Source organism: Mesorhizobium sp. L-8-10 (assembly GCF_016756635.1).
Lineage (GTDB): Bacteria > Pseudomonadota > Alphaproteobacteria > Rhizobiales > Rhizobiaceae.
This window is the reverse complement of the sequence record NZ_AP023263.1, coordinates 5,458,688-5,564,087: the sequence shown is the minus strand read 5'-3', so window position 1 is coordinate 5,564,087 and position 105,400 is coordinate 5,458,688. Positions and strand designations below refer to the sequence as shown.

Genomic DNA, 105,400 nt, shown 5'->3' with positions numbered 1-105,400 from the left:
TGCGGTGAGAAGGTCCGCTTTGCACTTGCCGAAAAGGAGCTGGCCTTCGTTGATCATCATGTCGATCTGGGTTCAAAGGATAACCTGAAGCCGGGATTCCTGCGCTTGAACCCCAAGGGCCTGGTGCCGGTGCTGCTGGATGACGGCGTCGCCGTCGCCGACTCCACCGTGATCCTTGAATATATCGAGGACAGATGGCCCGACCGACCGCTGCGGCCAGCCGATCCGCTCGGCAGGGCAAGGATGCGCCGCTGGACCAAGCATGTTGACGAAGTACTCCATCCCGCCTGGCCGGGTATCGCCTGGCCGATCCTCGTACGGCCGAAATGGCTTGCCAAGCCCGCAACCGAGGTCGAGGCAATGCTTGCCGCGCTGCTCGACCCTCGCCGCCGGGAGCGGCAGAAGCGCATGTTCGATCAAGGCTTGGCAGCGCAGGATGCGCGCGAGAGTATTGCTGTTTTCATCGCGACCTGCGAGGAGATGGAGATCCAACTCGCCGGAACCCCTTGGCTTGCGGGCGAGGACTTTTCCCTGGCCGATGTCGCGCTGCTCCCGTATCTCGTCGCAGTCGAAATCTTTGATCTGGCGCGTCTGTACCAGCGCTTCACAAACGTGGCCCGGTGGTATGCCGCCGCGTGCGCGCGAAGTTGCTTCAAGGGTCACCCGCGAACAATGCTGCCCGCCAAGCGCTTGCAGGAGATTGAGGCCTCTCTTGTGAGATCGGCTCGTCAAGGAAGCGTAAACTTGGCTCCAAACACATAGGTCCCACTCGACGCGTCTGCGTCCGCCGCAAGCCATCGATGCGCCGGCATAGGCTTCACCATTGCCATGGCCGTTTCGCTGTTCGGCGCAGCCGTCTATAGCCTTGGCCAGCGCTCGATTTGCTGATGAACCGGATCGCTCAATAGGCCAACTTGTACAACCCTGCGGCCAACACGCGGATGCCGTCGACGATATCCTCGATGGAGGAGAATTCCTCCGGCGTGTGGCTGCGGCCGTCCTTGCTGCGCACGAAGATCATGGCGACCTTGGCGATCGCGGCCATCTGCTGGGAATCGTGCCCCGCACCGCTTGCCATGGTCAGTGTTCCGACACCTTGGGATTCCGCGGCTGCCCGCAGCGCGGTGACGAGATCGGGTGCACTCGGGCACGCCTCATGATCGGCAAGGACCTTCGTCTCCAGCCCGAGACCGCGCCGGGCTGCGACCTCGCGCATCAAGGCGTCATGCATGGCGTAAATGCGGCCTCGGGACTCCGGATCGGGATGGCGGGCATCGATTGTGAAGGTCACCGACTGCGGGATGACGGCGCCGGAATTGGGATAGGGGGTGCAGCGGCCGATCGTGGTGACGGCCGGTCGTCCCATGCGATGCGCGGTGTCGATCAGCCCGGTCGCGATCTCGGCAAAGCCGGCCATCGGATCGTTGCGCAGATCCATCGGAAAGGCTCCGGCATGATTCTGCACGCCGGTCAGGCGAACTTCCGTATGCCGGATGCCGGTGATGGCGTCGACCACGGCAACCGATAGCCCCGCATGCTCGAGCACCGGCCCTTGCTCGATATGGAGTTCGACGAAAGCCTCTATATCGTCGCGTTTGGCTTCGGCAACGCGCAGCGGGTCGAGCCCGACCGCACGCATCGCCTCTGCGATGCCTATCCCGTCGAAGTCCTTCACCGTTTCGGTGTCGCCCGGACCAATGCGGCCGGTGATGGCGCGCGACCCCCAGAAACCGGCGGTCGGAAAGCGGCTGCCTTCTTCCTCGCAGAGCGAGACGGCCTCGAGCGTTCGCTTCGGTTGGCCGAAACGCTCCCGGAGCGCCCTGATCGCAACCAGGGCGGCCAATATGCCGAGCGCTCCGTCATAACGCCCGCCCGGTCGCTGCGTGTCGATATGCGAACCTGAGACGATCGACTTGCCGACCTCCGAGCCTTCAAGGCGGCCCCAGAGGTTGCCGACGGCATCCTGGCGCACGGTCAGCCCGGCGTCCTCGAACCAGCGCGAGACCAGTGCATTGGCTTTCACCCATTCGGGCGAGTAGACGGTGCGCCAGACGCCCGTTCCGCTGTGGGCGCCGATCGCGCCGAGTTCCAGGATGAGGCGCTCGACATAGGTACCGTCGATGTCGATCGCAGGGAACTGCGCCATAACCATCCTCGGATCGTACTCGTCTCAGGTCAACAGATCTTCGCGTCGGTGCACAAGTTGCGACGGCGCTGCGGCCGCGATCAGCGCCCCGCCATAGAACAGATCACGGACGTAGGTCGACATGCCGAGGATGGAAAGTTCAGTCAACCCCGTGAGACGGCAGTTGGAGCCTGTGAGGGAAATGCCCGCGCGTGAAAAAAGTGGCCCCGTCGCGGGGGAGAAACAAGGGGGCGAACGCGACGGGGCGAAGCAGGCGGTCAACTCGATTCGGTCGTCATCTATGCGGCCATGTGGCCGGCTTGACAGGGACTGTTCCGGGAACCGGCTCGTCCAGGGTGAAAAAAAGTGCCCCGCCGCGGGGGAGAATCAAGGGGCGAACACGGCGGGGCGAAGCAGGGGCAGTCAACCAGGGTCGACCTACGCAGCGAGATCCGCATGCCGGACGCGGCGTTCGGCGCCGTGTCCGCGCTGATAGATCGGCAAGTCTACCTTCAATGCCGCGCGCATCTCGGCGATCGTCTGGTTGTCCATTCGAAAAGCGCCGCAGCAGACGGGATGGCGGCCGAAACTGTGGGCGCGGCCGAGTTCTTGGACCGTTGCGCCGGCCCGGGCATAGACGCGCTTCATATGCGGCTCGTAGTTGCAGATCAGTGTCTGGATGTTGTGCGCGACGGCGCATTCCGCGGTGGCCAGGCACAACAGGCCGAACCCCCGCGCCGCGTCGATGCCGGGATGATCGCGCTGGATGTTGTCGGCCTCGATGCAGGTGCGCGTCGCCTCCCATATGCCGGGGGCCGAAAGCGTGGCGCCGTGGGGGAAAGTCTCGCGGAAGACGTCATAAAGAAGCGTCGGGCCCGTGGTCGGCATCAGACGCATGGAACCGTAAAGTGTCTGGGCGTCGGGGCTGCACCAGATCATGTAGACCGGGTTCAGAGCGTCGTAGCTGTCACGCTCGTAGTCGCCATCGATCTCGACGTCCCAATGAAGCTGGTCCCAGAAGACCCGCTTGCGGAGTCTGAACATCTGGTCGAGAACGGCCCGGTACTTCTGATACTGCGGCGCTTGAACAGCTACGAACATTCCCTTGCCTCCGAAATGCTGCTGACCGAGTACCAATCTCGACCAAAAGGAGGCTCAGGTATATTCCTAACGATTTAGGCCGAAGATTATACCCCTCAAAAAGAAGGGGGCCAGATATTGATCAGCCGCAGGCTGATCGCTTTGGCTATGGCCTTGGTGATGTTCTCTGCGTCGAGCTTGAGCCGCGCCGAGAGAAGATAGTCGCGTACCGTGACCTCTGACACGTGCAGCAGCCGGGCAGTTTCCTTTGCGGTCTTGCCCTGGGCCGACCATGTGAGGCACTCCAGCTCACGAGGGCCCAGACGAGGCAAAGGGTGGGCCTGATGGATTTCCTCCATGGCCTTGCGGTGGATCTTGTGGGCGATTTCGGCGATTCCGGCGCCATGGGCCATGACGAAAGCCGCCCATTCCTGGTCGCTCATGCGCGCATTGATGGAGAACAGCGCCCGGCGCGCCAGCTTGTCGATGATCGGCACCGAATAGCCTTGTGCCGCCAGCCCGTGGGCCTGGAAGTCGGCGAAAAGGTCCGCCGCCTGTGCCGTCATGGTGAGCTCGCTCCAGTCGAAGGGCAGCATGCGCGAGAACCCCTCGGTGACGACAGGGTCGATCCGGACATAACCCTTGATCAGGTAGCGGGTGAGCCATTCGGCCGGATATGTGCTTTTGACATAGGGTCCGTCGACCAGGCCGCCGGGCAGTTGCGCCAGGTGATAGGTCGCGTTGTCCAGCGCATAGATGTCGCGAACGGCGACGACCGCCGTCTCGACGGAGTCGGCCGTATCGACGGCCAGATAAGCTTTCTCGTATTGGGACGTTGCCTCGCCCATTTGAGCCGATCTCCGAGCCAGTCAACGAAATGATGACACGAATCACCACAAAGACAATTAGAGCCCCTAAAATTAGAGGGGTAGATTCAGTCTTGAATTCGCGCATAACTTCTCAGCAAGGTCGAGAGGCTTTGATGGGTGCAAGGGAAGACGGGCCCGACAGGGTGCCGGCCACATCGGGCGATTCCGGGGCCGTCCGGGCGGCCGTGCTCAATCTCCAGAATATTTACAGCGACCAGGCTCCCGCCGAGGCGCTCACTCGGGCATTGGTGAGCGAGCGCACCCAGGACCGCCAGATGGCGCAGTTCTGGGTGGAAGTGTACCTGGCGTCCTGCCGGTAGCTCCGAAAGCTTCCTTGCGGTCTTCTCTCGCCGCCGCTCAATCCGCCAGCAATCCTTTTCCACTGCCGACGCCTCGAAGCTATTCGCCGCCGTCCGTCACGGTCCCGGAAGGGGAGACGTCTGCACCGACCGGCCGCCAGCGCCGCAGCGCTTCGACACCATGATCCGTGAGCCCGTACACGCCGCGGTCGACGCGTTCGAACCAGCCATAGACGTTGGTGAGCAGGATCCTTGCCGCATCCGGCGCCACTGCGCGCAGGTCGCGCGGACGCAGGCAACTGTCACGCAGCGCGTCTGCGCAGGCGAGGGCGCGTTGCCGGTAAGCCGTCATGATCGGCATTTTCGACCCACCTCCCTCGGTCGGGTCGCCTCTGCGGCGGCGATGCTCCTCGACAAGCCGTGAGCGGCGCCTGGCGTTCTTGCGCGGCATCGGGGCCGTCGGCCCGACAATAACGTCGACGGTGCCGCTGTCGGACACCGCCAGCATGCCGAACCCCAGACGACGGCAGAGGTCGCGAAAACGGCGATCGCTGCCTCGCCCCTTCTCTTTTGCGGAAACGCGGGCGGCCAGCCAGATCTCGTCGCTCGCGGCGGCCCTGTCGACGGCCTGCAGGACCAGTTCGAGATTGAAGCGCAACTTGAGTTCGCAAACCACGACGACAGGCGGCTCGCCCTCGCTGAGCCCGACAACGTCGCAATTGGCGACTTCGCCCTTCACCGTATAGCCAGCCGCCTCGAGGAAGCGTTTCACCGGAAGATAGAGCTTGGTTTCCAATCCTGTCGACTCGCCTCGCACGCATTCAAGGGCATTTCGGCCTGTTCTTTAGCGAAGACAAGTCGAGACGGCCCGTGGTTCCTGCTTTTGCTCGAGTAGGATGCTGGATGATCGCGCGCGCAGGTGGGGCAGATGCGATCTTCGCAAGAGAATTCATTGTTTCACTCCTCGTCTCGTTGTCTCCGCCGACACGGCGATTACCGTCGGATATTGACTTGGCCGTCCAATCTCGCCAGATCGAAATCGCTGATCAGTACGTCGATCCGAACCGTCCACTGGCCGGCCAGGGGCAGCACGACTCCCTCGGCGCGCCAGGTCCCATCGGCCGACTGTTCGGCTCCGCGCTTGAACTGTTCTATCCCGGCAGTCGGATTAGCAAACACGAAAGTCACTTCCTTCGCGTCCAGCGCTCCGAAGTCACCGGTCGTGATGACGGCGGCTACGTCCACCGGCCCAGCCCGGCCCGGCGTGATCGTCAGATCGGCCATCACCTTGGCGGTATGGATGTGAATGGAAGCGGGCTCCGCGGCTGCCGCCGCAAGGGTCCGCGGCGGCGGCGTGAAGCGCCATGCGGCCGCAGCGCCGAAGATAAGCAGCACGACCAGGGTCTCGACGGCGATCGACCTGGTCAGCCTGCGTGTTGCCGCCACGTCACCCGCCACGGTGGAACCGGTCAGAGACCAGCGGTTGACTGCCGCCAGAAGGAAGAGGCCGGCCAGCAGTGCGAGTTTGACGAGGAACACCCGCCCATAGGTGGTTCCGATCAAAGCCCTTGGATGCTCCACCTGCACGATCGCCAGCGCGATGCCCGCCGCCATGAGCGCCGCGACAGCATACGGAACGAACCGGGAGAAACGTCGCAGCGATCCTATGGCCGCAGGATCGCGATGGCGCAGCGCCAGACCGAGCGGAATCAGCGCGCCGATCCAGACCGCAATCGCGGTTGCGTGGAGGAAAACCGCCGGTCGCATCAGCCATTGCGGCGCGGCCGCGCTCGCATGGCCGCTCAGCGCAAGTGCGACGCCGCCGGCAAACAAGCCGAGAGGGGCGAGGATGTTCTGCAGGCGTCGCCATACAAGGCCAAGCGCAACGGCTGCGAAGGCGGCAATGGCGGCAAGGACGGTCCGGCCATGGCTGGTGCCGAAGCCGGCTGACCAGATGGTCGGCTCGGCAAGACGTGCAGCCGGTGCGCCAAGCGCATCCAGTCCCTGGAATCCGATCGATACGACCGCTCCGAGCGTCCCGATCGCCAGCGCCATGGCCATCGACGTCCGGCCCCGGCCGATTCCAGGCATGAGCATGCGGACGGCGAAGAAGCCCCCGACACCCAGAAACAATCCGACATAAAGGCCGATCTTCGAGAGCCAGAGGCCGGTGCGTACCGTCCAGTCTATATGTTCCTCGATAAGCGGCGCGTTCGCGCTGGCCCCGCCGATCGAGAAAACCACCGATCCGCCGATCGGATGACCGTCCTCGGAAACCACCCGCCAGGAGAACACATGCGTGCCGCGACCGAGGTCGCCCGGAGCGTCGATTTCCAGCAGGTTCCCCTTGAGCGAGAAGCGGTCAAGCGCGGTCGCGGAGCCATCCGGCCGGATCAGCTTCAGCGCAAGCGGAGAAACCGGTTCCGAGAATGTCAGGCTGTAGGAGGTTGGCGCGCTTTCGAGGACCGAGCCGTCGGTCGGCTCCGTCGCGTTGAGCGACGCATGCGCCCAAGCTTCCGTCGCCAAGGCAAGCAGAAGAACGGCCGCTACGAAGGCAGACCGCAATGAGGAAACCACCGGATTCAATTGATCGGCCATGAGATGTTTCCGGAGTGCCCGGCGACGGCATAGCCGCCGCCGGGAACCCCTCGATCAATGACCGCCCGTCTTTTCCAGGATCTTTATGCCCGGCGCAGGCTGCTCGAGATCGTCGCTCGTCTGACCCGCTGCCGGAACCTCGATCCAGCGCTCGGCCTTGCCGTCCGGGCATTCCTGCACGACCGGAAAATAGAGCATTTCTCCAACCTTGAAGTCGCCGGCCAGGGTGCTGCGCAGGACGAACTCGTCATATTCGTCGTCAGCGAGGTTACCGCCCTTCCAGATGATTTCCTTGACGCCTTCGCTGGTGGGCGTGCCGTAGTAGTCGTAAGTCTTCTCGTATTTGCCCTTCACCTTTTCCAGGGTCCAGCCGGCCTTGGGCATGGGCTTTACCGAGATCACGCCTTCGGGAATCCGTACGCGCACCACATTGGTCGGCGCCCCTTCGCACCCGTGCGGCACGCGGAAGACCGCCTTGTAGGTCGAGCCGAGGGCGGCTTCGCCCTTTTCGAGCGTCACATGGGCAAAGGCCGGCGTTACTGCCATTCCCACCCCTGCCACAGCAATCATGACTTTCTTCAGCATTGAAGTTTCTCCTTTTGATGCCGGCAACCGTCCGGCGAGGTTTCTGTGACCGGCCGACCAGCCGGCTGTTTTGTCCGGGCGGGTTGCGCATCCGGCACGGCTTCGGTGATCTGAGGCGTTGCCGGCCAACGTGTTTCGGGTATCGAGACGGCGAAACGTCATGCCGAGCCGCCCGCGATCAGACGCCTCAGCTTCTCCAGCCTGACCTCGGCCTTCTCCTCGTGGGCGATGGTGCCCCGCGAACGCGCCTTTGGCATCCATCAGGAAGATCGATGCCGTATGGTTCATCGCGTAGTCGCCGTTCCCGGTCGGGATCTTTTCCCAATAGGCGCGGTAGGTCCTGCCCACCGCCTTGAGTTCCGCCTGGGTCCCCGTCAGTCCGACGATGCGCGGATCGGACGACTCCAGGTAGCGGGCCAGAAACTCCGGCGTACCGCGCTCCGGATCGACCGAAATCAAGAGCATCTGGAGCCTGTCGGCCTCTGGCCCGAGGGCCTTCAGCGCCTCCGACAATTCCCAGAGCGTCGTCGGACACACTTCGGGGCAGTGGGTGAAGCCGAAGAAGACCGCGGACGGCTTGCCCCTGAGGTCGGTATCGGAAAGCGTCGCGCCGGAATGCGTTGTCAGAGCGAACGGCCCGCCGATCGTGACCGTCGGCTCTGCGTCCCGTCCAAGCAGATCTGAGGCATAGGCCGCGGCAAACGCAGCAAGAACAACGCCTGCCAGGATTGCGGACGAAACGGCTTGGCGCCTCAAGGCGGTTGCCTCAGCCACCGTGGCCGCCATGTTTCTTGTCATGGCCCCCGCTTTCACCCATGCCTTGCACTGTGAATTCGACGTCCACTGTGCCGGCCTTCGCGAAGGTCAACGCCCCCGTGAACGCCGCGCCTTCCTTCGCTGCCTGCCGCAAGTTCATGAACATGATGTGGAACGAGCCAGGCTTGAGCTCGACGGTGCCGCCGGCCGGAATTTCCAGACCGTCCACCAGCGGGCGCATAGTCATCACGCCCTTCGTGTCGACCGCCATTTCATGGATTTCCGCCTTGCCGGCAATGACGCCGGTCACCGAGACGAGCCGGTCAGGCGTTGCACCGTTGTTCTTGATTACGGCATAGCCGGCGGCGACCTTCGCTCCTTCAGGGGTCGCGCGCGACCACGGACGGACGATTTCGATCTCGCCTATCTTGTACTCATGCGCCAGCAATGGCTGGCACATCGCGAACAGGAGCATCAGCGTGAATCCGACGGTGCCGAACCGCTCCTCGACGGATCGAAAGCGGGAAACCGGATAGGTGTTGAGAGCGACGCGCACGGCGTCGCGAAAGGAACTGTGCATGAGATTTGCTCCAAGCGTCCGATGCACGCAGGGCGGCACGGAACGAATCTGACGGATAATCGGCGCGGGGCGCCGGTCGAATCAGATCGTCAGCGGAGGAGCGCGGGGACTGCCGGGATCGTGATCAGGAGCTTCGGCCCGGACACCGGGGCGGGTGTTGTGGAAAACGTCAGGGTGCGACAGCGGCCGCAGCAACGCGAAGCCGTCGCCCGACGGCGCGGCGACCGTGAAAGAGGCGAAGCTGCATCCGAAAGTGCAGCAGTTCGGCAACTTCGAGTGGTCGCCGGTGGAGTCACCATCGTCGTGGTCGATGCTGGTGATGCAAAGGGGATTGCCGAACGCATCGAGTTGCGGCCCGGATGGCATCGCACCGGCGGCCCATCCGGCGGCGAACGCCTGCAGCACGAGCACGAAGCCTGCTACAAACGCGATCCACCAGCGCGGTCTTTGCCCCAGCTCGAACAAGATCTGCTTTTCCTCTCAGGACGGATTCTTAGCAGCCGAACCCAAGGACAGGGAAGACGCCGTGCTCGCCTGCGACAATTGGGTCTTGAGATGTCGGCGCCGCTGACGTTCCATCAGCACGATGTTCGTGGACCAGCCCTTGTCGTGCCGGCCTTCGTTCCGAATGCGGCAGCGGGTCCAGGAGCATCTGTTTCGGCTGCGGAGGTCTCCAACCCGGCGGAGCCGGGAATTCGAATTCCAGCATCAGCCCCAGGCCAGCGCGCCTCCAACCGATGCCGCTCGGAGTGGGGAAGTGGAACGCAACGGCGCTTTGTGCTCTTTTTGGCAAACGATCATGCCTGCTACGATGATATGCGCGTCACCGGGAATCGCGATCGGCGGCCTCCACATGCTGCCCGGTGGCATCGATCTGGAAGGACGCCCGGTTCGCTGCGGCGACCGAACTCGCGGATGGATCGACAAGGAAATGCAGGACGTTCTTCATGCGCTGATGTGGGTGGCGCTCGGCAGCGCGCTCGGCGGGCCATCGCGGTACTTCGTCTCGGGTGTGGTCGGCCGGCATGTCGGCGAGACCTTTCCCTGGGGCACGATGGTGGTCAATGTCAGCGGCGCCTTTGTCATCGGATTTGTCGCAGCGGCCGCGTCCATCGATGGGCTTCTGCCGATGCCGTCCGCCTGGCATCTTGGCGCAACCGGATTCCTGGGTGCCTACACGACCGTTTCCTCGTTCAGCCTCCAGACGATGGCGCTGGTCCGCGACGGCCAGATTCTGAAGGCCGGCGGCAATGTGGTGCTCTCCCTCTTTCTTTGCCTCTCGGCCGTCGCGCTCGGTTTCGGCATCGGTGCCTTCAGCCTTGGGGCTGGCCCTGCATGAGTGAACCGGAGGAGGCCCGTTTCGGCAAAGATCAGGTCGTCCGGCCGACGAGGATGGCCGAGCGGGAGCCTGCGAGGCGGCACTGGTTCCGCGAAAGGCTGCTTCTTTACGCCGCCGTGTCGTTCGGTTCGATCATCGGCTCCGTTTTGCGGGCACTTGCCTCGATGGCTGCGCTGGCCTGGTTCGGCCCGGGATTTCCGTGGGGCACCTTGTTCGTCAACCTCGTCGGCTCTTTCGTCATCGGCTTCTACGCGACGGTCACGGGGCCTGACGGGCGAGCATTCGCCGGTATGCGCCAGCGCCAGTTCGTGATGAGCGGCATCTGCGGCGGCTTCACCACATTCTCGATCTTCAGCCTGGAAACCTTTCAGTCGCTGCAGGCCGGCAGGTTCGCGCATGCCGGGCTCTATATCGGCATCTCCGTCGTCACCTGGCTGGCAGCGGTCTGGGTCGGGCACGCTCTTGCCTTGCGCCTCAATCGCCTGGAGCATCAAACCCGAAAGTGGGTACCGGCTTCGGGAAAATCCGATGCCCGATCGAACCGGTAGGGCGGCAGCGCCGGTTCCGTCGGCGCATCCGCCGTTCCAGGAGGAACAACGTCATGCAGATACCACGCCAGGCCATGCTTCTGCGGATATTCATCGGCGAGGATGACCGCGACGACGGTCGCCCGCTTTACGAATCCATCGTGCTCAGGGCTCGCGAAATGCAGCTTGCAGGCGCCACGGTCATGCGCGGCGGAATGGGCTTCGGGCAATCCAGCCGGCTGCACACGACCAAGATTCTGCGGTTGTCGGAGGACTTGCCCCTGGTCGTCGAGATCGTCGACAGCGAGGAGAAGATCAACGCCTTCCTTCCGGTGCTCGAAGGCATCATGTCGAGCGGGCTGGTGACGCTCGAAAAGGTGCAGGTGCTGCAGTACGGTTCAAGCGGGACCTGAGGCAATCTCGCGAATGCACGCAGCAGCTTCGAACAAATGACATCCGCTCAACAAAGGACCTGCAGCGCGTCGCCTGAATCCTGTTCACGCTTCGCGCTGCACCCGATACCGATGGGTCGATGGGGCGGCGGTTGGAGCGCGCCGTTGCGCCGGCGCGGGGTGGCTGTTCATGGCGCATGCAGGACGCCGTCGCCGAACGGGTGGTCGATGACCATCTTCCATCCGCCATCCGGCTGGCGTCGCAGCACCGCGACCGAGAGGGCGGTCGTCTCCTTGCCGTCCGGTCCCGGTGCGGTCCACTTCATCAGATGCAATGCCGTGTCTGCGGCCAGCACAACCTCGTGGGCGCCATAGGTAAACGCGACGCCGGACTCGATGAAGTCGGCGAACATCGCCCGCAACCCGACATTGCCCGTTACCGGCCGGCCCGGTTCGCCGACGACGACGGCGGCCGGGGCATAGGTCGACATGATCTTGTCGATGTCGCCGGCCGCGAAAGCTGAGGTCATCGCGTGTATGGTAGCCAATACTCTGGTCTCGTCGCTCATCGGGGTCTCCTGTGCGTGGGCTGCGTCGGGGGTGGCGAACAATGCGGCTGCGAGCGCCGCTGACTTGACGATCTGCATATCGGGCTCTTTCTCCCTTCGATGTCTCGATGCTAGATTGAGACAGCGTCAAAAAACGGCAGTGGCGTTCGGATGCGGCTCTTCCGTCTCTTCCAGCTTCTCGACGAGCTTCGGATTCGCCGTGTGCCGGTCCCGGCGCGAATGCTGGCGCAGGACATGGGCGTGTCGCTGCGCACCCTCTACCGTGACATTGCCGATCTGCAGGCGATGGGGGCGCCCATTCGCGGCGAAGGCGGCGTCGGCTACGTCATGGATGCGGGCTACTTCATGCCGTCGCTGCGATTTGACGAGGAAGAACTGTCGGCGCTCGCTCTGGGCGTGCGCCTCGTCGCCGCGCGGACCGACCCGCTTATGTCCGAGGCGGCCCGGCGTGCGGCGGCCAAGATCGCATCAGCCGTCGGCGAGGAGACGCGCCGGGTCTTCCTGGACAGCCCCTTCGAGGCGGGGCCGAGCGATGCCGCCAATCCGCCTCACCTGAAGGCGCTACGCGACGCGATCCGACGACGAAAGGTGCTGGAAATCGACTATGCCAGCCTTTCGGGAAAGCCGTCCACCCGGCGCGCGCTCCCGCTCGGCCTCACTGTTTTCGACACGGTCTGGCTACTGACGGTCTGGTGCGAAACAGCTCGCGACTTCCGGCATTTGCGCGTGGACCGCATCGGCGCCCTGCGCGATACCGGCGAACGTTTCCGACATGAACGCGGCAAACGCTTCGCCGACTGCCTTGCCCGGGAAGGCAACGATACCTTCCTGCGCCCGCCCTGGAATCTTGCAGGCCAGACCTCTGCTCAATCCCGTTGAACCCCACCGTCAAAAGGCCCTCGGTGTGCGACCACGGATTGCTCGCCAGAGTCGGACATGGGCTTGTCGCGCACCGCTCGTGGCGGCTGCTCGATGGCGGCGGCTGATCTATACTCGCATGACGAGAATGCTGTAGGTTGACGCCATGGGAGAAGTGGGCGGCAATTTTCAGTTTCTTCAGGGGCATAGTCCGCAGCTCGCCAAGCTTGGTAGGCTGGCTGAACGTTACTTTTCGGACGACGCGCCGACGGCGCTGGTGAAGCTCCGGCAATTTGCCGAGATTGTCGCGAAAGAGGTTGCCGCCCGACAAGCGCTCTACAACGCTCGGATGACATTTGACGACGTCCTGCAGACACTGAGATCGCGGTCGGTGCTGCAGCGGGAAGTCGCCGAGCTGTTCTTCCACCTGAAACGGGCGGGCAACCGTGCCGCGCATGAGGATCGCGGCACGCCGGCCGACGCACTGACCGGGTTGAAGATCGCTCGCGCAGTTGGCGTGTGGTTCCACCAGTCCTACGGTGGAGCGCCTCAGTTCAAGCCGGGACCTTTCATTCCGCCAACGCCGCGCGCCGATGTTACTGCTGCCCTTCAAAAAGAGATCGACCGGCTCAAATCGGCTGTGGCGGAAAGCACCGATGCCGAGGCAAAGGCAAGGCTCGCGGCTCAGGAAGCCGATGGCGCGCGAGCCGCACTGGAAGGCCAGGTTGCATCGGCGCAGGCTGAACGTGCCTTTTGGGAGAGGTATGCTTCCGAGACCGAGGCCGCGCTGAATGCCGCCGAGCGATCGCTGGCGGCGCTGCAGTCGGCGGCTGCCGAAACACCAACGGTCCAGCTTGATCTTCTCGCCAAGGCCGCCGCCGCGAGCGCCGGGAATGTGGACATCGACGAAGCCACGACGCGTGTGCTGATAGACGAGCAGCTGCGGGCCGCCGGTTGGCGCGCCGACAGTGAGAAGCTTCGTTTCGGGGCGGGCGCGCGGCCTGGCCCGAGTGAGGCGGCTGCAATCGCGGAATGGCCTACCGCGAGCGGCCCTGTCGACTACGCGCTTTTCATCGACGGCCGTTGCGTCGGCGTCGTCGAAGCGAAGCGGCAGATTCGGGATGTGCCCGGCCGCATTGGCCAGGCCAAGCGCTACGCGTGCGACATTCAACTGACGCCGGAGCAGTCACCGGTAGACGGCCCGTGGATGGACGGCCTGGATCGCTTCCGCGTGCCATTCCTGTTCGTCACCAACGGCCGACCCTATGTGAAGCAACTGGCGACCAAATCCGGGACCTGGTTCTGGGACGCCCGCACACAGGCGCAGCCTCGTGCCCTTGCGGAATGGTTCTCGCCACGTGACTTGAGCGAGCGGCTGGAGCAGGAGGTTGATCGCGTCGCCGAACTGGCGGACCGCGAAATCGGCGTCACAGGGCTGCGGCCATACCAGCAGGAAGCGATTCTTGCGGTCGAGGAGGCGGTTGCTCGCGGTCAGGACAACATCCTGCTTGCGATGGCGACCGGCACCGGCAAGACGCGCCTTGCCATCGCATTGATGTACGAGTTGCTGCGCAGCAAGCGATTCCGGCGCATCCTCTTCCTTGTCGACCGCAATGCGCTCGGACGGCAGACGCTGGACGCTATGAGCACGACCGACACCAGCGGCTTCCTGAAATTCGACCAGGTATTCCCCGTCGCCGATCTGGCGAAGAAGTTTCCCGAGGCGACGGATCGCGTGCAGGTGGCGACCGTGCAGGCGATGATCCGCCGCATCTTCGACGACCCCGATGCCGAAAGGCCGACGCCCGGTACCTATGACCTGATTATCGTCGACGAGGCGCATCGCGGTTACACGCTGGATGCCGAGTTGCGCGAGGAGGACTTGTCATTCCGCAATCTGGACGACTACCTGTCGGCCTACCGCAAGGTGCTCGACTATTTCGACGCCACCAAGGTCGCGCTGACGGCGACGCCGGCGCTGCACACTCGTGAAATCTTCGGCGCGCCGGTGTTTCGCTATGGCTATCGCCAGGCTGTCATCGACGGCTATCTGATCGACCATCGCCCGCCGCGCCGCATCACCACGGCGCTCAGCCAGACCGGTATCGTGTTCGACCGTGGCGAAGAGGTGAACATCGTCGACCCCCGCACCGGGCAGGTCGACCTGTTCAACCTGGAGGACCAGGTCGACTTCGAGGTCTCCGAGTTCAACAAGAAGGTCTATACGGAGGCCTTCAATCGCGCGGTTGCGGAGGCGGTCGCCGCCGAGTGCCCGCCGGATCAGCTTGGAAAGACGCTGGTCTTCGCCGCGCGGGACGATCACGCCGACACATTGGTGCAGCAACTTCGTGCCGCGTTGGTGGCAGAGTACGGCCCGCAGCCCCACGATCTGGTCGAGAAGATCACCGGCTCGGTTGACCGGCCGCTCGACCGCATCAAGGCCTTCAAGAACGATCCGCGTCCGAAATATGTCGTCACGGTCGATCTGCTGACAACCGGCATCGACGTGCCGTCGATCACCAATCTGGTCTTCGTGCGGCGGGTCAACAGCCGCATCCTCTACGACCAGATGATCGGCCGCGCGACGCGGCGCTGCGACGAGATCGGCAAGGAGTATTTCCGCATCTTCGACGCGGTCGACATCTACGCCAACCTGCAGGAAGTCACCGACATGCGGCCGGTCGTGGTGGATCCGTCGCTGACCTTCGCGACACTGGTCGGCGACATTGAACGCGCCACGACGGACGAGGACCGCGCCTTCGTGCGCGACCAGATTGTCGTGAAGCTGCGCCAGCGCCTGAAACGAATAGACGGGCCGCAGCGCGAGGCGCTTGAGCAGGCGCTAGGACCGCTGGAGGCCTTGCCCGACAGGCTGAAGTCGGCGGAACCCTTGGCCGCGCAGGAGCTTTTCCGGCAGCATCCGTCGCTCGTGACGCTGCTGGATTTGGCAGGGGTCGGAAAACGACGCGGCGACGGCATATTCATTTCGGAGCATGACGACGAACTGATCTCTGTCGAGGACCACTACGGCGACAAGGCCAGTCCGCGCGACTACATCGAGAGTTTCGAGACCTTCGTGCGTTCCAACATGAATGCCGTGCCGGCGATGATCGCCGCCACCCAGCGTCCCCGCGATCTGACCCGCAAGGAACTGAAGGAGCTTGCCACGCTGCTCGACGCCAATGGCTTTTCGGAGGCCCATCTGCGCCGCGCCTATGGCAGCGTGCGCAACGCCGACATCGCCGCGCATGTCATTGGCTTCGTACGCCAAGCCGCGCTCGGCGATCCGCTGGTGCCCTACGAGACGCGCGTGGAAAACGGCGTGCAGCATATCCTTGCAAGCCGCGCCTGGACCGCCAAGCAGCGGCAATGGCTGCAACGCATCGGCCGCGCGTTGAAGGCACAGCCGGTCGGCGATCCGGAAATCCTGTCCGATCCGCTGTTCGCCCAGGCCGGTGGGTTCGAGGTGGTTGACCGCGAGTTCGAATCCGGGCTGGAAGGGGTGCTCAAGGATTTGAACGCCGCCATCTGGGATGGTGGCGAGGCCGCATGACGAAAGACAGACGATGAATGCTTCGGCAAATCTGGTGAACAGGCTCTGGCGTCTCTGCGCGCTGCTGCGCAAGGACGGCATCACCTACATGCAATATATCACCGAGCTGACCTATCTGCTGTTTCTCAAGATGGCGTCGGAGCAGAAGGACGAGAGCCGCATTCCCGAACAATATCGCTGGCACGCGCTGAAAGGCGCCAGCGAAATCGAAGTGCTTCAGCGTTACCGGCAGGCACTGATCGACCTCGGCGACGGCGAAAAGGTGAAAGATCGTTCGGTGGTTGCGATCTTCCAGAACGCCTCCACAATCGTTCGGGAGCCGGCCAATCTACGCAAGCTCATCGACGCGATCGACGGCCTGCACTGGTTCAGCGACGAGCGCGACGCGTTCGGCGACGCCTATGAAGGTCTGCTCCAGAAGATGGCCGAGGAGACCAAGCGCGGGGCGGGTCAATATTTCACGCCGCGCGCGCTGATCGAGGTGATGGTGCGGCTGATGAAGCCGCAGCCGGGCGAGGTGATCCAGGATCCAGCCGCTGGGACCGGCGGTTTCCTGATTGCCGCCAACAGCCGGATGAAGGCCGACACCGACGATTATTTCGAGCTCTCGCCCAAACAGCAGGCTTTCCAGTTGAGCCAAGCGCTGCGCGGCATCGAGAACGTGCCTGATACCTTCAGGCTGCTGTTGATGAACCTGCATCTGCACGCCATCGACCCGGATAATCTCGACCTCGCCGACACGCTTTCGCCCGCAGGCTCACGGCCGCAATACAAGAACGCCGGCCTGATCCTGACCAATCCGCCCTTCGGCCCGGCGGGCGGGCCGCCGACGCGTGACGATCTTTCCATCACCGACCGCGTGTCGTCTTACCAATTGCCCTTCGTGGAGCACTGCATTCGCGCGCTGAGGCTTGGTGGCCGTGCGGCAGTGGTCGTGCCGGACAATGTGCTGTTCGATGACGGTCGCGGCAAGACGCTGCGGCAGCGGCTGATGAACTGGTGCAATCTGCACACCATCCTGCGCCTGCCGACCGGCATTTTCTACGCGCAAGGGGTGAAGACCAACGTGCTGTTCTTCACCCGCGCTGACGAGGAAGCGCCGATGGAGGACGCGACACGCGAGGTGTGGATTTACGACGCGCGCTCCGGCGCGCCGTCCTACGGCAAGACCAATCCATTCAAGGCGTCGGACCTTGAGGACTTTGCCACCGCTTTTGGCGACGACCCGAATGGCGCATCGACGCGCATAGATTGGGGCGAGGAGGGCCGCTTCCGCCGCTTCACCCGCGAAGAGATCGCAGCACGCGGCGACAATCTCGACATCACCTGGCTGAAGGACACCAGCACCGAAGCCGAAGACGGGCTGGAGACGCCGGAAGACATCGCCGCTGCGATCGAGGGCCACCTGAAGACGGCGCTGGAGGAGATCGCCGCGTTGGTAGCGGAGCTGGACAGCGACAGTGGGACGCTGGCGGAGGCGGCGGAATAGTGAGCGGCAGACCTGCAACAAATCGCGTGATCCGCGGGCGCGCAGCGATCTCTGTGAACGATCCGGAACACCCGCTTCCAAACGGTTGGATCCGTGCTCTTCTTTCCGACGTCGCCGAACTAGGCACGGGCCACACACCTAGCCGCAATCATCCCGAGTATTGGGATGGTGGCGTACCATGGATCGGAATTACAGACGCACGGACGCATCATGGCGGCGAGATTCATACAACGAGCCAGACCATTACAGCGCTTGGCCTGGACAACTCTTCAGCGCGACTTTTACCGCAAGGCACCATCTGTCTGTCCCGCACGGCTTCCGTTGGCTACGTCGTCAAGATGGGCCGCGACATGGCGACTAGCCAGGACTTTGTCGCTTGGACATGTTCAGATGCGCTTGATCCAGATTATCTGATGGCCGCACTTCTTGCTGAGGGTGAGGACATCAGAAAGTTTGGCGAGGGATCGACGCATACGACGATCTACTTCCCAGCGGTTAAGGCCTTCAACGTTGATGTACCGCCTCCTGCTGAACAACGCCGCATCGTCGCGAAGCTGGATGCGCTCACCGCCCGCATCGCCCGCGCCCGAGTGGAGTTGGATCGGGTGCCGGCGTTGGCCGCCAAGATTCGTGCTGCGGCATCTGTCCGCCTTTGGGACGCGTCTGGCGATACGACATTAGAGGACTTCCTCGAGGCACCTATCAGGAACGGCTTGTCGGTGAAGGGTTCAGATCAGCTACCAGGGATACGTGCCTTGCGTCTCAGCGCACTGCGCGGTGCCCATGTGAATTTGGAGGATGTTCGCTTTCTTCCCATTACATCTGACCGCGCGGAGCCGTTCCGTCTGATTGCCGGCGATGTTCTAGTCAGTCGTGGGAATGGTACACTCTCGCTTGTTGGCAAGGCGTCAGTCGTCGAAACGACGCCTGTCGAAACTACGATCTTCCCTGACACCGCCTTTCGTTTGCGAGTTGATCGCAAGAAGGTCTCAGAACGTTGGCTAAGCCTTGTGTGGAACAGCGCTGAGGTGCGGAGCCAAGTTGAGGGGATGGCTCGTACGACTGCGGGCATTTGGAAGATATCGCAGCGGGACCTGCAAGCGGTTAGACTACCCAGAGTGGGTTTTGCGGAGCAAGTGCGTATCGCAGATGAGGTTCAAGCGGCCTTCGGCCGCGCCGATCGCCTCGAAGCCGAAGCGTCACGCGCCCGCGCGCTGCTGGACCGTCTTGAATCCGCCATCCTCGCCAAAGCCTTCCGGGGCGAACTGGTGCCGCAGCACCCGAACGACGAGCCGGCCAGCGTGCTTCTGGAGCGCATTCGCGCGGCCCGCGCCGCTGCGCCCAAGGCAAAGCGTGGACGAAAGGCAGCAGCATGACGAGGCGGGGCGCATGACGATCCCCGACTATCAGGCCCTGATGCTACCCGTGCTGCGCATCGCCGCAGCTGGCGCGACGCGCGTGCCGGAAGCGTCCGACAAGATCGCCGATCAGCTTGGACTTTCGGAACCCGAACGCGAGGAGATGCTGCCCAGCGGCCGCCAGCGCATCCTGCACAACCGCATTCACTGGGCGAAGTTCTACATGAGCAAGGCCGGGCTGATCGACAGCCCATCGCGCGGCGTGTTCAAGGCCAGCGAAGCGGGCAATGCGCTGCTTGCACGCAACCCGGCATCGATCGACGTTGAAACGCTGAAGGCTTATCCCGCCTTCGTGGAGTTTTATGCGGCAAGCAAGGAGGCCTCGCCGGCGGAAGCGGCTGCGACCAGCGCGGCAGCCGACGCGGCCTCGACACCCGAGGAGCAGATCGACGCCGCCTACGCAGTGCTCCACGCGGCGCTGAAGGCGGACCTTCTCCAGCGCATCGCCGCGCAAAGCCCGGCCTTCTTCGAACGGGTCATTGTCGATCTGCTTGTCGCCATGGGATACGGCGGAACGCACGAGAACGCGGCCCAGCGGCTCGGACGTAGCGGCGACGGCGGCGTCGATGGCGTGATCGACGAGGACAGGCTCGGCCTCGACCGCATCTATGTGCAGGCCAAACGCTATTCGCCACATGTCGGCGTCGGACGGCCGGAGGTGCAGGGATTTGTCGGCAGCCTCGTCGGCCTTGGTGCAACAAAGGGCGTATTCGTCACCACGTCGAGCTTCAGCGCGCCGGCCCTGGATTTCGCGCGCCACCTGCCGCAGCGCGTGATCCTGATCGATGGCGCCCGGCTTGCCGAACTGATGATCGAACACGGCGTCGGCGTGCGCGTCAGCCGGACAGTCGAAGTCAAGCGATTGGACGAGGACTTCTTCGCAGAGGAATGAGGCTGCGTGGTACGTGGTTGGATTGGGTGGGGACACATGACGCAAGACGAACAAAACCCGGGTCGGGATGAGCAGGTGGAGGCGTTCGCCAACGAGGTGCTCGCCGCTCTTCAAGCCATTGCGAGCAATGCCGAGCGTTTGCGAAGTCAAGGCGGCGCTTCCACCGCGAACGTGCTCGCAAACTACAATGCGGTGACCGACAATCGCGCTTTCAACGCATACTCGCGGGTAACGGAAGAGGTGCAGATAAGCCTAGCGGCGCTGATCCGCGAACCTGCGCTGGTGAGGGTCGTAGCAGTCGATGAGGATGAGAAACTCGGCACCTATTACATCTGCCGCGAGACGGCTCATGGTGTACCCGGCTCGCCGTGGAAGCTGGCTGGGCGAAATACAGCAATTGGTCGTCTTGCAACGGGCAAAGTCGGCAATGAGATTGATATCCGCCTGCCGAAAGGTGAACAGAGCTATCTGATCCTGGAGCGAGCGGAACTAGCCCCCAGTTTCAAATCGCAGATGTGGGACGCGGTTGGCCGCAAGATCCACAGTCAGAGTTACGGACCACTTAACGTTGATTCACTCAGGGCGTTTCTTTCAGCTGTTGGACAGGCGAAAGACAGCGACGACCCGTTTGAAGCTGAACTGCTTCAGGAAAGACTGGCTGAGATTGTTAAAGATAAGACACGCCGGGCATTTCTCACCAAGATGGGCCTGCGTGATCAGCCTATTCTTGACGAGTTTCAGGATGCGGTGTTCCGGTTGCCGTTGAACCGGCGTCTCCTGATCATCGGCCCTCCCGGCACCGGCAAGACCACTACGCTGATCCGGCGGCTTGGTTTCATGGCCAGGCCGAATGAACCCGAACAGGAGCAGGACCGGCAATTAATTGAACGGGCTCATTTCGAAGGCGCCGTTGCCCATGCGGACAGCTGGCTGATGTTCACGCCGACTGACCTTCTCAAGGATTATCTTCAGGAGGCTTTCAATCGCGAGCGGATACCCGCGCCTGATAGGAATGTCAGCACATGGACTAACAAACGCCGCGAACTCGCACGCAATCAGTTCCGAATTCTTCGTGCATCGGATGGCAGGGGCGCATTCACCCAGAAGGATGATGAGCCATTCATTACAGCCGCCACACTGACGGACCAGATTCCCTGGTTTGAAGCCTTTGACCTGTCGCAAAAGGCAAAGTTCTGGGGCGATCTTATGTCCAATGCGGACGCTCTGGCCGCACACGGCGACCCTGAGATAAATCGCCAGATTTTTGTCCTCGGCGCTGCCGCACGCAAGGGGCATGACGGCGACGACAAGGACGCCATGATCGACTTGGTCGAGGCATCCACCAGAATCCGGAATAGGCTGGAGGCCGTTCGCGACCAAACCAGAGAGCTGTTTGAAGGCGCATTCAGGATCGAACAACGAAAGGACCCCAGCTTCGCCCAGCAATTTGCAGCTTTCCTCGACACGCTGCGGCAAGCCGAAGACGACAGTGACGACGTTGATGATGAAGACGAAGATGCGAGCGCCACGCCCCAGGGCAGAATGCAGGCGACGCAAAGGGCTTACGTCAACAACCTGAGGCGACAGGCTCTTGGTCTCTACATGAAGGACCGGCCGCGTCCCGCTTCGCGGGCGGGCCAGATCGCCCAATGGATCGCGGATCGCAGACCTGACGATGCCGGGCTTGTGGAAACAGGCAAGGCTGTTCGTCTCCAGCGACTCCTTGCGTCCTTTGCAGACCCGCTTAGGCGATACGTCAATGCCACGCCCAATCGATACCGGCAGTTTCGTCGCGAGGCGGCTTCCGAGGGGAAATGGTACGTTGAGGACAAGATCAACGAACGTGAGGCTGGCCCTGCGGAAATTGACCTGATGTTGCTGGCCAGCCTGAGCCTGCCTGCCGCATTGCTTGAAGATCGCCGAGTGCTGAATGCACTAAACGAACCGCGCTGGACCATCGTGGCCAGCCTTAGGAACCAGCTGCGCAATCAGATTGCCGTCGACGAGGCGACGGACTTTTCGCCGGTGCAACTGGCGCTCATGGGGTTGCTGGCGACGAGAACGATCCAGTCATTTTTTGCGTGTGGCGACTTCAATCAACGCATCACCAAGTGGGGTGCGAAGGGCAGCGACGACATGCAGTGGGCTTTCCCGGACATCGATGTGCGCCGTATCAGTATCACTTACAGGCACAGCCAACAGCTTGGCCACCTTGCGAGCGAAATCATCCGTGTCTGTTCGGGCGAAGTTACGGCTGCTGCCTCGCCAGAGAATATGGACAACACCGGGTACGCGCCCGTTTTTGGAACTGAACTAGCGAGCATCGATGCGCTGGGGCAATGGTTGGCTGAACGGATCGGCGAAATCGAGAAGCTGAGCCGACCGCTCCCAACAGTCGCTGTCCTGGTCAATGACGAGCGGCATGTAGTCCCTGTCGCTGATTCTCTCCGAAACGCCCTCCAAGATTACAATCTGCATGTTGAATCATGCATCAATGGGAAACATGCCGGCAATGATAATGATGTCAGAGTGTTTGATGTCCAGCATATCAAGGGTCTTGAGTTTGAGTCGGTGTTCTTCGTGAATGTCGACGAACTGGCAGAGCTCAAGCCTGATCTCTTTGACAAGTTTCTCTACGTTGGCGCGACTCGTGCCGCGACGTTCCTGGGCATGACCTGTAGCGGTCGAGCACTTCCGGAAAGGATTGAGTCCTTGGCGCCACTATTTGGGAAAGACTGGGATATCGACACAGCGCGCACGGGTTAGATGATTGAAACGCCCTTGCGCGATGGCCCGCAACTCCTCAGCAGACCACCAAATGTCCGACAATCAGTCGCCGAGAATCGTGCTCTCCATGATTCAGGCAGCCGATGCGGTGCAGCAATCGGTCAGTAGCCAATGAAAATCCATAGAATGTTGCGCAATTTGTTGCCCCGAGGCGTTAGCCAGCGGGCGCAAAATCGAGAGATATGTATGTAAACTACTGAAGAGGTGGCTCCCCGGGCCGGATTCGAACCAGCGACCAACCGGTTAACAGCCGGTTGCTCTACCGCTGAGCTACCGGGGAACGATAGGGCTCGCGTCGAAACGTGGCTGCCTATAGCAAACCCGTTTCGCGTTTGCAAAGAACCAATCGCATTTTTTTTCGACGGTTTTTTGACGACCGGGCTCTCGCAATGGCGGGCAGGGGGCATCATATGCGGGTTCTTGGCAGAAGCGCCGCCCAACCGTGCCGCTTCGCCACAGGGAGTTCGGGAGAAAAGGCTCTGAAGGACAATCCGGAATCGTCGCCGCGTCCGCCGAAACTGTCGCTCATGGGACGTGACTACGAACTGCCGAAATCGCGCCCCCTGAGGGTGGCCATCGGGACGATTCTCGTGTTCCTCGGCTTCCTGGGGTTTCTGCCGGTGCTCGGCTTCTGGATGATCCCCCTGGGACTGCTCATCCTTTCCTATGAATTCCATATCGTGCGGCGCCTGCGACGGCGACTGATCGTCCGGTGGGAACGACGAAAAGCGCGCAACCGGGCTGCCGGCGGCAATGGCAGGCGCGGCTCCGGTACCTCGGGCTCGCATCCTTAGGGCGATCGCAGTCGGCGTCGATTCGTTCGGCTTCCTGTCAATGCAAACCCGAATCGCCGCCTGGATCTGCGGGTGGTCAATCCTGCGGCCCGGCTGCGGCGGCACCCCACTCTGGCCGCGCGCCGCCGCGGACCTTGCAGCGCTGCGGTTCTTCAGGGCAGATACGGCGTCCTGGCCCGTTTGCGAATCTCGCCAGGGCGCACGGCATCGGAGCTGAAAGTGGGCAGCGGTTTCAGGATGGATCCGATGCTGCGACAAGCGGATAGAGCAGCAGCATCGATTCCATGATTCCTCCGGTGCCCCCGCGCCAACAACTAATCCTGCGTTTGGACCTCCTCGATAGCTCGTTCGATCGATAGAGGCGCGATTAAGTGCGGCGGCCGGGCCACAGCGGACGGCTTTTTGTGCCCTTCGTTCTGAATGACCGTGGGAATTCGTCCGGAATGGAACTCCATCACTTGACGCTAAAAACCCGGCAACCTATTGAAGCCGCGTAGAACGCCGGCAGCGGCGAGGCCTCGTGGCGGAGTGGTTACGCAGAGGACTGCAAATCCATTCCCAGCTGAACAAATTCAACGGCCATTCTGAATAAGGCCCGAAAAGCGCCTGTTTTACTGCTGTTTTCGGACCTTGATTTCTTTATCTTTTTCCGGCCCTTCAGAATGGCCAAAACGCTTCAGCGTGGCATCGAGCACGCGCTTTTCTGTCTCTTTCGCATAGACTCGATAGGCCTTCGACCGGTGCGTCGACAATGCTTTGCCTTGACCTTCGGTTAGTTCGGCTTCTTCGATCTCCGTCATGCCGCCGTGGCGCGCCTGGTCGAGCGTGAAGCCGTTCATGCTGAGATCTTCGGCCATCTCCCTGATCGCCTTCGGCAACAGCGTCGTGTCGCCGAACAGCTGGCCATCCGGCTTCGTCACGATCGACAAGCCGCGGCGCGGAACTTTGGCCAGTATTGCCTCGGCATCGGCATAGAGCTTCACCACCTGGCCATCGACAACCGCCTCCAGCGGGTGGTCGACCTCGCCGCCATTTTTGCGATGCTTTATCTTGATCTTTGTCGGGTTGGCCGCTGATCGATAGTTCGTCCATTGGGCGAAGCCGGCCGAAATCGATGAGGGCCGCATGAACCATTCGTAAGCGAGTACCGCGGCGGCGCCGAGTTCAGGTTTGCCCTTCTCGACCGCGCCCCAAGCGAACTTGTAGGTGCGCTCCCGATCTGCAAAACCCTTCTTGGCCTTTTCGCGTCTTCGTACGGTAACGCCGTTCCAAGGGTTGGGAACTTCCGGCCGAAATAGGGTTGGGAAGTGCGGACGCATGCGATCCCAGGCCGATTCGCAGTAGATGACAACCTTCTCGGCTGACCGCATGGCACCAGAATCCGCGAAGTTGGCATAAATCGCTTCGGCTGCGCTGACCCCAAATTCAGCGACGCGGTAGTCGGCGCAACGCTTCTTGGTCTTCTTTGATGTGACTGCGCAAACCCGTTTGAAAATGCGCTTGTAGTCTGGCCTGGATGGCTCGGATACGCGCTCCTTGAAGGCATCCGTCGTCAGGTAGTGATCGAGTAGCCAGCCGACCGTCCCATATGCGAAATGTTCCTCCAGTGGCCGATCGGTAGGCTCGGGCCGGGCTATCTCTGTGCGCCACTCGTCAAGGCGGCTGTTCCAGAGTTCTGCCGCTTCGTTCAGGTCGGATTGGGAAAGGTTTTCCCCCAGTGGCGCCGATCGCCAAGGGCACCCGGCGTCGACATAGACTTTCGGGCAGGTCCAGTAGAAGCCCGTCGCCCCGGACTTGAGCCTCTTCGGTAAGACGTAGCGAGGCAGGACGAGCTCGATCAAAACTCTGCCTCGGGCAGGTTTCGAACGTCGACGTCTCCTGGGGAGAGTCCAATTGCCCGATCCAGATCCGCTTTCAGCCATAGTCGGCGACGCCCCTTGCCGGAACCAGTGTCGACGACTGGAGCCGGATACTCTGTACCCACAAGGCGCAGAAACGCGTCTGCGGAGCGCTCGCCGACATATCCAGCGGCAACTTCAGGGGTCATCCGCGCCGGCCAGCAACCAGCAGGGATCATAGCAGGCTTGCTCATGAAAGATTATCCCCGTTTTCCACAGGGCTCGAAATGAAGATGAGCGCCAGCAGAAGCGCCTCGATCAGCGCCAGCGCCGGCTGCCCGGCCGGCCTGCGGTCGACGTCAGTCCCGAAAAACTCGACCGGATCGAGCTTTGCTTCCTTCTGGAACCTTGCCTGCAGCGCGGCTCCGTGCACCGGATCGTTGAAATCTGGGATGACCCAGGCGTCGTCAGATACGCTGCACTCGGCGACGCGATAGATCCAGCCTGGCAGCACATGCTTCAGTAGCAGCCTGGCTGCGTCGATCGACCCAGTGAAATGCAAGCAAGGCGGTCTGCCGTTACGAACCGCCGTTCCCCTGAGATTGAACGGCCGAGGCTCTGGCCATAGGGCGCCGAGTTTGACATCGACGTTGCGGTCAGGCCCGGCGAGATTCTCGACGTCGGCCAGGAGGGTCTGAAGATCGGTCATCAAGCATCGTCCGCCGTGTAATAGAGGCCATCGGCAAAGCCCGCCGCACCATCCGGCTTGGCCTCAGAAGCGAGCAGATCCTCGGCCGTGTGGCCGGCGAGCATGTGCGTGCGCACCATCTCCTCGACGCAACGGGTCTTCTCGGCCTCGTTGTAGGCTCGGCTGAACGGACGCTGCGGCGTCGCTCCATGATAGGAACCGTAGAGCCATGCGTTCTGGACGACTTCTCTAAGTTCGTCGATTTCCTTCACCGTATAGGCGCGCTCAACCATCAGCATGCTCCTCCTTGCATGGGCCTCCGCAGCCGCGACCGCTGTCTCCAGGTTTCGCGCAGGATGGCCATGGCGGCTTCGGTGTCACCGCTAACGCGCCAGAGGTCGTTCGCCAGGGTCGTCGCGTCGATGCCGCGCGCGGCCCACCACGCCTTCTCTTTGCCTGTCCGATGTTGAGCGTCTGGCCCGTCGGTATGCTCCCAGGGCGTGATCGGCAGCACAAATCTGTCATCAGCCTTCTTTGACTTGCCGCGCTCGGGCTTGCCGTAGCGGCGATCGGCGAAGTTGATGTGAGCTGCGACGCAGCCGTGGGTGCCAGAGATGACGCTCGGCAGTGTCCGGATCCAAGCAAGGTGGCGCGGATCCTTCACCGCTTCGACGTCCCTGGCGCGGCGCGACGTCGCGAAGGCTGACGAGGGCTGATTGACGCGAGATGCCATCAGTCTGGAAGCCTTTTGACGATGTCGAACATATGGTCTTCGCCGTCCATCCGATATCGGCCGTCGTCGGCGAAGAGGCAGGCAGCACCCGAACCAGCTTCGACCTCACCCACGGCGATGAGTTTGCTGATGTGGCCGAGGTGACGGAATGTCCAGATCGCGCCATTGCGCAGCCGATAGCGGGAGTTTGGAGAGGCTTTGGTGAGATCGAATGCCATGGTCACTGCACCTGGCTCTTGTCGGGAACGTTGGGGTATGGGACCTGACCGTCGGTTGCCCACTCGGTCTTCAGTGCCATGCCGCGCGAAAGCTTTTCCTGGAGCGACTTGTTGATGCTGTTCGACACGATCTCCGCGAGTTGCTCCTGCCGCTCGATCGGTGCAGCGCTCACCGTGTAGGCGGCCATCCGCGCGGCCAGTTCGGCGAGTAGATATTCGTCATACGGAATGCACTCTCGGAGCACGACCTCGAGGCAGAACCGCAGCGTGTTCTGCGCCGCGATGATGTTCGGCATCTCCCGATTGACCGACTGGGACCGGGCCAGTTCTGAGACCTTTGGGTCGGTCTCCTCCTTCACCTTCCGGAAGATCTTGCGGATCGCGGTCCTGTCTTGGTTCGTGATCATGCTGCCACCTTTGGAAATTCGTTGTGCTCGCGGCCGTCGAGCAGGCGGCCGGCACGCTTTTTGCCGACCAATTCTCGAACAGTCGCTCCGCCAAAAAGAGAGAACTGCCGGGGATAGGTATCGACTTCGGTCACCATCGCCGGCAAGAAGGAGGAGTGTGGACCGGCGTTCGCGATCGCATAACGACCTGGCGTCCCTGACGGCACTGGCCTCGCGGGTCCCCATGCGCCCCATTGCTTGAACAGGTAGGCGATGCCGTGACTGGCGCAGAAATCGCGGGTGGCGCGATGCCAGTCTGGATGCGATGGGCGGGCACCTTCGCCGCTCTCGCCGCCGGATACGATCCAGCGCAGGAATTCCCAGCCGGTCCAGTCGATCGGGCCGAGGGCTGGCTCATAGCTCACCCAGGTGAGCCATCCCATTTCGGCCAAGAGCCGCATCGGCTCGCGCCGCTCGTCGGCATGCCGCTGATCCTCGATCGAGCACCCGAGCCAGACGCTCGGCATCGGCAGGTCGATCCAGTCGAGCAGGCTGTTGCAGGCCAAATCGTGGATCCTGCCCGGCAGGTCCTCGAAATAGGAGCGCATCAAGTCCGGCCGTTTGGTGAGCACCTGGTAGATGTGCCGTGGCGCGCTGCCCATAGTGCCGACGACCTTGTCCTGCCATGGCAACGGCACGCGCTCGTAGAACAGGTCGCCATGGGCGCAGACGAAGATCATGCGCGGGTCGCGCCAGCGCAGCGGATGGTCGAGCCATTGCTCGTTGAGTCTGACCTCGCCGGTCCACACAGGGCCGTTCTTGGTGTCGACGGTAAGGCCGGCCCGCGACGGGTGGTGCTTCAGCCGCGTGCCGGCGAGCTTCATTGCATAGCAGCGCTTGCAGCCTGGTGATGTCACCAAACATCCGGTAATCGGATTCCAGGTGGCATCTGCCCATTCGATTTTCGTTCCGTCAGCCATCAAAAGCTCCAGTCAAAGGAAATCCGGTGACAGGCGATAACCGCCATCGACCATTTCGATCAGTTCAAGCTCGACTAGCTCGCGGAGGCCGGCACCAAGGCCACTCGATGTCCTGCTCACACCGGCGCGATCGGCGACTTCTTCTTTCGCGACGATCTCGCCGGCGGCGGTCTCGATCGCCTCGAGCATCGCGGCGTAGGACCGCGGCAACTTTGCTTTGAACGCGGCCGTCCCAGGCGGCGCCGAAAAACCGCTCGGCGGCGATATGGCCACATAGCGGCCACCGCCGCGGTCGACGATCTCGGTGCTGGCAGCTGCCTCGGCGAGGTATTTGCTGTAGGCGCTCGAGCGCGATGACAATCCGGCGCGCTTGGCCGCAGCAACGAGCGTGATGCCGATCGGGTAGGCCGCCTTGATCGCGTTTACGATCTTCCGCGAGCTCGGCGCCATCTTGGAGTCGGCGAACAGATTGGAGTCAGATTGACCTGACACGACGGTTTCCGTCGGGATGGCTGAGCTTGGATCGGCAACTTCGGTAGCGCCGTCGCTCATTGCCCGCTGGGCATAGGAACGCGGGAACGCGCCCGCGCATTCGATCTCGGTCCACAGGCTCGTCCGAAAATCCTCGATCTCCTGCTCATAGCGTCTGGCCAGCACTTTGCGGGCTTCGACGTTGGCCCGGTTCGCTTCCGTCCACGCTGCCTCGTAACCGTCCTTGTGGCCGCGCTCATAACCACGTTTCTCTGCCGAGGCGATCGCGTCAGGGTTCGACTCTGCGCGTGCTTGCGTCGCGGTGGCAGCTCGTTCCTCAGCCGCCGAGGCTTTCGCTAGTTCCGCCAGCGCACGCTGGATGGCCGCCGGCGTCGCCGTCGGCAGAACAGTGCTTCCTGGCTTCGGCGCCTGCGTGTGTGCCCGATAGAGACGCGCACGGGCGGGAATCGGCGAGAGGGCAGGGCCGACGACATAGAATTCGCCCGGCTGGAAGCCCTGCATGTCGACAGCTTCGCTGGAGCGCGGTGCGAAGCCGAGTAGGTCAGCGACAGAACGACGGTCCGCGCTCTGCTCAACCCGGCCAAGGAATTTGTTCTCGCACTGGCCGAGTACGTCCTTGTTGATCAGGCTGAGGCGCTGGGTGGCGAAAATGGCGCTGAAGCCACGCTTGCGACCGGCCGTTGCCAGGTGGGTAACCGCCTCGCTGGACGAGGCGACGCCTTGCTGCGGTGCCCAAAGATGTCCTTCGTCGAGCATGACGACCGTCGGATGCCAGAGATCCGATCTGGCGCGCATCATGCCTGCGATGAATCGGCCGATAAATGACCGCTTCTCCTCGAGTGTCCAGTCGCCGATCTGCAGGACGGTCGACACACCTACCTTCAGGAGTGTGAGGGCGAGGTCGCCCGGGTCCTGTGACTTCGTCAGTGGCGCGTCGCCATGGTCGCCGCCGATGATCGCATAGTCGCGCTCTTCGGTGCGGAGTGTATGGAACTCGTCCTCGACATCCAGAATGAGATGCTGGAACTGTCCATAGGTCGCCTCAAGGAGAAGGCGAGCGCCATTCGACTTGCCAGAGCCTGACGCGCCCTGGAGGAGGGCGCGCTGGCCGCGGAAAGCGTCCAAGTCGAAACCGATGTTCTCAGCAATCTTCATCCTGGGATCTCCTGACGTGTCAGGCCGCCTTCCGCTTGCCGAGTCCGCTCGCCTTCGCGAGAACGGACCGCCTGGCTGCATAGTTGGCCGCTACCATGGGATAGTCGGCCGCAAGGCCCCACTTCTTGCGGTACTGCTCCGGCGTGAGATCGTAGTGCGCCATCAGATGGCGCTTCAGAGACTTGAACTTCTTGCCGTCCTCCAGGCAGATGATGAAGTCGTCGGACACTGACTTCTTGATGGGCACCGCCGGCTCCTGCGGTGCCTGGGCGGGCGCGGGCGCCGTGCCGATCACCGCCGAGCTGACGGCCGAATGGACTTTGCCGATGAACTCGACGATGGCATCCGGAGAGACCAGATTCTTGGTGACCGTCGCGCAGACGATCTGGGTCGTATAGTCGAGCAAGATCAATTCACGTTCCGCCAGAATGTTGTCGTTCAGTTCGCTCATGTCGTCGCTCCTCAGTTATGGCCGGTATTGGCCGATTCAGTCTCGATGTAACCTCTCTTGACGCACTCGAAGTAGAGCGCCTTCAATCTGCAAAGATCTTCCCACGCGTCGTGCCGGCCAGGCCGCGGAGCCATGCCGAGCATGATCTCGCAGGCCTCGTCGAGAGAAGGCCACTTGTAGTCGCCACCGCCTTCGAACTCGCTCGGCAGTTTGCAGGCCATCTGGCAGACCGGAACTTGGAGATTGACGAACTCAGTCAACGGACGCCGCAGCCATAACCGATCGTAAGTGTTCGATGGCTTGTTCTGTGAGATCGCGAACCGGGCGAACAGACTCGAGAGGATCTTGCCGTCGAAGTCGCCGAACGTTACCACCTTCAGCGCGACGTCCATAGGTGCCGTCTTCAGCATGTCGGTGAGGGCGCCAAGCGCGCGGGGCTCAGGTATGCCAATCTGCGACGTTGCCCGGGCCGATATCCCGTGGACGTTGACGGCGTTCTCCTTTGCAGTGCGCCCGTCGGCCTTGATGACGAAAGAGAAGAAGTTGATGAGCTCCTCGGCATCGTTGCAGAGCGCCGCGGCGATCGACATCGCCCACGGCTGGCCCGGGTCATCAATGGAAAGGTCTTTCCGATAGAGTCCTGAGGTCTCGGTGTCGATGAACATGACGGTCGGCGGGGAAAGATCACGCATTGGCAGTCTCTTCGCCGAGATCGATCGCGGAAAGGTGGACGCCAGCCTTAGGCGAGCCACTTGAACGCATCACCCTGCTGATGGTCACCTCGACCGCTTCGGCTTCGGCCGGACCGGCGCGGTCAGCGAAGCACGATTCGATCGCAGCATCGGGTGTGCCTTGCATGACGATCATGCCTTGGCTCACTACCAACCAGTTCACGATAGCGGCGATGCGGTGCGGCGAGACGGTTGTGACGAGTATCTCGCCGCGCTCCTCGATAGCCCAGCCCTTCATAGCCCCACCTCCTCAAGGAAGGCGTCCAGGCCTTCGGGCTTCTCGGGCGCCAGGAACGGCGCCTTGATGTAGGTGTCCCAATGCCGGTTGAGCTGATCCGAGAGCCGGTTTCGAATGGCGCGCATCCTGGATGTCTTGAGCACATCGGCGGTTCGCCCGATTCGGCGATCCCACTTCTTGATCTCGCGCCAGTAGCGGCGATGCTCCTTGCGAGTGGCCTCTGGCAAGGTTCGGAAGCACCTTCCGCAGATCATCTCGCCGGGGAATTCGTCGGCGGGGCCGGTTCGCCGACAGCGCGGGTTGATGCATGGGGTGCGAGCTTCGGTCATGGCAGTTTCCTCGAAGCCATCCCGGGCTTTGCCTCTTGGACTGCCGCGACGAACTCATCGCGATCCTGATCAGTCGCGAAGTAGAGAACTAAGGGAAGCGTTTCCGCCAAGCGATCGTCGGCCGACCGGCCGACCTCGGCCAATACAAAGGCCACAAGATCATCAACGGGCGACCCCTGGCGGAGAAGCGCGTTTGTTTGCATCTCGCCCAAGAACTGCTTGCATCTTTCGCGGAGGCTCATTTCGTCACCTCGTCGATGTTGCCGAGAATCGGCTTGAAGGTGTAGGCCGTGACCCATGGGTTGACGTCCCAGCCGAATCCGCGCTTGGCGTTGAGGCTGTTCCACAAGCTCTCATAGGCTGAAGTGGCTGATATCGCCGTGCGCGGCTTGCTCGGATCGCTGTACAGGTATTGGCCAGGGATCAGGAACTCGGGTCCCAGAGGCGAGCATCCCTCCGCGATCGCATCCTCCTCGCTTATCTCCTGCAGCCGCTGCACGCGGACATCGGTGACGGTCAGGGTGATGCGGCTGGCCCAACGCGGGTGGAACATGCCCGGTCGTCGCTTACCCCAGCACCTGGCATTGTCAAAGGTTCGGTCTTCCTCACACTCGATCTTGTTGCCGGCAGGGATGTCTTTCGGTTTCCAGCGATCGAAGGTCGTCTCCGCACGCCACGCCTCCCGGACGTAGAGGCGATCGTCGACACTGTAAGGTGGCAACTTCACTGGGCCGCCGCACTGCTGATCGTACTTCCCGATCGGCCACACCAAGCCGTCGAGTATAGTCTTGACGACCTCATGATCCCAATCGGGTTGCGGGGTAAGAATCCTCCTGGTCTGCGTTTTGCCGGTGCCTGGCTGCTCGATCTCGCGGAGGAGCGCGCGGACCATCGGGCTCGAAAACAGGATGGGAAGGTTCTTCATTCTGCGGCGCTCCGGAGACCGGCCGTACGCCAGTCAGGGAATGGGACTTCGGTGTCGCGCTGCCAAAAGCGGTATCTCCAGCCTTGGAAACCGTTTATGTGCGCATCTATCGTCACTGCTACGGCATCACCGCGCCGGCAGATGCACCATTGGTCAACCTTGTGAGACGGTGGATCGCGGTCGATCTCGGCGACGTCGAGGTAGACGCCGCTCGGCGGCTCCGCTCCGTGCTTCTGATCGAAGCTCAGTCCGCGCAGCGCCGTGACTGGCGCATAACCGCGGAGCCTGCCGTGAGCTACGACATAGAGTCGCTCGCCAGGCGCGATCGGCGGCCGAACGCGATTGGTCAAATACCAGCCCCAGTCGACGCCTGACCAAGGCTCACCAGCAGGGTCGCCCTCGGCAATCCATTCATCCCAAAACGTCTTCGGACAGGTAACCACCAAATCAGGCACGGCCTACCATCTCCATGTATTCGAGCATGTCCAGTTGGTCGGGCGTCATGCAGATCGAGCACGAGACCGTGTCCCGCTCCGGGTCGAGAATGGCGTCGGCGAGAAAACCGCTGCGCTGGCAGGCCCGGCATCGCCAGGTCGAAAAGAGGATGGTGGCAGCCCGACTGTCGCGCGGGGTTCGCTCGATTGCCTGGGCAAACGTTTCTGTGTCAGACAGGGGAGGAGCCATCTCCTCCCATGCCGTGAGAAGATCCGCCAGCGCGTTCGTAACCGAGTCAGCCAATTCCGTCCCCCCAGCTAATCCCGTATGCGTCGAACGGGAAGAAAACGTGTCGGTGATCGTCAGCAGGATCGTTGTCGTAGTCGATCGCCGAGATCAGCTTCAGTCCGTCGACGAATGGCGCAAAGGCGCGGTAAGTCGCGGAGCCACCTGCCACCCAGATCGGCCACCCAGGATAGAGCCGACCAAGATCGGCAATAACGGATGACGGCCTGTGATGTCGCTCGAAGTTCCGAACGATCCGACCCAAGAACCGCGATGGCTTCTTGATCAGATCGTGGTAGGTTCTGTGGCCGAAGACAATGACGCCGCCCATAGTCTGGCGCTGGAACCACGCCAGATCGTCTGGCCTACTCCAAGGCAATACGCCATCACGACCGATCTGGCCTCGACGTCCGACGGCCGCGATGAGATTGACCGTCACGCGCTGCCCCTGAGCTTGTCGGCGGCTCTTTGGATGAAATGCGCCGCCTTAATAAGGTCGCGCAGTTCCTCGCCCTGGCGCGATGATCGCCCGAACCGCTTGATGTACTTCTCGGTTTGACGCAGACATTCCTCTGGCGAGTAGTCGGTCACCAGATCGGCGCCTTCATCGCCATATTGAGGAATGACATATTCCTCGATATGGTTCAGCACTTGATCGGAAAAGGCCTTCCACTTGTCACCCTGGATGCTCATAGGCCCCTCACACGCGCATTGGCATCAAAACGATGAGAAGATCCTTCGCCTTCTCGTTCGTGAATAGGGCAGGGCTGCCGGCGTCCTCCAGGTTGACCGTGGTCTCGCCGGGGCCCATGACCGCCAGAACGTCCTTCAGATAGTTGGCGTTGAAGCCGATCTCGAGCGGGTCTGCATCATAGTCGATGTCGATCATCTCCTCGGCATCACCGCTGTCCGGGTTGTTCACCACCAGCTTCATCTGGCCAGGCTCGATGCTCATCTTGACGGCCTTGCCGCGCTCGGACGATATCGTCGCGACGCGGTCGGCCGCCAGCGAAAGCGTCTTCGAGTCGACCTTGGCAAAGCGGTTGTTTGCTTTCGGGATGACTCTCTCATAGTCGGGGAACGTTCCGTCGATCAGCTTTGACGCGATGACCGTGCCGCCGAAGCTGAGGCGGATCTTGGTATCGCTGGTCTCGACTGCGACTTCGCCCTGTCCGGCAGCCTTTGCGAGCTTCAGAATCTCGCCGACTGTCTTCCTCGGAATGATGATGCCCTTCATTCCAGCGGACCCTGAAGGTGCTTCGACCTGGCCGCGGGCGAGGCGGTGCCCGTCAGTCGCGACCGCGCGCAGCACGGACCTCCCACCGTCATCCATGGTATGGAGATAGATGCCGTTCAGATAGTATCGCGTCTCCTCGGTCGAGATGGCGAACTGCACTTGTTCGAACAGGGAAAAGAGCGCTTCGCCCGTAAGGTGGAATTCGTTGGCGAAGTCCCCTGCAGCGAAGCTCGGATAGTCTTCAACTGGGAGAGTGTGCAGCCCGAACCGCGACCGGCCCGAAGATACCGTGACGGACTGCGAGTCCGACATTGTGAAAGCGATGTCGCTGCCGCCGGGGAATTTTCTGGCGATGTCCGACAGGAGGCGAGCCGGCACGGTTGTAACGCCTGGGTCTGTCACGTCCGCCGGTGCAGTGAGAGTCAACTCAAGATCGAGGTCGGTCGCTCTGAGGGTGACCATGCCGGTCGCGGCCTCAACGACCATGTTCGACAGGATAGGTATGGTATTCCTGCGCTCCGACACGTTGCCGACTGCGGTGACGGCGTCTGCGAAGGGCTTTGCCTTTATGGTGAATTTCACAGCGGAAGCTCCGTGGCGGGAAGGTGATTGTTGTCGTCCAGGCCGTTCGCGTGGAGCTGGCGCTCCAGATCCATTCGCTCGTATTCGAGCCGTTGATCGATCTCGCGCTGCTCGAGATGGTAGCGAGCGGTGTGCACGTCGTTCTCGCGCCTGGGATCATCCGCCATAATGCGAATGATCCAGCGCAGCATCCCGCTGTCCACCTCGCTATAAGGCGTACCCTTGCCGTCGTTGCGGTAGTCGCCGATTTTGCAGCGCGGAAGCAGCGCTGGCTCGCCGGTCCATTTCGCAAGCTCAGCGATTGTATGCCCATCGTTGAGGACGTCGCGCAGAAGGAAGGCGGTCGCATAGGCATCAGGGAAAGCCCGGTGCGCCGGCAAAGCGCGCTCTCTCTCCAAGCCATCCGGGTTCCGCCAGTAGCGCAGCCCCATGTTGCTGTGCGACGGCGCCGCGGGAAACTTCCGGATTGCCGCCTTGTAGGTGCAGATCAGCGGCTTCCCGCCGCGCAATTCGTCCGAAAGCCATTTGGCCTCAAAGTCCGCACCGTGAGCAGCGAAGGCGATGACCCCGTCGCCGTCAAGAAAAGCTGGAAGCGCTTCTCGCCACGGCCGTCCGCCGGCAACGTCCTCGTCGATGATGTGGTGGACCGCTGACGTCTCTGGCGGGATCGGACAGCCTGGATTTACAAGCTCGCTGAACCCTCCGAAAACTTCCCAATCGCACGGCTCACCGAGCAAATCTGCCGAGTTGGCGACAAGATCGCAGTAACCAATCTCGACAAGCCCGTGCTCCGGCGGCGCGTCGCCGGAGGATTCCAGGTCAATAACGCGAACACGCAGCATTAGTCACAGCCCTCCAAAGCTTTCATGGATGATGCCTTCGATCTCATCCATAAGACCTTCGGCCGGAATCTTGCCCTCCACCCGCTGGTTGTTCAGGTTGAGGATCTTCGCTGCGAGCTGGTGATCGGCGGTGCCTTCCTGCGGCTTCTGGTAGTCCTGCCAGAACTGGGCATGAGCCTTGCGGATGTTGTCGGCCGACTGCATTCGGCAGATCGAGCTCGCATACTTGCGGAATATTTCGGCGGGGAGACGAGTCTTGGGTTGGGCGTCTCCCCGCCGGTCGTCGCCCTGGGTACGGGGGGCTGTGGTTGAAGGCGACGACGAATTGGTCTTCTGGTTCTCGGCTGTTCGTTGCTGCGCAGCCTCGGTCACGACCTCGCCGGTGGACTGGTCCACCCGCTCCATCGGAACGCTGGATCGATTGTCGAGAAGCGGATTGCTGGCCGCGGTGATGTCGCGCGCGCGGCTGGAGCGGGCGGTGTGCTCGACCTCGTCGAACTCGTCCGGCGTGTAGACGCCGAGCATCAGGCCTGGCGAGAACTCGCGACACCACTCGCGGGCGCCGCGCTCGCGGAACATCTTCTCCTCGTCCTTGTTCCAGTTGTCGTTGACGCCACCCTCCTTGTTTTTGGAATGCCACTTTTTCAGCGTGCCCCTGGTGATCCGATTGCCGGGCGTTTTCATCAGCGCCTCGATCTCGGGTTCGCTTAGAGCCTTGCCATCCTGGTTCGCGAAGGGCTTGTCACTGACGTACACGCGCCTTTCCATGGTGCCGGCGTCGCCGAAGAAGCTGTAGCAGAGATCGAAGCCGAGGAACTTCCTGATCACCGCGCGGACGAGCTTCCCCTCAAGAACGAGCTTGCCGTATACGAAGGCGGACGCCTGGGCGACGGCGAATGGGTCAAGCTTCCAGTTCGATGCTTGGTTGGCAATCATGAAGCAGTTACCACGCGTCTCGAGATATCTCTCCTCGGGATTTTGGCTCTTGCTCTTCAGGTGGTCCGGGAGCGTCGTGGCCCGTGCCATCACCTCCGCCACCCGCATGACCATTTCGAAACGCTCGACGTCGAAGATGCTCGCCGGCGCGAAGAAGTCGGCCTCCACAACGTCGGTTCCGTCCTGCTGCATAATGGTGAGCTCGTTCGACATCAGTTCTTTCCGAAGTAGGAGGGGAGGTCGTGATCTTCGATGGTCATCGCCGGCCGCATCGGCGGCCATTCGTTTTCATCGCCGTGCAGGCCGCGCAACTCGATGTAGCGGTCGATCGCGTCCTCGACCTGGTTGGCGGCCGCCTCTTTGGCAAACTTCGCCTGCCAGTCGATCACGAGCGGCTGCGGCGCACCGGTCGACTTGATCATGATCCAGATCCACTTCGGATCGTCCCGCGCGAAGCATTCGGCGAGAAAGCCATCATATGGCTCCGGCCCGAACACATATCCCGCCTCATGAAGTGCCTTGGCCTTCCGCCAGGCCCGCAGATAATCGGCGGCCTGCAGGTCATAGCGCATGCGGTTGATCGTTTTGATCGCCGTGCCCTCGATCTCGCCGGGGAAGATTGGGGCAAAGCTTTTCAGGTCGACGATTGCATGAGTCAGAAACCGATCGAAACGCGCCTTCAACCGGACGCCGCGGTCCTCGTAGAAGATCGAGACTTCTGGCGCGCCGGCAATGAAGGTGCCGTCCTGCATGACGGCCGAAAGGAGTGGATCTCTCTGCACCCAGCGCGCCGCGATTTCGATCTGAGCCCAGCGCTTCGGTTTCAGTGGAGTCTTCCCGCTGTTCTGCTCCTCCCACTTCGCCTTGATGACTTCGGCGATTGCCTGATTGGGGTCGATCCGCTGCACCAGCTTGATCAGCTCAGCCTTGCTGTATTTTGAAAGATACTCTTGGCCGTAGCTGTCGAGCCACTTCTTCAGGTCAGCCACGGTGTCGAGTGCGTCTTTGCAGGACGACTTATCGAACTCCTGGCAGAACTTCTCCTCGAAGGCTGCCCGGCCTTCCAGCACGCGCTTGTGCAGCGCGCTGCCGAAGATCAGCGCGTCGGTGTCTTTGTCCTCGCCGTAGAGACGATCGAATTGAAATTCGTAGGCGTCCACCGCGATCGCCTTGATTGAGCTCGAGCCGAGCGCCGGGTCGGCGTGGTAGGCCTCTTCGCCCAGATCGAAGTAGATGCCGGGCGCGTGGATGACGGGCTCGGTCATTCCGCCGCCTCCGCTATCTGGCCACGGACCATGCCATCTTCAATGATGATGGCGCCCGGTCGATCTTCTTGGCCGACCGACTCGACCCACACCTGGAACTGATGGCTCTCCGCCATCTCGGCGAGCAGCTTCATTGAGTTCTTGTCGAGAAGCGACCCATCTCGCACCAGCAGGATGCGCAGCCGCGGGTTTGCCGCCATGGTGAGTGCGATGGAGGCGCGGAGCTGCTCGGCTGTGCTCGCCTGATCGAACGGGAAGCCGTTGAGAAGGACCATGTCGTCGCCGAAGCCGATACCATCGACCGGCATCTTGGCGGCAGCGATCGCCTTGGCCTTCTCCTCGTCAATCAGCTCGATCTGGACGGTCAGCTTTTTTGCCTCGCGGGCCGACTCCGCAGCTTTTGCCTCAAGATCCATGCGCTGGCGCTTCCTGGCGACAAGCGCATTGACCCGGCGCGCCTCGTCGATCGTGGCGCGGACCGCCGCCGTGTCGATCGGTTCAGGCAACGGACCGGCTTCTGCGAGCCTGTCCTGCTGCTCTTTGATCCATTCGCGATCGGCCGCGACCGCTTCCTCGAGACGCGCGATCTCGGTGCGCAGGGACTCGATCTTGGCCAGCGTATTTGTGACCATGGTCTCCCTGCGCCCGATATCGTTCTGCAAGGCCTCGCGATTGCGCTTGCGGGTCTCGATCGAGACGTTGTGGGCGCCGGCTTGCTCCAAATCGGCGACCAGAGACGATTCATCGACCGGGTTGTCCGGCGTGTCTTCCGGCACGATGACGCCGTCGGCTTGGGCGGTCAGATCCTTCGTGCGCCTGTTCACATCGGTCCGCTGATCGAAAAACTCCTTGCGCCTCTTCGCCGCAGCGTCGAAGTCATAGCCGGCAACGAACTGTTTCAGTTGGTCGAACTGCTTTTTCGGATCCATGCGAGTGAAGGCGAGGGGATCGAAGCTCAGTTCGCCGACGATTGCATCGAGCATTTTCTGCGGCGACTGCGCCCGCATCCCTTCATCGTTTTCGACGACCAGCGTCGTCGTGAACGATCCGTCTTCCTGGCGCGTCATCCGCCGGGTGACCGTGAGCGAGCCAAGATTAAGCGTCACGCGCGCCTTCTCTTCGCCCTGGCGGATAGGATTGGCCTGGATATGCTCTTTCCCAGAGAGGGCCCAAAAGATCGAGTCCAGGAGCGATGTCTTGCCGGCGCCGTTCTCCCCAGTGATTTCGACCACGTTTCCGCTAGGCTCGATCGCCACGGCCTTCAGCCGCTTCACATTCTCGGACTCAAGGCGAACAATCTTATAGGTCTTCTGGGACATTCCAGGCTCCCGGTCGATCAGAGGCGCGTCACTTGGACGGCTTCGTGTTGATGTTCTTGTGCTTGTGGACGATCACTTCACGCGACGCGCCGAGACCGCGAAGGTCGACGCCGGCATCCGCCAGCGGAGCCTGTAGCGCGGCGATCGATGCCTTGTCGGCAGCAATCAGACGCTGATGCATCGACAGTTCTTCGCTGCGCGACGTCCGATTTTCTTCGATCGCACGGATGATTTCCGCCTCTTTCTCGGCCATTTCCTGGTGAAGACGCGCCAGCTCGCCCTGCAATTTGGCCTCGTGGATACTCTGGCCCTCGGTGATGCTGCAGATCAGACGCTCGCGCTTGGTGATGTCCGACTTCAGGATCTCGAGACGGGCCTGGATGGGATCGCGTTTGAACTCGTCTGCAAGCCGATCCTGCGCGTCCGAATGCTGTTCGACCGAACCGATAGCCCGAAGCACAGGGCGCCGGGGCGGGAAGGAGGCAGACAATTCAGCATCCATTTCTCCGGCGAGTTGAGCATCATTCATTGCGTCCTCTCCTTCTCCGTTGGAGCGCTGCATAGCGCCGTTGCGTCTGTCAGTTCGACGTACCGCGCTCTCGCGAGCGCGATGAAGTTCCGATCGTCGTCGAACTGCATGATAGTCTCCAGCGCCACTTTCAGACGCTGACGAACCGCTTCTTCCACGCTCATGATGGCTCACCAAACCGACAGCGATCGGCCAAGGATCCACAGTCCTGTACCGAGCGCGCACATCAAGAACACGAGCCAAAAGACGACCGCAATCAGGATACCCTTCATCGCGACCCGGACTGCGCGCTCGGTCAGTTCCATCTCCGGAAAGTCGAAAGGATTCCTCATGGCCGCTTACGCCTCATCCGGTTGTGCAGATGCATAAAAACTTTCCGGGCGCCGGCATGCTTGAGCTTGGCGGCGATGCCGAGCGCTCTGCGAATGTGAAACAGGGCCGCGTAACGGTCGCCGAGACGGTAATACCGTATGGCCTCCATGGCTTCGGCCATCATGTCTTCGCGCTGAAGGCAGGAGATAGTGCTCATGGTGCCGCGTCAACATAGACGAGACTCCCCGGGTGGCACGGGAGCGAGAAGTTGCTGCCGTCGAAGCGGACCTGGACGTAGTGTCCTTGGGACCTGTCTTCGGGTGTGATCACGCCTTCCTTGCGCGTCTCGTCGTGCATGACACGACGACCGATCACTGGTTTGAAGGAATAGTGATCGCGAACGTAGTCATACATTTTGCGGGCCCTCCAGTTCGGCGATTCGCTTCTCCAGATCCGCGATGATCGGGCGCAGTTCCTCCTGCTCCTTGATCATTCTCGCGGTGCTGTCAGTGAAGCGTGTCAGCTCATAAGCCGACCTCGCCTCGTCCAGATCTGCCTTCAGTTTTTCCAGATTCCGATCTGTAGACTTGGTCGACCGGGTGATTTCCTCGACTACCTGGGCTTTGATCTGAGTGAGAGACGCCCGGTCGCGCTGGTATTGACGGCTTCGCTCTTTTCGTCGCTCTTCGCGCCAGTCGTTGTAGTGCTCGTCCTTCTCGGTGACAGTGCCCGCGGCACTGCCGTTAAGGTCGACCCTGACAACTCCGGCTTTCATGGCCCTGGCGTATTTCGGCCCGGTGCAGTAGTCGCCGATGGCTCGGCGCACGAATTCCTTGTTGAGATCCGGAGCTGCTGCGAAAACGTCATCGCGGATCCCAACCTTCAGCGGCAATTTCGTCGGATGACCCTTCGCCATAAATGCTGCTGGGAAGCGCCTCGACAGAACGATCCGCATCGCCTGGATCTTTTCGCGTTCAGCAAATGTCGTCTTCTTGGGCATAGCTCTCCCTCAGACCCGCCCCCGGCGGGACGAGGCCTTTCCGGCTCGTTCCGCCTTGGGAGGTTCACATCACGGCCGGGGCTCTTCTGAGGTGAAGGGACACACTTCCGTTGGACGTCTAGATTGAAAGCATATCTTTCAATCGAGCGCAAGCGCTGTCAGCATTGGTGACAAAATTTCTGTTGACGCGGTTGGGAGCTGGTGGAAAAAAGAAGCCCCAGCTCGGGTTTCCGGGCTGGGGCAGGTGGCAAAAAGGAACACTGGTAAACAGCGCCCTAACTCGAAGCGGGATATACCCCAAGCTGTTTTCCATGACAACACGTTTCTGTTGCCGCCTGGGCTGCAAAGCACAAGAAGTTGCGATTGGCCCTAAGGCCTCACACCAACATCTTGTGTTGATTGCGGTCAGCGGCGACGGGTGCAATCCCCGCCGGTGAAGCTGCAGGCGCGGGGTCGAAAGTCCTACGGCGCCGCCGGAAACTGAGGACTTCGCTACCCGAGAGGGCGCGGGGCAGCTCTACAGAGGCTCGTCCGAGTTTCAGGAGCGCCATAGGATCCCGCCTCCTTACAGGCCAGATGCCTGTGGGGTAGGGGGTCTTATGGCAGATACGAGGGCTGAACCGGTTTCAAGAACTAAGGGATGGCAAAGACCGATGCAACGTTACCGCCGACAGGCAATGCTCGGTCGGCGACAACGGAAAGCAAGTCTGACGCCGGGTCAGTGGCTAGTTTCTCATCCTTGACAGGGCGGAGTTTGTCTTCGCCCGGATTATTGCCAGTTCCACGGGCGAGATCCTAAACGCGAATGGTGCCAGGCCGTCAGGAAACTGCATTTGATAGACCAGTTCGGCGGTTTGTGGATGCATGAAGACATCGAACTTTGATGGGCGTGGTGCATTCCTGCGGAGGTCGAAAAGTCCTCCTTTGCCCAAGTCGTGCATCAGACGAAGCTGCTCCATTTCCCCTGCTATTTTGTCCAGTTGGCGTCGCAGAGCATTCAATTGCCAGTGCCCGAGCGTCGTTTTCACTCTCCAGCCGCTAAGGTTGAATGAAAGATCGACCGATCGTCCATCGATTTCTATTACCGCATTGAGATCTTTGTGAAGTTCACTGTACTCAATTGCATGTACGTCTGCCAAATATGGCAGATTACGCGTTGCCATCATGCCTCCCCGCCTCTCGGGACCTAAGAACTCTTTGCTTTGTATTTCTCCTGACGACGTTTAACCATCGCTTTTATATCCAGGATTAAATCGTCCCGGTCTTCTGGCGGCAGTTGGCTAATTGCGTAATCTATTCCATGAGCTGGGTAGGGGACGCCCTTACCTGTTGCAAGCCAGTCAAAAGAGCAATCGGTTTCCATTACGATGCGCTGGAGGTTCTCCAGCTTCGCGCCCCAGCCGATTTCCCAGTTGCCGACCGCACCCCGAGACACACCTATCTTCTCGGCGAATTGATCCTGCGTGAGGTCAAGGATCTCACGCAGCTCCCGGATCCGGGCGCCGATCTGAAGCTGCTCTGGGGTCGTTTCTCCCCGTTTTTTGGTTTTGCGTGTCAGCATGATCCCACTATCTCACGTGTCAGCATTTCTTTCATCGAAAGAGGTGCTTGCGTTGGAATGAAAGATATGCTTTCAATGCCAGACATGACGCAAAGCGAAGAAGACAAGCTCCTGCAGGCGCTGAACGAGGCGAAGAAAGCAATCGGTGGCAACACCGGGTTAGCCAGGGCGCTCAATCGTCTTGGCAACAAGCCTACGATTACGTCGCAGGCGATCTCCCAGTGGAAGAAGGTCCCGGATAAGCGGGCCCTTGATGTGGAGAAGGTCACCGGAGTGTCCAGACATCGTCTTCGGCCTGATGTCTACGGTGACGCCTAGTCCCACTGACGGACGGGCCAGGTCATTCCATCCGGCGCGCGTTGACCGCGGCGCCGACATGAATTTTGGCTTTCCGCCACAAGGGGCTGGCGCGGCCGTATTGCTGATCGGGTCTGACCCGTCCGGTATTGAGGGCGGATCGCTCCTGGATCAGCCAACTAGGGTGGAAGTTCGCCCGTAACAAAGATGCGTGGTGCAGTCCGATACCAGGTTCAGGGTTCGTCTCATGGACAGGAACAAGTTTGGTGTTCGACGGCATTGCGCTTCCTTTCTGCCGGAGTTGGTGGCCGGCCTTCACTGCCATTGTTCTGAGTTTAGCTGTGGAGGATGCCATGATGTTGGAAGTGTTCGCCGAGAGCGTGGATTTTTCAGCCAAGGGCAACGGTCGACCAAAAGTCGACGACGTGGACCTAGCTGCGTCTCTCATGGACAAAGTGATCAGCAACCGCGGGGTACGAGAGAAGGTCGACGGCATGCTCGAGAGGGCCTACCTCGCCCTGCACACACGCAACAGCAAGTGGACAAGACGGCGGGTCCGCGCCGTCTTCAACAAAGAGGCACGCCGCATTGATCATTGGGAGATCGAGGAGATGCAGGCGGTGATTGAAGCGAGGAAACGGAATGCTGACTATCGTGCAGAAACCGCCCGTATTGCTGCGATGGATTTCGGCCCCCAAGCGACGGGACATAGCAGTGTGGATTCGCACCAAGGCTGCTGATCTGGCGGACTGGGTCGCCCCCGAAACCCGAAACTAGAAGAACCCGGCAAGCGGGTCCGTCACAACTGACTGTAACCAAAAATGGAGAAGACGCATGCTCGGAAGACTGTTTGGCGGAAAAGCCAAGGAAGCGATCAACCAGTTCTCGGGAAACAAGGACTTCCTCGAAGGTATGTGCGCCGTCTGCGCGCTCACGGCCGCCGCCGACGGATCGATCGACGATGCGGAGATCGATCAGGCCATCACTTCGATCAAGGCGAATTCTGCGATCGCTGCGGGCTTCGGCGCCGCCGAGATCGAATCGGTATTCGGCAAGATGGCCAGCAAGGTCAACAACCGCGTCGGCCGCATGGAACTGAAGAATGAAATCAGGCAGGTCATCGATCGCGACAAGACCGGCCAGATGGGTCAGGCGCTCATTCTCGCCGGCCTCGACGTCGCCGACCAGGGCGGCATCGACGACAAGGAGGAAACGGTTCTGAAGGAGCTCGCCGGCATCTGCAACGTCGACTACAACCGGCTGAAGAACGGCTGATCGACATGCCGGAATGGCTGCAGAAGAGGATCCAGGCGGCGGCATTGTCCACCGCCTCGGTCATCGTGGTGCTCCAGGCGACGATCCTGCCGGGCATCTTCGACTTCATCACAGATCTCATGCTGATCGGGATTATCTGGATCGCCGGAAAGTCCGGAAACAGGAAGTGAGTGGGCTGGCCGGGGCCCTGATCCCGGCATTCAATCTATTACAAAGAAGCAGTGATGGGCTCGTACACACCTGGCTACCGACAGATCAAGATCCTCAGATCCGTAGTCGGTGATGGCTGGTTCCGCGCTGAGCAAGCTGGCGACTACCGGGCCTGCCTACTTCTCCACGATCGCGGAATGCTCGCCCGAGACAAGAAGGACGCGCGGCGGTTCACCCCGACGGAAACTGGCAGCGCGTGGATCGCCGCTCACGATGGCAGATTGGCCTGAGACAATGCGACATGGGGAGGCGTTCTAATGGCGGCTACCGGCTTCCTTATCAGGGCGGAAGAGTCCGAACTCGCGCGGCGTTGGCTGGACCTTGGCGACGAAGCGGCCAGGAACCGGCTTGTCGCGTCTCATCAGCCGCTCGTACTTGGCATCAGCCGGAGGTATTTCAAGTTCCCGCTCCCGCAGGAGGATCTGACTCAGCAAGGCATGCTTGGCCTTATGCGAGCCTGCGACACTTTCCAGGTAGACAGGGGACTGCGTTTTGCGACCTACGCACGCTGGTGGGCCCAAGCTGCGATTGCCGAGTACGTGCTGCAGAATGCCTCGGTGGTGGCGCACAATCGGTCGAATCTGTCGCGCCGGGCCTTCTTCAAGGGGAAGGGGCACCTAAAGATCGTCTCCCTGGACGCACCGGTGGGCGACGGAGGAGAAACATTCATCGACGTTCTCGAAAGCCCGTCCGATAGCCCGGAGGACACTGCGCTGCGGGTCATCGATAGCGAGAGGGCAACTGCCAAGATTCGCGATGCGGTAGGGCGACTTGACGCCCGTTCTCGGCGAGTCATCCAAGAGCGGTGGCTTAGCGATGAGAAGGCCACGCTGGAGTCACTGGGCGCAGCGCTGGGCGTTTCTAAAGAGCGGATTCGCCAGATCGAATCCCGCGCCATGGAATTCATTAAGGCCGCAGTGGAAGGGCGAGAATTCAAGGCGCCACGGCGCAAGAGGACTGGACGACCGAAGACCAAGCGGCAGGCGGTGCTTGCATGACATGGCCGTTCGGCGATCTTCGCCCGCTTTCCTTCAGCCTGATCGCGGCTGACCCGCCTTGGGAATATGAGCTTTATTCCGAAGCGGGCAATCAGAAATCAGCTTCGGCGCAGTACGACACCATGCCCCTTGAGGAAATCATGGCGCTCCCCGTCGGGCACCTGGCCAGCGGCGATTGCCTGCTCCTCCTATGGGGATGCGGGTGGATGGAGCCTCGCTTGCGGCAGGCGGTCATGGAGTCGTGGGGCTTTGCCTACAAGTCCGAGATGGCATGGAGAAAGACGACGCGGAAGGGCAAGGTCCGTATGGGCCCCGGGTACCGGGTGCGGACCATGCACGAGCCAATCTATCTCGGCGTGATGGGGAACCCGGAGCACAAACCCTTTCCTTCGCTATTCGATGGCGTAGCCAGGCAGCACAGCCGGAAGCCGGAAGAGTTCTATTCGCTCGTCGACCGCTGTTCTCCCAACTCGACAAAGCTGGATCTTTTTTCCAGGCAGAAGCGCCGCGGATGGGAGAACTGGGGCCGTGAGGCAACGAAATTCGACACCGGCGATCCGGTCTCGATGAGGCGGGATCGTCCCGCGCCAGAGCAGCGGGCGCCTGAGCCCATGACTCTTTTCACTGACAACGCCGCATGAGGTGACCATGGCGAGACAAAAGGGAAGTTCCACCAAAGCGAAGCTGACCGTTGTTGGGGGCACCACCCCGGCGACCGGGCACAATCTGACGGAAGACCAGCAGCAGGCGCTGTTCTTCCAGAACAAGTCCAAGATCGTCGCTCTCAAACAGAAACTGGCTTCGGTCAGCGGTGAACTGCGGTCGGCATACAAGACCGCAAAATCCGACGGCTTCACGAAAAAGGAGATCGATTTTGCGATCGCCCTCGAGGGCGACGACGACAACAAGATCGGCGAGGAGCGGAAGCGGCAGAATATGATTGCCGCCTGGCTTGGTCATCCGATCGGCACGCAGGCCGAACTCGATCTGCAGCCGGATCGGCGCCCGATCGAAGAACGCGCCGCGGCCGAAGGCAAGAAAGCCGGGATGGAAGGACAGGCACTGAAGCCGCCATATGCTCCTGGTGCGCCCGGCTACGACGCGTATGTGGAGGCGTGGCACAAGGGCCAGGCGGCGATCTTCGCGATCAAGAAGAAGCCGGAAGACGCACCCGAGCTTCTGCGCGAACAGGGCAAGGAGACTGCCGGCAAGCCGGATGACTTCGACCAGGCCGCGGATTCATCTGCCGCAACATCTGCGGAGAAAGGCTGGCCGGACGACGACCAGATCGCGAAACGGCAGCAGGAACCAAGCCAAGAGGCATGACAGCCTGAAGGCATCTGGCTGCGGGGCGGTGTTCTGGTGGCGGTGAGCGGGGTAAGGGAATGGTTGCGATTGTCTGTGGCAGTCGGAAGTTGACCGACGGCGCCTTCGTATTCGACGAGCTCGACAAAGTCCACGAGCGCCAGAACATCACGCTTTTGGTCGAGGGCGGCCAGCGCACCCAGGACAAGGACGGCCGCGTCATTGGCGGCGCCGACCATTGGGCCCGCATGTGGGCGGTCGCCCGCAGCATTCCCTATGCCACCGAGGCAGCAGACTGGCACTATCTGAAGCACCCGGAGGCCGACATCAGGCAAAACCGGAACGGCACCAAGTACGACAGGAACGCCGGGCCGCGCCGCAATCAACTGATGATCGACAAGTACCGGCCGACCCGGCTGATCGCCTTCAAGGGCGGCGCCGGCACGAGAAACATGATCATCGCAGCCCGGCGCGCCGGGCTCGACATCGTCGTGGTGCGGCCAAGTGAAGGAACGCCTCTTTTTGACGGAGTGCCAGCATGAACATCGCCGGCCTGGATCTCGCTACCGCGTCCGGCTTTGCCGTCTGGAAGGACGTGGTGACGGGGACTGCAATCACGACGACCACCTTCAAGGCGCCGACCAAAAAGAAAAACATCCTTGAGGGCAGTAAGGCGCTCGATGCGGTACATGAGGGTAATGTCGGCAAGACCTTCGAGGATGCACTGAGGGTCTGGCTGATCGACAACAAGGTGGAGTACGTGGCCATCGAGGCACCGATACCCTCCAATAACAAGCGGCGGGAACGGGTCGTCAGTCCCGATGCCGACTTCGCCGGTCAGGCGATCACCTACATCGAAAAAGACGGCACGAGTCTGGCGGCTATCTACCGGCTCTATGGCCTGTCGTTTATGGCCTGCCAGGTCTGCAACCGCCTCAACATCCCGACGGTTCTGGTTGCGCAGCAGACGTGGCGAAAGGCCTTCCTCGGCCACGGTCACCCGAAGGACGCGAAGAAGGAAGCGGTGAAGATGTGCAGGCGACTCGGGATCGACATCTCGAGTGTGGATTGTGCTGAGGCCGTGGGGGTCGTGCACTGGCTCAAGGGTCATCTTTTCCCGTACAGCCACGCCGCCAACTCGCTGTTTAACCTACCGCCGACAACGAAGGTGCCGGCGCCCACGGCGACTTGAACTCAGTGGACCCGGGACCATGTGGCACAAGATTTCACGTGACGAGCGCATTCAGTGCATCAAAGACGGCGTGTCGAGGGGGCTTAGCGCTTCCAAGATTGCCGCGGAGATCGGCGGATGCAGCCGTAACTCAGTCATCGGACTTGCTGCCAGGGCGAAGATTCAGTTGGCGGAGTCACGACCGGCAGGAAGACCGACGGGAGCGAGGCCGCCTAAACGAGCGATTGATGAACTGAAAGAGGCAAAAGTTCGGCCGGAAGCAAAGAACGCCGTCAATGTGAAAGTCATCGAGTCTGTTTCACGCCGTCAGTACCTCCGTGCCAATCTGGATGTAATCATTCCAGTCTCACGGGAGCTCGAGCTCATCCAATTGACTGAGCGGACCTGCAAGTGGCCGCACGGAAGTGCGGACTTTAGCTTCTGCGGCAATGACGTGGTCTTTGCCCCGTATTGCTCATACCACAGTCGGATCGCCTATCAGCCGGCGGAAGAGAGAAAGCGAAGATGAGACATGAAGCTCTCCGATATCCCGCCGGAGATGGCGAGGGACTATCTGCGCGGCATCATCGATCGAAACAAGCCACCGAGCGAACACGTGGCCTGGCGAGTGCACATAAATCTGGACATCGACGGTCGGCGGAAACTGTGGGCGGCCGATAAGTATCTCGAGGTCTTGCAGACCATGGGAGTTGGAATTGAGAAGAGGCGAGTCGGCTTGTCCGAGATCCGTGAATTCCTGGCGGGTCTTCTGATCGATGCCGCAGCGCAAGCTGATGTCGCAGAAGATGTTGCGGTCGAGCTGAGTGTGGCCGGACTTCACATGATCAAGGAGGCGGAACTGCATCTCGATCGATTCGGCATCATGCGGACGGTTGAAAGTCGTCCGAGCAAGAACTATGGGGGTAAGAAAAGATGAACACGCAACAGATGGGCTCAGAGGTCGAGTTCCGTCACTTCCATATGTTCTGCGGGCTTGGCGGCGGCGCCAAGGGCTTCAACAAAGGCACCGCAAGGGTAGGACAGCTTCGTGGGCGCTGGCGCTGCATCGGCGGCGTTGATGTCGACCCCGGTTCTATCGCGGATTTCTCGCGCGTCGCCGGCGTCCAAGGGACCGTGCTCGATCTCTTCGATGAAGAGCAGTATCGCGCATTTCACGGCAAGGCGCCGCCGGCAGGCTGGCGGCCCGCCACGCCTGCGGACATTCGGCGCGCCGCACATGGCGAGCGGCCGCACGCCGCGTTCCTGTCTGCGCCGTGTCTGCCGGCCGACGGCCTGGTTCTGACGGAGGATGGTGCACGGCCGATCAGCGCTATCAGCGTCGGCGAACGCGTGCTGTCGCATCGAGGGAGACTTTGCCGCGTCGATCGCGTCAACCGTCGTCCATACACGGGCGACATGATCGGCCTGCGCCTCAACGGCACTGTCGACGTGCAGTGGTACACAGACGAGCACCCGATATGGGTCCGCCGTGTCCGTCGCGACCTTGCCACCGAGCGCAAGCGCGCGCTGGGCGATCCGTCCTTCGTTCCGGCGAAGGATGTCCGGATCGGCGACAGGGTCGGCTTTCCGATCGAGACCGAGGAGGCCGGAACCGCGAAGGCCTTCGTCGACGGCTTCGGCGATCCCACGCGGGTGGAGAAGGGCGGCAAGACCTCCGGCCGGTATGCCAAGCCTGCATACGTTGCGACCGTCGAGCGGATTGTCGATTTGGGGTCGCGGGCGGAAGACGTCGGGCTGTGGTGGTTGTTCGGCTGCTACCTCGGCGACGGGTACCGCATGCACAACTCGTACAGGGTCGCGTTCTGCGTAGGCTCCGAAGACGGCGAACTGGCGGCCAGCGTGCGGAGCGTTGTCGAGGGCCTCGGGCTGAGCGTCTACGTCGATCGGGGCGGAGGCTCGACGAACGTTAAACTGGTCGTCTCAAGTAAGCACCTGCATCAGCTCTGCGGTGCGTTCGGCGATGGCGCCGAGAAAAAAGCGTTGCCGCCGCGGCTGTTTCGCGTCGAGCGCCGGTTCGCCCAGGCGCTGATCGATGGGTACCGCGCGACCGATGGCTCAGAGCAGGGTGCACGCCGCATGTCTCGCGGCAATACTCTGCAAGCACGGTGGAAGATTTCTTCGATATCCCTACAGCTTCTGCGCGATGTTCAGCGGCTGCTCATCGGGCTCGGCACGTTCGCCAGCATCCATCATTGCTGGAATGGCGGCGAGCAGATGATCGAGGGGCGCCGGGTTGCGACTCGGCGTCGTTGGGAACTGAACGTCAGGCTCGATCCGAAGAAGAGGACCGTCTTCGAATTCGACGACGGCGCTGTCTGGATCAGGGTGAGAGACATCTTGCGCAGGCAGACAGTAGAGGAAGTGTGGAACCTCGAGGTCGCCGAGGATGACACCTACTGCTCGCCGCTGATTGCGACCCACAATTGCAAAGGCTTTTCCGGTCTCCTGCCCGAGCAGTCGAGCAAGACGGCAAAGTATCAGGCGCTCAACCGGCTGACCCTGCGCGGCGTCTGGCTGATGCTCGAAGCCTGGAAGGATGATCCGGTCGAGCTCATCGTCTTTGAGAACGTTCCGCGCATTGCCACGCGCGGGCGCCACCTGCTCGACCAGATCATCGCCCTCCTACGCGCCTACGGCTATGCGGTTGCGGAAACCACGCACGACTGCGGCGAACTCGGCGGCCTTGGCCAGAGCCGCAAGCGATTCCTCCTCGTCGCTCGGCATGAAAAGAAGGTGCCGCCCTTCCTCTACGAGCCGGAGAAGCGTCGGCTGCGGGGCGTCGGCGAGATCCTCGAACGGCTGCCGCTGCCTGGCGATCCAGCCGGCGGCGCCATGCACCGGATGCCAGCGCTGCAATGGAAGACGTGGGTGCGGCTCGCCTTCGTCGAGGCCGGCTCGGACTGGCGATCGCTAAACAAGCTGGCTGTCGAGAACGGAGTCCTTCGGGATTTCGGGATTCTGCCGGATGGGGCCTGGCGTGACGACATTCTCGGCGTACTGCCCTGGGATAGAGCAGCGCCAACAGTCACGGCCCAGGCCGGGGCGACAACCGGCCGGTTTTCCGTCGCCGATCCCCGCGTTGACGGTCATCCAAAGTCTGTCCAGCTCGGTGTGCGGCGATGGGAGGACACCGCCGCAGTGGTAAAGGGCGACGTGTCAGTTGGGACCGGGCCTTACGCAGTTGCTGATCCGACCATCCCGGGCAAGCCGCGGTTCAACAACGTGTTTCGCATTGTGCCATGGGCGGCGGCCTCGCCGGCGGTGGCAGGCCCCGGCGGACCGGCCGGTGGCCTGGCCGTGGCCGATCCGCGTGCGGGGGAAGGAAGGCACGTCAACGGCAAATATCGGGTTACAGCTTTTGATGAGCCTGCCAATGCGGTGATCGGCGCGAGCACTACCGGCAATGGTGCTTTCGTCGTCGCCGATCCCCGACCAGTCAGCGACCTGCACAAGGGTGCGCACGGCGTTCGCCAGTGGACCGACACCAGCGGCACGGTGCAGGGCGAGAGCCTGCCGTCGAACGGTGCGTTCGCCGTCGCCGATCCACGCCCGGGTAAGCCGACCGAAGACCTGCAGGGGAATTGGCATATCACTCCGTTCGACGAGCCTGCGCACGCTGTCGTTGGAAACCGCAAGTCGGGCGCGAGCGCGGTCGCTGATCCTCGAACGGGCTACGGCCCCAACAGCCACCGGAACAAACTGAAGGTTGTCGGGTTCGAGCAGACTGCCGGAACCGTCACCGGCTCTGACCGCGTCGGTTCTGGCGCCCTTTCTGTCGCAGACCCCCGCCCTGCTGCCTTTGGCGAAAAGCGGGACAACTATCAGACTGGCGGTCACTACGGCGTGGTGCCGTGGGGCGGCACGGCTTATGCCGTGCCCGGCTTCGCCAAGCACGACCGCGGCAACTGGTCGGTTGCCGATCCTCGCGAAGTCGAACCGGAGCCGATCATCGAGCTTCCGAAACCTGAGGATCGCCTCGTCGCCGTCATCCGCGCCCTCGACGGCACTTGGCACCGCCCCTTCACAACACTCGAGCTCGCCGCCCTGCAGTCGTTGGTCGACCCAGACGAGGTCGGTACGTTTGTTCTGGAAGGGCAATCCGATTCTGCGTGGCGGGAGCGCATCGGCAACGCTGTTCCACCGGACGCAGCAGAGTCGATCGCCGGCGTCATGGCAACTACGCTGCTCCTCGCCATGACCGGCGAGACGTTCATGCTCTCATCCCAGCCGATCTGGGTTCAACCGGTCGCCTTGGCGTTGGCGGTCGACCAGCGCGGCAACATCCCACAGGAGGATCTATGAGAGTCAAAATTGGACAGAAGTGGTTCGCAGTCGAGCCTGGCCAGCCGATCATGATCGAATTTAGCGATGGCGATAAGCGGAACATCGCGCAGATGCTGCCAGAGGCGACCAGATATGCGTGCTTTGCTGACGACGATCCGCTCGTCAGCAACGAGGAAAAACTGAAGTGGATGAGCGAGGGGGCAGAGGCAGCCACCTGATGGGAACTGTGACGGAGATAACGAGCATTCTCGTGCAGCCGCAGCAGCTATTGAGCAGCTGTGCGGACAACCGCGGCGGATGGATCCTTCGGCGACTCTGCGCTTATCACCCGACACCGGTGAGCCGCCGCGACCTGATGGCGGCAGCTGGAATCAGAGAGAACTTGATGGGTCCGGTTAGCGCCTCCGCCAGCTTCGAATGGTGGCTGCTTCGCATCAATGACGATCTCAAGCGGCGAGGCTGGCAGGTGATGTGTGTTGGAGACGACACTCTCTATCGGTTGGGTCGGTGCTGATGAGTGCAGTGGACATCTTCAAGGCGCTGTCTGGAAAACGCTTTACGCTCTCCGATGAGAAGCGGCTCCAGGAGGAGGTGCAGGAAGTGCTCGACCAGGAAGGGATCGAGTATGCCCGCGAGCACAGACTCAATCAGAGCGACATCATCGACTTCAGGTGCGGCCCGGTCGGGATCGAGATCAAAATTAAGGGAGGCAAACGCGACATCTACAATCAGATCGAGCGCTATGCGAAACATGACTGCCTTGAAGAACTGATTCTGGTAACCAATGTCGCGACAGGCTTTCCGCCGGAACTGAACGGCAAACCTGTCTATGTTCTGAACCTGGCGAGGGCATGGCTATGAGCAGTCTACAGCCGACGCTTTTTGAAGGGACGAAGCGCCTCGTTTACGACGAGGCCATCGAACTGACACTCCAGTCGATGCAGGCCTACGGGCCGCAGCATGACGTGTGGGCCTTCGCCTGGTCGGGCGGCAAAGATAGCACCGCGACGCTGACTCTGATCATTCACCTGATCAGAGTCGGCCGGCTGGCCGCCCCCAAGCTGATTCTGGTCTTCTATGCAGACACGCGGCAAGAGCTGCCGCCGCTGGCTATTTCCGCGTTCCGAATCATGGAGCAGCTCGCAGAACTGGGCATCCACTGCGAGGTCGTGCGGGCGCCACTCGACAAGCGATTCCTGGTCTACATGCTCGGCCGCGGCGTGCCTCCGCCGAACAACCGGACCTTCCGCTGGTGCACGCGGCAGATCAAGGTCGATCCGATGGCGGATGCGATCGAGGCACGGCTGTCAGAGATCGACGGCAATGTGCTCATGATCACCGGTGTCCGTGAGGGAGAGAGCGCGATCCGGGACGAGCGGATCCGGATGTCCTGCGGCAAGGACGGCGCGGAGTGCGGGCAGGGTTGGTATCAGGAGGTGCTGCCGCAGTCGAAAGGCGTTCGCGGGCGCATCGCCACGCTGGCGCCGCTGCTGCACTGGCGGGTTTGCAATGTGTGGGACTGGCTCCGCGTCTATGCGCCGATGACCGAATATGGCGGTTGGGCCACTGCCGCGATCGCCGATGCCTATGGCGGCGAAGAGGCCAACGAGATCAACGCAAGGACCGGCTGCATCGGCTGCCCGCTCGCCAGCAAGGAGCTCGCGCTTGAAACGATCCTGGCGATGCCGGCCTGGAGCTACCTGACGCCGCTGCGCGGGCTGAAGGTCATCTATCGGGAACTGCGAGAGGATGACAGTAAGCGACTTAAAAAGACCGGCCGCGACGATGATGGGTCGCTTTCAAGTGGCAAGAACAAGCAACGAAAGGGGCCGCTAACGTTCGAAGCGAGACTCGATGCTCTGGAACGCGTAATCGACATCCAGGCCTCCTGCAACGAAGCCGCCGCCAGGCTGGGCCGCCCGTCGATCGACATCCTGAACTCCGAGGAGGAAGCTCGCATTCGCGAGCTGATTGCGGCTGGGACGTGGCCGAACGGATGGGACGGTGACGAGCCGACGGCCGACACGCCGATGGACATGATCTTTCGGGACGGCTCAGTGCAGCCGCTGCTGGTATGAACGTCCGCATCTGCCAGCTCGACGGATCGCTGCCCAACTTAGCGCTCATGAAGCTCGCGCACTATCACCGCGCATCCGGCCACCAGGTGACGTTCAGGCACGGCGCTGCCGCCGTGATGCGCGAGCTCGGCGAGCCGGACTATGACCGGGTGTACGCCAGCGCCATCTTCAAGTTCTCGGCGCCGCTGATCGATCGGTTCCTCGAGCAATGGCCGGATGCGATCGTCGGCGGGACCGGAACGGACTCGAAGCGCACCGTCGAGAACATAATCGGTCACTACAACGGCTTGGACTATTCGCTGCAGCCGAGCTTCAAGGCGAGTATCGGCTTCACGCAGCGCGGTTGCCGGCTGAAGTGTCGCTTTTGCGTTGTTCCTGACAAAGAGGGAAAGCCCTTTTCGGTGGCGAGCGTCGCCGACATCTGGCGGGGCCCCGGCTTCCCAAAGCACCTTCATCTCCTGGACAACGATTTCTTTGGCCAGCCGGAGCCGGAATGGCGTGCGCGTCTCGAGGAGATCGGCGAGGGCGGGTTCAAGGTCAGTTTCACGCAGGGCATCAACGTCCGCGCCATGACGCCGGAGATTGCCGGCGCCCTGGCCATGATCGAATACCGCGATGACCAGTTCAAGCGCCGGCGGCTCTACACCGCCTGGGATAATCTGAAGGACGAAGCTGTTTTCTTCCGCGGCGTGGATATGTTGGCGGCCGCCGGTGTCCAGCCTGAGCATCTCATGGTCTACATGCTCGTCGGCTTCGACAAGCGCGAGACCTGGGAACGAATTCACCATCGCTTCAATCGGATGGTAGAGCGAGGTATCCGCCCCTATCCGATGGTCTATGACCAGAGCCGCAAGGATCTGAAGCGGTTTCAGCGGTGGGTGGTGACCGGGCTCTATCGGGCTATCCCGTTCGCTGAATATGACCCGCACTACCATATGCCGGCGTCGGTGGCGCAGCCGGAGTTGTTCTCGGGGGCGACATGACAGTCAACGTCCCCAAATACGGCCGGCTCGAACTCCAGGGCAATCGGTGGCTGCTCACCGATATCCCGCCGCATGTGGCCATCCGCCTGAAATCGATCTTCGGGCGCATCCAGAAGACGCAGACGAAGAAGTTCGATCTGCCCTTCACCGATGAGATGTCGGCCGATCTTGCATGGTTCATGGAGCGATACCCGCTTGAAATGTCGGACAAGGATCGGGAGATCCTAAGGAATGGGCGCCTGCAGTTCGAGGAAGACCGTGCGTCGAGCGAGGCGATCTTTCTTCCGGACTGGCAGCCGTCGGCACTCTACGGGTTCCGGCCCGGCTATGCGCCGCGGCACGCGCAAAGCCAGGCAGTGGAGCTGCTTCACAAGAAGCGACGACTGCTTCTCGGCGATGACGTGGGTCTGGGCAAGACCTGGGTGGCCTTGGCCGCCGTGGCCGGCTCTCCCTATCTGCCCGCTGCGATCGTCGTCCAGACACATTTGGCGACGCAGTGGGTCGAGGAGTTCGTCAAGCCGTACACCTACATGGCCGCCCACATCATACAGGGCACCCAGCCATATGACTTGCCGCCGGCGAACCTCTACATCTTCAAGTATTCGAATATTTTCGGGTGGGTCGACGTCGCCGCGACTGGCTTTTTCAAGGCGGCCATATTCGACGAGATCCAGGAGGGCCGGACAGGCTCCAGCTCGGCAAAGGGAAGGGCCATGAAGGTCTTCGCCGACAATGCCGCCTTGCGTCTCGGCCTGTCGGCCACGCCGGTCTTCAATTACGGTTCTGAGATCCACAACATCCTGAGCTACCTCGATCCGGACCTGCTCGGGCAGTGGGACGAGTTCACGCGAGAATGGTGCAAGATCGGGCCCGGTGGCAAATGGCTGGTCTCGGATCCAAACGCCCTCGGCTCATACCTGCGGGAGTCGCAGATTTTCATCCGCCGGCTTCGCGAAGGCCGCAAGATCAACCGCATCGTGATCGACGTCGACTACGACGAGGATATCGCCGAGAAATCCGAAGACCTTGCTAGGTCACTGGCCATGAAGGTGCTGGACGGGAAGTTCGCCGAAAGCGGCCAGGCCGCTCGTGAGCTTGACGCGCTCGCGCGGCAGGTCACCGGAATCGCAAAGGCGAAGAGCGTGGCTGCTTACGTGCGCATCCTGCTCGAGGCAGGCCGACCGGTGATCCTCGCCGGCTGGCACCGGGAAGTCTACAAGATATGGCTCGATGAACTCGGCGAGTTCAATCCGCTCCTCTATACGGGCTCGGAAAACGCCAAGCAGAAGGACAAGACCAAGAAGGGGTTCCTGAATGGCGACACCGATCTCATCATCATGTCGCTGCGCTCCGGGGCTGGCCTAGACGGACTGCAGAATCGCTGCAGCACGGTTGTCGTCGGCGAGCTCGACTGGTCACCGCAGATCTATGAGCAGTTGTTTGGGCGTGTCGACCGGCCTGGGCAGCCGGAAGACGAGATAACAGCGATCTTCTGTGTCGCAAATGGTGGCTCCGACCCGACCATCGTTTCAGTCAATGCAGTGAAGCGCGATCAAGCGCGCGGCATCACTGATCCGGGACTCGGCGTTGAGCCGGTCTACTCGGATGAATCGCACATCAAGCTTCTGGCGCAGCAGTATCTTGAGCGGAAGAAGTGATGTTCGCGGCAATCTCACGTCATACGCAGGCAGGAATCGAGCGGCGAATGGCGGAGCGCGGCGATCTCGCCGTCCGGTCGCCGGCGCCAAATCAGACCAAGACCAAGGCTCCGTTTTCCAGGCCCGTCCGGTCCAATCTGTTTCCGGTCCCGCCGCCGCTTCCGCTTCGGGTCAAGAAGCTGATCACCATGATCGGCGTTTGGCACGGCGTCACCTATGAGGAGATCGTCGGAGAAAGTCGAAGCCGGAAGGTAGTGGAAGCTCGCTTTGACGCCATGGCCGAGGTGAAGCTGCACCGACCAGACTGGAGCCTTCCGCGGATCGGCGAGGTCTTCAACAAGGACCACACGTGCGTCCTCAATGCCGTGAAGCAACGGAGGAAGTTCAATGCGGCCGATTGATCCCACTCCGTTCGCACCCGCGCTTGGCACGCCGCCGTCTACATCACTCGGCGTCAAGCCCGGGCTGTGCTGGCTGAAGATCCAGTCGCTCAGGATCGACCCGAACTATCAACGCGAAATCTTTGAGGGCGGCGCCAAGAACGTCGTCAAGATCGCCCGGAACTTCGATTGGGCCCTCTTTGGCGTGGTGGTCGTGGCGAACATAGGCGAGGGGCTATTTGCTATCGTCGACGGGCAGCACCGGACGATCGGGGCGGCGCTGCGCGGCGTCGAGGAAGTCCCGTGCATCATCATCGAGGCGGACCCCAAGAAGCAGGCCGAGGCCTTCGCAGCAATCAACGGCGCCGTGACGGCCATCCACCCCCTATCGATCTTCGCGGCGGAGCTGGCCGCGAAGAAGCAGGATGCGATCGATCTGGTAGAAACCTGCGCCAGGGCGAGCGTAAAGATTCTCAAGTACCCGGTTCCATCAAAGAACATGAAGGCCGGCGACACGATCGCGATCAGGTCGCTGCAAGAATGTCATCGGGTCTACGGGCCAGACCATCTGGCCCTGTCACTCCGCTGCATCACTCGATCGAAACCGGACGGCAACGTCGGGCACGTCAAGGCGCCCACCATAAAAGCTCTTTGCCACGTTCTCGATGCGCAACGGACTTGGTGCAAGCCCGAATACCGCCTGATCTCGGTCATGGAGAATTTCGACTTCGGCCAGGAGTTGGAAAGCGCTTTCGTCGACGGTCGCCGCAACAAGCGCCAGACGCACAGCCAATTGGCCATCCGGCTGTTCGATTTTCTGGACGAGGAACTCGGGGCATGAGCCGGCCGCCTGCGTTCGATCGCGAGCTTCTCGCCACTCAGCGCCATCTGCGGAGCTACGCAATTCGGCTCACCAAGAATACCATTCAGGCGGAGGATCTTGTCCAGGAAACCATCCTGAGGGCCCTGGAGAAATGGGAGCTGTTCCAGCCCGGCACCAACATGCAGGCATGGGCGACAACAATACTCCGAAACTTCTTCATCTCCACCGCACGAAAGGCTGGAAGGATGGTGGAGGATCCTGATGACCTGATCTCGAAATCGGTCGCCGTCCCCGAAGGCCAGTCATCGGCCTATGATCTGAAAATCGTTCAGAGGCGAATGCGGTTGCTCCCGACAGAGATGCGGCGCGCGCTGAACCTGGTCGCGATTTTGGGCAACGACTACGAGCTCGCGGCCGAGCGGCTCGGCGTAGCCGTCGGGACAGTTAAGAGCAGAGTCTTTCGCGCCCGCGCATATCTCGAGACCGGCGTTGAGGAGCCTGATCTCGCGCCGGCGATCATCGCGCCAGACCTGCCGGTCAAGCTGAGCGACCAGTTGGCATCATTGTTCAGGGCAGGGAGGTCAATCGCTGAGATCGCTGAGATCGTTTCCAAAGGCCCACGCGACGTCATGCGTTTGGTCGTCGATCTGAAGTTGCGTCGCGAACCTCGCCAACAGGAAGTGGTGAGGGGCGTATGAAAGACGACGCACAAGAATTGCGCCGACGGGTTGAGGATCGCATCGAAGACATTCTCGATGAGATCAGCCCAGGCTGGGTGAAGCGTGGCAATACTGCCTACCTGACTCCGAAGAGCAAGAAGGATCTCGGCAGCTTCACCGTCTCCCTCAGCGACACGAACAAGATGCCACGAGGGTGCTTCTATCGATTCAGCCAGAGTATTGGAGGCGGATCGATCGAGCTCATCGGCTATGTGCTCTATGGCCGGAAAGATGCCTATCGCGAGTCATTTGACTGGGTGCGCCGGCACTTCGGTTTGACCAGGCAGCAGGAGTCCGAAGAAGACAAATTGGCGCGCCGGGCGCATCAGCAGCAGGAAGAGGCCGAGCGTGCTGAGCGCCGGCGGCTGGACGAAGAAGAGGCAGCCAAGCGGGATGCTGAGCGGACCCTCAGTGCTCAGCAGGTCTGGGACCAAACCGTGCCGCTGGCAGGTACTCATGGCGAGGCATATCTGGTCGACCGCGGCATCCCCCCGATCGCTGAATGGCCTTGGAATCCAGATGAGGTGCTGCGGTTTCATCCAGCGCTCGACTTCGAGCCAGACCGCAAGGCCGGAAGGTTTCCGGCGATCGTCTGCAAGGTGGTTGATGCCTTCGGCGACCTCATAGCGGTGTGGCAGGTCTATCTCCGGAAAGACAAGCCAGCTAAGGCGGATCTGTCGCCCAGCCCGAAGATCGGCCGCGGGCCAGCCACCGGCGGCGCCATCCGCATCGGTGGCGACGGCGCATGGATCGACGGATGCGAGGGGATGGAGACTGCCCTCGGTGCCTGGTTCCTCGAGGGCTGCCGCCGGCCGTGCTGGTCATTCATGTCTACCAGCGGCATGAAGAACTTCGAGCCGCCGATCTTCATTGAACGCATGAATATCTGGAAGGACGGCGATAAGGCCGTTCTCACGCAGCAGGGCAACATATTGCCGCCGCCTGGCGACCATGCGGCAGACGAACTGCAACGTCGACTGAAGGAGGTGGGTATCAGGGCCACAATCAACGATATGACCCGGGACGGCGACGCACTTGATTTGTGGAACGCCAGAAAGAAGTTCGACGCGCATCTCAGGAAGGAACAGGATGTCACCGAAACACAACCCTCTTGAGAACATCGCCGCGGAACAAATGGTTCTCGGCAAGATCCTGCAAAGCGAGTCGGCATTCTGGAGCGTGGCAGACGTATTGTCGGCATTTCACTTCGTGCGCCCCATCCACCAAACCATCTTCCAGACAGTTCGCGACACCCTCACCGAGGGGAAGCGCCTCTCGATAGCCCTACTCGAAAGCCGCATCGGGCCGCAGTACGATGACGACGGCAAATCCACAGTGTCGCTTTTGACGGCGCTTCTGCGAGACGCGGAAAACAATGAGAATGCGCTTGATGAGGTCGATGTGATCGTCGATCTCTGGCGCCATCGCATGATCATCCAAACGCTCGAGCAGGGTCTGAAAGACGCCAAAAAGCCGGGAACTATTTCGACCGATCTGCTGGCAAATCTGGAGATCAAACTCGATGATATCGGAACGAACAGCCAGAGCATACCGCTGAAATCACTCGGGGAGATAGCCGCGTCGGCAGCGAAGAAATCGAGGACGGCACAGAAGACTGGGACAATGCCCGGCTTCGACACTGGCCTGCCATCACTCGATGCGCTCATTGGTCGGATCCATCCTGGCGATGTCGGTGCCATAGGAGCCAAACCTGGGGACGGAAAGACCGTCGTTGGTGCTCAGCTGGCGCTGCGGGCGTCGCTGTTCGGACCATCCTTGTTCTTCCAATTGGAGATGCAAGCAGAAGACATGGCCAGGCGCTACTTGGCGGATCGGGCGAATATGTCGGTCGCCGAAATTGAGGAAGGGCAATATAACTTCGAGGATGCAGAGAACCTGCAGGCGGCAGTCGACCAACTGCGCAACGCGAAGGTCTACATCGACGACCGTCCGAAACTTGCCCTGGAGCGAATCCACGACAGAGCACTCCAACTGAAGAGGTCCAAGGGCCTGATTTGCATTGTGGTCGATCACCTGCGCCATGTGCGAGTGTTCGGCAAGGTGAGAGACAAGTTCGAGCGCATGGAGGTTGTAACGGGCGGGCTGAAGTCAATCGCAAAGGAGCTCGGGGTTGCCGTGATCCTTCTTAGCCAGGTCACACGCGCTTCTCAGCGACGTGACGATCCGGTTCCGCAACTTGCCGATCTGGACGGCGGTGGCAGCCTCGATCAGGACGCTGACTGGGCAGTCGCTCTTTTCCGCCGCGATCGCTGGCTGAAATCGCAACGCCCCGAAGACATGGAATCCAAGGATGGCCGAGAGTGGGCTGAACAGATGGTGAGGCACAAGGGAAGGATTGAGGTGCATAGCCTGAAGGGCCGGCGCCGCGAAGATGGCGAGATGCGCGACTTCTGGTTCGACGGGCGCCGCTCGGTCATCAGGGAGATTGAGCGTTGATCAACGAAAAGCCCGACAAAGGGATCATCACTTTCTGTGTGTCCGTATTGTGGATCCACGGAGCCAGCATCGGGACCATCGCACTGCTGTCGGGCCGGACGCCTGGCTCGGTGAGAGGGATAGTCCATCGAGCATTCAGCACCACACCGCGCGAAGGTATGACGCTTGCGCAGCGCCAACAGAAGCTCGACGAAATGAGGGCCTCAAGAAAGGACGATAATCGCCTTCCTGACAAATATTTTACTGCCCTGCCTATCCCAGCGGCGAAGGCGAGGCCGCCGGCACCGAAGTCCAAGGGCCCGATCCCGCTCTACATGAAGCCAAAGGCACCGGTGCCGCAACCGCTGCCGGAGCCGGATCTTCGGACCAGGGCAGGGCGCAAGGAAGCGCAGCGACGCAAGAAAGAGGCGGCACGCAAGGATCGCCTCGAGGAGGCGAAGCGCGCCGAGAGGGAACAGGGCGGTGCCCAAAACAGGGGCATGAATGGATCTGCCCTGGAATACCTTTACACGCTCAGGATACTGGATGACCCGGGCGACCGCACGGTTGAAAGGGCTCCACAGGGCATCTCGAGTCGGGAGCGCCGAAAGGAGGCTGGCCGAATCCTCCGGGAATACATCGATGGCTGCCGGGTTGGAGCGGTGAGCTCGGTCGACTTCGAGCGCGAGGTCGCCGGAGGTGGAGCTGGGATCGGAATCGCAGCCTGGCGCGTGCAGTGTATTTCTGCGATCGGTGCCATCCGGAAAATGATGCCTGATCGCGACTATCTCTTGATCGAGGGGATCGTCGATCGGGATGAATGCCCTTGGGAGCCGATCAAGTCGGTGACGGCAAAGCGGTTTCTGTATGAGGCGATCCGTCGTTCTCTGGATGTCGTCGCGGCTTCTGAGTCCTTGATGGCCTTGGATGCCTTCGAGACGCGCTGGGGGTTCTCGCTGGTGCTCGCCGACACGATTGACCGAGACGACGCACTGTCCATCTCCAGGCAGGCTCGGTCGCTGTTCACCACAGCACAGAGGGGAAACAGATGAGAGAGCGTATGCCGCCGCGGCGGCCATCCCGTGTCGTCGGTTTCGAGCACACGGAAGCGAACGGCAACAAGTCGAAATTCGTTGGCACGTTCGGCTTCTACCTCGACGGCCGTCTCGGCGAGGTCTTCATCGATGCGCCGAAGAACGATTCCCAGATCGGGGCCATCTGTCACGATGCCGCGGTGGTGCTGTCGATCGCCCTGCAGCATGGGGCGTCAATCGCCGAGCTCAGGGATGCCGTCGCCCGCACCAAGCTGGAACGCGGCCAGCCTCAGAGCGTCATCGGGACGGTGATAGATGTCATGGCCAAGGAAGAGACGGCGGATGAGTGACCTGGTGCTTCGACGCAGCGCGATATTCTCCGAGGACGGTGTCTATCGAATGCGGCTCGAGCGCGACTTCTGCCGGCCCGGGAAAGTGGTCGCCGCCATCATGGTCAATCCGAGTAAGGCAAGCGCGGAGATCGACGATCACACGATCAGGAAATGGCACGGCTTTTCGGACCGGCACAGCTTCTCCAAGGTGATCATCGGGAACAAGTTCGCCTATTGCGCGACCGACATCATCGAGCTCCGGCACGTCGAGGATGCGGTCGGCCCGGACAATGACCGGCATCTTGAGCAGATCATGCGCGATGCCGATTTTCACATCGTCGCCTGGGGGCGGCTGAGCAAGCTACCGAAACATCTTCGTAATCGCTGGCGGACGGTGGTCGACATTGCCGACAGGGTAGGGTGCCGCCTGCATTGCTTCGGCACCGGGATTGACGGGCATCCGCTGCACCCGCTCACGCTGGCCTACGATACGCCGATCGTGCCGTGGGAGCCCCCGGTTTAGCGGATGATCGTCACCGCCGCCCGAATATCCGCCTGCAGTTGCGGATCGAACTGGATCGGCTGGCGAATCCCTGAAAGGAATTTCTGCACGGCGGCGCGCGCGTCATCGTAAAGAATTTCCTCGTCTGGGCACATATCCACCCAGCCGATGAAGCTCTTCGCTGCGTCTTTGCCGTGCGCCGCGGCCAGGCCGATCGCCAGCGCGCCGGCGATCTGATTGATGTCGGACCTGGAAATGTCGCCGTCCTTTGCAACGCCGAGATCCGAGCTGCGGCGGCGAAGCTGAACGAAGGCCACGCGGATCGCGAGCGCAGCCTCCGTTTCTGCGAAATCCATGCCGTCGGAACGGCACTGGTTGCGGAATGCCTGGACCGCCTCGTCCTGCGACTCCGGAAGCAGTCCGAGCAGCACCAGCCCGCCGGTAATGATGGCCGCTGCCAGAAGGATGAATTCGACGCTCATCGCCGGTCCTTCCTATGGCCCATTTCCACCATGCGGCTGTCGGCGATCTCGATCATGCGCCGACGGTATTCGTCCTTCTCTGCGGCGAGCTCAAGCAACACGATCTCCGATAGCGTCGGCGAGGTCGCGTCATTCGGATCGAGGTATTTCGACACACCATGCGAATGCCGGCCGGTGACGAACATGAAATCGTTGATGCTCATCTTCGCGCGGTCGAGCGCCTGCTTGAACTCGTCGGCGCTCATGCGGCGAAAGACAAACTTGGCAGTCATGCTTCCCAATGCTCCATGCATTGTCCGCCTCCTTGGGTTAGGCCATGTGGCCGGGTAATTGGATCATCAGCGCCGGCGGCCGATGGTGCACACGATCGTGTTTATATTGGTGCCAGATTCGGCGAAAGAGGGCAGGTCACCCAACCTGCGGCCAGGTCGGCCATTCGTAGCGGTCCTTCTTGCAGCCGTTCTTTCGGACCGAGATAAAGCCGGTGTTCACGTTCGTGCCGACGTCCGAAAAGGAATTGGGAGGCAGGTCGCTCCAACTGGCGCCCATGTCTTCCATCAGCTTGCGGAAAGCGACCGACTTCCTCGTCTCGCGAAACTCGGTGCCGGCCGACATGATCGCGACCAGCCGGCCATCCGGCTTCAGGAACTTGAGGGCATGAATGACGTGATCAATGTCCCTCTCTCGATCGAAGGGCGGATTCATCACGACCAGGTCATAAAGGCCGGTGGATTCGGGATCGATCTGCAGAAAATCGGCACAGACCACCCGACCGAAGATGCCGGCCGTTTTCAGCTCTTGAGCCAAGTGAGGCTGGATCTCGACGCAGTCGACGATGTTGTCGAAACGGTAGCGCTCCTGCTCCCAATCGCCCCGCATGCCTTCTTCGGGTTTTGAGAAGCACAGCCGGGCGAGGTTGCCGGTGCCGGCCGATGGTTCGAGAATGCGCAGCCGAGGCGAATCCTTGCTCGCTCGGAGGTTTACGTCACGCAGAACCCGTTCCCCGGCCTCTATGGGCGTGGGGTAGAAGCCGTAGTAGCGGGCCGGCGTGGCCTTTACGTTGTCGAACGGGTCATCTTCCTCCTGCTGGCCGTCACCCAGGACTTCCCCATAGTATTCGGCGAGCAGCTTGTTCACCTTCGTGACAAGATCCTTGCGGGTCATCCAGAGGTGGGCGTTGCCATTCTTGAAGATCCGGACCTTGAAATAGTCCGTCTCGACCTCGGATTGGCGGGCGCCGTGAGTGCCATGACGGGATAGGTCAATGGCGCCGATCGTCTTGGTGAAGTGCTCGATCGGGCGCCGATCGCGCCTGGCTGCCTCGGTCTCGGCGTCCTGCTGGCGGACCTCATCCAGCTTGCCGTCCAGGATGGTGAAGGCTCGCTCGATATCAATGAGGGTCGACCGTTCATCGCGGTTCCAGTTCCAGCTGCCATACTCGTTGAAACACCTGGTCAGGATGATGCGCGAGCCGACCTTGAACCCATCATGCGAGCGAAAGCGGCGGTCCAGCTTGGCGAAGGCATTGGCCATGCCGCGGCGGAAAATTGTTTCGGCGTTGAGCATGAAGCTTTCGAGCGTGGCGACGATGTTCTCGACCGTCACCGGCGGCATGCCTTTGGCTGCCTCTTCCTCCGTGATCATCTGGTTCGGGCCGGTCGGCTCCTCGATGATGTGACTCATCTGCTTACGGAGCTGGTCCTTCGCCTCCTTGTCCATCAGGTGCTCGAGGTCGGTGCGCTGGATGATCCAGGCCCAAACATTGAGATCGATGACCCTGCGCTTCTCGCGCATGTAGTCGTCGAAGGGGAGCGTGCTGATCGGGTGCATCGCAATCTTGGTGGCCTGCTCGTGGGCGGCGTTGTAGGCGTTGGTGCCGGGGAAGGCGCGCTTGGCCATGTCAATGGCCGCGACCTCGGCTTGAAAGGCATCCTCGATTTTGGCGTGCGCGATCGTGAAAAGGTCGAGCGCCTGGTTTCGGAATTTGACGATCTGCTCGACCGTGTTGCGCGGCACGACAGCATTCATGTGAAAACTCCTTGTGTGGTGAGGCCGAGAGGCCGGGATTTTGGAAAGGGGTCCTATTTTGCCGCGCGCGCCTTCTGATCGCGCAGCGCTTCGAAGTAGGCGGGCATTGCATGTCCAGAATTGGCAGCGGCATAGGCGAAGCGCTTCGCGTGTTCGCCGTTGCAAAAATACGGGTCTCTGTAGCGTTCGCCGTCCCAGGTCGAGACCTGGGTGATGAAGTCGTGCCCGGCCTTCTTTGTCGCGTAGTCGCCGCACACCCACTTGACAGCGACGATCTGGCCATTGACGTACCGCTCGCCTCCGCCTTCGAGCGTGGACACTCGGGACGCTTGGTCATCCATGTTTCCTGCCGTTCGCCTTCTGGGCACCTGAAGGCGACCAGATGCGTTTTCTTGGGCAGCGCCTTGCCGCAGTAGCGGCAGAGAAGGGGGAGCTTCGTGGCCAAAGCCGTGTCCTTTCTCAGTTGGCGAGGCGCCCGACAACGGGCAGGCGCAGCAGGGTTTCCAACCAGGATGAGGCGAGGTGTGCCGCCGCGACCAGATCGGGAGCGAAGACTGGCGGCTGCTCGCCGGCTTCGATGAGCAGTTCGGGTTCTTCCGCATAGGTGAGGATTTCGGCGACTTCCTCGAAGGTCAGTCGGCGGGCGATAGCGATGATGTTTGCCTTCATCACTTCGCTCCGGTGAGCAGTTCGTCTACCAGCCGGACGTGTGCCGCATAAGGGCAATCCGCCGGCGGTATCTCGCCGTTGCTCTCGTCATAGATGTGCGTGTGCATCGCTTCCTCGATGAGGTCGCGGCCGGCCTTGAGCGCATCGAGGATGGCGGGGTCTGTGTCCCGATATGCGCCGTTGAAGAGTCCGTCGTCCGGTTGGCGCTCTTGGCCGAGCTCGCCGGTGGCGACGAACGTCTGCAGGAGTGGAACCAGCGCTGCCGCCATGTCCTGTGTCAGGTGCATGCGGTTGTTGTCGATGCCGAGCCAGATGCAGTCCTCCGTGGCTATGCTGCTTTTCTGGATCGAGCATGGTGCTCCGTACCGGTCGATAAATTTGCCGACCGCAAATCCTCGGTTTGTCTCTTTCAAGGAGATGATGCTTGTCATGTGGGGAAACTCCTTTGTGGTTAGCCCAAGCGGGCGGCTGGGTGCGGCTCGAGTTTTGATTTATTCGAAGAGTTCAGGCCGCCATGACCGGACGATGGCTTCGAACTGTGTCTTGTAGCCAAGGCTGTCGGGATAGCTGTTGACGCGGGCGATCATCGGAAAGACGATTGCCATGTCGTCGGCGATGGCACGGTCGAGCGCCCAAAGACTGGTAAGGTCGAAGCCGCCGCAACTGCCAGCATTCCACCAGGCGAGCAGGAAGTCAGCTACTCGCCGGCTCTGTTCGGTGTCGCTGGCGGCGATTTTCAGCAGTCGTTCCAGGGCGGCTTGTTCGGTTTGGTTCATGGTCCTTCCCTCCGTTCTAACGGTGCGTAATCAGATCGAGCGCCAGCGCGACGGCTGCCTCGAATGACGGCCGCGCATCGTCAACGCCGCCATCGGTGGTGATCGAAACAATGTAGGTCTCGCCGTCGCTCGCCTCGGTTATGCCGCCGCGAATTGCTGAGCGCTCGCCCTTCGGATGGATCGTCCAGTGCGGCCGGCCGCTCGGCTGGAAGACTGATCGACGGAACGAGAAGTTGCCGCGAACGAAGTCCTTTCTCGGCGCCGGCCGCGGCCGCGGCTTGCTGCGCTCACCGCCCATCACCGTTTCCTGGGTCAGGTGCGCCGGGACATTGGCTGCACCGGTGAACGGATCGCCGCGTCCCTCGACCACGCCGTAGACGAAGGTCGGAACCGGATCGAACGATTGGAGATGCGTGGAGACCTCGCCCCGGTCGATCATCTTGATGACTTTCTCGCAGGCATCGGCGAAGTCTTTTGCCTTCACCGTGACGGTGGCGCGGTTGTCCTGGTCATAGAAGGCTGCACAGACGGTATAGGTCTTCATGCGAGAACTCCTTTTCAGGTTAGCCCATGGGGGCGGTGGGGGATTGTGCGGTATTATCCCGGCGGTGTCCTCCTAGCGGCCGACGGTGATCTTGGCCTTGTCATAAGGCTCCATGTTCGAGTGTTCGTTGTCGCGGCCGTTGCCGTAAAGCGTCATGCCCTGAAACTGATTCCAGACTGCGTAGCGCGCCTGCTTCGCGGTGACCGGAGTGTCGAAACGAACCTTGATCGTGACTTCGTGGACCTTGGACTTCAAAGCAGCCTCCCTTCGGCGACCTTCCAGACGCCATTGCCAACCGGCTCGAACGGGCCGCGCTGCAACGTCTGCCGGATTTTGGCGCGGTAGTCGGTGTTGCGCTGCGCCTTCGGGCTGTCGGCGAACGCCCGGTAAAGCGTTTCCAAGTGAACCGCCTCGTCGAACCGCGTCATGACCTTGAGCAGTTCGTCGACCCACGAGCCGACGTTGGCGAAGCCGAAGATCAGCGAGCGCAGCCGGAGCGGCACGAATGCGCCAGGCAGGCCGCAGGACGCCAGCACGTCGGCATCATCGGGCCCATAGGCGCAGAATACGGAAGGCGCGCCAGCATTGGCCGGTGCCCGCTCACCGCGCGACACCATAATCGCCGGCTGATCCTTGCCGCGCTTGAATTCGGTATCCTCATTCACATGGAAGTGCAGCCGGCCCTCCAGAAACAGCAGTGCGTCAGCGGCCTTCCAAACCGTTTTGTGGAAGATGGCTGTTTCAGTGCGGGCAAAGATCAGGGCGATTCCGCGGCCATGCTCCACCATGCGGCCCATGAATTTGCCGATCAGGTCCGTCTGATATGGCGGGTTGAGCCAGACGCGGCCGAACCACGGCTTCATGAGCCCGTCATCCTCGACTGTGTAGTGCTGACGCGCCATGTCCCACGGCCGGTTCACCGGCGCGCACGGGTCCAAATCGAACGATGCCGAGCCGCCCATTGCCGCTAGCACATCCGGCGGCGTGAGCCAGACGTCGGTCCCGCTCGATGCCGAATGATGTCCGCCAATTCCTTTTCCCATGTGTAAGAACTCCTTTTCAGGTTGCGGCAAGAGCCGAATTCAATTAGCTTTCGAGTCGTCGCGGCGGTCATCCGCCGTTGTGGATCGAAACAAGACCGTTGAAGTGATTTGCTTCAGCTTTGGAATTGTCGCCGCTTTGGCGGTGTTGGATAGGCGGCCTCATCTTCGGGTGGGGCCGCTTTCGCATTTAGGCTCCAGCTCGATACCAACGGGTTCCGTTCCCGCTGGTATCACGTGCATGAATGCCGACGATGCGGCCGGAGCGGCGCCGCCGTATTATGCAGCGATCGGCAGTCGTGCCGTACTCCTCCGCCCATGAGCGGGCAGCACGGATGGTGAGGTGTTCAGCGACAGGCCCGCGTGCCCACGAGTGTTGCGCCGGTATGTGTTCGGTTCAAAAGAGCGTCGATCTCGGCGATGAGCTTCCGTGCGGCATCCCGCTCGCCATGGTCGGACCAGCCGCAGCGATCCGCGAATTCATCGACCTGGGCGAGCAACCCTCGCAGGCAGTTTTCCAGGTCAGCGGCTTTCCACAGCGCGCCCTCGGAGCATTCGAGAACTGAGCCGCCGAACTGGCCATCATCCTCGCGATCATTGGCCATGTCTTCGGCTTCCTCGTCGCCGCCCATCTCGGCGATGTAGGACTCGCGCATTTCTTCCCGGACCTTGCGTTCTGCCTCCTCGAAACTGCCAGCGCGCACGGTCGAGCCGAATGTGCCTTGTTCGTCGTCCCCATCGCACCATGCGATCAACAGTGAATAGGTTTTCAGGTCAGCCATTTGGTGCGGCCCTCCGCCTCCGCAAGCCTTTCGGCTTCCTCGTAGGAAAAATCGGCTCGCACCAGTCGGGCGCAGTCGCGAACAACTTTGGCGTCTTCCATGCAAGGCGTGGTGTCGGCTTCATCATCCAGCGCTTGAGCGATTCGTTCCCGCTCGGCTTCGGCCATGGATTGCGCCTGGCGCTTCTGTTCGGAGCGACGCATGGTGTCGGCGACAATCGCGATGCAGGTCTCGGCAGACCATGGCAGCCGCTTATTGAGAGTTTCGGAGCGCTCCGCGACTGCGTTATAGGTCGCGCCAGTCTGGAGCGGCTGGACCGGTTCCCATCCGGCTTCGCCAAGGACGGCCACACCAAGAAGAAAATCGTTCATGCGCGGATGCGGGTGCATGCCGGCGATGAAGCACCAGACCTTTCCCGGTTTGGCGGCGTTGATAGCAGCGATCAGCGCGGCGTCGGGGTCGGGCGTGCCTTCCGCTCTGGCGATGGCGGCGTCCATCTGCTTGCGGAGGGCCACATAACGAAGGCCGTCGCCTAGCCGCAGGGGATAGCTATCGCAGAGAAAAGTCCGAGCATCAGTCAGCGCTGCCAACAATTCGGCATCCGGTTTCTGATCGTAGGGGCTCGGCAAAAAATACCCGTCGTATGACGCCAATTCCTCGCCGGTGTCGGCGTCCGATACGTCAATAATCGCCAAATCCTGGCCGCTGTCGGTTGTCGTTTCCGTGATGTCGATATGCTCGCCGACAAAGTCGGCCGTGAGCATGGGAAACGCCGCTTCGATGCTGTCCGCCTCGACCTCGACATTACCATAGCAACGGAGCGTGATGCCCATATGGAAGGTGAGCTTAGCCATTGGCGCGCGCCTCCTTCACTGCCGCCGCAGCAAATTCAGCACGAACGTCGGACAGGCCGGCATCGAGGTCGACCGCGTGATGGTCGCACCATTTGATCACGGAAATCAGAAGCATTCGGAGGAGTTGGCTGGGATCCATGTCATCACAGATTCCGCTCATATGTGCCGCTGGCGGTGCGACCGGTGCCTCGTCGCGCGGCTTTGCGATCCTGGCCACGTCGGCATCGATCGAATTCGAGCCGCTGTCGAGATAGAGCCCGAAGCCGTCGCGGTCGCCATAGTCGATCATGACCGCCGTGGCCACGGAAGGCGAGGAGCCGCTACCGATGAACGAGACGTGGTGCAGATCGGCCGGCCGGTTCTGGATTGCCGGCTTGCCGTCACGGCGGGTCGACCAGTTGATGCGATAGTGGACGCCGGCAGCGTTCAGCTTGCCGAGAAAATCGTTGATGCGTGGATTGCTGCGCATGTCTCCGAAACTCCTTTCCGGTTAGGCCACGGGGCCGGACAAGTTACGAGGGGCGGGCGGCCCTTCCATGGTGAGCTTTGTCCCCAATCGCTACGTCTCAACGGCATTCGCGGCCGCTAGAACTACAACAATGGGTAAGCCCGACCCTCGAAACCTGTCGGTCGACTCCCGATCGGTGGATCGACCGGGAGTCGGGAAAACGCGCGTTTACACGCGCATCGGCATGAGAACGCCGGTCCAGCCTTCCCGCGTGCCGCGGAAGACGGTCGGCGAGCCGGCATCAGAGAATTCGCCGATGATCTCGCCGCCGTCCGGCGCCGCATCACCCAGAAGCGATTTCAGATAGCCGGTGTTGAAGCCGATTTCGACCGAAACCGGTTCATCGCCCTGGCCCTTGAACCGGCAGGCAATCGTTGCGGTCGCGCTGCCAGAGTCGGGATTGTTTACCGACAGAACGCACTGGCCATCCTCCAATGTGAACTTGGCCGCGCGGCCGCGTTCATGGGAGATGAGCGAGACCGATTCGACCGCCTCCAGCATTTCGGCCGCGTCGAATGTGGCGACTTTGTCGTTGCCGGTCGGGATGACGCGCTGATAGTCGGGGAACGTGCCGTCGATCAGTTTGGAAACGATTTTCACGTTGTCGAACGCGAATTCGACATAGCGATCGCTCACCGCGACATCGATCGAGTCCGGGCATGCCTTGCCCTTGGTTAGCGCATAGACCAGCTCGATTGTGCCGCGCGGGATGATCGCGCCAGGCATGAAATCGCCGCCACCCCTGCCGCCCATGTCCGGCCCGGCGCCATCGGGTGCGGTCGTTTCCTGCATGTAGAGCCGGTGACCGTCCGTCGCGACCAGGCGAAGCACGTTGCGATTGCCGAGTTCCAGAACGTGCATGAAAATGCCGTTGAGGTAATAGCGCGTTTCTTCCGTCGAGACCGCGCAGCGCGTGCCGTCGACCATGCTCCAGAATTCCTTTCCGCTCATGGTGAAGCGGTGCGGGAATTCGCCGGCGGTGAGCATCGGGAAGTCAGCGACCGGCAGCGTGTTGAGCCGGTACTTCACGCGCTCAAACTCGACCGTGGCGGCGTCGATACTCGGGTGTGTGTTGAGCGCCACGAAATCGCCCTTGGCCGCTTTCTTGAGAAACGTTTCCAGCATGTGCGCCGGAACCGTGGTTGCGAAATGCGCGTCGATTGCCGCCGGCACGGTGACGCGGATTTCCTTGTCAAGATCGGTTGCGGTGATCGCGATGGACTCGCCATTGGCGGCGAGCATGGCATTGGACAGGATCGGTACGGTGCTGCGGCGCTCGACCACGCGCTTGACGATATCGAAGGCCTTGGTGAGCGCCGCGCGGTCGACCATGGCGGAAGCCGGCAATTCGACCGGCTTTGCATCGGGCGCCGAATCCTCGGGAGCGGTATCGCCGGGCTCCTCGGAATTCTCGGCAGCGTCCAGCGGCCCGCCGTCCAGCGGATTGCCCCTGTCATCGGTGGCGATCACTTCGCCGTCAATGACGATGGAAGTGTCGACCGGTTCGGGCGCCGGATCGGCGCGGCGGATCGGCGGGAAGGCGACGACGTTTGCCGTCAGTGCGATTGCCGATGCGGTCGAATAGTGCGAATTGTGGGAAAATGCGTTCAACGTGATCTCCTCTTTGGGTTAGGGCAAGTGCCCGATTGAAAGCATTTCTTTCATACGCTTGTTCGCGGCGCCGGTCAACGATCATTTGAGAGCCGGCGCCGAAATTCTGATTGGAATTCAGCAGCTCACGCGGAAACCGCTTTCCGGTTGTCATAGATCGGAACATCGTCGGGGCGCCAATCGCCCGGTGACCAGATGCGGCCATTGTAAGAAACTCTGCCAATAAGCCTGTCTCCCTCGAAGACCTGGCCCTCAGGCCAGCGCGAGGCGCCAAGGCCGGACGCGTCGCGCCGCTCGGAATAGATGCGCGAGGCGTCCGCGAGCGTCGCGACCGGGATTCGAGATTTGCGGATGACGAGGGTATAGGCCATGTCAGCGGCCCTCCGCCTTGGCTTTGTCGGCACCGGCTCCCATGGCAACCGCCTTGCGATTTTCTGCCTCGGCGAAATACTGGCGAACCTCATAAACGGCCGCATCGAAATCGATGCCATGAGCATCCGACCATTCCAGAAGCGAGACCAGCAGATGAAGCAGCCGCGTTTCGCGGTTCCCATCATCCTCAAGGCGCATCTGGGCCAAGTTGATGTTAATGGCCGCTTCAGCGGCGGCGATATCTTGCGAGGGTCGATCAGCCATTGGTAAACTCCTTTTCAGTTAGGGCGTGCGCCCGAATCGGCAGCAGGTTTAGAGAAACGTCGGCTCGACGTCGCCGCAGAGGATGACGTGGATCACATAGATTTCAGCGCCCTCTGCCGCATCCTCTTCCATTTCCCGGCGGAATTCAGCCTCGGCTTCCGCCCGCGTGGCGACGTGATATGAATGCGCGGAGTCTTCGTCATCGAAGGCAACGCGACCGGTCACGATGAACCATTGCAGGGGTAGCCACAAATCGGGCCAGTTTTCACGGTGCTGCGCCTTTGCGTCGGCGCGCCAGTCGGATTCGGCCTTGGCCCAAAGCTCGCCGCTGGCAGTGTAGCAATCGACGTCAAGCACATCGATATGCTCGCCCGGCTTCGTCTCTTCCTTGCCGGCCTTGCGGCCGTTATTCCAGAACGCGAGGTGTTCCGCGAAGTCGACGCGGGCAATCGAGGCATAGCCTTCATGTTCGCCGCTGGTCGCTTCGTCCGATGGCTCATGATCGAACGTCACTCCATCGGCATGCCTGGCTTTGAACGTGCCGCCGTTGCCGCGAATGATGCTGTAGGTCATGCTGGAAAACTCCTTTCAGGTTAGGGCGAGTTGCCCGGTTCAAAACGAAGGCGGATGCGGCTTATGCGCCGGGCAGATCGCCAACTGTCGCGCGCGTCACGTCGCGCCAGACACGGCCGGACATGGGCGAGATGAATACGTGATCCTGCGAACGGCCTTCCGCGACGCGGCATTTCCGGTCGCGGTATCGCTCGAAATAGGCCAGCGCGGCGGCGCGCGGCGTGCTTTCGGTCGGTCCGCTTCCACCCTTGCCGGAAGCCATGAAAACGGTTGCTTGCGTCATTTCTGAAAACTCCTTTTCAGGTTAGGGCGATTGCCCGTTAGGTGCGATTAAGCGTGTGCAAGATCCTTTTGCGCGACCGCGCCATAGCGCGATTGCGCCTGATAGGGCCGGCCTTCAGGCCGCAAGCGCGACCGCGCCAGGATCGCGCCGGGTCCAGCCGTTGCCCTTCTCCCAAAAGCCGCCGACAACGGGCGCGGGCGCCGCAAACATAGGGTCGCGGTCCAGTTCTGCCGGGTCGCCGTAGCGTTCCGGGCGTGCCTTCATGAAAGCCATAACGGCGCCATGCTCGCGCGCCAGCCATGCGTTGAAAGCGTCAATGGTCGCGGGCGCGACCTCGCCGCGATTGGCGCCGACGCTGCGGCGCAAGATGCCGATCGACGTTTCGCATTCCCGGACAACGTCGGGACCATTGCAGATTGACCGCTCATAGTCGGGGCGAACGTGCGCCGGAGGCGAGCGGTATAGGTTCCGGTTTCATCGGTCACGCGATAGTCGATTTCGCCCATGTATGAGCATGTCCAGGCGAATTCGAACTTGCGGCCGGCATGGTCGACAAAGCGCGGGTCATTGCGGAAGAATTCCATTGTGAAAACTCCTTTCCAGTTGTTGCGAGGCGAGGCGGGCGCCATGGGCGCCGCCGGCCGGTTTGCGGGTCACATGCGCCAGCGCTCGCCACGCCGGGCGCCAGCGGGCGCCAGCGCTCGCCGCGATGGGCGCCAGCGGTCGCGCCCCGCTCGCGTGGCGAGGCGCCAAAGGGTTAGGCGAGGGCGGCGCCCGGTTTTGTTCGCCGGGCGCCAGTGACGGGCGCTATTCGAGGCGCCCGATATAAACCGCCTCGCCGAACGGGCATTTCGCGGCGAGCGAGTCAAACCGCCTCGAGTCGCCATGCACGGCGAACAAAACCGGGCAAGCCGGCTCTATCCATGCGGCTTGGTCCGAAACCTCCAAGTCGGTTAGATAGATGACGGCCGTTGCGTCGGCGAAATCGTCGGCGATGCGCTGGAATGTGTCGGCAAATCGCGTGCCGCCGCCGCCAGCTGGCACAAGCTTGATTTCGTCGCCGGCTTCAAACTCTTGCAAGCTCTTCACCTTGGTATCGGCATAGATGACGGTGAGTCGGCGAATTCGCCCGTCGCCGTGCGCCGCCTCGATTTCCGCCGCTGCATTGGCGAGCATGTGGTTATCGATGCTTCCGCTTGTGTCGACTGCAAAAACAACGTGCTCCAAACCGTCAACGGTTTGCGAGGGCAAATAGATGCCTTGCCCTATGGTGCGGCGGTTCGGGCGCGACCACGTGATATCGGTCACAACGCGGGAATCGATGAAGCGCGCCAGCTCGGCCCGCACGTCAAGTTGAGGCGCCTTTGCCGCCTCGACCATGCGCGCCAGCTCGCCGGGCAATGTGCCGGCATGGGCGCGGCGAGCAACCGCCGCCGCCTCGACAACGCGCACGCGCCAAGCTTCAGCTTGCGCTTCCGCCGCCGCCTCGCCGGCGTCGCCGGGCCGCACAATGCCGCCTTTGCCGTTGACGGCGCGGGAACCGGCCGCCGCCTCGCCTTGCCCGTTGCCGGGCTTGCCAGCGCCCGCCGGCTGATTGCCCGGCATAGGAGCGCCCGGCGCGCCCGCGCCAGCTTGCGGCGCGCCTTGCCCGGCTTGCGGCTTGCCGCTGCGCTCTTGCTCTTTCCGGCGCTCTTGCTGGCGGGCGAAATAGATTTCTTCAAAGCCCATGCCATCGTAACGCGGATCAATCATCGCGTCCGGCACGGTGAAGCCTTGCCGGATTAGCGGCGCGTCAATGGCCAGATCGGCCGCTATGTTCGCCTCGCCCATGTCCCATGTCTCGCCTATGCGCGCATGGTGCAAAAGCGAGACATGCGAGATTTCATGCGCCCATAAGCCGACCAGTGCGGCGTCTGACAGGCTCATGACATAGTCGGGATTGTAAGCGAAATTCGTGCCGTCGGTTTGCGCGGTCTCGATATCGAGGCGCTCAACCGGTTCAAGATACATGGCGAGCGCGCCATAGAATTCGTTTCCGTCTTGAATGAGCGCACGGCGGGCGCGCATGACGCGCCCTAGTGCTTCCGGGTTGGTGAAAACCATTGCCTCGCCCTCAAAGGTCAACGTTCTGGTTGGCAACGCGCCAGTTGATAACGGGCTGACACTCTTTCAGCGCCGGGTTGCGGCGCGTGGCGTCCTTCATCGCCATTATGCGGAATTCGACCGGCAAGCGGTCCAGATAGGTGATGCAGTTCCCCACATTGCCGAAATCCATAACGCGAGCGATTGCAGACGCGACCGCATAGACCGCGCCCGCGCGCGTCGGAACGTCCGAACCTGTCGGATCGGCGATAAGCGAGGCAATCGGCGGCAATTCGCGGAACACTCGAAAGAATGCCTCGAATTCGTCGCCCGCGCCCGTGCCGACCGTGCCGCGCACAAGCGGACCGCGTATAGCGTCGGACAAGTCGAGATAGTCCGCGACGGTCGACCATGCGCGACTCGAGGGTGAACCATGCTCGCCCTGGATCGCCTCGCCGTGCACAAGGTTCGGCCGGTAGCGCAAGAAAGCCGGCAGGACGGCGGGCGCGCCGCTGGCCATATAGTAGCGGGCGAGGGTTTCCGCGTCCGGCTTCATGTAAATGTGTGTGAAGCGGTTCGCGAGGGCCGACGATATCTTGTTTGTGCCGACGCGGTCGGTTGAACCGTTGCCGGCCGCAATGATGCGAACCGATTTCGGTAGCTGCAGCTCGCCCGCCTTGCGGTCCAGAACAATCTGGAGGGCGGCATTCAAGACGGCGGCGGCGGCGCGGTCCATTTCGTCAAAGAAGATATAGACTTTCTCGCCCTCGACACGTGGCCAGATCGCGGGCGGCAACCATTCCGTGACCTTGGCGACCAGATCGGGAAACGGCACGCCAAGCATATCTTCCGCGCCGCGCATGGAAAGGCGCATATCGATGAGGCGGGCGCCATGGGCGAGGGCGATTTGCGAGACGATTTGAGATTTGCCGATGCCTGGCTTCCCCCAAAGCCACACGGGCTTATCCCGCTCTATGCATGCCTCGACAAGGCGCCGCGCCAGTTCGGCGGTAACGGCGAGCGCGTCCTGATTGGCGGCGGCAACGTTAACGGTAGCGTTCATTTCAGGTCCTCAAGGGTTAGGGCGTGCGCCCGGCTTGGCATGATTGCCAGTGAACGGGCGCGGCGAGGCGCGGCGCCCGTCTGCAAGCAATCAGGCGAGATAGTCCGAAACCGTCGCGTTGATTTCCGCCGCCGCGTCGGCGATCTCGCGCCGCAAGGTCGAATCCTCGCGCAAGGCTTCCGCGTCATGCTCGGTCAGCTTTTCCATGCGCGCCGCGATTGCCATCAAAGCCGGGTCGCCGGTCACGTTCAGCGAGGGCAAGAGCGCGGCCAGCTCGCGCACGTTCTCGACAAGCGAGTCCCTGAAAATGCCCTCGCTCTTGTCGCCTTTCTTTTCGGCCGGCTTGAAGGCGGCAAGCTTGCTCGCCATGGCGCCGACTGTATCGGCGATACGCTGGTAAACGTCCTTCATGGCATCGCGCATTGCCTCGCCAAGTTCGGCCGCGATCTCGGCTTGAATGCGCTCGCGCTCGCCCGCCGTCATGTCGACGCGGAAATCCGAGTCTTGCGGCATTGGCCATATCTGCCGCTTGAACTTGAACCGGCCGGCGATCTCGCTTGCGTCGGGATAGTCGGCGGGATTGAACATGCCGTTTAGGCGCGCCTTTGCGTCGGCGACGAATGATGGATATTCGGCGACAAACCGCGCGACCGCGTCGGCGAAATCCGATTCAAGCTTGCGCATGGCTTTCGTGAATTCGTCATATCCCGCCGCCGACAGAATCCGGTTGCCGTTGTCCGCCCATGGCAAGGTACGGGAATAGAGCTCGCGCCGCGCCCGGCCGGCGATCTCCTGAATCTCGGAGAGGGCATGCTTGGACAAGAGCGCTTTGTTGTAGCGGCCCGCGTCCGCGTCGGCATTGTGCGCCCGGTTGGTTTCGTCTGTCACCTTCTGGTCGACCTTGCGCGCCGCCCACATGGAAATTTTGATGCCGGCGAGCATCGCCTTTGCGGCGAGATGGTTCGGGGAGGCGGCGCCGGCCGGCGATACGTTCGGGAATGCATGCGCGTTCATGTTTGACTCCTGAGGGTTAGGGCAAGCGCCCGGTTGAATTCGGCGAGGCGCGCCGCGCATGGCGCGCCCGGCCTGCTCACATGGTCGCCAGAAATGCCAGCTTAGCGGCGAGGCGTGCGCGCCGCTGGTCGCGGCGAACGCGGCCGGCTTTCGTGTCCGCGAATTGCTCGCGCCGCTGGTTTTGATGCTTTCCCATGGTCGACTCCTCTTAGGTTAGGGCTTGTGCCCGGTTGCGGCATGATTGCCAGATATCGGGCGCGCCCGGCGCCCGATACGCAAGAAATCACTCCTCCACTATGCAACGGATTTCCCGCCAGTCTGCCGGGATGTCAGCGCGTTCCCATGCCGCCGCGCAATCGTCACCAACGCCCGCAACATAGGTCTCCGCCGGAATAGGTCTCGACCAGGATCACATAGGCCGGCGCCGCCGGCCGTGCGATCTCAGGAGCTGCAGCAATCGCCGCAATGCCGATCATGGCCACGCTTGCCGAGATGGCGGAAAGGCGGATGAATTCCAAAATCGTTTTCATGCGCCGCGCCTCGCCGCAAGAGAAGCACGGAGAGAAGCACGGGCGCCCGCCTCGCGATGGTTGCGGATAGCGGCGTTCAGGTCACGACGCGCGGCACCTTCCGTATCGAGATAGGCGAGGCGTTGCCGCGCCTCTTGCATCATTGACGCATGGTCCAGGTCGTACCGATCACAGTACGCCTTGAATTCGGCCGCACTGGAAACGCGGTTGCCGTCTGCCAGCTGGTCATAGGCGGAAAACAGTTTGTGCGTTGCGTCTGCCAGATCGCCCGCCGGCTTCCGCACCAGCTCGAAAGCCTTGTGCATTTCGGCATTGCAGGCGGTGCGCCAATCATGCAGTGCCCGCAAGAGGCTTCCGGCCTCGCCTTTGCCTTCCGGCAGATAGCGAGCATTGGCCAGACGCGGAAAGCGTTCTGCTACTTCATGCGACCATGCCGCATCTGCAATCGCGGCGTTCGCAATGGCGGTTTGAAGGTAGGACATTCTCGACTCCTCAAGGGTTAGGGCATGCGCCCGGCGGGAACCGCACCAGCGGCCCGACACACACAATAAACAATGTGGCGTTGAAAGCAAGTCTTACACGCCGCGCCGCGCATGAAAAAACGTTTCCATGCGTGGTTGCCACGCATGCCAGTTGCCTTGCGGTTTGTGCTTCACCTAGCTGGTCGGCGCCGTGCCGAGCTGGCCATGGTCGCGCCCATGCCGTTCCGCGTCGGCGCCTTCTCTCATCTGCAAATCACTTTGCCCGTTGCCGCGCCGCGCCGTGTGGCCATGCGCTGCAGGCTTGCCGCCGGGCGCTATGCCGCCGCCGCGCCCCGCGCCACCCACCGCCAGGTCGTCGACGCCCTCGAGGGGTATGGGGGGTCGGCTTAAAAAGTCCGGGCCCAGGCAGGCAGACCGCGCGGGCAGTCAAATTCCCGCGGCTCGGGCAAAACAAGATTTGTGCGAGGATCTCGAACTCCTTGCAACCTGAGGCCATATGGTCGATCAGGAAAACGTTGGAATTCCGGGAGTTTCTGGATGAAGCGAAAGCTGCCGCCGAGGTTCTCTCCGGCCGTGCTTGCGCCGAGCGCCGCGCCGGTCAAGAAGGCGATCAAGCAGGAACGTCCTCGCGGATCTGCGCATCAACGCGGCTACGATCACGCCTGGAACAAGCTGTCGATCGCCTTCAGGAAGCGGCACCCGTTCTGTCTCTGGTGCGCGCAACAGGGGAGGGATTCCCTGACAGCGCTCGTCGACCACATGATCCCAGTCGTCGACCGGCCGGATCTTCGGCTCAACTGGAAAAACCTTCTCCCGCTATGTGAGCCGTGCCACGGAAGGAAATTTCCGATGGAGGTCTATGCGCGTGAAAACGGCCTCTTGGATGATCTTCCGACCTGGTGCCTGGAGCCGAAATCGCGGCCTCGGCAGTTCCGACCCATCATCGAATAACGTCCAAATTGAAAGTGTTTCTGACGCGGACGGTGCCGCTTGGCGCTGATCTCGTCTCCCGGTCCGAATTTTTCGGATTGAAAGCATTTCTTTCATATGATAATGGTGCACAAAATCGATGGCGAGTATCCCGATTTCGGTGCACTGCATGACCTTCGCTGAACTCGAGAGCTGGCGCCGCGAGATGGATTTCACTGCGGCGCAGGCTCAGGAGGCTCTCGGGATCTCGAGGCGTGTCTGGGATCGCTATCGCGCAACGAAGGAAGTGCCGCACGCTATCTCATTGGCGTGCAAGAGTATTTATCATCGACTGGGCCCATGGTCCGGGCCGACGGATAGTTCGCCGGCGCCGCGGAAGCGGCGGCATATGTCTGACGCCAGCCTGGCCAATCTGAAGAGGGGACGAGAATGATGCCATCTGCACCGATCCACCGCCGGCCCGCGAACGATAACGCATCGATGAAAGAGAATCTGACGGATATGCTGGCCGAACTCGCTGCGCGGCGGCTGGAGGCGTCGTCGGCGGATGTGCGCGCGGCCGTGCTGCGGCAGCTTGAGATGCAGATGGGAGAGGCGGTATGACCTACCCTAGTCGGGTTGAGAGCCAAGTTGCGCCGATTGACCCGCGAAGCGTGCCCGATCCCGTCAACGGCAAGCCCATCAATGCCGATGCGAAAAACACGCTCCTGCTGCTCGCTTGCGGGTCTGCCAAGATCGAAACCGATGTGTCTGTTCCGCTCTACAATCTGTACAGCGGGCCGATCTGGCAGGATCTGCGCGCCAACGGCCGGGATATCCCGCTGCGGAACATCTTCGTGCTTTCCGGCAAGCATGGCTTTGCCAGCGTGATGACCTACGCGCGCCCCTATGAGGAGAAGATCTCGGCACAGAAGGTGGATGCGCTGATCGAGCGCGGCATCTTTGCAAACGCACCTTCTCCCGTGCGCGGCGGCATGCCTGGCCCCAACGTCTATGGCAACGTGTACCGGCCTGAGACGTTCAGCGGCAAGGCCGTGAGCGGGCCATATAGCCAGGTGATCATCTACGGTTCGGGCGAGTATCGCCGCGCCTTCAATGCGATCACGGCTCAACTCATTCAGGCCGGCGTCATTGCGCCGACGGCCCCGATCGTCGCCACCCATGGCAGCATCCTGCAGCAGCGCAAGCAGTTCAATGAGTTTCTGCGTGCGGCTCAAGGCGCAGGAGCCGCGCTGGATGTCACCGTAGAGCAAGTCCGCACCGACGTCGGGTGGTCGCTCGACCAGTCGCAGAAATCCGCCCCTGCTTTCCAAATGAGTCTTTTCTGACGAGGCCAATGCAGCAGTCTGAACGGAACAAAGGAGTGACAGAAATCACGATGAGCGACTTCCATCTCTTCGCAAAGGCAGTTGAAGCCCGCTTCTGGGCGATGGCCGCGGATGAACTCTATGTCGTTGACGCCAGCAACTTGTTCGACACCTACTTGGCCTCCTTCCCGGCCGGCACCAACCCGTTGTTCCGAGTCCGCACCGAGCATGATTGCTCCTGCTGCAAGAACTTCGTCCGCAACGTCGGTCATGTTGTCTCTCTGTATGGCGGAAAGGTCTCGACGGTCTGGGACATCCAGGGCCTGCCGCATCCCTATGATGTCGTCGCCGCGGCGCTCGACGAGCATGTCAAGGCCTTGCCGATCCGCACGATCTTCCGCACCAAGGAAGGCAAGTTCGGCGCTCCCTACACTCTCGAAATGCGTGATGGCGCGACTGGTCCGCATCGATGGGATCATTTCCGATGCGAGATCGTCGGCCGTCACCGCTCGAACGCGCCGGCGCAGGTGCTCGGAGAGCTCGCGACCAATGTCGGCGTCTTCCGTCGTGGATTTGAGGAGCTCACCACCGACGCGATCGAGACGGTTCTCGACCTGATCAACGACAATGCCCTCTACCGCGGCGCCGAGTTCAAGCGAGCGGTCACGGAGTTCCGCACTTTGCACCAGAAATACCCCCACGGCGGCTCCCAGGCTGAGAAGGATGTCTTTGTCTGGAGCAACGTCGCCAACGGTGCCGTGCTGAATTTCCGCAACACTGTGATCGGCACGCTGGTCGTCGACCTGTCGGCCGGCGAGGAGACGGATCGTGCGGTGCGCTCGTTCGAGCAGAAAGTCGCGCCGATGAACTACAAGCGGCCGACGGCGCTGATCACGCCGAAGATGATCGACGCCGCGCTTGGCAAGCTCAAGGATCTCGGGCTCGAGTCAGCAGTCGAGCGGCGCTTCGCCAAGCTCTCCGACGTGTCGGTTAACAACGTGCTGTTCGTGGACAATTCGGTGCGCGGCAACATGAAGGACGGCCTGGCCGGGCTCCTCATGGCCGAAGTGAAGCCGGCGGCGGTCGATATCAAGCACGCCGAGGAGATCACGATGGATGAATTCCTGGCGCGCGTCTTGCCGCAGGCGTCCTCGATCGACCTACTGCTCAAGAACAAGCACCTGTCCAACTTCATGAGCTTGACTGCGCCGGTCCATGCCGATGCCGGTCAGCTGTTCAAGTGGGACAACGGCTTCGCCTGGTCCTATGACGGCGATGCGGCCGACTCCATCAAGCAGCGCGTGAAGCGCGCCGGCGGCAATGTGGAAGCGGATCTGCGCGTCTCGCTCGCCTGGACGAACTACGACGACCTGGATCTCCATATCGTCGAGCCCAGCGGCAACCACATCTACTACGGCAACAGGTCCGGCAAGCTCGACGTGGACATGAATGCCGGCGGCGGCTCTTCCCGCGAGCCGGTCGAGAACATCGTCTGGAGCGGGCGCCTGGCTAACGGCCGCTACAAGGTCGCGGTCAACAACTTCTGCAAGCGCGAGACCATCGATGTCGGCTTCACCCTCGAGGTCGAATATGGCGGCGCGGTGCAGCAGTTCAGCTACGCCAAGGCGGTTGGCAGCCGCGAGATGATCGAGTCCCTCGTGCTCACCGTCGCCAATGGCGAGTTGGTGAAGGTCGAGGTCGGCAAGGGCCTCGTCAGCGGCTCGGTCTCGCAGGAGAAGTGGGGCGTCACGACCGAGACGCTGGTCAAGGTCAACACGCTGATGGCCTCGCCCAATCACTGGGACGGCCAGGAGGTCGGCAACAAGCACTGGTTCTTCATCCTGGCCGATTGCCTCAACCCCGCTCCGGCGCGCGGCATCTACAACGAGTTCCTGAAGGGCTCGCTGGATCCGCACCGGAAGGTGTTCGAGGTGCTCGGCGCTAAGTCCAAGTGCCCTGTCGCTGCCGAGCAATTGTCCGGCGTCGGCTTCTCTTCCACCCGCCATGACCAGGCGACGTTCGTGGTCAAGGGCGATCGCATCAACAAAGCGTTCAACATCCGTTTCTGAAGGAGAGCAAACATGAACATTTTCGAATTGGCGTCGCGCAAGAAGTTCCGATTCCAGTCTGGCAAGGGGGAACTGACCAGTGAGCAGCTCTGGGATCTTCCCCTTACTGGCGGATCTGCGAACCTCGACACGATCGCGCGTGCCGTCAACACCGAGCTCAAGGGTGTGACCGAGGAGAGCTTCGTCGTCGTGAAGCCCGACCCGCGCAAGCCCGAGCTCGAGGCAAAGCTGGAGATCGTCAAGCACATCATCGCCGTGAAGGTGAAGGCGGCCGAGGATGCGAAGTCGGCGTCCGAGCGGGCCGATAAGCGCCGCAAGCTGGTCGAGGCGCTCGCCTCGAAGGAAGACCAGGCGCTCGCGAACATGTCGAAGGAGGACATCCTCAAGCAGCTGGCGGAACTCGACGGCAACGGCTGAGCGGTCGCGCTGTACGTGGAATAGGGCGGTTGACGATCGCGGCTGATCAAGGAGGGCTCGATGGGTATCACAAACGAAGTCGCCGATTTCGTTCGGCGGCAGGTCGCGCAGATCCGCCGCAATTTCACCGAGCAGTCGACCAATCGCACAGAGGCCGAGGCGCTGCTCAAGCGGATGGAAGCCGCGATCGCGCAGCACGAAAAGGACGAGCGCAAGGCGTTCGAGGCTTGGGCGCTCGATCAGTGGCGTAACTCGTACCCGCCGGACAACGCGTGGAGGGGCTGGCAGGCGCGAGCTGTCGCCGAGGCGGCCCGTAAAGCTGTCGCGGCCAAAGAGGCGGCCGCCGGCGGACAGCGCTGGTATCTCGGCAGCATGAACGACGGACTGTTCATCATCGATCGGCCGGCGACGCCGGCAGGAACGGATGTCGGGCCTTGGGATAACCCCAATGGACCGCAACTGGCTCTGAACGTCGCCGCGCTGACACCACAGCAAGCGCAAGCGATCATCGACTTGCACAATGCATCACTGAATTCCCCCGATCCGCACCTTTCAGCTGCTGCCGACGGCCAGCAGGGCATACCAATCTCCGAAGCTGCGGGCGCAAAAAGCGATGGGCAGCTACCCATCGTCGATCGGGGCGGCCATGAGCCGGGAAGACAGGACCGCCATTCGGAGAGTGCCGTCAATTCTATCTCATGGGAGCGTCGAGAGCGCGATCTCCTTGAGGCGAACAACCGCTATCTCAACCGGGCGCGCCTGGCAGAAGCCGGATACGCGAAGCACGAGACGCGCGGCAGCCATTACCGGATGATCGCCTACGGCAAGCTCCAGTCCGCGGCGCCCATATCTGAGGGGTGCGAGTTGGTGGCCTACCAGGGTGAGGGCGGAAGCTTCTCGTTCCGGCCGGTGACTGAATTCAGCGATGGCCGGTTCTCCCCGGCGATCGATCGCCAAACCGAGCCGGAATGCCACAAGCTCGACACGCCGACCCAGGTCTTCTTCTACGAGCAGGATTTCTACGTCCTGTCGAACTTCTCTTCATTCCAGGTGATTTTGGATGGCATTGTCTTTGACACGTCCGAAGCAGCCTATCATTTTGAGAAGTTCCCTGGCTCTCCCGGCCTCCAGCAGAAAATCCAGTTAGCTCCCTCGGCCCACGAAGCGTTCAAGCTGGCTGAACGCAATAAGCACCTCCGTCGTCCCGATTGGGATGACGTCAAGGTCGACATCATGCGCGACATCCTCCGCGCGAAGGTCGACCAGCATGAATATGTGCGTCGCAAGCTGCTGGCGACCGGCGATCGTGAACTGATCGAGGATTCCTGGCGCGACGACTTTTGGGGCTGGGGGCCGAACCGCGACGGCAAGAACATGCTCGGCCGGCTCTGGATGGAGATCCGCGCAGAGCTTCGCGCCGCCGCCAAGGGCGATCCGTGCCCGCAGTGCCCACCCGGTGCGGTCTGCAAGACGCCGACATGCGGGCGCCTCTCCATCGCCCTCTCGGAGTCCTCCTCATGAACAAGGCGACGCCTGTCGCGGTGGAGAAGTTCGCCGATTGCGGCCCGGGCAAATTGTGGTTCGTCCATCACCCTGACGGGTTCCTCATCGAACTAGCAATCGAGTCCCGCGCGATCCAGATCGCCGACGAGATCAACGCCGGACGCGCCGCCAACTCGATCGACGCTGAGCGCGAGGTCATAGCCAACAGGGCCCGCGAGATCGCCGGCCACTACCCCGAAGCATCAGACGGCCGGAATACCTTCGTTCTGTTCGCAGAGTGGGTCGAAGGCAGGAGCAAGTAGCCATGTGCAGAACGCTCGACCAGGCGAAGCTCTTCGGCAAGGCAAAGCTCGGAACCGGGCCCACGCCGCAGCCGACCGACCGTGAGCGGAAGCTCCGGTTCATGCATTCCTTCGGTCGCAGAGCCTTGGAAATAGCGATCAGCGAGGCAGTCTTCCGGATCGGCGCCGACAACTTCCTCACTGACGAGCAGCTCGACGAGATCGTCTCCGAGGAGGTCAAGGACGCCCGCGCGGCCAACCATCGGAATATCCGAAATCGCCGGATACTCCGACTTGTCAAAAACAGCGGCGGGGTGGCTTGATGAGAAAGCTCAAAGACGGCGGCCCGGCGTTCCCAGGCACATTGTATGGGCAGAACGGCAGCGTCTCCCGTGCCGGCATGTCGCTCCGCGACTGGCTCGCCGCCACCATACCCGGGTTCGCCGACGATGCGTCGCCCGAGGTGGGAGAGGCGATGGTTGGGCGGCCGTTGCCGTCAGACTACGTCGAAGCCCTGGTGTGGTGGGCGGAGGCTGACGCCAAGCTTCGATACATCAAAGCGGACGCCATGCTCGCCGAACGCGAGAAGGGCGGTTAGTGATGATCACTCGCACCTGCTACGGCTGCATCCATCAGGCCGAACCATGCGTGGCCCGCGACGCCTTCAAGGCGCATCTGATCGGATTGCGGATCACTTCCGTCAAGTGGAAGTGTCTGCAACGGAAGACGAAGTTCAATGTCGGCGATCCGGTTTGGGTGGAAACATACGAATCCTATGACCGAGATGCCGAGCGGGCCGAGTTCCCCGGCACCGTTGCCCGCGTCATGGGCGGCAAGGCGCTGGTCTACATTCGCCCAGAAGCGCGGTCCAGATGCGAAGACTATAACTTCGAAGCCAGCGGAAATGGCTTCTGTAAGATACCATTCGCTCGTCTGGAGGACCGCGACGCACCGCGCGAGGATATCTGCCGCTACTGCTGTCTTCCGGCGTCATTCGGGCACGTTGAGGGGTATTCCTGCGCTATTGCGAAAGGCGGTGGCGCACGATGAATGACCAAGCCCGCCAGCTTGAAGTCGGCAGAATCTCCCAAGCCGAACTCCACAACCGCCTCGTCGGCGAGATCGTCGCCAGGATCGTCAAGCCGGTCATCGGCGAGGGCGGCGCCTATACGGACGTCATGGTGCTGACCGAGTCCGTCCTCGTCGGGGTCGCTCTAGCCTGCATCAAGCTCGGCGGTGATGAGAAGGTGCTAGACGTCATGGTCGACGCTGCCAAGAAGCGCCTCGCCGAAATCCGGCTCAAGGACGTCCAGACGAAGGGAGAGACGTGATGCGTGTCAAAGTCGGAGACCATTGGTTCGAATGCAAGCCGGGCCAGCCGATCATGGTGGAGCTCACCGATGGCGATAAGCGGAACATCGCCAATATGCATCCGGAGGCGACGCGCTACGCTGTCTTCGAAGATGACGACGGTTGGTCTAACGAGCAGAAATTTGCATGGATGGACGAGGGCCGTGACGGTTCGATGCGCCCCATATCCGATCCCACTGCCAAACTCGCCGAAGCCTTAGCCACTGCCGAGAAAGTCTTCCCGAACCACTACTGGATGCTCGGCAAGGGCAAGACGCGGCCTGACGAGCCGCTCTTCGGCTTCGCTCTCTTCGACAAGCGCGACGCCGAAGAGCCGATCGCCTGCGGCGAGCACGACGATCCTGTTGAAGCTGTGAAGCGTGCGGTCGCAGACATCAAGACGAAGGGGAGGGCGTGATGCTGATCCGCACAATCGGCAGCGGAGACTCATCGACCAAGGAAGCATTTCTGTCGGCGTTGGGCATGCGTAACGAATTCGGTCGGGCGCCCTGGCCGCTTCCCAACATGAAGCCTTCCTCCGAGAGGGAATTTTGGGGCTGGCGGGCATCTCAATCTTTCAAGGCCGAAGCATGGGCTGATAGCCTGAGAGTCGACGGTGAGCCCGCTACCCTACTGATCTTCTATCTTGATAACTCGCTGTTCAAAGCAGGCGGTTTCGCAGTCACGGTGATCTATCGCGGCACCGTCGCCGATGAAGCACGGTACTTCTCTTGGCGAGCATGTGATCATGACTACAAGATCACTTCATCGAGAAACTGCTGGCGGGAATACACCTGCACCAAGTGCGGCGCCTCCTATGATGTCGATAGCAGTGGGTGAGCTCGATGTCCGAGAACGCCCGCATCATCCTATGCGAAGCCTGCGGTAGCGAAGGTTACGAGCGCTACACGGCGACGGTCTACGAGCACGGCTGCGGCTTCGGCCATGAAGATGTGTTCCTCGACTACAGCAGGCCATGCCGGTTCTGCGAAGGCACGGGCGGCGCGATAATTGAGACCGAGCCGATCACGCTGGAAGATCTTGTGGAGATGACTCGATGAGGTGGACTGACTCACCGGCAGAAGACAGGGCCAGATCGGTGCTCGATCTCTTGGCCGATGGCACGGTTCGGACGGCTGATACGCTCGCCAGCTCATTGGCTGTCTCAGTGAGGACGATCTACCGCTACATGAACCTTCTCCAGGCCGCCGGCGAGCCAATCAAGGGAGAAGCTGGAGTTGGCTATATGCTGATGAGGCGGCGGGTTGGAGAGCAGTCATGAGGCGCCACCCGTTTTCTTTGCTCGACCCGGCCTTCATACCGCTTGACTGGCAGATAGCCGATATCGGACGCCGTCTGTCTGAGCCGCGGGTTCGGCATGCGGATCCGGAGAAGAAAGCTGCCCGCAGACGCCAGAAGAAGGCGAGGGCAATCACGAGAAGGAAACGGAAGTGACATTGCGCTCACCGCAATTCTGGCTCGCTGAGCTCGACCAGTATGGAAATCCGAAGCTGGTTGACGGGTCGCATGAGACTCGCGAGGGCGTAGAGCAGGCTGCATATCTGTTCAGTCGGCTCGGGCTCGGCAATGACAAGCGATATGCCTGCGCAGAAGTTCATCTGACCGAGGTGACGGCCAAGGCGCACGGCGCCAACGAAGAAGCGTTGAACACGCTCAACTCAATCGGCCTCAGGCCCGCCAGCTGACAGGATCTGAGATGATTGAGATCTTCTGCCTCCTGCTTGTTGGCCACGCGATCGCCGACTACCCGCTGCAAGGTGACTTCCTCTCCAAGGCGAAGAACCGGGCGCAGCCGATCGCCGGCGTGCCCTGGTACCAGGGACTGATCGCGCATTCGCTTATTCACGCCGGATTTGTCGGCGTGCTCACCGGCAGCATTACGCTCGGCGCGGCGGAGTTCGTCGCCCATTGCTTGATAGACGACGCGAAGTGTTTCGGCCGGATCTCCTACGACACCGACCAGGCGCTGCACGTTCTCTGCAAGGTATTCTGGATCCTTACGCTCCTCCTTTACGGACCACTCCCATGAAAGGAATGTTGACCATGTCGACGCATTCGAAAGACGGTCGTGAATGGGCCAAACTGTCGCAACTGAAGCTGGGCGACAGGATCGCAACTGACGGAGACTTCACCTGCGGCATCTCGAACAAGACGCTCGCGATAGAGCGCGATGATCACGGCCTTTACGTCCCCTGCGATGAAGGAAACCACTATCTCGACGGCCAAGCCGATGATGGCGAACACCTGGTGGGGATCTGGCCGGCGGAATAGGCACCGACATGAGCGACATCGACTACAAGGCCGCCGAGACCGTCGAATCGATGATCGACCAGGTGCGCGCCGCCGGCCTTGAAGAGGCCGCGGCAATGTTCTCCACGGTCTATTGGGGCTGGCTGCGGCTGACGTCAGCCTACGTCAATGCTCACCCCTACGTCGCCAATCCGGAAAAACCGTCGATGACGCCGATATCGGCGCTGTCGGTGACGGATTTCACATTCCGCCACTGGGCGCCACAGATTCCCGGCACGCCGCCGCTGGACGACGAAGCAGTCCTCGCCGCGGCAGCTCGCGACGAGGCGTGGCACCGTGAAGAGGATCGGCGAATGCGCCGCGAAGCAGGAGAGATTTGCTGATGACTCGCATCGCCACCGACGAAGAGATCGCCGTGATTGCTGGCTTCTTGAAGGACAGAGACGAGGCCGGACTGACGCCAGACGATATGGACGATGATGAGCGCCGCGAAAGCGCACGCGGCATCCTCGCTGCCCTCTCGCAAGCCGAACCGGCCGCGCTCGCAGGGCGGGATGCGCACCAAGCTATCTCAGAACGAATAGCTAAGAGCGAAGAAACTCGCCGAGCGCACCTTGCTAACATGTCGGCTGAAAACGAGAGCCACAGCCGTGGCTTTATCGAAGGACTACGCGCGGCCGAAACGATACTCGGCACCGTTGCCCTCGATGCAGAGGGAAACATCGCGCTCTTGAGCCAAATAGAGGCGCTGCTTTCGATGGCAGATCGCGACGTTCTTTCCCCTCGCATCCCCAACCTCGCAATTGAACTTCTACGTCGCGCTCACGCCGCCCTCTCCCCCGCCCCTGCAGGAGTGCAGGCGCTGGAGTGGGTCCAGCAGGAAAGTCCTGCCGAAGGTCACGTAGTGTTCCACGCCAATACGCCACATGGGCAATATCAGGCGTGGGAACTCGATGGTGAGGGGAGATGGTCACATGACAGTTTGACTGGATACCGTCGTGTTATCGGCGGGTGGGAGGGTGCGCAAGCAGCCGCGCAAGCCGACTATGCCGTTCTGCTTGCCTCCCCACCCTTGGCAGTAGCGCAGGCGGAGCCGGTGGCGTGGCGGTGGAAGCAGGCAACCCGAACCGATCGAGACGCATGGGGATACGGTCGCGTTGAGCCGACGTTTCTCCAGGCGCCGGATTTCGTCGTGGAGCCTTTATTCGCCTCCCCGCCGTCGTCAGGAGCGCCAGCCGAATCCGCCCTCTCTGCCCGACTGGCGGAAGTGGAGCGCGAGAGGGAGGCCATAGCAGGCGCAATCGGAACCGCCCGCTTTATGGATCCGCCAGACGGCGGCGACGTGTCACTCGCCGAGCAGGTGGCCCGCATGCGCGCGGCGCTTGACATCGCCGAAGCCGCCCTCTCGGCGCGCGAGCCTGTGGCGGTCAAGGTGTTGCGCGATGCGTTGGGGTGGTACGCGAACCTGCCAAAGGAATTTACGATCGTCGCGGGCTCGGGGCTCACTTACGGTGATCTGCATTTGCTCGGCGAGAAGGCTCGATCAGTCCTCGCATCCTCCCAGCCAGCACATGCAGTGCCGGCGGACAACGCTGGGAGCCCCAACGATATCCGGGCGCTAGGATATGCCGTCGCGGTCCACAATGACTACAGGATTAACGGCGTTGCTCACACCTTCTGGCTTTTCACAAAGGACGGGAAAGCCATCAAGGGAGAAGGTCTTACCGACGCTGACGCCCTAAATCAGATCCGCGCCATGCTCGCCGCCCCCGCTTCTCCTGTCGTGGAGGAGCGTTGATATGGCTCTCGCTTTTGAAGTGACGTGCAGGAGCTACGCCATCGAAATCGATAGGGATAAGTTCCTCGACTTGATGGATTCTGAAAGCTACGCGACCGATAGTGCAGCGTTCAAACAGGGCGAGCGAACCCTTGCGGAGAAACTCGACGATATCAGTGGCGTAAGCGACATCGAATACAATGGCCACTTTGGAGCGGCGGTGTACCTGTCCATCTCTGCGGATGAGGACAACTACGCTCTCAGGTTGCAAATTTCAGAGACCATCGAAGCGCATTTGCAGTGGTGCGCGAAGCTTCCCAAGGTCGACCATGTGGTCGAGCGGCGAAGGCGCCGCGCCCTTGAGCAGGGAGGCGGCAAATGAAGCTGACGAAGGCGCAACTTCAGTTCCTGCGCGAACTGGCCGAGGGCGGGCATCAAACCGTATCTGATGCCTGGAATCCCGCGCGCAAACTGCTCGATCTTGGCTATGCGATCGGCGAGCCGGGCAAGTACGGGTCCTTCACGGTGAGCATCACCGAAGCCGGGCGCCGCGCGCTAGAGGGAGGCGGCAATGGCTGACGTCGACACCATTCCGAAGATCCGGTGCGACAACTGCGGGCTGATCGCCGAGAAGCACAAAGGACAGTTCGACAAGTCGTACAGCAAACCCCGGATTTGGGGATCGTGCCGAATGGAAGGCGGGCGCTCGACCGACAGCTACGGCGGCAAGGGCAGGCTCGATTTCGCCGATCTTTGCCCGCAATGCGCAAACGCGGCGGCGGATGCTGCCGCTGAAGCGCTGAAAGCCCGGCGAGAGGATAACGGAAAATGACCGACCTGGCAGAAAGGCTCAAAGCTCGCTCTGCTCGGCTTGCATTCCTGCACCGTGCCCAGAACGCAAGCGGCAAGCCTTCGCTCGATGCCGAGTTGATGGCGGAGGCAGCGGTCGAGGTTGAGAGGCTGACGCGCGAGCGGGACCATTGGCAGACAGCGTTCAAGGGCGCGTTCGAAACCGCTCTAGGCAATGAGCGTGACCGCAAAGCAGCCGAAGCCATGATAGCGGCGCTACAGGCCACACAGACGGCCAAAGATGAAGCGCTGAAACCGTTTGCGGCGATCGCAGACGAATATTCCGAACAAGAGGACGACGATTTCCAAGTCTGGAATGATTTCGACGTTCTCGGGGCCAACCTACCACTTCGGCATTTTCGCGCCGCCCGTTGCGCCATAGCCGCACCCCGCACAGGAGGCAAACAAGATGATGCATGAGACGAAGCACCTCTGGGAAGTCGACCACCCCTACTACATGAACGAGGGGAACTACTTCGAAGCCGGACAACATACCCGCTGGCTGTCGTGGCAGGATTTCGAGAGGGAGTTCAAAGATTCCGATCTCGACTACAACTGGTTCGTTCGTTGGGACTGGCTTGAGGGCGAGGACAGTGGCGGCGGTACCTACAACGGCGACGACTACTATCGCCATGCCGTCTTCATGTTGCAGATGATCGGCCAGCGCAAGGCTTATCTCTGCTCGCACGAAATAGCCGTTTGCCGCGCCGATGAGCCCACCGTACGCGCATTCCTTCAGAAGCGATGGGAATACATGCAGCAAATGTGGGAACCGTTCGCCCGCACTGTCACGGAGATCAAGCCGGAATGAGGCAGATCGTCCGCATCAAGCCTATCGAGATGAGGTAATGGGCGATATGAGTGAGCAAGATAGCAGACCATCATGGAATCATGATTTGAGCCAGGCTGACGTGCTGTGGCTCGCAGCCGGTTTCATCACCAAGATCACGCATCACTGGCGGATGACCGGCGTCGACACGTCCGAGGACTGGATCGAACTGCACCGCGGAAAGAGCGATGGTACCAAGGAGAGGCGGCGGTTCCCGTCGAGTTTCCTCAACACGAATGGATATTTCGAGTTTCGACCGAACTGGCGCCAACTCGTGACGCCGACCTATCGTGGCGAGAATGCCATCAAAGATCTCGAAGCGATCGATGCATGGGAGAAGAAGCACGCGCGTCAGCGAGCCGAGTATGAGCGGCTGAAGAAGAAGTTCGATGGGTGATCAGTATGAGCGAGGATTACATTGACTTTCATTTCGGGGGCTATGACTTAAGCCTCCATCTGCCGACGACCAAACTGAAAAGCTACCACCATCCCTCGAACCCGAAAGACGTGGCTGCGGCGTTCACTCCGGAGGGCATTCAGCCGCCCTATGAGGTGAAGCTCGTCGCCGACGCGCTGCTTTGCGCGGCCGAGGAACACGGAAAGATCAACCATCGGCGCAAATACACGGATGAACCATACGTGCTGCACCCGATCGCGGTCGCCAAGATCGTCATGACGGTGGCACATACCCCGGAAATGGTCGCTGCAGCTCTACTCCATGATGTTGTCGAGGACACGCCCGAGATAGGGCTCCATCATATCTTTGTCCGGTTCGGCGATGAGGTGAGTGTCCTGGTTGACTGGCTCACCGACGTCTCGAAACCGTCGGACGGCAACCGGTCGGTCCGGAAGGAAATCGATCGCCAGCACATCGCAAAGGCGCCGCCGGCGGCGAAGACGATCAAGCTCGCCGATCTGATCGACAACACCCTCACGATCAAGGAGCGGGATCCGGACTTCTGGCGGGTCTACCGCCATGAGAAGCTGCGGCTGCTCGAGGTGCTGAAGGAAGGGGATCAGACGCTATGGAACAGAGCCATGGAGCAGTGCAAATGAAACACGTCACCGTCTTCGGCCAGCGCGGCGTCTATGCCGGCTGGCCTGCCAATCATGGCGCCTGGCAGTGGGGGGACGAGTTTCTCGTCGGCTTCATGACTGGACCCCACACCATCGGCGCCATGCACAACATCCGTGAGCCCTACGCCAAAGTCTTGGCCCGCTCACTCGACGGCGGCGACAGTTGGACCGGCGAAAACCCGACGATGGATTTTTCGGCATCGGAGACGAGCCCAGCGCCGTTGGTGACACTGGACGCCGATGCGATCATCCGGGTCTGCGGCCGCTACGACCACGGCGGCTATGACGCGGCAAGGCATGGCGGATTCTATCTGTCGATGAACAAGGGGCGCTCATGGCAGGGTGCCTATGCCTTCGACGGACTCGAGCACCACTTCACCGGCAAAAATCAAAACACGTCGCGGACCTGCGTGCTCGACGACATGATCTTCCTCAGCGCGGCGCAGCGTAACTGCTGGGGAACCGATTACGTGTTTGTCGCCAAGCACGACGGCCGGTTCTTCCATGAGCACGGCATCGTCTACAAAGGCTTGGGCCGGGCGGTGATGCCACGCGCCGCCCGTGTCGGTGATCGCTTGGTCGTAGTGATGCGTCGGCTCGGTGCGCAGTACGACGGCGGCTGGATCGACGCGGTCTTCTCCGACGACGACGGCAAGACTTGGTCGGCGCCGCAGCTCGTCGGGATGACCGGGGCGCACAACGGCAACCCGCCGGCGCTGATCGAGCTCAATGGCTCGCTCTACTGCGCTTATGCCAACCGGTCCGACTGCGAAATGCGGCTGTCGCGTTCGGAAGACGGCGGCGAGACATGGAAGCTGGTCGCGTTGCTGCGCGAGCACGGCGATAGCGACATCGGCTATCCGCAACTGTTCAAGCGGTCGGACGGGCAGTTGGTCTGTGTATACTACTGGGCAGATACCTACGAAGACTGCCAGCGCATCGAAGCGACGATCTTTCGACCATGAGTGACATGACGACCACCCTCCACGTCCCAGGCGTCTGGCGCTGCCCGAAGTGCAAGTTCCGGCTCGTACAGATGGGCTTCAATGCCGCGGACGGAACCGTCTTCAACAGCGACAAGCCCGGCGAGAAGTGCCCAAACTGCTCGTCGCCGCTCTGGCGCGTGTCGTGGGAGGATGAGGCCAAAGAGATTCTCGACATCGCTGAGGCCGCCATTCTTCGCGAGCGCCAGCTCCGCGATCTCGTCGACGAACTAAAGCGCATCGTCGATGCGGCCGACGCCGGCCCGCAGCGCCACTGCCGGAAGGCCTATGAGTTCACGCAATCACAGATCGATCGGCTCAAAGAGCGGATAAAGCAGGTGGAGACGTAAAATCTATGGCCGACCACATAGCGATCATCGGACTCAAATTTGCAGACCAGTCCATACCCTGGCCGGAGCGCGGCAGCGCCGAAACAGTCCTGTGCGACCGGCCGGGATGGGAGCGACACACAATCCCTGTCGTCAGCCGCGGCCCCGAAACGTCTGTTGAAGCCATGTGTCGTGGGGAACTGGCGGTCCACCTCATGCTTGGCGGTGATGAGGGGTTCGCAATCAGCCTGGCGAATGGCGGCTGGCGCATCTCGTATGGCGGGAGTGTGTTTGCGCGTTGTGCTGACGCCATGGCCGCCGCAGAAGCGATGATGGAGGCCAGCTCCGACTGGAGCGCCTGCCCAAAGGTCGGGTTTTCGGCTGCTCAATGCGAGGCACTGCGCGCCATCATCGAGAAGGCCGAACGTCGCGGCGAGATCATGCTCGATAGGGTATATCCGTCGTGAGCGCCATGGAACAGATTGACGTCAAGGCTCTTGCGCGGATCGCCGCACGGCGGCCTATCCATTCTCAGGCCAGCATTCAATGTGGGTCGACGGCGGCTTTCCGCGTTTGGGTCGATCGGCAAATCCCGATGCCGGGCGATAAGTTGGCGGTTGCCCCATCGTTTAGTGGCATCATACTCCGCGGCAACCTCGCCATCCCGCACAACCTCGCCGTGCTTCTGGTCGACGGCGAGGTGAAGGCAATCGTGAAGCTGGATAGTAATGCATGAACGATCTCATCGACCTGCGCATCGGCCGCCTGTCGATCACGATTTTCTGGTCACCGCCTTTCATCCGGTTCGGCTGGAACCGAATTCCGCACCTGATGAAGTCTTTCGGATGGACGTGGTGGTGGGTTCGTGGTGTCGGCCATAAGAGGGTCAAATGAGCGCCACAGAATGGATCGACATCACCCGCCTCGGCGACAGCTACCGAGTCCAGATGAGCGCGGATGGAACGGCCTATCGGCACAAGCCCATGGCACCCCTGGTGTTCAAGATCAGTCCGATAGATGCCATGGTGCATGATATCTATGACAGGCATGAAGACTGGCGCCCTGGTCCGGCGCCGACGGAGGTGAGATGAAAACGACCGACATATCCCGCCGCAACTTTCTGAAAGGGTTCATGGCAGCGGCCGGGATCGCCGCCGCCGGGATCCCGATGCAGCAAGTCGAAGCTGTGCCCCTGATCCAGGCGCCGAAGCGGCCCGTGACGATCGAGCCCTTTGACTTATGGCTGCGGCACCGCGATGTAATGCGTTCATCGGAAAAACACTTTCCACGACAATGGAACAAAAGGTTGATGTCCACTATTGCTTCGATCGACTCGTCGGCACCAATATTCGGACAGGTCGCATCGACGGCATTGCCGAAGTCTTTGCTGATCACGATGGCTATAGCGCTCTCTACGATCATCTCATAAACGGCTCACAGTCAGACCTGATCTTCGGGCTTCCAGACTGCCAACTGGAAATGCGTGGGTCCCTAATATCTCGCATTGACGTTGACGTTTCATCAGAATTCGTGATCCAACGACTGGCCCTTCGTTGGAAGCCAGGATCACATCTGGCGATCAGCTTGAAGAGCCCCCCAGCCGATCACCTCACAACGGCATCGCAGGTCTTTGAATAGCGGCTCGCCGCCCATCGCGCGCACTCGAACTTGGCACTTTCGCAGGCCGCATCGTCAGACTTGTTGATGCACATGCCGGACAGCCGCTCGAACATGCTGACCTTGGCGCGCTCATCAAGATCGGCCTGCCGCTGATCGGCCGCTACCTTCAATCCCCACAGGAACTGCCCGATGTAGATCGAGGCTGCTACGCCGACCAGCGCCAAGACGATGTATCTCATGCTCGCGGTCGCTTGATGTAGCGGTGGGGAGCGAACTGGCCGTCGGCGCCGCTGAAGGCTTCGGTCATCTTCGGCGGCAGAAATCCCCTGTCGTGCAGCCATTTGATGCTCTCCAAGAGGTGGTCGACGTGTTTGCCGGCATCCTCGATGTCCTTCAGGCGCTGCGCCTCGGCTTCCTTCTTTCCGATCTCGATGATCGCCATGTCGATTTCCGCCCGGCGCCGCTCAAGTTCGGCGACCGACAGATCGAGAAGATCCGGCCTCAACTTGCTGACGTCGGTGATAATGGCTTTCTGCACCATCCTGCTTACTCCTTTCACTGAATTAGCAGGAACTGAATAGCGGGTTTCCAACCGAACTGAAATGAAAGTTGTGCTTTCAATGGATGGCGTGCCGGGTGCGGTCTCGAGCGATCACTGCGAAGAATTTTGAAGGTGTGAAAACGGATTCTGGATCAATCACTTATTCAACAAAATCATAGGCAATCCGCTGGAACTTTCAAAAATGTCTGTTTACAGCCGGGGCAGAGCGAGTCAGATTGCCGCCGAATCATCGCACTACCACTAGATGGGAATCACTGGTAGAGCGGCCAGAAACCACCACATATTGACGCAGGGTAGAGCAGCCAGGTAGCTCGCGCGGCTCATAACCACGAGGCCACAGGTTCGAATCCTGTCCCTGCAACCAAGATACACCCTGAGAGAAGGGGGAGGCGATGGGGCCGGTCTGATCAGCCGGTTGCTATGACCCTCCCCCGCAGGGGACCGGAATGCGAGGCGAGGGAGGCGGGTGAGTTAGACAGGCCGCGCCCCCACTAACGCAGCAAGAGCTGGATACGCACCCCTGTTCGGCTGGGGTCAACGTTGCAAATCCAGGAGGGACACGCCGGTCGGCCACCGCCGTGTTCTGCTCTCGCCATCGCGCCAAAATCGCTGATCATCTGAGTCTTCGCCCCCCGTTTCCGATCCTGCCAGCCCGGCGCAGGAGTTGCCCTTCGATCGTGGCTGAGAACCGCCGAAGGGGGCGATAAAGGCATGTCATTCGGGAATCGGGGCTGCCGGGCAGTGGAGAACTTCATGGATCGTCGTTCCTTCCTTCGCGGCGCTGCGGTGGCGCCGATTGCAGTCACTGGCGCGGCCGTCCAAGCGAACAGCGCTCCAGAAGGGTATGAACGGGTTTCTACGGAAACTGGCGACCCCGGCGAGCGCGCCTACGCGATGGCTTGCGGCGATGGGAAGAGGATCAAGGTGTACCTCGACGGCGTGGAGCAGCAGTATTGCCTCACGGCTGACGCTCGCCAGGGTTGGGTGAAACGGCACGTCATTACCGAGCAAGGCAATGTGGCGTTCAATCGAGCGACCGAAGAGATACTCACCGAAGTCGTCCACGGACGGGTTGAGATCGCGCTGGTGTAGTCCTGGTTCGTCCGGACCTTGATCTATGGGAAAGATCCGCCGGCGGCTGATGAGCGGTGATCAGCGACGCGAGGCAGTCAAACGCTACGTCGCCGGCGAAAAAGTAAAGAACATCGCAGAACGCTTAGGCGTGTCTTCGTCAGCTATCAGCATCCTGGCGAGGAAGGCCGGTGTCATCCGCGGACCGGGCCGACCGCCAGCTGAAGTTCCGCAGTCGAATCCAGTGGATCCTGATCCGCCCACCCCGCCTGCCTTCTACACACCGTCGAACGCGGAAGTCGCCAGGCTGAAGGCGAAGGGACTGGGGAACACGGCCATCGCGGCCCTTCTTCGCCTGCCGTACAAGGTCGTGGAGAGTGTTCCGCGGCCAGGCCGGGAGCATCACGATGATCGAGTATGATCCTTACGAGGACGGCGAGTTCGTCCGCGAGCCAAAGGCTTGGCAGGTGCTCGCCTCGGTGTTGGTCTTGGTGACTGTCTTGCTGGCTGCATTTGCAGTGGGCCTATGGCTGTTCTTCTCGGCGACCTCAGCGCACGCGCATAACGCGCTTCCGACGGCGGCACAGCCGGAGGGCTGGTCGTACCCCTTCTCCTGCTGTTCCGGCTACGACTGCCGTCCGGTCGAGAAGAGTGCGGTGCTCGAGCGGCCAGAGGGCTTCGTGATCGTCGGGACCGGCGAGGTGGTCGCGATGACGGACAGCAGGATCAGGAAAAGTCCGGACGGGGAATTCCACTGGTGCAGCGTCGCCGGCGCGAACGACGGCCGCACCATCTGCCTGTTCGTTCCGCCGCGCGGGTTCTGACGCTTGATCATCGACAACTGCGTGCCGATCGCACCATTTGGCGACCGGCCGATGGTGATCGTCGCCGGCGGCCCATCGCTGACGCTGTCGCAGGTCCGCCAAATCGGGATCGCCAGGGCTCGGGATAAGATCCGAGTGATCGCGATCAACGATGCGATCTATCCCTGCTGGTTCGCCGATCTGTTGCATGCTTGCGATCGTAAGTGGCACGACCTTCATGGCGGAGTTCCCGCCTTCAAAGGCGTCAAGACGTCGCTCGAGATCACCGGCTACCACGACGTCCGCACGCTGAAGAACACCGGCGTCGGCGGCTTCGACGACGCTCCCGGGTGCATCCGGTCCGGCGGGAACGGCGGCTATCAGGCCGTACACTTGGCGGCGAAGCTCGGCGCAAGGACGATCATCCTCGTCGGATACGACTACAGCGACGACGGCGCCCGGTTGCACTGGTTCGGCCCGCACAAGGGCGAGATGGACAAGCACAGCAACGTCCAGAACTGGCGCAAGCATATGCGCGAGCTCACCGACGAGCTCGCCGGCCGCGGCATCCGCTGCGTGAACGCGACGATCAGATCGACGATCGATTGGCTGCCGAGGGTCAGTCTGGACACCGACGGATGGGAAATCCTGTAGCGTCAGACACGTTCCATCCGTCTCCGCACTACCGGAAGGACGCTTTTCATCGCGGGCTCGAGCGGCTCGGCTATCTCACAGGGCATCCGCCCAAGCAGTCGCCTGCGCCGCACGATGTGCTGCTGATCTGGAATCGATCGCTGAGCAACGACATGCATGCGCGGCGCTACGAAGCCGCAGGCGCCCGGGTGCTCGTGGCGGAAAACGGCTTCATCGGGAAGGATCGGCGCGGCCATCAACTCTACGCGCTGGCGCTTGGCCACCATCTCGGCGCAGGGACATGGAAGGAAGGGCCTGCCGATCGCTGGGCGCAGCTGGGCATTGACCTTGCACCATGGCGCAACGGCGGCGAGGAGATCGTCATCCTACCGCAGCGCGGCATCGGCGAGCCAGGCGTTACCATGCCGAAAGACTGGACAGGCGACGTCGTGCGCAGGATTCGCGCCGTCACTTGCCGCCCGGTGAGAGTGCGGCCGCATCCGGGTCGCGAAAGGACCGATCCTTTCGAAGACCTGAAGAATGCATGGGCGGCCGTGACCTGGGCGAGTGGCGCCGGCATCAAGGCGCTGATCGCTGGCGTGCCGATGTTTCATGAAATGCCGAGCTGGATCGGCGCGCCGGCGGCGAAATTCGGCATCTCAGATATTGAGAGCCCGTTTGTCGGTGATCGTCTGCCGATGCTGCGGCGCTTGGCGTGGGCACAGTGGACAGTCGACGAGATCGAGTCCGGAGAGCCGTTTGCATGGCTTCTGAAGTAGCCGTCTACCACATCGCCGGGCACAAGCGGTCGACGCTAATCGCCTCGGCGATGTCGGATGGCATCAAACGGTGCGGGGACACGGTCAAGGTCATCGAATCGCGCTTTTTTCGCGCACCGGAGGCCGAGATCGCGGTCTTCTACGGCTATGACGACCAGTTGCAGAAAGTCTTTCGGTCCTATCGTGAGCACGACAGGACGGTGGTTTTCGTCGATCTCGGCTATTTCGGGCGCACAGACGGCGGAAAGTTCGCCGGGTTCCACAAGGTCTCGGTGAACAGCCGGCATCCGACGGCCTATTTCCAGGCAAAGCGGCATGACGACCGCCGCGCCGCCCGATTTGGCTTCGATTTTAAGCCGTGGCGCGACGGAAAACACATTCTGGTGTGCGGAACCAGCGACAAGGGAGCCAGGGCGGACGGTTTCAAGCCTCAGGAATGGGAAACCTGGGCGATCAGGAGCCTGCGCGGGGTTACCGACCGCCCGATTCTCTATCGGCCGAAGCCGTCGTGGCACGGGGCATCGCCGATTCCGGGATCCATCTTCGCGCGGTCGAAGGAGGACGTTTCGACGGTGTTGGCCGACTGCCATGCCATCGTCAGCCACCATTCGAACGTCTGCGTCGACGGGTTTCTGGCAGGCGTGCCGAATTTCTGTGTCGAGGGCGCCGGGTTACCGCTGTCTGAGACTGACCTGCAGAAGATCGAGCAGCCACGGAAGCCGGATGGGCGGCGCGAGTGGGCGAATAGCCTGGCGCACTGTCAGTTCAACGTCCAGGAGATGCGCGACGGCGTCGCGTGGCGGACGCTGAAGTCGGAAGGGTTGATATGAAAGTCTGCTTCTTCCGCTCCGAAAAGCCACGCGAGGGGTTGCTCGCCGACGCTTTCGCCCGCGGTGTCATAGAGCACGGAGACGAGGCGGTTGTCCGCAACCTGACCGGCGAACCGCAAGTCGCAGACGACTGCGAAGTGGCCGTCATGGTTGGTGTGAAGAGCAAGGAGCTGTTTCAGGCGAACTGGAATGCCGGCGTCCACACCGTGATGCTCGATAAGGGGTACGTCCGTCACGGCGGCCCGGGACCGGTGCATGTCTGGGAATACTGGCGAGTGGCGGTCGACGCTCACCACCCGACCCGCTACCTCATGAAGACGCAGCGGCCGAGTGATCGCTTCGACATGCTCAGGCTCGAGCCGAAGCCGTGGCGGTCCGCTGGCGAGCATGTCGTGATCGCCGGCTCTTCGGCGAAGTATCACGACTTCTACGGCATCGCCGATCCGACGACCTACGTCAGGAGGCTGATCAAGAGGCTCAACCAGGCCACCGGTGGCCGTCCGATCGTCTATCGGCCGAAGCCGAGCTGGAAAGAGGCCATCCCCGTCAAGGGTGCGCTGTTCTCGAAGGGCAAGGAGTCGCTTCTCGACGTGCTCGACGGCGCCCATGTCTTGGTCACGCACGGATCGAACGCCTGCTTTGAGGCTGTCTTGGCCGGTATCCCGTGCGTCATCCTTGGCGACGCGGTCGCGAAACCGATCTCGAAGACCGAGATCGCAGAGATCGAGCATCCGCTCATGGTTGACGAGTCCAGTCGCCGGCAATGGCTCTGGAATCTGGCCTATCAGCAATGGAAGTTGAACGAGTTTGCCTCAGGCGAGGCATGGAACGTCATCCGCCCTCTGATCTACGGGTAGGCGCAACATGGGTAGCATCTTCGACGACGCCCTTCGCATCCTGGCGTGGGGCGCGGTCATCGCGGCGGTGGTGATTTTTGCGATCGCCTTCGGGCTCGGGGCTTGGCTGTTCTGACATGGGGCCGACGTCGCAATATTTCGAGGCTCTCGAGGACAGCCGGCGTCACCACGCGGCGAGCAAGACGTTCTCCGGCAGCCTGCTGCGGCCGCACGCTCCTTTCATCAAGGAGATCATCGACCGCCTCGGCTGCGCGTCGATCCTCGACTATGGCTGCGGCAAGGGCGTCCAATACGAGTGGCAGAATAACGATCCGATCGGCTCGATCCCGGTAGGGATGACGATCGGAAAGTTCTGGGGCATCCCGATCACCATGTACGATCCGGCGTTCCCGCCCTTCGCGAAGGAGCCGACCGGCAAGTTCGACATCGTGATCTGCACCCACACCCTGGGCGCGATTCCAATCGGCGACCTGCCGTGGGTCATTGGACGGCTGCACAGCCTGGCCAACAAGGCGGTCTATGTCGCCGAGAAGCTTGGTCCGGTGAAGAAGAAGGTGTTCCGGTCGCCGGCGGAGATGCCGTCCGGGTGGTCGGCAGACCGGTGGCGGGAAATCCTGCGCGCCAACCATCGCTCTGGAGTCGAGCTGCACTTCGCGGCGCGCACGATCGCCGCTGACGGGGCGAAAACCGTCGCGAGGGAGATCATCGGTCGCTGATGGACTACGCCAAGGTCTATGGCCAGATGCATGAGCAGTGGCCGAAGCTGTTCGCCGGGAATTCGATCAAGAACCATGTCGAGGCGATCGCCGAGCTCGTGAAGGAATGCCGGCCGACCAGGCTGCTCGACTACGGCTCCGGCAAGGGCTACCAGTATCTTGCGCGCCGCGCGCACGAGGCATGGGGCGGCCTGCTGCCGTACTGCTATGACGTCGGCGTCCGTCAGCTGTCGGAAAAGCCGGAAGGCCTCTTCGATGGCGTGATCAGCACCGACGTTCTCGAGCACATCGATGAGCCGGACGTCGACGGCATCCTGGACGACATCTTTTCGTCCGTTCTGGTCCGCCCCGAGTGTGATCTGGGAAAATCGTTCGTCTTCCTGGCCATCGCCTGCCGGCCGTCGAAGAAACTGCTGCCCGACGGCCGCGACGCGCATCTCACGGTCAGACCTCCCGAGTGGTGGGCGGGCAAGCTGACGAAGTTTGAGCGGCCAGGGCTCATCATCCGCGCCGTCTACGACACAGGCAACGTATGAGAATCCGCGTTCTCGGCGCCGGCTGGTTCGGCTGTCACCTTTCTACTGCACTTCTGGCCGACGGCCATGACGTTGAGGTTCACGAAGTTGGCAACCGCATCTTCGGTGGGGCGTCCGGAAACATCCCGGCGAGACTTCATCTTGGGGCTCCGCACTATCCGCGGTCGTTTGTGACGCAGCAGGCGTGCCAAGAGCATCAGGCGGAATTTCTGGCACGGTACGGACGATTCACCAGGGCGATTCCGGTCAATATCTACGCAGTGGCCAAGGATCACAGCCTGATCGACTTCGGCACCTACAAAAGGGTTCTGCGGGACCAAGTCGAGTTCATCACTCTTTACGACCCGACGGAATTCGGGTTGGCCTATGTCGAGGGCGGCGTGATGCTTGGCGAGCGCCACATCGTGGTCGATGATGCGCGAGCCTACTTCTCGGAAGTTCTCGACGGCGCAATCAAGTTCAACACGCCAATCGGCGAGGTTGACCACCCCGCCTACGATATGACGATCGACTGCTCGTTCTGCGCCAATGACAGCGCCGGCGTTGATCGATATGAACCGTGCTTGGTGGTGCTGCTAAAGGGCCCGACCGACAAATCGGTGACCATTGTCGATGGGCCATTTCCGAGTTTGTACGTCTGGAACGAAGGGTTGGGGCTCTCAAGTCTGTCGTCAGCGCGGTGGACACCGTTTTCGAAGACCTGCAAGACCTGGGCGGAAGCCCGTGCACTGCTCAATGGCCTGTCGGCCGCGGAGATCGAGCGCCAAGCTCAATTCATGCTCGGCGACATGGCTGGCTTCTATCCTGCTGTCCGCGATCTATACGAGATAGCCGACTACCGGCTTTCGATCCGGGCGATGCCGCTGTCCGGCGCCGACACGCGCCTGGTCGACGTCGCCCGCGTCGGCGAACGCGCGCTGCGCATCCGGGCCGGCAAGATCGATGCTGTCCTGGCCGCCGAGAAGGTGGTCAAGGGAATGATCGCGTGATCGAAGCAATCTGGCTGGTCGGATTCTTTGTGTCATGGACGGTGATGGGCCTTCTTTGTGATGGTCGCTCCTATATGGGCAGCAAATTAGCTGACGTTTGGTTGATGTCGTTCTGGCCGATCTTTTGGCCGGCGGTCATCATGTATCGGCTGCTGAAATGACCATCGTCATCACCGGCTGGCAGAGCCGGATTACGGAAGAGTTCCGACAGATCCTGCCGACCAAAGAGGTCGTCATTCATGGGAAGCCGCTCGAGCCGAATTTCCCGGTTACGGCCGAGCGGTATTTCTTCTGCCACGGTTTGCTGAGGCCGAAGCGGATTGCCGACCAGACCGATGCGGAGATCGCTGAAGGCCTGGAAGTGAACTTCCATTCAATCGCGTGCGCGTGCGATCGCATCATCGAGACGACTGACTTCGCAAGGATCTGCATCATCGGCTCGGAGAGCGGATATCGCGGATCATTTGACGAGAACTACGCCGCGGCGAAGGCCAAGCTTCACGGCTACATCGAGACGAAAGAGTTGCGCACGCCCGGGCAACAGATCGTCGGGATATCGCCAGGGATCATTGAAGACGCCGGAATGACGCTT

At 61.5% G+C, this 105,400-nt stretch carries 148 protein-coding genes, 2 tRNA genes and 2 pseudogenes (2 of these 152 cut by a window edge); 85 read left to right on the top strand and 67 right to left on the bottom strand.

The window, feature by feature from the left end; all coding sequences use genetic code 11:
- On the top strand, positions 1 to 762 hold the 3' portion of the coding sequence (locus JN280_RS26070) for a glutathione S-transferase family protein (RefSeq protein WP_202306641.1). It extends 36 nt beyond the left edge of the window; only the last 762 of its 798 coding nucleotides appear in the window; its start codon lies off the left edge, out of view; it ends in the stop codon at positions 760 to 762.
- A gap of 139 nt (positions 763 to 901) precedes the next feature.
- On the opposite strand, the gene JN280_RS26065 is transcribed toward JN280_RS26070, so the two are convergent.
- From JN280_RS26065 to JN280_RS26055, 3 genes are all read right to left on the bottom strand, one after another.
- Entirely contained in the window at positions 902 to 2,146 is a 1,245-nt protein-coding gene (locus JN280_RS26065) for a Zn-dependent hydrolase (RefSeq protein WP_244742090.1), read from the bottom strand.
- Between the two features lie 417 nt (positions 2,147 to 2,563).
- Complete coding sequence (locus JN280_RS26060; protein WP_202306637.1) at positions 2,564 to 3,226, bottom strand: acyl-homoserine-lactone synthase; 663 nt, start codon at positions 3,224 to 3,226, stop codon at positions 2,564 to 2,566.
- A gap of 95 nt (positions 3,227 to 3,321) precedes the next feature.
- Entirely contained in the window at positions 3,322 to 4,053 is a 732-nt protein-coding gene (locus JN280_RS26055; RefSeq protein WP_202306635.1) for a helix-turn-helix transcriptional regulator, read from the bottom strand.
- A gap of 134 nt (positions 4,054 to 4,187) precedes the next feature.
- Between JN280_RS26055 and JN280_RS26050 the strand changes: the two genes are divergently transcribed.
- A complete protein-coding gene (locus JN280_RS26050) occupies positions 4,188 to 4,394 on the top strand; it encodes a hypothetical protein (protein ID WP_202315347.1) in 207 nt (68 codons plus the stop codon).
- Positions 4,395 to 4,473: 79 nt separating this feature from the next.
- Here the strand turns inward: JN280_RS26050 and JN280_RS26045 are convergent, their stop codons facing one another.
- The 6 genes and pseudogenes from JN280_RS26045 to JN280_RS26020 form a co-directional block, all read right to left on the bottom strand.
- A complete protein-coding gene (locus JN280_RS26045; RefSeq protein ID WP_202306634.1) occupies positions 4,474 to 5,169 on the bottom strand; it encodes a DUF2161 domain-containing phosphodiesterase in 696 nt (231 codons plus the stop codon).
- Between the two features lie 197 nt (positions 5,170 to 5,366).
- Positions 5,367 to 6,971 (bottom strand): copper resistance CopC/CopD family protein, encoded by a 1,605-nt coding sequence (locus tag JN280_RS26040; RefSeq protein ID WP_202306632.1) that lies wholly within the window; start codon positions 6,969 to 6,971, stop codon positions 5,367 to 5,369.
- A gap of 54 nt (positions 6,972 to 7,025) precedes the next feature.
- Positions 7,026 to 7,556 (bottom strand): YcnI family copper-binding membrane protein, encoded by a 531-nt coding sequence (locus JN280_RS26035; protein ID WP_202306631.1) that lies wholly within the window; start codon positions 7,554 to 7,556, stop codon positions 7,026 to 7,028.
- 300 nt (positions 7,557 to 7,856) lie between these two features.
- A pseudogene (locus tag JN280_RS26030) lies at positions 7,857 to 8,342 on the bottom strand (SCO family protein); the annotation flags it as partial.
- A complete protein-coding gene (locus tag JN280_RS26025) occupies positions 8,323 to 8,787 on the bottom strand; it encodes a copper chaperone PCu(A)C (protein ID WP_244742086.1) in 465 nt (154 codons plus the stop codon). The pseudogene JN280_RS26030 and the gene JN280_RS26025, both read right to left, overlap by 20 nt.
- 186 nt (positions 8,788 to 8,973) lie before the next feature.
- On the bottom strand, positions 8,974 to 9,357 hold the full coding sequence (locus JN280_RS26020; protein ID WP_202306629.1) for a DUF2946 family protein: 384 nt from the start codon (positions 9,355 to 9,357) through the stop codon (positions 8,974 to 8,976).
- A gap of 466 nt (positions 9,358 to 9,823) precedes the next feature.
- On the opposite strand from JN280_RS26020, the gene crcB reads away from it, so the two are divergent.
- From crcB to JN280_RS26005, 3 genes are read left to right on the top strand one after another with little or no spacing between them, the layout of a single operon-like run.
- On the top strand, positions 9,824 to 10,231 hold the full coding sequence (gene crcB, locus JN280_RS26015) for a fluoride efflux transporter CrcB (protein ID WP_202306628.1): 408 nt from the start codon (positions 9,824 to 9,826) through the stop codon (positions 10,229 to 10,231).
- A complete protein-coding gene (locus JN280_RS26010) occupies positions 10,228 to 10,779 on the top strand; it encodes a CrcB family protein (protein WP_342216124.1) in 552 nt (183 codons plus the stop codon). The genes crcB and JN280_RS26010 overlap by 4 nt, the downstream gene beginning before the upstream one ends.
- A gap of 53 nt (positions 10,780 to 10,832) precedes the next feature.
- The gene (locus tag JN280_RS26005; protein ID WP_202306627.1) at positions 10,833 to 11,171 is read left to right on the top strand and encodes a DUF190 domain-containing protein; all 339 of its coding nucleotides are present in this window, start codon (positions 10,833 to 10,835) and stop codon (positions 11,169 to 11,171) included.
- Between the two features lie 167 nt (positions 11,172 to 11,338).
- Here the strand turns inward: JN280_RS26005 and JN280_RS26000 are convergent, their stop codons facing one another.
- Complete coding sequence (locus JN280_RS26000) at positions 11,339 to 11,797, bottom strand: YybH family protein (RefSeq protein WP_202306626.1); 459 nt, start codon at positions 11,795 to 11,797, stop codon at positions 11,339 to 11,341.
- Between the two features lie 72 nt (positions 11,798 to 11,869).
- Here JN280_RS26000 and JN280_RS25995 point away from each other — a divergent pair, with 72 nt between their 5' ends.
- The 6 genes from JN280_RS25995 to JN280_RS25970 all read left to right on the top strand — a co-directional run bounded on the left by JN280_RS25995 (position 11,870) and on the right by JN280_RS25970 (position 22,695).
- Positions 11,870 to 12,598, top strand: a complete 729-nt coding sequence (locus tag JN280_RS25995; protein ID WP_202306625.1) for a helix-turn-helix transcriptional regulator — start codon at positions 11,870 to 11,872, stop codon at positions 12,596 to 12,598.
- A gap of 145 nt (positions 12,599 to 12,743) precedes the next feature.
- On the top strand, positions 12,744 to 16,130 hold the full coding sequence (gene hsdR, locus JN280_RS25990; RefSeq protein ID WP_244742083.1) for a type I restriction-modification system endonuclease: 3,387 nt from the start codon (positions 12,744 to 12,746) through the stop codon (positions 16,128 to 16,130).
- Positions 16,131 to 16,143: 13 nt separating this feature from the next.
- On the top strand, positions 16,144 to 17,619 hold the full coding sequence (locus JN280_RS25985) for a class I SAM-dependent DNA methyltransferase (RefSeq protein ID WP_202306624.1): 1,476 nt from the start codon (positions 16,144 to 16,146) through the stop codon (positions 17,617 to 17,619).
- Complete coding sequence (locus JN280_RS25980; protein ID WP_202306622.1) at positions 17,619 to 18,995, top strand: restriction endonuclease subunit S; 1,377 nt, start codon at positions 17,619 to 17,621, stop codon at positions 18,993 to 18,995. Before JN280_RS25985 ends, JN280_RS25980 begins: the two co-directional genes overlap by 1 nt.
- Positions 18,973 to 19,929, top strand: coding sequence for a restriction endonuclease (locus JN280_RS25975; protein WP_244742079.1), 957 nt, complete (start codon positions 18,973 to 18,975; stop codon positions 19,927 to 19,929). The genes JN280_RS25980 and JN280_RS25975 overlap by 23 nt, the downstream gene beginning before the upstream one ends.
- Positions 19,930 to 19,965: 36 nt before the next feature.
- Complete coding sequence (locus tag JN280_RS25970; RefSeq protein WP_202306621.1) at positions 19,966 to 22,695, top strand: ATP-binding domain-containing protein; 2,730 nt, start codon at positions 19,966 to 19,968, stop codon at positions 22,693 to 22,695.
- A gap of 226 nt (positions 22,696 to 22,921) precedes the next feature.
- Here the strand turns inward: JN280_RS25970 and JN280_RS25965 are convergent.
- Positions 22,922 to 22,996: transfer RNA gene (locus JN280_RS25965), tRNA-Asn, on the bottom strand.
- A 247-nt stretch (positions 22,997 to 23,243) separates the two neighbouring features.
- Between JN280_RS25965 and JN280_RS25960 the strand changes: the two genes are divergently transcribed.
- Positions 23,244 to 23,510, top strand: a complete 267-nt coding sequence (locus JN280_RS25960; protein ID WP_244742076.1) for a PGPGW domain-containing protein — start codon at positions 23,244 to 23,246, stop codon at positions 23,508 to 23,510.
- A 611-nt stretch (positions 23,511 to 24,121) separates the two neighbouring features.
- Here the strand turns inward: JN280_RS25960 and JN280_RS25955 are convergent.
- From JN280_RS25955 to JN280_RS25920, 8 genes are all read right to left on the bottom strand, one after another.
- On the bottom strand, positions 24,122 to 25,351 hold the full coding sequence (locus tag JN280_RS25955; protein ID WP_202306619.1) for a hypothetical protein: 1,230 nt from the start codon (positions 25,349 to 25,351) through the stop codon (positions 24,122 to 24,124).
- A 247-nt stretch (positions 25,352 to 25,598) separates the two neighbouring features.
- The gene (locus tag JN280_RS25950) at positions 25,599 to 26,057 is read right to left on the bottom strand and encodes a hypothetical protein (RefSeq protein WP_202306618.1); all 459 of its coding nucleotides are present in this window, start codon (positions 26,055 to 26,057) and stop codon (positions 25,599 to 25,601) included.
- Complete coding sequence (locus JN280_RS25945; RefSeq protein WP_202306617.1) at positions 26,057 to 26,329, bottom strand: hypothetical protein; 273 nt, start codon at positions 26,327 to 26,329, stop codon at positions 26,057 to 26,059. Before JN280_RS25945 ends, JN280_RS25950 begins: the two co-directional genes overlap by 1 nt.
- Positions 26,329 to 26,700 carry a hypothetical protein gene (locus tag JN280_RS25940; RefSeq protein WP_202306616.1) on the bottom strand — a complete coding sequence of 124 codons (372 nt, stop codon included), beginning with the start codon at positions 26,698 to 26,700 and terminating at the stop codon, positions 26,329 to 26,331. The genes JN280_RS25945 and JN280_RS25940 overlap by 1 nt, the downstream gene beginning before the upstream one ends.
- Before the next feature lie 68 nt (positions 26,701 to 26,768).
- On the bottom strand, positions 26,769 to 26,987 hold the full coding sequence (locus JN280_RS25935) for a hypothetical protein (protein WP_202306615.1): 219 nt from the start codon (positions 26,985 to 26,987) through the stop codon (positions 26,769 to 26,771).
- A gap of 2 nt (positions 26,988 to 26,989) precedes the next feature.
- Positions 26,990 to 27,394, bottom strand: a complete 405-nt coding sequence (locus tag JN280_RS25930; protein WP_202306614.1) for a hypothetical protein — start codon at positions 27,392 to 27,394, stop codon at positions 26,990 to 26,992.
- Positions 27,391 to 28,353 (bottom strand): phage Gp37/Gp68 family protein, encoded by a 963-nt coding sequence (locus JN280_RS25925; RefSeq protein ID WP_202306612.1) that lies wholly within the window; start codon positions 28,351 to 28,353, stop codon positions 27,391 to 27,393. The genes JN280_RS25930 and JN280_RS25925 overlap by 4 nt, the downstream gene beginning before the upstream one ends.
- 12 nt (positions 28,354 to 28,365) lie before the next feature.
- Positions 28,366 to 29,718: a hypothetical protein gene (locus JN280_RS25920; RefSeq protein ID WP_244742070.1), complete on the bottom strand. Its 1,353-nt coding sequence runs from the start codon at positions 29,716 to 29,718 to the stop codon at positions 28,366 to 28,368.
- Between the two features lie 66 nt (positions 29,719 to 29,784).
- On the opposite strand from JN280_RS25920, the gene JN280_RS39585 reads away from it, so the two are divergent.
- Positions 29,785 to 29,928 carry a hypothetical protein gene (locus tag JN280_RS39585; RefSeq protein WP_244742067.1) on the top strand — a complete coding sequence of 48 codons (144 nt, stop codon included), beginning with the start codon at positions 29,785 to 29,787 and terminating at the stop codon, positions 29,926 to 29,928.
- Here JN280_RS39585 and JN280_RS40355 read toward each other — a convergent pair.
- The 22 genes and pseudogenes from JN280_RS40355 to JN280_RS25815 all read right to left on the bottom strand — a co-directional run.
- Positions 29,863 to 30,000, bottom strand: a pseudogene (locus JN280_RS40355) (hypothetical protein); the annotation flags it as partial. The gene JN280_RS39585 and the pseudogene JN280_RS40355 sit on opposite strands and share 66 nt — an antisense overlap.
- 19 nt (positions 30,001 to 30,019) lie before the next feature.
- On the bottom strand, positions 30,020 to 30,451 hold the full coding sequence (locus tag JN280_RS25915; protein WP_202306608.1) for a MucR family transcriptional regulator: 432 nt from the start codon (positions 30,449 to 30,451) through the stop codon (positions 30,020 to 30,022).
- 11 nt (positions 30,452 to 30,462) lie between these two features.
- On the bottom strand, positions 30,463 to 31,143 hold the full coding sequence (locus JN280_RS25910; protein ID WP_202306606.1) for a hypothetical protein: 681 nt from the start codon (positions 31,141 to 31,143) through the stop codon (positions 30,463 to 30,465).
- Positions 31,136 to 31,420, bottom strand: a complete 285-nt coding sequence (locus JN280_RS25905; RefSeq protein WP_202306604.1) for a hypothetical protein — start codon at positions 31,418 to 31,420, stop codon at positions 31,136 to 31,138. Before JN280_RS25905 ends, JN280_RS25910 begins: the two co-directional genes overlap by 8 nt.
- Positions 31,417 to 31,749: a hypothetical protein gene (locus JN280_RS25900; protein WP_202306602.1), complete on the bottom strand. Its 333-nt coding sequence runs from the start codon at positions 31,747 to 31,749 to the stop codon at positions 31,417 to 31,419. The genes JN280_RS25905 and JN280_RS25900 overlap by 4 nt, the downstream gene beginning before the upstream one ends.
- Positions 31,746 to 31,991, bottom strand: coding sequence for a hypothetical protein (locus JN280_RS25895; protein WP_202306600.1), 246 nt, complete (start codon positions 31,989 to 31,991; stop codon positions 31,746 to 31,748). Before JN280_RS25895 ends, JN280_RS25900 begins: the two co-directional genes overlap by 4 nt.
- Positions 31,988 to 32,674 (bottom strand): hypothetical protein, encoded by a 687-nt coding sequence (locus JN280_RS25890; protein ID WP_202306598.1) that lies wholly within the window; start codon positions 32,672 to 32,674, stop codon positions 31,988 to 31,990. Before JN280_RS25890 ends, JN280_RS25895 begins: the two co-directional genes overlap by 4 nt.
- Positions 32,671 to 33,129 carry a hypothetical protein gene (locus tag JN280_RS25885; protein WP_202306595.1) on the bottom strand — a complete coding sequence of 153 codons (459 nt, stop codon included), beginning with the start codon at positions 33,127 to 33,129 and terminating at the stop codon, positions 32,671 to 32,673. The genes JN280_RS25890 and JN280_RS25885 overlap by 4 nt, the downstream gene beginning before the upstream one ends.
- Positions 33,122 to 33,412 carry a hypothetical protein gene (locus JN280_RS25880; protein WP_202306593.1) on the bottom strand — a complete coding sequence of 97 codons (291 nt, stop codon included), beginning with the start codon at positions 33,410 to 33,412 and terminating at the stop codon, positions 33,122 to 33,124. The genes JN280_RS25885 and JN280_RS25880 overlap by 8 nt, the downstream gene beginning before the upstream one ends.
- The gene (locus JN280_RS25875; protein ID WP_202306591.1) at positions 33,405 to 33,833 is read right to left on the bottom strand and encodes a dihydrofolate reductase; all 429 of its coding nucleotides are present in this window, start codon (positions 33,831 to 33,833) and stop codon (positions 33,405 to 33,407) included. Before JN280_RS25875 ends, JN280_RS25880 begins: the two co-directional genes overlap by 8 nt.
- Positions 33,830 to 34,087: a hypothetical protein gene (locus JN280_RS25870; RefSeq protein ID WP_202306589.1), complete on the bottom strand. Its 258-nt coding sequence runs from the start codon at positions 34,085 to 34,087 to the stop codon at positions 33,830 to 33,832. Before JN280_RS25870 ends, JN280_RS25875 begins: the two co-directional genes overlap by 4 nt.
- 7 nt (positions 34,088 to 34,094) lie before the next feature.
- Positions 34,095 to 35,213 (bottom strand): DNA polymerase III subunit beta, encoded by a 1,119-nt coding sequence (gene dnaN, locus JN280_RS25865; protein WP_202306587.1) that lies wholly within the window; start codon positions 35,211 to 35,213, stop codon positions 34,095 to 34,097.
- A complete protein-coding gene (locus JN280_RS25860) occupies positions 35,210 to 36,055 on the bottom strand; it encodes an exonuclease domain-containing protein (RefSeq protein WP_202306585.1) in 846 nt (281 codons plus the stop codon). Before JN280_RS25860 ends, dnaN (JN280_RS25865) begins: the two co-directional genes overlap by 4 nt.
- A 3-nt stretch (positions 36,056 to 36,058) precedes the next feature.
- The gene (locus JN280_RS25855; protein ID WP_202306583.1) at positions 36,059 to 37,204 is read right to left on the bottom strand and encodes a hypothetical protein; all 1,146 of its coding nucleotides are present in this window, start codon (positions 37,202 to 37,204) and stop codon (positions 36,059 to 36,061) included.
- Positions 37,204 to 38,256: a PD-(D/E)XK nuclease-like domain-containing protein gene (locus JN280_RS25850; protein ID WP_202306581.1), complete on the bottom strand. Its 1,053-nt coding sequence runs from the start codon at positions 38,254 to 38,256 to the stop codon at positions 37,204 to 37,206. The genes JN280_RS25855 and JN280_RS25850 overlap by 1 nt, the downstream gene beginning before the upstream one ends.
- Positions 38,253 to 39,575 carry an ATP-binding protein gene (locus tag JN280_RS25845; protein ID WP_202306579.1) on the bottom strand — a complete coding sequence of 441 codons (1,323 nt, stop codon included), beginning with the start codon at positions 39,573 to 39,575 and terminating at the stop codon, positions 38,253 to 38,255. Before JN280_RS25845 ends, JN280_RS25850 begins: the two co-directional genes overlap by 4 nt.
- Before the next feature lie 28 nt (positions 39,576 to 39,603).
- A complete protein-coding gene (locus tag JN280_RS25840; RefSeq protein WP_210387822.1) occupies positions 39,604 to 40,308 on the bottom strand; it encodes a hypothetical protein in 705 nt (234 codons plus the stop codon).
- 124 nt (positions 40,309 to 40,432) lie between these two features.
- On the bottom strand, positions 40,433 to 40,633 hold the full coding sequence (locus JN280_RS25835; protein WP_202306575.1) for a hypothetical protein: 201 nt from the start codon (positions 40,631 to 40,633) through the stop codon (positions 40,433 to 40,435).
- Positions 40,630 to 40,830 (bottom strand): hypothetical protein, encoded by a 201-nt coding sequence (locus JN280_RS25830; protein ID WP_202306573.1) that lies wholly within the window; start codon positions 40,828 to 40,830, stop codon positions 40,630 to 40,632. The genes JN280_RS25835 and JN280_RS25830 overlap by 4 nt, the downstream gene beginning before the upstream one ends.
- A complete protein-coding gene (locus tag JN280_RS25825) occupies positions 40,823 to 41,416 on the bottom strand; it encodes a ProQ/FinO family protein (protein ID WP_202306571.1) in 594 nt (197 codons plus the stop codon). Before JN280_RS25825 ends, JN280_RS25830 begins: the two co-directional genes overlap by 8 nt.
- A 725-nt stretch (positions 41,417 to 42,141) precedes the next feature.
- A complete protein-coding gene (locus tag JN280_RS25820; protein WP_202306570.1) occupies positions 42,142 to 42,582 on the bottom strand; it encodes a hypothetical protein in 441 nt (146 codons plus the stop codon).
- A gap of 20 nt (positions 42,583 to 42,602) precedes the next feature.
- Entirely contained in the window at positions 42,603 to 42,977 is a 375-nt protein-coding gene (locus JN280_RS25815; protein WP_202306569.1) for a helix-turn-helix domain-containing protein, read from the bottom strand.
- A 57-nt stretch (positions 42,978 to 43,034) separates the two neighbouring features.
- On the opposite strand from JN280_RS25815, the gene JN280_RS25810 reads away from it, so the two are divergent.
- The 25 genes from JN280_RS25810 to JN280_RS25690 all read left to right on the top strand — a co-directional run bounded on the left by JN280_RS25810 (position 43,035) and on the right by JN280_RS25690 (position 63,504).
- The gene (locus JN280_RS25810) at positions 43,035 to 43,295 is read left to right on the top strand and encodes a transcriptional regulator (RefSeq protein WP_244742064.1); all 261 of its coding nucleotides are present in this window, start codon (positions 43,035 to 43,037) and stop codon (positions 43,293 to 43,295) included.
- Between the two features lie 245 nt (positions 43,296 to 43,540).
- Positions 43,541 to 44,014, top strand: coding sequence for a hypothetical protein (locus tag JN280_RS25805; RefSeq protein WP_202306568.1), 474 nt, complete (start codon positions 43,541 to 43,543; stop codon positions 44,012 to 44,014).
- Between the two features lie 94 nt (positions 44,015 to 44,108).
- Entirely contained in the window at positions 44,109 to 44,549 is a 441-nt protein-coding gene (locus tag JN280_RS25800; RefSeq protein WP_202306567.1) for a tellurite resistance TerB family protein, read from the top strand.
- 5 nt (positions 44,550 to 44,554) lie between these two features.
- Positions 44,555 to 44,719, top strand: coding sequence for a hypothetical protein (locus tag JN280_RS25795; RefSeq protein ID WP_202306566.1), 165 nt, complete (start codon positions 44,555 to 44,557; stop codon positions 44,717 to 44,719).
- A gap of 297 nt (positions 44,720 to 45,016) precedes the next feature.
- The gene (locus tag JN280_RS25790) at positions 45,017 to 45,757 is read left to right on the top strand and encodes a sigma-70 family RNA polymerase sigma factor (protein WP_202306565.1); all 741 of its coding nucleotides are present in this window, start codon (positions 45,017 to 45,019) and stop codon (positions 45,755 to 45,757) included.
- Complete coding sequence (locus JN280_RS25785) at positions 45,754 to 46,398, top strand: MT-A70 family methyltransferase (protein WP_202306564.1); 645 nt, start codon at positions 45,754 to 45,756, stop codon at positions 46,396 to 46,398. The genes JN280_RS25790 and JN280_RS25785 overlap by 4 nt, the downstream gene beginning before the upstream one ends.
- Position 46,399: 1 nt before the next feature.
- Complete coding sequence (locus JN280_RS25780; protein WP_202306562.1) at positions 46,400 to 47,083, top strand: hypothetical protein; 684 nt, start codon at positions 46,400 to 46,402, stop codon at positions 47,081 to 47,083.
- 59 nt (positions 47,084 to 47,142) lie between these two features.
- Positions 47,143 to 47,604, top strand: coding sequence for an SLOG family protein (locus tag JN280_RS25775; RefSeq protein ID WP_274609032.1), 462 nt, complete (start codon positions 47,143 to 47,145; stop codon positions 47,602 to 47,604).
- Entirely contained in the window at positions 47,601 to 48,254 is a 654-nt protein-coding gene (locus JN280_RS25770; RefSeq protein ID WP_202306558.1) for a hypothetical protein, read from the top strand. The genes JN280_RS25775 and JN280_RS25770 overlap by 4 nt, the downstream gene beginning before the upstream one ends.
- Before the next feature lie 19 nt (positions 48,255 to 48,273).
- Entirely contained in the window at positions 48,274 to 48,762 is a 489-nt protein-coding gene (locus JN280_RS25765; RefSeq protein ID WP_202306556.1) for a GcrA family cell cycle regulator, read from the top strand.
- Positions 48,763 to 48,765: 3 nt separating this feature from the next.
- Positions 48,766 to 49,170, top strand: a complete 405-nt coding sequence (locus JN280_RS25760; RefSeq protein WP_202306554.1) for a hypothetical protein — start codon at positions 48,766 to 48,768, stop codon at positions 49,168 to 49,170.
- Positions 49,167 to 52,556 carry an LAGLIDADG family homing endonuclease gene (locus JN280_RS25755; protein WP_202306552.1) on the top strand — a complete coding sequence of 1,130 codons (3,390 nt, stop codon included), beginning with the start codon at positions 49,167 to 49,169 and terminating at the stop codon, positions 52,554 to 52,556. The genes JN280_RS25760 and JN280_RS25755 overlap by 4 nt, the downstream gene beginning before the upstream one ends.
- Complete coding sequence (locus JN280_RS25750; protein WP_202306550.1) at positions 52,553 to 52,756, top strand: hypothetical protein; 204 nt, start codon at positions 52,553 to 52,555, stop codon at positions 52,754 to 52,756. Before JN280_RS25755 ends, JN280_RS25750 begins: the two co-directional genes overlap by 4 nt.
- Positions 52,757 to 53,060: 304 nt before the next feature.
- Positions 53,061 to 53,399 carry a hypothetical protein gene (locus tag JN280_RS25745; RefSeq protein WP_210387821.1) on the top strand — a complete coding sequence of 113 codons (339 nt, stop codon included), beginning with the start codon at positions 53,061 to 53,063 and terminating at the stop codon, positions 53,397 to 53,399.
- 77 nt (positions 53,400 to 53,476) lie between these two features.
- The gene (locus JN280_RS25740) at positions 53,477 to 54,616 is read left to right on the top strand and encodes a phosphoadenosine phosphosulfate reductase domain-containing protein (protein WP_244742059.1); all 1,140 of its coding nucleotides are present in this window, start codon (positions 53,477 to 53,479) and stop codon (positions 54,614 to 54,616) included.
- Positions 54,613 to 55,599, top strand: coding sequence for a hypothetical protein (locus JN280_RS25735; protein WP_202306544.1), 987 nt, complete (start codon positions 54,613 to 54,615; stop codon positions 55,597 to 55,599). The genes JN280_RS25740 and JN280_RS25735 overlap by 4 nt, the downstream gene beginning before the upstream one ends.
- Entirely contained in the window at positions 55,596 to 57,257 is a 1,662-nt protein-coding gene (locus tag JN280_RS25730) for an SNF2-related protein (RefSeq protein WP_202306543.1), read from the top strand. Before JN280_RS25735 ends, JN280_RS25730 begins: the two co-directional genes overlap by 4 nt.
- Positions 57,257 to 57,658 (top strand): helix-turn-helix domain-containing protein, encoded by a 402-nt coding sequence (locus tag JN280_RS25725; RefSeq protein ID WP_202306542.1) that lies wholly within the window; start codon positions 57,257 to 57,259, stop codon positions 57,656 to 57,658. The genes JN280_RS25730 and JN280_RS25725 overlap by 1 nt, the downstream gene beginning before the upstream one ends.
- Positions 57,645 to 58,478: a ParB N-terminal domain-containing protein gene (locus JN280_RS25720; protein ID WP_202306541.1), complete on the top strand. Its 834-nt coding sequence runs from the start codon at positions 57,645 to 57,647 to the stop codon at positions 58,476 to 58,478. The genes JN280_RS25725 and JN280_RS25720 overlap by 14 nt, the downstream gene beginning before the upstream one ends.
- Positions 58,475 to 59,158, top strand: a complete 684-nt coding sequence (locus tag JN280_RS25715; protein WP_202306540.1) for a sigma-70 family RNA polymerase sigma factor — start codon at positions 58,475 to 58,477, stop codon at positions 59,156 to 59,158. The genes JN280_RS25720 and JN280_RS25715 overlap by 4 nt, the downstream gene beginning before the upstream one ends.
- Positions 59,155 to 60,294 carry a DUF7146 domain-containing protein gene (locus JN280_RS25710; RefSeq protein ID WP_202306539.1) on the top strand — a complete coding sequence of 380 codons (1,140 nt, stop codon included), beginning with the start codon at positions 59,155 to 59,157 and terminating at the stop codon, positions 60,292 to 60,294. The genes JN280_RS25715 and JN280_RS25710 overlap by 4 nt, the downstream gene beginning before the upstream one ends.
- Entirely contained in the window at positions 60,269 to 61,636 is a 1,368-nt protein-coding gene (locus JN280_RS25705) for a replicative DNA helicase (RefSeq protein WP_202306538.1), read from the top strand. Before JN280_RS25710 ends, JN280_RS25705 begins: the two co-directional genes overlap by 26 nt.
- Positions 61,633 to 62,667, top strand: a complete 1,035-nt coding sequence (locus JN280_RS25700) for a hypothetical protein (RefSeq protein ID WP_202306537.1) — start codon at positions 61,633 to 61,635, stop codon at positions 62,665 to 62,667. The genes JN280_RS25705 and JN280_RS25700 overlap by 4 nt, the downstream gene beginning before the upstream one ends.
- Positions 62,664 to 62,999 (top strand): hypothetical protein, encoded by a 336-nt coding sequence (locus tag JN280_RS25695; RefSeq protein WP_202306536.1) that lies wholly within the window; start codon positions 62,664 to 62,666, stop codon positions 62,997 to 62,999. Before JN280_RS25700 ends, JN280_RS25695 begins: the two co-directional genes overlap by 4 nt.
- Before the next feature lie 49 nt (positions 63,000 to 63,048).
- On the top strand, positions 63,049 to 63,504 hold the full coding sequence (locus JN280_RS25690; RefSeq protein WP_244742055.1) for a DUF1643 domain-containing protein: 456 nt from the start codon (positions 63,049 to 63,051) through the stop codon (positions 63,502 to 63,504).
- On the opposite strand, the gene JN280_RS25685 is transcribed toward JN280_RS25690, so the two are convergent.
- The 24 genes from JN280_RS25685 to JN280_RS25570 all read right to left on the bottom strand — a co-directional run bounded on the left by JN280_RS25685 (position 63,501) and on the right by JN280_RS25570 (position 79,440).
- Positions 63,501 to 63,965 (bottom strand): hypothetical protein, encoded by a 465-nt coding sequence (locus JN280_RS25685; RefSeq protein WP_202306532.1) that lies wholly within the window; start codon positions 63,963 to 63,965, stop codon positions 63,501 to 63,503. The two genes, JN280_RS25690 and JN280_RS25685, sit on opposite strands and share 4 nt — an antisense overlap.
- Positions 63,962 to 64,237: a hypothetical protein gene (locus JN280_RS25680; RefSeq protein WP_202306530.1), complete on the bottom strand. Its 276-nt coding sequence runs from the start codon at positions 64,235 to 64,237 to the stop codon at positions 63,962 to 63,964. Before JN280_RS25680 ends, JN280_RS25685 begins: the two co-directional genes overlap by 4 nt.
- Before the next feature lie 136 nt (positions 64,238 to 64,373).
- Positions 64,374 to 65,993 (bottom strand): DUF4942 domain-containing protein, encoded by a 1,620-nt coding sequence (locus JN280_RS25675; protein ID WP_202306528.1) that lies wholly within the window; start codon positions 65,991 to 65,993, stop codon positions 64,374 to 64,376.
- A gap of 53 nt (positions 65,994 to 66,046) precedes the next feature.
- On the bottom strand, positions 66,047 to 66,313 hold the full coding sequence (locus JN280_RS25670) for a hypothetical protein (protein WP_202306526.1): 267 nt from the start codon (positions 66,311 to 66,313) through the stop codon (positions 66,047 to 66,049).
- Between the two features lie 139 nt (positions 66,314 to 66,452).
- Entirely contained in the window at positions 66,453 to 66,662 is a 210-nt protein-coding gene (locus tag JN280_RS25665) for a hypothetical protein (protein ID WP_202306524.1), read from the bottom strand.
- Positions 66,662 to 67,093 (bottom strand): hypothetical protein, encoded by a 432-nt coding sequence (locus tag JN280_RS25660; RefSeq protein ID WP_202306522.1) that lies wholly within the window; start codon positions 67,091 to 67,093, stop codon positions 66,662 to 66,664. Before JN280_RS25660 ends, JN280_RS25665 begins: the two co-directional genes overlap by 1 nt.
- A 60-nt stretch (positions 67,094 to 67,153) precedes the next feature.
- A complete protein-coding gene (locus JN280_RS25655) occupies positions 67,154 to 67,438 on the bottom strand; it encodes a DUF7673 family protein (protein ID WP_202306520.1) in 285 nt (94 codons plus the stop codon).
- A 16-nt stretch (positions 67,439 to 67,454) separates the two neighbouring features.
- The gene (locus tag JN280_RS25650; protein ID WP_202306518.1) at positions 67,455 to 67,982 is read right to left on the bottom strand and encodes a hypothetical protein; all 528 of its coding nucleotides are present in this window, start codon (positions 67,980 to 67,982) and stop codon (positions 67,455 to 67,457) included.
- Positions 67,983 to 68,054: 72 nt separating this feature from the next.
- Complete coding sequence (locus JN280_RS25645; RefSeq protein ID WP_202306517.1) at positions 68,055 to 68,237, bottom strand: hypothetical protein; 183 nt, start codon at positions 68,235 to 68,237, stop codon at positions 68,055 to 68,057.
- The gene (locus tag JN280_RS25640) at positions 68,234 to 69,055 is read right to left on the bottom strand and encodes a phage N-6-adenine-methyltransferase (RefSeq protein WP_244742051.1); all 822 of its coding nucleotides are present in this window, start codon (positions 69,053 to 69,055) and stop codon (positions 68,234 to 68,236) included. The genes JN280_RS25645 and JN280_RS25640 overlap by 4 nt, the downstream gene beginning before the upstream one ends.
- A gap of 314 nt (positions 69,056 to 69,369) precedes the next feature.
- Entirely contained in the window at positions 69,370 to 69,804 is a 435-nt protein-coding gene (locus JN280_RS25635; RefSeq protein WP_202306516.1) for a hypothetical protein, read from the bottom strand.
- Entirely contained in the window at positions 69,792 to 70,658 is an 867-nt protein-coding gene (locus JN280_RS25630) for a hypothetical protein (RefSeq protein ID WP_202306515.1), read from the bottom strand. Before JN280_RS25630 ends, JN280_RS25635 begins: the two co-directional genes overlap by 13 nt.
- Positions 70,651 to 71,127 carry a hypothetical protein gene (locus JN280_RS25625; RefSeq protein ID WP_202306514.1) on the bottom strand — a complete coding sequence of 159 codons (477 nt, stop codon included), beginning with the start codon at positions 71,125 to 71,127 and terminating at the stop codon, positions 70,651 to 70,653. Before JN280_RS25625 ends, JN280_RS25630 begins: the two co-directional genes overlap by 8 nt.
- A gap of 207 nt (positions 71,128 to 71,334) precedes the next feature.
- Entirely contained in the window at positions 71,335 to 72,777 is a 1,443-nt protein-coding gene (gene dnaN, locus JN280_RS25620; protein ID WP_202306513.1) for a DNA polymerase III subunit beta, read from the bottom strand.
- Between the two features lie 125 nt (positions 72,778 to 72,902).
- Positions 72,903 to 73,148, bottom strand: a complete 246-nt coding sequence (locus tag JN280_RS25615) for a hypothetical protein (protein WP_202306512.1) — start codon at positions 73,146 to 73,148, stop codon at positions 72,903 to 72,905.
- Between the two features lies 1 nt (position 73,149).
- Positions 73,150 to 73,413 carry a hypothetical protein gene (locus tag JN280_RS25610; protein ID WP_202306511.1) on the bottom strand — a complete coding sequence of 88 codons (264 nt, stop codon included), beginning with the start codon at positions 73,411 to 73,413 and terminating at the stop codon, positions 73,150 to 73,152.
- Between the two features lie 48 nt (positions 73,414 to 73,461).
- Positions 73,462 to 73,986 (bottom strand): hypothetical protein, encoded by a 525-nt coding sequence (locus JN280_RS25605; protein ID WP_202306509.1) that lies wholly within the window; start codon positions 73,984 to 73,986, stop codon positions 73,462 to 73,464.
- Between the two features lie 61 nt (positions 73,987 to 74,047).
- On the bottom strand, positions 74,048 to 74,269 hold the full coding sequence (locus JN280_RS25600) for a hypothetical protein (protein WP_202306507.1): 222 nt from the start codon (positions 74,267 to 74,269) through the stop codon (positions 74,048 to 74,050).
- Between the two features lie 114 nt (positions 74,270 to 74,383).
- The gene (locus JN280_RS25595; protein WP_202306505.1) at positions 74,384 to 74,635 is read right to left on the bottom strand and encodes a hypothetical protein; all 252 of its coding nucleotides are present in this window, start codon (positions 74,633 to 74,635) and stop codon (positions 74,384 to 74,386) included.
- A gap of 441 nt (positions 74,636 to 75,076) precedes the next feature.
- Entirely contained in the window at positions 75,077 to 76,372 is a 1,296-nt protein-coding gene (locus JN280_RS25590) for a vWA domain-containing protein (RefSeq protein WP_202306504.1), read from the bottom strand.
- A gap of 10 nt (positions 76,373 to 76,382) precedes the next feature.
- Positions 76,383 to 77,414: an AAA family ATPase gene (locus JN280_RS25585; protein WP_202306503.1), complete on the bottom strand. Its 1,032-nt coding sequence runs from the start codon at positions 77,412 to 77,414 to the stop codon at positions 76,383 to 76,385.
- A 90-nt stretch (positions 77,415 to 77,504) separates the two neighbouring features.
- A complete protein-coding gene (locus tag JN280_RS25580) occupies positions 77,505 to 78,428 on the bottom strand; it encodes a DUF3150 domain-containing protein (protein ID WP_202306502.1) in 924 nt (307 codons plus the stop codon).
- Between the two features lie 359 nt (positions 78,429 to 78,787).
- The gene (locus tag JN280_RS25575; protein WP_202306501.1) at positions 78,788 to 78,958 is read right to left on the bottom strand and encodes a hypothetical protein; all 171 of its coding nucleotides are present in this window, start codon (positions 78,956 to 78,958) and stop codon (positions 78,788 to 78,790) included.
- Positions 78,955 to 79,440 carry a hypothetical protein gene (locus JN280_RS25570; protein WP_202306500.1) on the bottom strand — a complete coding sequence of 162 codons (486 nt, stop codon included), beginning with the start codon at positions 79,438 to 79,440 and terminating at the stop codon, positions 78,955 to 78,957. Before JN280_RS25570 ends, JN280_RS25575 begins: the two co-directional genes overlap by 4 nt.
- 537 nt (positions 79,441 to 79,977) lie before the next feature.
- Here JN280_RS25570 and JN280_RS40350 point away from each other — a divergent pair.
- The 34 genes from JN280_RS40350 (at position 79,978) to JN280_RS25400 (ending at position 96,841) form a co-directional block, all read left to right on the top strand.
- The gene (locus JN280_RS40350; RefSeq protein ID WP_202306499.1) at positions 79,978 to 80,391 is read left to right on the top strand and encodes an HNH endonuclease signature motif containing protein; all 414 of its coding nucleotides are present in this window, start codon (positions 79,978 to 79,980) and stop codon (positions 80,389 to 80,391) included.
- Between the two features lie 408 nt (positions 80,392 to 80,799).
- Entirely contained in the window at positions 80,800 to 80,973 is a 174-nt protein-coding gene (locus tag JN280_RS25560) for a hypothetical protein (protein ID WP_202306498.1), read from the top strand.
- Complete coding sequence (locus tag JN280_RS25555) at positions 80,970 to 81,698, top strand: hypothetical protein (protein ID WP_202306497.1); 729 nt, start codon at positions 80,970 to 80,972, stop codon at positions 81,696 to 81,698. Before JN280_RS25560 ends, JN280_RS25555 begins: the two co-directional genes overlap by 4 nt.
- 35 nt (positions 81,699 to 81,733) lie before the next feature.
- Entirely contained in the window at positions 81,734 to 83,746 is a 2,013-nt protein-coding gene (locus JN280_RS25550; RefSeq protein ID WP_202306495.1) for a YfaP family protein, read from the top strand.
- 12 nt (positions 83,747 to 83,758) lie between these two features.
- Positions 83,759 to 84,163, top strand: a complete 405-nt coding sequence (locus tag JN280_RS25545) for a hypothetical protein (RefSeq protein ID WP_202306493.1) — start codon at positions 83,759 to 83,761, stop codon at positions 84,161 to 84,163.
- A gap of 60 nt (positions 84,164 to 84,223) precedes the next feature.
- Positions 84,224 to 85,684 carry an NADAR family protein gene (locus JN280_RS25540; RefSeq protein ID WP_202306491.1) on the top strand — a complete coding sequence of 487 codons (1,461 nt, stop codon included), beginning with the start codon at positions 84,224 to 84,226 and terminating at the stop codon, positions 85,682 to 85,684.
- The gene (locus JN280_RS25535) at positions 85,681 to 85,968 is read left to right on the top strand and encodes a hypothetical protein (protein WP_202306489.1); all 288 of its coding nucleotides are present in this window, start codon (positions 85,681 to 85,683) and stop codon (positions 85,966 to 85,968) included. The genes JN280_RS25540 and JN280_RS25535 overlap by 4 nt, the downstream gene beginning before the upstream one ends.
- 101 nt (positions 85,969 to 86,069) lie before the next feature.
- A complete protein-coding gene (locus JN280_RS25530; RefSeq protein WP_210387820.1) occupies positions 86,070 to 86,270 on the top strand; it encodes a hypothetical protein in 201 nt (66 codons plus the stop codon).
- Positions 86,270 to 86,545, top strand: a complete 276-nt coding sequence (locus JN280_RS25525) for a hypothetical protein (protein WP_202306487.1) — start codon at positions 86,270 to 86,272, stop codon at positions 86,543 to 86,545. Before JN280_RS25530 ends, JN280_RS25525 begins: the two co-directional genes overlap by 1 nt.
- 2 nt (positions 86,546 to 86,547) lie before the next feature.
- A complete protein-coding gene (locus JN280_RS25520; RefSeq protein ID WP_202306486.1) occupies positions 86,548 to 86,997 on the top strand; it encodes a hypothetical protein in 450 nt (149 codons plus the stop codon).
- Entirely contained in the window at positions 86,994 to 87,278 is a 285-nt protein-coding gene (locus JN280_RS25515; RefSeq protein WP_202306485.1) for a hypothetical protein, read from the top strand. Before JN280_RS25520 ends, JN280_RS25515 begins: the two co-directional genes overlap by 4 nt.
- A 53-nt stretch (positions 87,279 to 87,331) precedes the next feature.
- Entirely contained in the window at positions 87,332 to 87,715 is a 384-nt protein-coding gene (locus JN280_RS25510; protein WP_202306484.1) for a hypothetical protein, read from the top strand.
- Positions 87,715 to 88,137 carry a hypothetical protein gene (locus JN280_RS25505; protein ID WP_202306483.1) on the top strand — a complete coding sequence of 141 codons (423 nt, stop codon included), beginning with the start codon at positions 87,715 to 87,717 and terminating at the stop codon, positions 88,135 to 88,137. The genes JN280_RS25510 and JN280_RS25505 overlap by 1 nt, the downstream gene beginning before the upstream one ends.
- A 5-nt stretch (positions 88,138 to 88,142) precedes the next feature.
- Complete coding sequence (locus JN280_RS25500) at positions 88,143 to 88,358, top strand: hypothetical protein (protein ID WP_202306482.1); 216 nt, start codon at positions 88,143 to 88,145, stop codon at positions 88,356 to 88,358.
- Complete coding sequence (locus JN280_RS25495) at positions 88,355 to 88,579, top strand: helix-turn-helix domain-containing protein (RefSeq protein ID WP_202306481.1); 225 nt, start codon at positions 88,355 to 88,357, stop codon at positions 88,577 to 88,579. The genes JN280_RS25500 and JN280_RS25495 overlap by 4 nt, the downstream gene beginning before the upstream one ends.
- Before the next feature lie 169 nt (positions 88,580 to 88,748).
- Positions 88,749 to 89,003, top strand: a complete 255-nt coding sequence (locus tag JN280_RS25490; protein ID WP_202306479.1) for a hypothetical protein — start codon at positions 88,749 to 88,751, stop codon at positions 89,001 to 89,003.
- Positions 89,004 to 89,014: 11 nt separating this feature from the next.
- Positions 89,015 to 89,347 (top strand): DUF3307 domain-containing protein, encoded by a 333-nt coding sequence (locus tag JN280_RS25485; RefSeq protein ID WP_202306477.1) that lies wholly within the window; start codon positions 89,015 to 89,017, stop codon positions 89,345 to 89,347.
- A 14-nt stretch (positions 89,348 to 89,361) separates the two neighbouring features.
- Positions 89,362 to 89,589 (top strand): hypothetical protein, encoded by a 228-nt coding sequence (locus JN280_RS25480; protein ID WP_202306475.1) that lies wholly within the window; start codon positions 89,362 to 89,364, stop codon positions 89,587 to 89,589.
- An 8-nt stretch (positions 89,590 to 89,597) separates the two neighbouring features.
- A complete protein-coding gene (locus tag JN280_RS25475) occupies positions 89,598 to 89,951 on the top strand; it encodes a hypothetical protein (protein WP_202306473.1) in 354 nt (117 codons plus the stop codon).
- Positions 89,951 to 91,366, top strand: a complete 1,416-nt coding sequence (locus JN280_RS25470) for a hypothetical protein (RefSeq protein WP_202306471.1) — start codon at positions 89,951 to 89,953, stop codon at positions 91,364 to 91,366. The genes JN280_RS25475 and JN280_RS25470 overlap by 1 nt, the downstream gene beginning before the upstream one ends.
- Position 91,367: 1 nt before the next feature.
- Positions 91,368 to 91,727 carry a hypothetical protein gene (locus JN280_RS25465; protein WP_202306469.1) on the top strand — a complete coding sequence of 120 codons (360 nt, stop codon included), beginning with the start codon at positions 91,368 to 91,370 and terminating at the stop codon, positions 91,725 to 91,727.
- A complete protein-coding gene (locus JN280_RS25460; protein WP_202306467.1) occupies positions 91,724 to 91,924 on the top strand; it encodes a hypothetical protein in 201 nt (66 codons plus the stop codon). The genes JN280_RS25465 and JN280_RS25460 overlap by 4 nt, the downstream gene beginning before the upstream one ends.
- Positions 91,917 to 92,177, top strand: a complete 261-nt coding sequence (locus tag JN280_RS25455) for a hypothetical protein (RefSeq protein WP_202306465.1) — start codon at positions 91,917 to 91,919, stop codon at positions 92,175 to 92,177. Before JN280_RS25460 ends, JN280_RS25455 begins: the two co-directional genes overlap by 8 nt.
- Positions 92,174 to 92,614 carry a hypothetical protein gene (locus JN280_RS25450; protein ID WP_202306464.1) on the top strand — a complete coding sequence of 147 codons (441 nt, stop codon included), beginning with the start codon at positions 92,174 to 92,176 and terminating at the stop codon, positions 92,612 to 92,614. The genes JN280_RS25455 and JN280_RS25450 overlap by 4 nt, the downstream gene beginning before the upstream one ends.
- Complete coding sequence (locus JN280_RS25445; RefSeq protein WP_202306463.1) at positions 92,604 to 93,005, top strand: hypothetical protein; 402 nt, start codon at positions 92,604 to 92,606, stop codon at positions 93,003 to 93,005. Before JN280_RS25450 ends, JN280_RS25445 begins: the two co-directional genes overlap by 11 nt.
- A gap of 85 nt (positions 93,006 to 93,090) precedes the next feature.
- Positions 93,091 to 93,420, top strand: a complete 330-nt coding sequence (locus JN280_RS25440; protein WP_202306462.1) for a hypothetical protein — start codon at positions 93,091 to 93,093, stop codon at positions 93,418 to 93,420.
- 5 nt (positions 93,421 to 93,425) lie between these two features.
- Positions 93,426 to 94,079, top strand: coding sequence for an HD domain-containing protein (locus JN280_RS25435; RefSeq protein ID WP_202306461.1), 654 nt, complete (start codon positions 93,426 to 93,428; stop codon positions 94,077 to 94,079).
- Positions 94,076 to 95,065, top strand: a complete 990-nt coding sequence (locus JN280_RS25430; RefSeq protein WP_202306460.1) for a sialidase family protein — start codon at positions 94,076 to 94,078, stop codon at positions 95,063 to 95,065. Before JN280_RS25435 ends, JN280_RS25430 begins: the two co-directional genes overlap by 4 nt.
- Positions 95,062 to 95,433, top strand: a complete 372-nt coding sequence (locus JN280_RS25425) for a hypothetical protein (RefSeq protein ID WP_202306459.1) — start codon at positions 95,062 to 95,064, stop codon at positions 95,431 to 95,433. Before JN280_RS25430 ends, JN280_RS25425 begins: the two co-directional genes overlap by 4 nt.
- Before the next feature lie 5 nt (positions 95,434 to 95,438).
- The gene (locus JN280_RS25420) at positions 95,439 to 95,879 is read left to right on the top strand and encodes a hypothetical protein (RefSeq protein ID WP_202306458.1); all 441 of its coding nucleotides are present in this window, start codon (positions 95,439 to 95,441) and stop codon (positions 95,877 to 95,879) included.
- 5 nt (positions 95,880 to 95,884) lie between these two features.
- On the top strand, positions 95,885 to 96,148 hold the full coding sequence (locus tag JN280_RS25415; RefSeq protein WP_202306456.1) for a hypothetical protein: 264 nt from the start codon (positions 95,885 to 95,887) through the stop codon (positions 96,146 to 96,148).
- Positions 96,145 to 96,306 (top strand): hypothetical protein, encoded by a 162-nt coding sequence (locus tag JN280_RS25410; protein ID WP_202306454.1) that lies wholly within the window; start codon positions 96,145 to 96,147, stop codon positions 96,304 to 96,306. The genes JN280_RS25415 and JN280_RS25410 overlap by 4 nt, the downstream gene beginning before the upstream one ends.
- Positions 96,303 to 96,503 (top strand): hypothetical protein, encoded by a 201-nt coding sequence (locus JN280_RS25405; RefSeq protein WP_202306452.1) that lies wholly within the window; start codon positions 96,303 to 96,305, stop codon positions 96,501 to 96,503. Before JN280_RS25410 ends, JN280_RS25405 begins: the two co-directional genes overlap by 4 nt.
- A complete protein-coding gene (locus tag JN280_RS25400; RefSeq protein ID WP_202306450.1) occupies positions 96,500 to 96,841 on the top strand; it encodes a twin-arginine translocation signal domain-containing protein in 342 nt (113 codons plus the stop codon). Before JN280_RS25405 ends, JN280_RS25400 begins: the two co-directional genes overlap by 4 nt.
- A gap of 175 nt (positions 96,842 to 97,016) precedes the next feature.
- On the opposite strand, the gene JN280_RS25395 is transcribed toward JN280_RS25400, so the two are convergent.
- Positions 97,017 to 97,256 carry a hypothetical protein gene (locus tag JN280_RS25395; protein WP_202306448.1) on the bottom strand — a complete coding sequence of 80 codons (240 nt, stop codon included), beginning with the start codon at positions 97,254 to 97,256 and terminating at the stop codon, positions 97,017 to 97,019.
- Positions 97,257 to 97,267: 11 nt separating this feature from the next.
- On the bottom strand, positions 97,268 to 97,573 hold the full coding sequence (locus tag JN280_RS25390) for a hypothetical protein (RefSeq protein WP_202306446.1): 306 nt from the start codon (positions 97,571 to 97,573) through the stop codon (positions 97,268 to 97,270).
- A gap of 308 nt (positions 97,574 to 97,881) precedes the next feature.
- On the opposite strand from JN280_RS25390, the gene JN280_RS25385 reads away from it, so the two are divergent.
- The 13 genes from JN280_RS25385 to JN280_RS25325 all read left to right on the top strand — a co-directional run.
- Positions 97,882 to 97,958, top strand: a tRNA-Met gene (locus tag JN280_RS25385).
- Positions 97,959 to 98,347: 389 nt separating this feature from the next.
- Positions 98,348 to 98,686 carry a twin-arginine translocation signal domain-containing protein gene (locus JN280_RS25380; RefSeq protein ID WP_202306444.1) on the top strand — a complete coding sequence of 113 codons (339 nt, stop codon included), beginning with the start codon at positions 98,348 to 98,350 and terminating at the stop codon, positions 98,684 to 98,686.
- Positions 98,687 to 98,711: 25 nt separating this feature from the next.
- On the top strand, positions 98,712 to 99,086 hold the full coding sequence (locus tag JN280_RS25375) for a hypothetical protein (protein WP_202306442.1): 375 nt from the start codon (positions 98,712 to 98,714) through the stop codon (positions 99,084 to 99,086).
- Positions 99,073 to 99,489, top strand: coding sequence for a hypothetical protein (locus JN280_RS25370; RefSeq protein ID WP_244742046.1), 417 nt, complete (start codon positions 99,073 to 99,075; stop codon positions 99,487 to 99,489). The genes JN280_RS25375 and JN280_RS25370 overlap by 14 nt, the downstream gene beginning before the upstream one ends.
- A gap of 3 nt (positions 99,490 to 99,492) precedes the next feature.
- Positions 99,493 to 100,122 (top strand): hypothetical protein, encoded by a 630-nt coding sequence (locus JN280_RS25365; RefSeq protein WP_202306440.1) that lies wholly within the window; start codon positions 99,493 to 99,495, stop codon positions 100,120 to 100,122.
- Positions 100,107 to 100,880, top strand: coding sequence for a hypothetical protein (locus JN280_RS25360; RefSeq protein ID WP_202306439.1), 774 nt, complete (start codon positions 100,107 to 100,109; stop codon positions 100,878 to 100,880). The genes JN280_RS25365 and JN280_RS25360 overlap by 16 nt, the downstream gene beginning before the upstream one ends.
- Entirely contained in the window at positions 100,817 to 101,710 is an 894-nt protein-coding gene (locus JN280_RS25355; RefSeq protein ID WP_202306438.1) for a hypothetical protein, read from the top strand. The genes JN280_RS25360 and JN280_RS25355 overlap by 64 nt, the downstream gene beginning before the upstream one ends.
- A complete protein-coding gene (locus JN280_RS25350) occupies positions 101,707 to 102,567 on the top strand; it encodes a hypothetical protein (protein ID WP_202306436.1) in 861 nt (286 codons plus the stop codon). Before JN280_RS25355 ends, JN280_RS25350 begins: the two co-directional genes overlap by 4 nt.
- Before the next feature lie 116 nt (positions 102,568 to 102,683).
- A complete protein-coding gene (locus tag JN280_RS25345) occupies positions 102,684 to 103,283 on the top strand; it encodes a methyltransferase domain-containing protein (RefSeq protein WP_202306434.1) in 600 nt (199 codons plus the stop codon).
- The gene (locus JN280_RS25340; protein ID WP_202306432.1) at positions 103,283 to 103,819 is read left to right on the top strand and encodes a class I SAM-dependent methyltransferase; all 537 of its coding nucleotides are present in this window, start codon (positions 103,283 to 103,285) and stop codon (positions 103,817 to 103,819) included. The genes JN280_RS25345 and JN280_RS25340 overlap by 1 nt, the downstream gene beginning before the upstream one ends.
- Positions 103,816 to 104,808 carry a hypothetical protein gene (locus JN280_RS25335; RefSeq protein ID WP_202306430.1) on the top strand — a complete coding sequence of 331 codons (993 nt, stop codon included), beginning with the start codon at positions 103,816 to 103,818 and terminating at the stop codon, positions 104,806 to 104,808. The genes JN280_RS25340 and JN280_RS25335 overlap by 4 nt, the downstream gene beginning before the upstream one ends.
- On the top strand, positions 104,805 to 104,969 hold the full coding sequence (locus JN280_RS25330; protein WP_202306428.1) for a hypothetical protein: 165 nt from the start codon (positions 104,805 to 104,807) through the stop codon (positions 104,967 to 104,969). The genes JN280_RS25335 and JN280_RS25330 overlap by 4 nt, the downstream gene beginning before the upstream one ends.
- Positions 104,966 to 105,400 carry the 5' portion of an SDR family NAD(P)-dependent oxidoreductase gene (locus JN280_RS25325; RefSeq protein ID WP_202306426.1) on the top strand. It continues 162 nt past the right edge of the window, so only the first 435 of its 597 coding nucleotides appear in the window; its start codon is at positions 104,966 to 104,968; the stop codon falls past the right edge of the window. Before JN280_RS25330 ends, JN280_RS25325 begins: the two co-directional genes overlap by 4 nt.

Bases quoted from the DNA above. Each gene is read 5' to 3' on its own strand.
- JN280_RS26065 (WP_244742090.1), bottom strand. From the start codon at position 2,146: ATGGCGCAGTTCCCTGCGATCGACATCGACGGTACCTATGTCGAGCGC.
- JN280_RS26060 (WP_202306637.1), bottom strand. From the start codon at position 3,226: ATGTTCGTAGCTGTTCAAGCGCCGCAGTATCAGAAGTACCGGGCCGTT.
- JN280_RS26055 (WP_202306635.1), bottom strand. From the start codon at position 4,053: ATGGGCGAGGCAACGTCCCAATACGAGAAAGCTTATCTGGCCGTCGAT.
- JN280_RS26050 (WP_202315347.1), top strand. From the start codon at position 4,188: ATGGGTGCAAGGGAAGACGGGCCCGACAGGGTGCCGGCCACATCGGGC.
- JN280_RS26040 (WP_202306632.1), bottom strand. From the start codon at position 6,971: ATGGCCGATCAATTGAATCCGGTGGTTTCCTCATTGCGGTCTGCCTTC.
- JN280_RS26035 (WP_202306631.1), bottom strand. From the start codon at position 7,556: ATGCTGAAGAAAGTCATGATTGCTGTGGCAGGGGTGGGAATGGCAGTA.
- JN280_RS26025 (WP_244742086.1), bottom strand. From the start codon at position 8,787: ATGCTCCTGTTCGCGATGTGCCAGCCATTGCTGGCGCATGAGTACAAG.
- crcB (WP_202306628.1), top strand. From the start codon at position 9,824: ATGCAGGACGTTCTTCATGCGCTGATGTGGGTGGCGCTCGGCAGCGCG.
- JN280_RS26010 (WP_342216124.1), top strand. From the start codon at position 10,228: ATGAGTGAACCGGAGGAGGCCCGTTTCGGCAAAGATCAGGTCGTCCGG.
- JN280_RS26005 (WP_202306627.1), top strand. From the start codon at position 10,833: ATGCAGATACCACGCCAGGCCATGCTTCTGCGGATATTCATCGGCGAG.
- JN280_RS26000 (WP_202306626.1), bottom strand. From the start codon at position 11,797: ATGCAGATCGTCAAGTCAGCGGCGCTCGCAGCCGCATTGTTCGCCACC.
- JN280_RS25995 (WP_202306625.1), top strand. From the start codon at position 11,870: ATGCGGCTCTTCCGTCTCTTCCAGCTTCTCGACGAGCTTCGGATTCGC.
- hsdR (WP_244742083.1), top strand. From the start codon at position 12,744: ATGGGAGAAGTGGGCGGCAATTTTCAGTTTCTTCAGGGGCATAGTCCG.
- JN280_RS25985 (WP_202306624.1), top strand. From the start codon at position 16,144: ATGAATGCTTCGGCAAATCTGGTGAACAGGCTCTGGCGTCTCTGCGCG.
- JN280_RS25970 (WP_202306621.1), top strand. From the start codon at position 19,966: ATGACGCAAGACGAACAAAACCCGGGTCGGGATGAGCAGGTGGAGGCG.
- JN280_RS25960 (WP_244742076.1), top strand. From the start codon at position 23,244: ATGGGACGTGACTACGAACTGCCGAAATCGCGCCCCCTGAGGGTGGCC.
- JN280_RS25950 (WP_202306618.1), bottom strand. From the start codon at position 26,057: ATGACCGATCTTCAGACCCTCCTGGCCGACGTCGAGAATCTCGCCGGG.
- JN280_RS25945 (WP_202306617.1), bottom strand. From the start codon at position 26,329: ATGGTTGAGCGCGCCTATACGGTGAAGGAAATCGACGAACTTAGAGAA.
- JN280_RS25935 (WP_202306615.1), bottom strand. From the start codon at position 26,987: ATGGCATTCGATCTCACCAAAGCCTCTCCAAACTCCCGCTATCGGCTG.
- JN280_RS25930 (WP_202306614.1), bottom strand. From the start codon at position 27,394: ATGATCACGAACCAAGACAGGACCGCGATCCGCAAGATCTTCCGGAAG.
- JN280_RS25925 (WP_202306612.1), bottom strand. From the start codon at position 28,353: ATGGCTGACGGAACGAAAATCGAATGGGCAGATGCCACCTGGAATCCG.
- JN280_RS39585 (WP_244742067.1), top strand. From the start codon at position 29,785: ATGGTCGCCGCCGATGATCGCATAGTCGCGCTCTTCGGTGCGGAGTGT.
- JN280_RS25915 (WP_202306608.1), bottom strand. From the start codon at position 30,451: ATGAGCGAACTGAACGACAACATTCTGGCGGAACGTGAATTGATCTTG.
- JN280_RS25910 (WP_202306606.1), bottom strand. From the start codon at position 31,143: ATGCGTGATCTTTCCCCGCCGACCGTCATGTTCATCGACACCGAGACC.
- JN280_RS25905 (WP_202306604.1), bottom strand. From the start codon at position 31,420: ATGAAGGGCTGGGCTATCGAGGAGCGCGGCGAGATACTCGTCACAACC.
- JN280_RS25900 (WP_202306602.1), bottom strand. From the start codon at position 31,749: ATGACCGAAGCTCGCACCCCATGCATCAACCCGCGCTGTCGGCGAACC.
- JN280_RS25895 (WP_202306600.1), bottom strand. From the start codon at position 31,991: ATGAGCCTCCGCGAAAGATGCAAGCAGTTCTTGGGCGAGATGCAAACA.
- JN280_RS25890 (WP_202306598.1), bottom strand. From the start codon at position 32,674: ATGAAGAACCTTCCCATCCTGTTTTCGAGCCCGATGGTCCGCGCGCTC.
- JN280_RS25870 (WP_202306589.1), bottom strand. From the start codon at position 34,087: ATGAGCATCCAGGGTGACAAGTGGAAGGCCTTTTCCGATCAAGTGCTG.
- JN280_RS25860 (WP_202306585.1), bottom strand. From the start codon at position 36,055: ATGCTGCGTGTTCGCGTTATTGACCTGGAATCCTCCGGCGACGCGCCG.
- JN280_RS25855 (WP_202306583.1), bottom strand. From the start codon at position 37,204: ATGTCGAACGAGCTCACCATTATGCAGCAGGACGGAACCGACGTTGTG.
- JN280_RS25850 (WP_202306581.1), bottom strand. From the start codon at position 38,256: ATGACCGAGCCCGTCATCCACGCGCCCGGCATCTACTTCGATCTGGGC.
- JN280_RS25845 (WP_202306579.1), bottom strand. From the start codon at position 39,575: ATGTCCCAGAAGACCTATAAGATTGTTCGCCTTGAGTCCGAGAATGTG.
- JN280_RS25835 (WP_202306575.1), bottom strand. From the start codon at position 40,633: ATGAGCACTATCTCCTGCCTTCAGCGCGAAGACATGATGGCCGAAGCC.
- JN280_RS25830 (WP_202306573.1), bottom strand. From the start codon at position 40,830: ATGTATGACTACGTTCGCGATCACTATTCCTTCAAACCAGTGATCGGT.
- JN280_RS25825 (WP_202306571.1), bottom strand. From the start codon at position 41,416: ATGCCCAAGAAGACGACATTTGCTGAACGCGAAAAGATCCAGGCGATG.
- JN280_RS25820 (WP_202306570.1), bottom strand. From the start codon at position 42,582: ATGATGGCAACGCGTAATCTGCCATATTTGGCAGACGTACATGCAATT.
- JN280_RS25815 (WP_202306569.1), bottom strand. From the start codon at position 42,977: ATGCTGACACGCAAAACCAAAAAACGGGGAGAAACGACCCCAGAGCAG.
- JN280_RS25810 (WP_244742064.1), top strand. From the start codon at position 43,035: ATGAAAGATATGCTTTCAATGCCAGACATGACGCAAAGCGAAGAAGAC.
- JN280_RS25800 (WP_202306567.1), top strand. From the start codon at position 44,109: ATGCTCGGAAGACTGTTTGGCGGAAAAGCCAAGGAAGCGATCAACCAG.
- JN280_RS25795 (WP_202306566.1), top strand. From the start codon at position 44,555: ATGCCGGAATGGCTGCAGAAGAGGATCCAGGCGGCGGCATTGTCCACC.
- JN280_RS25790 (WP_202306565.1), top strand. From the start codon at position 45,017: ATGGCGGCTACCGGCTTCCTTATCAGGGCGGAAGAGTCCGAACTCGCG.
- JN280_RS25785 (WP_202306564.1), top strand. From the start codon at position 45,754: ATGACATGGCCGTTCGGCGATCTTCGCCCGCTTTCCTTCAGCCTGATC.
- JN280_RS25775 (WP_274609032.1), top strand. From the start codon at position 47,143: ATGGTTGCGATTGTCTGTGGCAGTCGGAAGTTGACCGACGGCGCCTTC.
- JN280_RS25770 (WP_202306558.1), top strand. From the start codon at position 47,601: ATGAACATCGCCGGCCTGGATCTCGCTACCGCGTCCGGCTTTGCCGTC.
- JN280_RS25765 (WP_202306556.1), top strand. From the start codon at position 48,274: ATGTGGCACAAGATTTCACGTGACGAGCGCATTCAGTGCATCAAAGAC.
- JN280_RS25760 (WP_202306554.1), top strand. From the start codon at position 48,766: ATGAAGCTCTCCGATATCCCGCCGGAGATGGCGAGGGACTATCTGCGC.
- JN280_RS25755 (WP_202306552.1), top strand. From the start codon at position 49,167: ATGAACACGCAACAGATGGGCTCAGAGGTCGAGTTCCGTCACTTCCAT.
- JN280_RS25750 (WP_202306550.1), top strand. From the start codon at position 52,553: ATGAGAGTCAAAATTGGACAGAAGTGGTTCGCAGTCGAGCCTGGCCAG.
- JN280_RS25740 (WP_244742059.1), top strand. From the start codon at position 53,477: ATGCAGGCCTACGGGCCGCAGCATGACGTGTGGGCCTTCGCCTGGTCG.
- JN280_RS25735 (WP_202306544.1), top strand. From the start codon at position 54,613: ATGAACGTCCGCATCTGCCAGCTCGACGGATCGCTGCCCAACTTAGCG.
- JN280_RS25730 (WP_202306543.1), top strand. From the start codon at position 55,596: ATGACAGTCAACGTCCCCAAATACGGCCGGCTCGAACTCCAGGGCAAT.
- JN280_RS25725 (WP_202306542.1), top strand. From the start codon at position 57,257: ATGTTCGCGGCAATCTCACGTCATACGCAGGCAGGAATCGAGCGGCGA.
- JN280_RS25720 (WP_202306541.1), top strand. From the start codon at position 57,645: ATGCGGCCGATTGATCCCACTCCGTTCGCACCCGCGCTTGGCACGCCG.
- JN280_RS25715 (WP_202306540.1), top strand. From the start codon at position 58,475: ATGAGCCGGCCGCCTGCGTTCGATCGCGAGCTTCTCGCCACTCAGCGC.
- JN280_RS25710 (WP_202306539.1), top strand. From the start codon at position 59,155: ATGAAAGACGACGCACAAGAATTGCGCCGACGGGTTGAGGATCGCATC.
- JN280_RS25705 (WP_202306538.1), top strand. From the start codon at position 60,269: ATGTCACCGAAACACAACCCTCTTGAGAACATCGCCGCGGAACAAATG.
- JN280_RS25695 (WP_202306536.1), top strand. From the start codon at position 62,664: ATGAGAGAGCGTATGCCGCCGCGGCGGCCATCCCGTGTCGTCGGTTTC.
- JN280_RS25690 (WP_244742055.1), top strand. From the start codon at position 63,049: ATGCGGCTCGAGCGCGACTTCTGCCGGCCCGGGAAAGTGGTCGCCGCC.
- JN280_RS25685 (WP_202306532.1), bottom strand. From the start codon at position 63,965: ATGAGCGTCGAATTCATCCTTCTGGCAGCGGCCATCATTACCGGCGGG.
- JN280_RS25680 (WP_202306530.1), bottom strand. From the start codon at position 64,237: ATGACTGCCAAGTTTGTCTTTCGCCGCATGAGCGCCGACGAGTTCAAG.
- JN280_RS25675 (WP_202306528.1), bottom strand. From the start codon at position 65,993: ATGAATGCTGTCGTGCCGCGCAACACGGTCGAGCAGATCGTCAAATTC.
- JN280_RS25665 (WP_202306524.1), bottom strand. From the start codon at position 66,662: ATGAAGGCAAACATCATCGCTATCGCCCGCCGACTGACCTTCGAGGAA.
- JN280_RS25660 (WP_202306522.1), bottom strand. From the start codon at position 67,093: ATGACAAGCATCATCTCCTTGAAAGAGACAAACCGAGGATTTGCGGTC.
- JN280_RS25655 (WP_202306520.1), bottom strand. From the start codon at position 67,438: ATGAACCAAACCGAACAAGCCGCCCTGGAACGACTGCTGAAAATCGCC.
- JN280_RS25650 (WP_202306518.1), bottom strand. From the start codon at position 67,982: ATGAAGACCTATACCGTCTGTGCAGCCTTCTATGACCAGGACAACCGC.
- JN280_RS25635 (WP_202306516.1), bottom strand. From the start codon at position 69,804: ATGGCTGACCTGAAAACCTATTCACTGTTGATCGCATGGTGCGATGGG.
- JN280_RS25630 (WP_202306515.1), bottom strand. From the start codon at position 70,658: ATGGCTAAGCTCACCTTCCATATGGGCATCACGCTCCGTTGCTATGGT.
- JN280_RS25625 (WP_202306514.1), bottom strand. From the start codon at position 71,127: ATGCGCAGCAATCCACGCATCAACGATTTTCTCGGCAAGCTGAACGCT.
- JN280_RS25615 (WP_202306512.1), bottom strand. From the start codon at position 73,148: ATGGCCTATACCCTCGTCATCCGCAAATCTCGAATCCCGGTCGCGACG.
- JN280_RS25610 (WP_202306511.1), bottom strand. From the start codon at position 73,413: ATGGCTGATCGACCCTCGCAAGATATCGCCGCCGCTGAAGCGGCCATT.
- JN280_RS25605 (WP_202306509.1), bottom strand. From the start codon at position 73,986: ATGACCTACAGCATCATTCGCGGCAACGGCGGCACGTTCAAAGCCAGG.
- JN280_RS25600 (WP_202306507.1), bottom strand. From the start codon at position 74,269: ATGACGCAAGCAACCGTTTTCATGGCTTCCGGCAAGGGTGGAAGCGGA.
- JN280_RS25590 (WP_202306504.1), bottom strand. From the start codon at position 76,372: ATGGTTTTCACCAACCCGGAAGCACTAGGGCGCGTCATGCGCGCCCGC.
- JN280_RS25585 (WP_202306503.1), bottom strand. From the start codon at position 77,414: ATGAACGCTACCGTTAACGTTGCCGCCGCCAATCAGGACGCGCTCGCC.
- JN280_RS25580 (WP_202306502.1), bottom strand. From the start codon at position 78,428: ATGAACGCGCATGCATTCCCGAACGTATCGCCGGCCGGCGCCGCCTCC.
- JN280_RS25575 (WP_202306501.1), bottom strand. From the start codon at position 78,958: ATGAAAACGATTTTGGAATTCATCCGCCTTTCCGCCATCTCGGCAAGC.
- JN280_RS25570 (WP_202306500.1), bottom strand. From the start codon at position 79,440: ATGTCCTACCTTCAAACCGCCATTGCGAACGCCGCGATTGCAGATGCG.
- JN280_RS40350 (WP_202306499.1), top strand. From the start codon at position 79,978: ATGAAGCGAAAGCTGCCGCCGAGGTTCTCTCCGGCCGTGCTTGCGCCG.
- JN280_RS25560 (WP_202306498.1), top strand. From the start codon at position 80,800: ATGATGCCATCTGCACCGATCCACCGCCGGCCCGCGAACGATAACGCA.
- JN280_RS25555 (WP_202306497.1), top strand. From the start codon at position 80,970: ATGACCTACCCTAGTCGGGTTGAGAGCCAAGTTGCGCCGATTGACCCG.
- JN280_RS25545 (WP_202306493.1), top strand. From the start codon at position 83,759: ATGAACATTTTCGAATTGGCGTCGCGCAAGAAGTTCCGATTCCAGTCT.
- JN280_RS25540 (WP_202306491.1), top strand. From the start codon at position 84,224: ATGGGTATCACAAACGAAGTCGCCGATTTCGTTCGGCGGCAGGTCGCG.
- JN280_RS25535 (WP_202306489.1), top strand. From the start codon at position 85,681: ATGAACAAGGCGACGCCTGTCGCGGTGGAGAAGTTCGCCGATTGCGGC.
- JN280_RS25530 (WP_210387820.1), top strand. From the start codon at position 86,070: ATGCATTCCTTCGGTCGCAGAGCCTTGGAAATAGCGATCAGCGAGGCA.
- JN280_RS25525 (WP_202306487.1), top strand. From the start codon at position 86,270: ATGAGAAAGCTCAAAGACGGCGGCCCGGCGTTCCCAGGCACATTGTAT.
- JN280_RS25520 (WP_202306486.1), top strand. From the start codon at position 86,548: ATGATCACTCGCACCTGCTACGGCTGCATCCATCAGGCCGAACCATGC.
- JN280_RS25515 (WP_202306485.1), top strand. From the start codon at position 86,994: ATGAATGACCAAGCCCGCCAGCTTGAAGTCGGCAGAATCTCCCAAGCC.
- JN280_RS25510 (WP_202306484.1), top strand. From the start codon at position 87,332: ATGGTGGAGCTCACCGATGGCGATAAGCGGAACATCGCCAATATGCAT.
- JN280_RS25505 (WP_202306483.1), top strand. From the start codon at position 87,715: ATGCTGATCCGCACAATCGGCAGCGGAGACTCATCGACCAAGGAAGCA.
- JN280_RS25500 (WP_202306482.1), top strand. From the start codon at position 88,143: ATGTCCGAGAACGCCCGCATCATCCTATGCGAAGCCTGCGGTAGCGAA.
- JN280_RS25495 (WP_202306481.1), top strand. From the start codon at position 88,355: ATGAGGTGGACTGACTCACCGGCAGAAGACAGGGCCAGATCGGTGCTC.
- JN280_RS25485 (WP_202306477.1), top strand. From the start codon at position 89,015: ATGATTGAGATCTTCTGCCTCCTGCTTGTTGGCCACGCGATCGCCGAC.
- JN280_RS25480 (WP_202306475.1), top strand. From the start codon at position 89,362: ATGTCGACGCATTCGAAAGACGGTCGTGAATGGGCCAAACTGTCGCAA.
- JN280_RS25475 (WP_202306473.1), top strand. From the start codon at position 89,598: ATGAGCGACATCGACTACAAGGCCGCCGAGACCGTCGAATCGATGATC.
- JN280_RS25470 (WP_202306471.1), top strand. From the start codon at position 89,951: ATGACTCGCATCGCCACCGACGAAGAGATCGCCGTGATTGCTGGCTTC.
- JN280_RS25465 (WP_202306469.1), top strand. From the start codon at position 91,368: ATGGCTCTCGCTTTTGAAGTGACGTGCAGGAGCTACGCCATCGAAATC.
- JN280_RS25460 (WP_202306467.1), top strand. From the start codon at position 91,724: ATGAAGCTGACGAAGGCGCAACTTCAGTTCCTGCGCGAACTGGCCGAG.
- JN280_RS25455 (WP_202306465.1), top strand. From the start codon at position 91,917: ATGGCTGACGTCGACACCATTCCGAAGATCCGGTGCGACAACTGCGGG.
- JN280_RS25450 (WP_202306464.1), top strand. From the start codon at position 92,174: ATGACCGACCTGGCAGAAAGGCTCAAAGCTCGCTCTGCTCGGCTTGCA.
- JN280_RS25445 (WP_202306463.1), top strand. From the start codon at position 92,604: ATGATGCATGAGACGAAGCACCTCTGGGAAGTCGACCACCCCTACTAC.
- JN280_RS25435 (WP_202306461.1), top strand. From the start codon at position 93,426: ATGAGCGAGGATTACATTGACTTTCATTTCGGGGGCTATGACTTAAGC.
- JN280_RS25430 (WP_202306460.1), top strand. From the start codon at position 94,076: ATGAAACACGTCACCGTCTTCGGCCAGCGCGGCGTCTATGCCGGCTGG.
- JN280_RS25425 (WP_202306459.1), top strand. From the start codon at position 95,062: ATGAGTGACATGACGACCACCCTCCACGTCCCAGGCGTCTGGCGCTGC.
- JN280_RS25420 (WP_202306458.1), top strand. From the start codon at position 95,439: ATGGCCGACCACATAGCGATCATCGGACTCAAATTTGCAGACCAGTCC.
- JN280_RS25415 (WP_202306456.1), top strand. From the start codon at position 95,885: ATGGAACAGATTGACGTCAAGGCTCTTGCGCGGATCGCCGCACGGCGG.
- JN280_RS25410 (WP_202306454.1), top strand. From the start codon at position 96,145: ATGAACGATCTCATCGACCTGCGCATCGGCCGCCTGTCGATCACGATT.
- JN280_RS25405 (WP_202306452.1), top strand. From the start codon at position 96,303: ATGAGCGCCACAGAATGGATCGACATCACCCGCCTCGGCGACAGCTAC.
- JN280_RS25400 (WP_202306450.1), top strand. From the start codon at position 96,500: ATGAAAACGACCGACATATCCCGCCGCAACTTTCTGAAAGGGTTCATG.
- JN280_RS25390 (WP_202306446.1), bottom strand. From the start codon at position 97,573: ATGGTGCAGAAAGCCATTATCACCGACGTCAGCAAGTTGAGGCCGGAT.
- JN280_RS25380 (WP_202306444.1), top strand. From the start codon at position 98,348: ATGGATCGTCGTTCCTTCCTTCGCGGCGCTGCGGTGGCGCCGATTGCA.
- JN280_RS25375 (WP_202306442.1), top strand. From the start codon at position 98,712: ATGGGAAAGATCCGCCGGCGGCTGATGAGCGGTGATCAGCGACGCGAG.
- JN280_RS25370 (WP_244742046.1), top strand. From the start codon at position 99,073: ATGATCGAGTATGATCCTTACGAGGACGGCGAGTTCGTCCGCGAGCCA.
- JN280_RS25360 (WP_202306439.1), top strand. From the start codon at position 100,107: ATGGGAAATCCTGTAGCGTCAGACACGTTCCATCCGTCTCCGCACTAC.
- JN280_RS25350 (WP_202306436.1), top strand. From the start codon at position 101,707: ATGAAAGTCTGCTTCTTCCGCTCCGAAAAGCCACGCGAGGGGTTGCTC.
- JN280_RS25345 (WP_202306434.1), top strand. From the start codon at position 102,684: ATGGGGCCGACGTCGCAATATTTCGAGGCTCTCGAGGACAGCCGGCGT.
- JN280_RS25340 (WP_202306432.1), top strand. From the start codon at position 103,283: ATGGACTACGCCAAGGTCTATGGCCAGATGCATGAGCAGTGGCCGAAG.
- JN280_RS25335 (WP_202306430.1), top strand. From the start codon at position 103,816: ATGAGAATCCGCGTTCTCGGCGCCGGCTGGTTCGGCTGTCACCTTTCT.